Origin of the sequence: Pseudomonas sp. W3I7, assembly GCF_030816095.1 — a bacterium.
Taxonomy (GTDB): Bacteria; Pseudomonadota; Gammaproteobacteria; order Pseudomonadales; family Pseudomonadaceae; genus Aquipseudomonas; species Aquipseudomonas salomonii.
The window spans coordinates 454447-569789 of the sequence record NZ_JAUSXP010000001.1 but is presented as its reverse complement, the minus strand read 5'-3'; the positions used below and the strand labels follow the sequence as shown (position 1 = coordinate 569789).

Below are 115343 nucleotides of genomic sequence, written 5' to 3'. Positions count from 1 at the left end.
AGCCCGCCCTTGGCCACCCCGACACTGGCGACCATATGCTCATCACTGCTTTCCAGCACGTCGGCGGTTGAGCACCAAGGCAGGAACTCCGGGTAACGCGCTACGTCATTGACCAGGTCATAGAGCGCCTGCGCCGGATAAGGCAATAAAGCCGAACGTTGAATATGCGTCGTCATGTGAGCGTTACTTCCACTGCTTGAGGCAAACATCGCGAAAGAACAGCCCGATCCGCGAGAGAAAAAAACCAGAGAACTGCCGGTATTGTCCGGGATTCGTCCAACACGCTCAAGCACGCAGGTTGACCGTAGCCGACACGCTCGCAACTCCCTATAATGCCGCCCCTATGGCTAAACAAAAGAAACACCCCACAGGGACCATCGCGCAAAATAAAAAGGCGCGACACGATTACTTCATCGAACATCGGTTCGAGGCTGGTCTGGTCCTGGCCGGCTGGGAAGTAAAAAGTCTGCGCGCCAGCAAGCTGCAACTGGTCGACAGCTACGTATTGCTCAAAGATGGCGAGGCATGGCTGCTGGGCAGTCATATCACCCCGCTGACCACCGCGAGCACCCACGTGATTGCCGACCCGGTGCGCACGCGCAAGCTGTTGCTCAACGCCCGCGAACTGGAAAAGCTCGCTGCCGCCGTACAGCAGAAAGGCTATGCCTGCATCTGCCTGTCCTGGTACTGGAGCAAGCACCTGGTCAAGTGCGAGATCGCGCTGGGCAAGGGCAAGAAGGAATACGACAAGCGCGATACCGAGCGTGAGCGCGACTCCAACCGTGAGTTGCATCGCGCCGTGCGCAACAAGGGCAAGGAAGAGTAATCCTTGTGACGGTGTAGCCCCACGCGGGCTACATCCCTTTACGTCGCTCCGCCCGAGCCACGCGCTGAACTTCCTGACGCACCTCCTCCAACACTTCCTGCACATAGAGCAGGTGACGTGTTGAGACTTCCCGCGCCTGCTCGGCGCGCCCTTCGATAATCGCCAAATACAAATCCCGATGCTGGCTGATCAACATGTCACGGGTTTCTGTGCGCTGCTGGTACATGCCACCGATATTGGTCACCACGTTACGCTTGAGCAAATCGAACAACCCACGAATGGTGTGCAGCAACACGGCGTTATGGCTGGCCTCGGCGATGGCCAAGTGAAACCGTGCATCCGCCGCGCCCTCTTCCAGCCGGCTGACTTCATCGGCGCGGGTGTAGCAATCCTGTAGCGCCTCAAACGCCGCAGTCAGCCGCTCGCGGTCGACCTCAGTAGCACGCAATGCGGCGTAGTAAGCGCAGGACGCTTCCAGGGTCTGACGAAACTCCAGCAAATCCCGCTGAGCCTCCGGGTTGTTTTCCAGCAGGTGCAGCAACGGGTCACTGAAGGTCGAACCCAGAGAATCCGCTACATAGTTACCGCCGCCCTGACGGCTGACCAACAACCCCTTGGCCGCGAGCTTCTGGATTGCCTCCCGCAGCGAAGGGCGCGACACGCCAAACTGCTCAGCCAAAGCGCGTTCGGCTGGCAAGCGTTCGCCCGACTTGAGCGTGCCTTCGAGGATCATGCCCTCAAGCTGCTCGACAATATCGTCAGACAAACGGCGCTGACGCACCTGATCAAACCCCATAACTCACTCTCCACAAACCCGACCACTCGCCAGGCCCTCTATTCTCGCCTATCGCCGCGCTTGCGGCACCTATCAGAACGCCTTCGATTCACCCAACCAGAACACCCCACCCACACCGCTACGACCAAAGTTTCGTGGGCGGCAAATTGACACACCCCTGCCAAGGCTTTTACTCTAGCCGACAGCGACTGTAAATTGGTATTACCAATTATCCAAGCTGACCAAACAACAACAATCAGGGGCCACCCCATTATGCAAACCTGGCAACAGCTCTACAGCCCACTCGGCAGCCTCGGCCTGTCCGCACTGGCCGCCGTTATCCCGATCGTATTTTTCTTCCTGGCACTGGCGGTGTTCCGCCTAAAAGGCCACGTGGCAGGCAGCATCACTCTGGCGCTGTCGATCCTGGTGGCCATTTTTGCGTTCCAGATGCCGGTAGACATGGCCTTGGCCGCCGCCGGTTATGGGTTTGCCTACGGCTTGTGGCCCATCGCCTGGATCATCGTCGCCGCCGTATTCCTCTACAAACTGACGGTGAAGAGCGGGCAGTTTGAAATCATCCGCAGCTCGGTCTTGTCGATTACCGATGACCAGCGCTTGCAGGTGCTGTTGATTGGCTTCTGCTTCGGTGCCTTCCTCGAAGGTGCGGCCGGTTTCGGCGCACCCGTGGCGATTACTGCCGCGCTGCTGGTCGGCCTAGGTTTCAACCCGCTGTACGCCGCCGGCCTGTGCCTGATCGCCAACACCGCGCCGGTGGCATTCGGTGCACTGGGTATTCCGATTATCGTCGCCGGGCAAGTCACCGGTATCGACTCGTTCAAGATCGGCGCCATGGCCGGCCGCCAGTTGCCGCTGCTGTCGCTGTTTGTGCCGTTCTGGCTGGTGTTCATGATGGACGGCCTGCGCGGTGTTCGCGAAACCTGGCCAGCCGCACTGGTAGCGGGCCTGAGCTTTGCCGTCACCCAATACTTCACCTCCAACTTCATCGGCCCGGAACTGCCGGACATCACCTCGGCCCTGGCCAGCCTGGTAGCGCTGACGCTGTTCCTGAAAGTCTGGCAGCCCAAACGCAGCGCCGGCGCACAAATTGCCGGCGCCACCTCCGCCGCAGCGGTCACCGCCAGCGCAGGCGGCTTCGGTCAACCACGCCAAACCGTCGCCTCGCCTTACAGCCTGGGGCAGATTTTCAAAGCCTGGTCGCCGTTCCTGATCCTCACCGTGCTGGTCACTATCTGGACGCTCAAGCCGTTCAAGGCGATGTTCGCCGCCGGCGGCTCGATGTACAGCTGGGTGTTCAACTTCGCGATCCCGCACCTGGATCAACTGGTGATCAAGGTCGCCCCGATCGTCACCAACCCCACGGCGATTCCGGCCGTGTTCAAGCTGGACCCGATTTCAGCCACCGGCACCGCGATTTTCTTCTCGGCACTGATTTCGATGCTGGTGCTGAAAATTAACCTGAAGACTGGTCTTACCACTTTAAAAGAGACCTTCTACGAACTGCGCTGGCCGATCCTGTCGATTGGCATGGTGTTGGCGTTCGCCTTCGTCACCAACTACTCCGGCATGTCCTCGACCATGGCTTTGGTATTGGCCGGCACCGGCGCGGCGTTCCCGTTCTTCTCGCCGTTCCTCGGCTGGCTGGGGGTATTCCTGACAGGCTCCGACACCTCGTCCAACGCCCTGTTCAGCTCGCTGCAAGCCACCACGGCGCATCAGATCGGCGTTAACGACACCTTGCTGGTAGCCGCCAATACCAGCGGCGGCGTGACCGGCAAGATGATCTCGCCACAGTCGATCGCCGTGGCCTGCGCCGCCACCGGCCTGGTGGGCAAAGAGTCCGACCTGTTCCGCTTTACCCTCAAGCACAGCCTGTTTTTTGCCACCATCGTCGGGCTGATCACGCTGGCGCAGGCCTATTGGTTCACCGGTATGCTGGTGCACTAAAAGCCTGCACGTAAGTAGGGTAAGAATCGACGCCGGACAACGGTTCCGGCGTCAGCTATTTCTGGAGGACCGATGAGCCTGCCTGCTGCTTTCCTGAGCGACGTCGCACAACTGATCCCGAAAGATCGTCGCTTTGACGACCCTCTTTCCACCCTTGCCTTCGGCACTGACGCCAGCTTTTACCGACTGATCCCACAGCTGGTGGTTCGCGTGGAGTCGGAAGACGAAGTCGTGGCGCTGCTGCATCTGGCCCAGCGCGACCGCGTCCCCGTGACCTTCCGCGCAGCCGGCACCAGCCTGTCCGGCCAGGCCATTAGCGATTCGGTGCTGATCGTGCTGGGGGACAATTGGAACGGCCGCGAGATTCGTGGCCAAGGCACACAGATTCGCCTGCAGCCCGGCGTAATCGGCGCCCAGGCCAATGCGTGGCTGGCGCCGTTCGGGCGCAAGATCGGCCCGGACCCGGCCTCGATCAACGCCTGCAAGATCGGCGGCATAGTCGCCAACAATGCCAGCGGCATGTGCTGCGGCACCGCGCAAAACACCTATCACACCCTGGCCGGCATCCGCCTGGTGCTGGCAGACGGCAGCCGCCTGGATACCGAGGATGCGGCCAGTGTCAGCGCCTTTCGCCGACAGCATGGCGAGTTGCTGGAGCGCTTGGCCACGCTGGGCCGGGAAACGCGGGCAAATGCCGAACTGGCTGCCAAAATCCGCCACAAATACCGTCTGAAAAACACCACTGGCCTGTCACTCAACGCCTTGGTGGATTTCGATGAACCCCTGGATATCCTCAGCCATCTGCTGGTGGGCTCCGAAGGCACCCTCGGTTTTATCAGCGCAGTCACCTACGACACGGTGATTGACCACCCGAACAAGGCCTCAGCGCTGATTGTGTTCCCGGACGTGGAAACCTGCTGCAATGCCGTGACGATACTCAAAACCCAACCCGTCTCCGCCGTTGAGCTGCTGGACCGGCGCAGCATGCGCTCGGTGCAGGACAAACCGGGCATGCCGGCTTTCGTACAGCAGTTATCGGAAAACGCCTGCGCGCTATTGATCGAATCCCGGGCCGCATCGCCATCACTGCTGCAGGAACAACTGGCGCTGATCATGGCCTCCCTGGCGGCTTTCCCGATGGAAAAACAGGTCGACTTCACCCAAGACCCGCTGGAAAACGCCCGCCTGTGGGCCATCCGCAAAGACACCTTCCCGGCCGTCGGCGCCGTGCGTAAAACCGGCACCACCGTGATCATCGAAGACGTGACCTTCCCGGTCGAGCAACTGGCTATCGGCGTAAACCGCTTGATCGAGTTGTTCGACAAACATCACTACGACGAAGCCATCCTTTTCGGACACGCCCTAGAAGGCAATCTGCACTTTGTCTTCACCCAAGGCTTCAACAGCGCGGAAGAAGTCGCACGCTACCAAGCGTTCATGGACGACGTGGCGCAATTGGTCGCCGTGGAATTCGGCGGTTCGCTGAAAGCCGAACACGGCACCGGCCGCAATATGGCGCCCTTCGTCGAACTGGAATGGGGCAGCGATGCCTACCAGTTGATGTGGCAACTTAAACGCCTGCTCGACCCCAACGGTATTCTCAACCCCGACGTGGTGCTGAGCGAAGACCCGCAAATCCATCTCAAGCACCTTAAGCCACTGCCCGCCGCCGACGAGCTTGTGGATAAATGCATTGAATGTGGCTTCTGTGAGCCGGGTGTGCCCCTCCAAAGGCCTCACGCTCAGCCCGCGCCAGCGCATCGTGATCTGGCGCGATATCCAGGCAAAGAAACGCGCAGGCTTCGACACCACCGAACTGGAAGCCGCCTACCACTACCAAGGCATCGACACCTGCGCCGCCACCGGCTTGTGCGCGCAACGCTGCCCGGTGGGCATCAATACCGGCGACCTGGTGAAAAAGCTGCGCGCCCGTGACGCCGACCGTACGAAAACCGCCGACTGGCTGGCCAGCCATTTCGCCACGGCCCTGCAAGGTGCGCGCTTTACCCTGCATGTGGCCAATGGCGCGCGCATGCTGCTGGGCGCGCCCCGCCTGGCGAAGCTCTCGGCCAAAATCACACAGCTGTCCAAGGGGCAGATCCCGCAGTGGACCAACGCCATGCCGCAGCCGGAAAAAGCCATTCGCTTCAGCCCGGCAGTGACAGACGAGCGCCCGCGCGTGGTTTACCTGGCCGCCTGCGTCTCACGCGCCATGGGCCCATCAGCCGACGATAAAGAGCAAATGTCGCTGTACGACAAAACCCGCGGCTTGCTGGAAAAAGCCGGTTACCAAGTCGTGCTCCCCGACAACCAGGACAGCCTGTGCTGCGGCCAGCCATTCGCCTCCAAAGGCTACGCCGAACAAGCCGAACACAAGCGCCAGGAACTGATCGGCGCCCTGCTCCACGCCAGCCGTGGCGGCCTCGACCCGATCTACTGCGACACCAGCCCCTGCACCCTGCGGCTGGTGCAAGACCTCGGCGAAACCCGCCTGGACCTCTACGACCCGGTGCGCTTTATCCGCACCCACCTGATGGACCGTCTCGACTTCACCCCACAAGAAGCCCCGATCGCCGTGCACGTCACCTGCAGCACCCAACACCTGGGCGAAAGCCAGGCCTTGATCGACCTTGCGCGGCGCTGCGCCACCACCGTGGTGATCCCGGAAGGCATTCACTGCTGTGGCTTCGCCGGCGACAAAGGCTTCACCACCCCGGAACTCAACGCCCACTCACTGCGCTCGCTCAAGGACGCGGTGCAACATTGCAGCGAAGGCATTTCCACCAGCCGCACCTGCGAGATCGGCCTGAGCCAGCATGGCGGCATTGATTACCACGGCCTGGTGTACCTCGTGGACCGCGTCACCCAGGCCCGCGCCCATGAAACCTGCAAATAAAACAGAACCCCTGCGTGCCGGCGCAGTCATTTGAATAGGCCTCGGCGAACGAGGCTCACCCGTGACCTCGCTGGCTGCCCCGCCTCGGCGCAGCATCGAGCCTTATTTGCTCAAGGAGATACCCCATGAAGCGTACTGCTCTTGCTGGCTTGTTCATCACCGCCGCGATACTGGCCTCGCCTGTGTTTGCAGCCGGGAAGGCAGACGACCTCTGCCAAATCAACCTGGATAAAATCAACAACGGCAAAGCCCTGCTCGCCACCGATACCAGTGGCAAAAGTGGCGAAATCGACACCGCCGTCTCCCAGGCCAAGGCCGCGCACGCCGCCGGTGATGACAAAAAGTGCATCGACATCACCTCCAAGGCGCTGCAGGACCTGCAGAACAGCGATAAAGGCGGCCAATAAGCCCCTTGCGCGCTCAAGGCCAACCTTCGGGTTGGCCTTCCGTGACGGTTTGGCGTACACTGCACAGGCTTGTCACTCACTAAGAAACAACGAGTTACAAGCACGGGGCCGTTTAGGATTCGACGCCGGTCGCGAAACTTTAGGTGCATGCCGAGTTGGTAACAGAACTCGTAAATCCACTGTTGCAACTTCTTATAGTTGCCAATGACGAAAACTACGGCCAGGAATTCGCTCTCGCTGCGTAAGCAGCCTTAGCCCTGAGCTTCTGGTACCTTCGGGTCCAGCAATCACCAGGGGATGTCTGTAAACCCAAAGTGATTGTCATATAGAACAGAATCGCCGTGCAGTACGTTGTGGACGAAGCGGCTAAAACTTACACAACTCGCCCAAAGCACCCTGCCCTTCGGGTCGCTGAGGGTTAACTTAATAGAAACGGCTACGCATGTAGTACCGACAGCGGAGTACTGGCGGACGGGGGTTCAAATCCCCCCGGCTCCACCATTTGATCATCTAAAGACGTCCACGGACGTCTTTTTTTGTGCCTGAATTCAGTAAATAAAGGGTCTTCAGCGCTTATGGGAGCTTTGGAGAGTTTCGGAGTTCCAGCCGCTTTGGTATCCCAGGTGGTATCCCGGACTACCAAATGCTATTTTCAGGATACCAAAACGGTGCTGGAGGTAGCCCCATGCCTACTAACGCAACCCGCCTCTCCGATCGCCAGCTCAAGGCGGTCAAGGCAACTGGTAAAGACTTCGTCCTCAGCGACGGCGATGGCTTGCAACTTCGAGTACGCGCCAGCGGCTCGATGATGTGGAATTTCAATTACCGCGAGCCGTTGACCAGAAGCCGCATCAACATGGCGCTTGGTCCATACCCTGACCTCTCGCTAGCCAACGCCCGGAAGAAAGCCGCAGAGGCACGTGAGCTGCTCGCTTTGGGCACTGATCCCAAAACCCAGCGTGATGAGGTAAGGCAAGCCAAACTTGCTGAGACTGAACACACTTTCGAGAAGGTGGCCACAGCCTGGTTCGAGCTGAAGAAAGACTCCGTAACCAAAGCCTACGCCGAAGACATTTGGAGATCGCTCACGCTTCATGTTTTCCCAAGTATGAAAACAACGCCGCTCTCTCAAATCACTGCTCCAATGGTTATCAAGATCCTTCGTCCGATCGAGGCCAAAGGGAGCCTCGAAACCGTGAAACGATTGAGCCAACGACTCAACGAGATCATGACCTACGGGGTCAACTCCGGGTTGATATTCGCGAACCCCCTCAATGGAATTCGGGCGGTGTTCAAGAAACCCAAGAAAGAGAACATGGCTGCGCTACCACCTGAGGAGCTTCCCGAGCTCATGATGGAAATCGCGAACGCCAGCATCAAGCGCACGACCCGCTGCCTGATCGAATGGCAACTGCACACGATGACCCGCCCTGCCGAAGCAGCTACCACACGATGGGCAGATATCGACTTCGACAAGCGCATTTGGACCATTCCGCCAGAGCGCATGAAAAAGCGTCGGCCGCACACAATCCCTCTTACCGATCAGGCACTTTCGTTACTGGAGACGCTCAAGCAACTCAGCGGTAACAGAGAGTACGTGTTCCCGTCAGATAGAAATCCCCGCACCCATGCCAATAGCCAGACCGCCAATATGGCGTTGAAGCGCATGGGCTTTCAGGACCGTCTAGTCAGCCACGGCTTGCGCTCGATGGCGAGCACCATCCTGAATGAGCATGGCTGGGATCCGGAGCTGATTGAGGTCGCACTGGCGCATGTCGACAAGGACGAAGTTCGTAGCGCCTACAACCGGACGGATTACATCGAACGCCGGCGTCCGATGATGGCTTGGTGGAGTGAACATATCCAGAAGGCGGCCACCGGCAGCCTGTCGGCATCGGCCATCAATCAAACCAGAGATCGCAACGTCGTACCGATTCGCTGAACATCCAAAAGGTATGCGCCACCGGCTACGATCCGTGTCGTGTAGTAGGCCGAAAGGAGTGACGACAGTTGCCAGATCTCTGGTATGCCTGCGCTTTTTCAGCCAAGCCCCTGAGTATGGGAAGGCTCCGCATTCCCATACTCAGGGGCTCACGCTTAAAGGTCTATCAGGCAACCACGACTTTTGCCTTTCTACGGCGGATCAACCCCGCTGTTAACTCGTAGTAGTAGATGGTAGCTGGAGCTGAGCATCGCAAATAGTGCTCCAGAAACCATCTCACGTGCTTTTCTCTCCAGGACCAGGGAGTCGCGCAACCCCAGCGTTCACGAATCACCTCGTGCATCCTTTCTGCTTGCCTGATGTGCCGCTGTTGCGTGGCATGTGCTCCTTTGAGCATGGGGCGCAGGAACAACGCTATGTCGAACTCGGCCGTCATCGCTGGCCTCCGATGTAGGCACTCACCACATCGATGCGGTTATGTCCCAACTCGTGGCTGATCTGCTTACGGGCTCGCCGATCGAGTGCTCGATCCTCTTGATGAATACGACCGCCATTAACGGGTGCAGGAAAGCCGATTAGCTGCTCATAGCGCTCACAGGCGTAAGCCGCCCGCAGCTCATGAAAACCTTTCAATCCATGCTCATGCAGGATGTCCCGTGCCGGTCGCACAACTGCCCGCATAAAGTCTTTGTAGCTTTCGCCGGGCGCCAACAAATTCCGGCTGCCATTGGGTGAGGTCGCGCGGGCCCAATCCAGGGCATCGCGAACTTGATCCGTTACCGTAATCCAGCGCGGTGCCGAGGCCCCTGATCGGCCACCTTTGGTGCCATCCTGGATGTTGATCTTGCCCAGTTGCCGAACCTCACGTTGCAGTCGGGGCAGATCGGCCAGGATCGCTTCGCGCAGGCGCATACCAGTCTCACGGGCGAGGAGCACAATGGAACTCACCCTCGATTGCTGACGATCTGACAGCGCCCCTACGATCAACTTGACCTGCGTACGGTCTTGGCCTTGCGGAGCCTCACTACGCACGCTTGAGCGCTGCAAGCCCAGCGCCTTACTCGGACTCGGGATTTTGACGTACTGATCACCGCGCAGCGCGGCCATCGTTCGGTTCACGCTGGACAGTCGGTTCTGCGCGGTGGCAATGCCGACGTTGCCCTGATCAACCTGCTCCCGCACGTGGACGGCGTACCGCATGAGGATCTCGCGGCCTATCTGGCGCGCGTCGTTGACCCTCGGTCCTTCATCGGATCGACACCAATGCACGAACGCCTGCCAGCGATCACTATGGGCTTTGACGGTAGCAAAATGGCCGTCGCCAAACAGGTCTTTCAGTGCTTGCGGTCCAGCATAGCTAAGCTGGCGACCGAAGCCGAAATTGCGCCCCGCTCGCTTACCGACCCGAGCCATTTATCTGTTCCTGATCGACTGCCGCGAGATCATGCAAAAGGGCTCGCCAGTGCGCACTTACAATCGCGAACTGAGCCCAATCAGTCGGGCGAAAACACAGCGTGTTGTCGGTGACGTAAAGATGCGCACCCTCCTCTTTCAACGATTGAATAATGGCTGTCGTAGAGGCGATAGCTTTATGGGTGGTGGCGACACTGGCGACAGCGGCGACAACCCTCGTCCTGCCTGGTTTTGAGCGTGGCGACAAAGTGGCGACAGTAGCGGCGACAAATCGAGCTTTGGGCTCCTTTTGACGCTGAGCCAGATGGTTGCGCAGCGCTTCATCAAGATTAAACATGGCGCACCTCGAAGGTGTGGCCATCGGTGATCAACCACTGATGATCAATCAACTCGACCAGCAGCTTGGCGGCATGACGACTGCTTTTGCGGGCAAAGCGGGGACCGTTGCGATTCAATTCACGAATACTGAAACGCTTCCAATCTTTGACCTGTAGCCATCGCAGCAGCCGGTCTGCCTCCTCTTTTACTCGACACACTGGCTCCTGCTCAGTCAGGCGCTGGATCTCGGTGAGGTAGTAGCCGACTAAAGCGGAGGCCCGTTGGATATGGTCGACCTCCACGACGCTGCTCTCCTCCACAACTGCAAGAATGCCGGCGATGCGCAGCAGGTTATCGGCGGCCTTTGATCCGCTGGGCCGTACGCTGGCCAGCTCGCCAAACTCCCCCAGCTGAGCCTCGATAGCATCATGCAAATCAATCCAGCGACGACGCGCCAGCGGACTGAGGCTCAGCTTTGACAGCTGCAAGGCGCCGTCAGCGGAAAGTGACCAAGGCTGATAAAACAGAGCCGAAAGGCGGTAATGATAGCGCTTGAGGGCGGCGTCTTTGGACAAGTCAACAGCCTGGTAGCTACGTTGCCCGGCTAGACTGATGGGCCAGGTCATCAAGCAGCGCCCTAGAATGCCTTGGCCCTGCAGCAACGGGTCACTGAGTAACTGCATGGCCAAATACGGTTGCAGCATCAGGTGCAGGCTCAGGCGTCGGTCATAGGCTCTTAGGCTTTCGCCTGCCATAGAGCGAGCACGATCAATCGGGCTACCGTCCCAGAGTGACGACAAGGTCGTGACCGCTTTCAAACGGTTGTCCCGACTCATGGTGCTGCTGCCAAGGAATTGTCCTCCCTCGTCACAGAACAGCCCCATACTCGGCAAGTCATGGCAGAGCCCCTTGATCAGGGCCTCGATCGTCGGGTCTGTGGTGATCAACCGAGGGGCCGAAGGCTCCGCTTCGAGCGGTACGCTGTTTGTGGGGGCGGGATCGGCAGGATTGATACGCTGCGCTTGTCGCTGTGCGGCACGGTACCGAAAGAGCTGCTCACGATAGTGTTGCCACTGTTCACGCTCCCATTGGCGCGCTGGCAGCAGTGCGGATCGGTCTGCCGCGGTCTTGCGATCACCGGACGCAGCCACCGTGATCAGGTACAACGACAGGGGATAATGTCTCCCGTCGAGTTGTAAGCCCGCATGACCTTGAGTGGCCAGGGCCGAGGCGGCCAACACCGATTGCGCGGCCAGCGCCTGGGGCACGCCGATGACCTCGGCCATGCGCTCCACCGCAGGCCCAAGAATCCCCCCGAGCGCCTGCACCGGATAAGACTGGGCCACGGGATTCGACTCAATCAGCGGTCGAGGTGGTTGTGGTAGTTCAAGCTTCGGATCTAACTGCTGCATGGGCCCTCTCCTCGTTCATTGCTGGTTGTCCTCACGTAGTCCCGCCACGGCTGTTGAGTGTTATCAGGGATCAAGGCCCCTGCGGCCTGTGAGGTGTTCACTGACGTGGAACGAACGGCTCCTTACGACCGGGAGCAAGGGCATGAACCCATGACTCTGGCCTCCTTAGACGCATCCGAAGATGCGGGCGGGTGGAGGCTGTGCCGACTGACGAGTTCGGCACCTGGAGATCCTGGGAGGGAGAAGGCAAAGACCTAGAAACCTGGGGCATACCTGACTGTCAGTCAGGGGCAGCCTTTCCATGGGCTGCGGCACCGGTGCCTGTGTCGTTGCGGAGGGCGACGAATCGGATTTGTCAGGCCGATTGTCACGAGGAGAGTTGCGGCAATGCCTTGTACGACGTGGCTTGCAGCAGTGCTACGAGCGCCCGTCTCTTTCCAGGAGAAAGAGACGGGCGGAGACGGGCGCAGCGAAGTGTGCCGAAATGTGAGGTTGCTGCAGCGCAGCGAGGTAGGTCCATCATCTGCCGCAGTGGACAGATCAGTCGAGTAGGCATCCATCACTCTTGGGGAGTGACCGTGCGAGCCGCCGGATGCTAATCGCACTTTGGGAGAACCACCACACAAGTGGCGTAGCCTTGAAGGTTCTGGCTACCTGGGCAGGTGCTGTCAACGACAGCGATCCGTGCGCCAATTTTTATACCCACTCGAAAAGGCGGTCAAGCGTCACCGCCAATGCGTTCAGAAAGTGGCGACTGTCGCCACGTCTGTCGCCAAGCTCCAGGTCACGTTCTACGTGGGTTGTCGCCGGCGTCGCCGCTGTCACCACACCTACATCCACGCCCAACGAAAGATGCGCACGCACAGTGAAATGATACTGCGCTCGATAGAAATCGCGGGGGGATTACTGACGGGTGAAAGCAAGCGTGGCGTTAATCAAATTTGAAAATGGGCAGGTGGAACAAGGTCGCTGCGATAAAAAGCAAGTGAACCCTCCGATCGGCGCGATCAAAGATCGCTTGATCGGAGGGTTTGGCGGGAAAAACGAAGTCTCAAACCTCAGTTACAAACTCATGCATCAAAGCTGGTTGATTGGGAAGTGGGGGCCTCGCGCCGCATGATCAGCGTCTGCTGCAACCGCAGCAGAAAGCCTGCTTCAAATGCTTCTTGGGGATCTCGCGCCATCTGCCACCACAGCGGTAATGATGAGTCATCTAGCCAGGCCTCAGCGCACCTAACGCCGCACTCAATCAGCGAGCGGAACTCATTGCCCCATAGTGTTCGGATACCGGGACAGCCTTCAGCAGAGGGAATAGAGAACTCACCACCAGACCAACGTGGGAGCGGATGGAGCATGACCCAAATGATACTGGAGCTAACGTCGTCTGCACCAGTTGGCTCCGGCCTGAGTATTACCCTGACGTGTAAAGGCTCACTCAAGGTAGAACTTGCTAACCCTATTTCAAATATTTCAGTGATCCCACTCTTCATGCCGGACCGGTAAACGGTTCAACTCGTCTTTGATTTGCCGCCAGTAGGGCATGAGTTTATCCATCAGAGCTAGAAACCGGGCGTTGTGAGTAGGTTCGATCAGGTGCACCAGCTCATGTACCAGAATATACTCCAAACACTCCGGCGGCTTTTTCGCCAGCTCAGTGTTCAGCCGAATATTACCGGTGCTCGGCTTGCATCCCCCCCAGCGGGTTTTCATGCGTTGTACCAAGATACGTCGAACGTTAACCCCTATCAAAGGCTGCCACTTGCCCAGCAGCACGGGCAGCTTCGCCCGCAACTGCTCGCGATACCAGCGTTCCAGCAACGCCTCACGCCAAGCTTCGTCACTATCAGGACGTATCTGCAACACCAGCGTGGAATGCTTTAGCTCGACAACTGGCGCTGCATTTACCTCAATAATCTCCAACAAATAGCGCCTCCCCCACACCTGATGGCTTTCGCGATTCAGGTACTCACGTTGCGTCTCGCGGGGTTGGGCACGCATTTGCCGCTGCTGCGCCTTAATCCAGCTCAGCCGAGAAATAGCGAACGCTCGCAGAGCATCCAGGCCCATGTGCAGAGGGGCAGATATATGCACCCGCCCCTCGGGCGGATAGACATAGAGGTGCGCGTGCTTATTGTTCTTTCTCTGAACCTCGACACGGATATCACCAAGGTCAATATGCTCGGACATCAATATTCCTGCTGAGCAAATATGATTTGAAACAGACGATCGACCTCTTCCTCATCGTCCAAAACCTTGTACATAGCCTGCTTGATCATCATCTCCTTCGCCTGTATGCCGCGCCAACCATCAGGTCGTGCCTGTTTAACGGCTTTGTCTATCTTCAACGCTAGATCCAAATAAGCGTTCTCACTCGACTGACCATAGGGCATTGCCGGCTCGCCCACCGAGTTCTTTGGCGTCAGGTTGTTGTAGAGCGCCAGCTTGCCAGGAGTGTTCAGCACTTGCGGTGTGCCCTGCACCTTGCCCGCTTGCACTTTGATCGCTAGCTCACCAATACGCTTGAGGTACTCTTCGTATTCGATGGCCTTTTCCTTACGCAGCTTGATGATTTCATCAAGCAGCGCCGACATTTTTGCGAAGTAAGCCGGGTCGGTCAGGTTTTCCTTGATGATCTTGCTGCGAACGTTGTTCTCAATCGTTTCGGCTACCGCTCCCTGATTGCCTTTCATCTCACCCAATTTCTCGGCAATGGCCTGGCCAATACCCGTCGTCACGATCAAGTCCAGCAACCCTATATTGTCAAAGGGGGAAATTTTGCGCGATTCGCTGGCCTCAATATAGGTATCGATCAAATGCCGCATGTCCGCTTCAAACGGCTTGATGTCGAGCGTCTCTCCGCTGGCCATTCGGATGATTTCGCGCAGCATCAGGTATCGATCACGCTTGCGCTTGATCTCTCCAATCTGCGCCAAGCTGTAACCTGCCGCTTCCATCTCATCAGCCAGATTCGCATACGCGCGCAACAGCATAACTACGGCCCTGTAAAGGGCTACTCGCTGTGGTTCGCGGTTTTGCAGATCATCTGCTATCTCGGTATTGCCGCAGAAATATTGAATATGTGCCAACTCATCCTTAGGTGGAGCTACCGGCTCACACAACAGTGCCAGCGCTTCCAATGCATCGTCCAGCCGTTCCTTGCCCTGCGTCAAACGATCGTGCAACAGCACTTCTGGATCTACCCCGCCAGCGCTGTGATCCAGCTCTGAGGTGTAGACCGCAATGGCATTCTCAACACTCTTGAACAAGTCCTTATAGTCGACAACATAGCCAAACTCTTTGTCCTCGCCATCCAGTCGATTGGTGCGGCAGATGGCTTGAAACAGGCCATGGTCATGCATCGATTTGTCGATATACAGATAACTGCACGGTGGCGCGTCAAAGCCGGTGAGCAATTTGTCCACCACCACCAAGAGCCTCATGTTGGCCGGTTCCTTGATAAACAGCGCCTTGGCCCGTTCTTCATAGGTTTCAGTTTTAGACATGCCAGGCTTTGCCTGTACACCCTCCAGCAGATCCATGTAGGTGCTGTAGATAAACTGCTTGTCGGTTTCAGTATTGGCGCCGGTTTCTTCCAGCGTCACATCCTTGGCTAGCGGGTTGTAGGACGTGATGATTGCGCACTTGCTCTTGAACAATGACTTCTGGAACAGCGTGAAGTACTTGCAGGCCTCATAGATGCTGGAGGCAACAAAAATAGCGTTGCCGCGCAGGCTGGACAGACGCGGCTTGGTACTGAAGTCGAAGATGATATCCGCCACCACGCGGTCCATACGCGTCTTGGAGCTGAGCACATTCTGCATGGTGCCCCACTTCTGCTTCAGTTCATCCTTCTGCCACTTGTTCAATGCCTTGGTGCTGTTCTCAAACCACTGATCAATTTTCTCTGAAGACCCCAGCCTGGTGTCAATGTCACGGGCTTCGTAGAGCAGGTCCAGCACCACCCCATCTTCCACCGCCTCACTAAACTTGTAGGTATGAATGTAACCACCAAACACTTCCAGGCTGGTGGCCTTGTCCTGTTTGAGCAGCGGCGTACCGGTGAAGCCTATGAACACCGCATTGGGCATCAACGCCTTCATCACTCGATTGAGCCGACCGCCCTGAGTCCGGTGGCACTCATCGACAAACACAAACAGCTCGCCCATGGTCTGGCTGGGTTGGGCCTGCAATTCCTTGATAAAGGCATCGAAGGCCTTGTCATCTTTACCTTTGGTAGAGCCGCCAAATTTATGGACCAGCGAGCACAGCAGACGTGGGCTTGGCTGGCTGAGCTGGCGCATAAGCTCCTGGCCACTGCCCGTACGGCAAATGGTTTCGCCAGCATCGCGGAATACCCTTTCAATTTGCTTATCCAGCTCGTCACGGTCAGTGATTATGGCCACGCGGGCGTGTGGGTTGTTCTCCAAAATCCACTTGGCCAGCAACACCATTAAAATGCTTTTACCTGCGCCCTGAGTGTGCCAAATAATACCGCCCTGGCGCTGCTTCACATGCCCCTGCGCAGCCTTGATGCCGAAGTACTGGTGCACTCGCGGCAGCTTTTTCACACCGCCGTCAAACAGCACAAAATCGTGCATCAGCTCGATCAGCCGGGCCTTTTCGCACATTTTTAGCAGGTACTTGTCCAGCTTGTAGTGGCTGTTATCGGAATCATCTTCCTTCCAGGTCAGGAAATACTTTTCCTGAGTGCCGGTGGTACCGTAGCGCAGACCTTCAGAGTCATTGCCGGCAAAGACAAACTGCACCGTACTAAAGAACCATTCATTGAATTCAGGCTGCTGGTTGGACAAGCTCTGGCGCATACCGTCACCAATGCTAATGCGGCTGTTCTTCAGCTCCAGTACACCAATAGCGATACCGTTCACATAGAGCACGATATCCGGCCGACGCTCCAGGCTGCCCTTGAGCGTAACCTCCTCGGCAATAGCAAAATCATTTTTCAGCGGCTCAACCCAGTTGATCAGATGCACCGTCTCGGTCACCTTGCCGACTTCGGTTTTCACCGGCACACCGTAGCGCAGCAACTGATAAACAGCTTGATTGGTGCCATACAGAGTGCGGTCGGATTTGTTGGCCTCAGTGGTGAGCTTGTGCAGCACCGCATTGATTTGCGCTTGGTTATAACCCGCTCCGCCCAAGTAAGGACTGAGTAATCCCTCTTCGATATTGCTGTTGTTGGCGCGCTCTGCCCAGTCGCCGAGATGCCTATAACCTAATGCATCAACAAACAACTTAGCCACACGGTTTTGTGTCACGCGTTCTGCTTTGCCGATATCGGTCATTTGAGTATTTCCCAGCGTCCATTCTTGGTTGGGCCAACATGCCGGATCACCCCGGCCGCTCGCAGCTTGTTTAGATGATATTTGATCTCATCAGCACTCAGACCGAGTTGCGTTGCCAACTCGCGCCTGGTTGTCGTCGGCTGCTGACGTAATAGAGCCAGAATTTTTCCCTGTGCCGTTTTCGAGCTGGTTTCTTGAGTAACCAGCGGTGGCTCCGTCGGGGTTTCCTCCAAATCCAGTCTTACTTCTTCGCCCAGGGCCTCGGCAAGTTGCCCCGGATCGGCTCGAAAGGTAATCATCAACCCCGACAGGCTACTATCAAAAAACGGAACTCGCCTTTGTAGCTTACCGGGCTTGGGTATGCCGGCACCACAATCTCCAGCAGTGCCTTGCCAGCTTCCTCGCGCAGGTTCACATCTACCATGATCCCCAGCACGTCGCGCACCTTGTTCGGGATCTCCTCCAGCCGGCGTACCACGTCGGCCACTCCCATCGGTTCGCCAGCATCGCTGCGGTCAATCTCCAGCACGCCACCATCAGCATTGGCGAAACCGCATATCCACTTTAGATACTCGTCGCGCCACGCGGCCTTCCATTCCCGCTGCTGGTGTTCACTCATACCAATCGAATCCTTCCAGTGAGGAGTTCCTGCATCATGCCTTGTTTGAGGCGGTGAGCTTTCTGGAGTTTGGTTTCTAGGGTAGTAAGTTCGGCGTCAATAGCGGAGAGAATAGATGCGATAGCCGTTTGCTCTTTTTCGTCTGGCACCTGCACCTCATAAACTACCAACTGCGACTTACTTATTTCCAAGAAGGTACTCCCACCGCATAGAGAGATAAATTTTTGTTTCTGAGCTGACAACAAGTAATAAAGAAATTCGAAGCTAACTCCATCGAACGGAATAAAATTCTTGAAGCCTTGATTCGTGCATAGCGGCCGCAGATTGATCGCGCACTCGCCTATCGTTGCCCGTGAAGTCATAATAATCGAGTTTTCTGGAATCAACTCTGACGAACTTACGTGTAACCCAAGCAAAGTGATTTTCCGACTTGTATCCGAAAGATACTTATGGCCATTCAATCGTGTAATATCGGTGGGAGTGCACCATAAAATATCACCATCCCAGTATTCCGATTGAGAAGTACTGGGTGTCCCACCACTGCGAATATCCGCTAGCTGATTAAGCCTCTTTGTTTCCCATTCAGCACTGAACCCCGGAAGGCGGCGCAGGCCAGTGAGCAATTCTCGCATCGTGCCTTGCTTGATCTCACGTTTTTTGGTGAGCAGTTTTTCCAACGATTCGATCAGCTCATCCGTATCGCTCAAAGCTGCGGCAATAGCTTTTTGTTCAGGAAGCGGAGGAACTGGAATTTTCAATGCCTTGAATGTAGGCATGTAAATGGTATTGTGGATACTACCTGCCATGAGCGTTTTCCAAGTACGCCCCATGCCGCGAAAAAGGTAAACCAAAAAAATGTTATGCAAATCCGAACCACAAATATAATTTGCAAAATCTTGGCTAGTAGCCATAGATGAGGCCATAACTGAAGTTTTCCCTACAGTCGCAGTACGCGAAAAAACAACAGTCCCAGCAGGTAGGAGCCTCGCCGAAGAATTATTCAGTCCCTCCTCTGTTATGGTTTTTTCGGTAGTAGATATCTCATTCCTTGATAGCCCCTTACTATCAAACAAGGAAACCCAATTGATACCACCACCCCAATAATCCGAGCGGCGCTTGCTCGGTGTATGGCCACTCTCTAGACGAGCAACCTTTGTGATTGGTAAATAACGCCAATCTTCTGGAATAATTCCCACGTCAGTTTGTTTGTAACCAGGCTTCATACAAACCCCATCATTTTCAGATGCTCGGCCACCTTGGCTTCCAACTCGCTAATGCGACAGGTCAATTGCGGCAACGGAGTTTCATAACGTTCAGCCAGTTCCTTCACACGTAGGGTCAGGGTCTGACTAACACGATCCATCTCCCCGCTAATGGAGGTCTTCAAGGTACCCAGCCACTTGTCATCCACGGCCAATTGCTTGATTTCCACCTCAGTCAGGAGCGGGTACTTGGCATACGCCTTTTCGTCCAGATCAGCCTCTAGCTCTTTAAGCAGCTTTTTCAGCGCAGTTTCCTGGGCTGCCAGCGCTTGCCATTGCTTAAGCACGGCCAATTCCTCGGCAGCTTCCTTACCGACGTCTTTTATGCGCTCTTTTACGATGGCGGCGTTGATCTTCTCGAGATCAGCGAATATGCCTTCCTCGCCGCTGTGTTCCTCCTCCAACTCTGCCTGGGCAACATTGGTCGCCTCAAGGTCGGTACAAACTTGGTCGATCTTCGCCTGCTCAGCTCCGAAGTAGCGGGCGACGATCAGAGTTTTAGGCAACAGGTCACAGGCCCAGCCTTTGTCCTTTTCCTTGCCCTTCTTGTCCTTCTCAATAACGCGGTAAGTCACGGCCTTCCAGCCGTCAGCAGCAATCAGGTAGGCGTCGTCCTGCATCACGCTGGCCCAGTAATCCATCAGATGCTGGTAAACGTCATAGGCGTCGATCAGCGGCTGGTTCTGATAGTGCAGCAGCAGGCTTTCAGCAACTTCATGGATCAGTTGCTTGGGATGGAAGCCCAGTTGCAGAGCCTTGAGGGTTTTCGTCGCAGGTACACGCCAATCATCAAAATGTGTGGCCATACCGGCAATAAAATCGACGAATTGCGGATGTCCAAAAATGCAGGATTTAATCTCGGCTTTGCCCACGGTCAAATCAAAGTAACCGGGGCGGTTGGCGCTAAACAACGCAGCCTTGAGCTGGGGGCATACAGCCCAATAACCGGCTAGCGCCTCGATATCAGAGGCCGGAATCCCACCTTTGAGATGGCCTTCGATGTCTTGCTTGTCTTCAGCTTGGGTGCTGTCGATGTAGCGCGGCAGGTTGAGGTTAAAGTCGTTCTTTTCGATTTCCTCAAAACTCACCATACGAGCGTAACGTGGCTCACTGTCGTCCTGACGGGCGAAAGCATCGACGATTTTATGAACATCTTGCTCACGCAGGCGGTTCTTCGGACCGTCCTTGATGAAACCAGCACTGGCGTCGAGCATAAAGATGCCTTTGCGCCCCGTCGCATGTTCCTTGTCGATAACAATAATGCAGGCAGGGATACTGGTACCGTAGAACAAGTTGGCCGGCAGGCCGATGATGCCTTTGATGTAGCCGTGACGGATCAACTTACGGCGGATTTCGGCCTCGGCATTACCGCGAAACAGTACGCCGTGCGGCAAGATGCAGGCGGCCTTGCCCTCACTTTTTAGTGATCGGATGATATGCAGCAAGTAGGCGTAGTCACCCTGTTTGGCTGGAGGCGCACCAAAGGTTTCGAAGCGGTTGTAAGGATCATTCAGTGGGTCCAGCCCAGTGCTCCAACGTTTATCTGAAAAAGGTGGGTTCGCCACAACGTAGTCGAAGTTCTTGAGCAGGTCATAATTACCCGCTTTAAGCGTGAAAGCAGGGCTGGTTAGAGTATTCCCCTGGGCAATTAGCGCCGCGGGATTGTCGTGCAAAATCATGTTCATACGCGCCAACCCACTGGTGGCCGAGTCCTTTTCCTGACCATAAAGGGTCACAGGCGTTCCGGCTTCGTCGGCAACCTTGAGCAGAAGCGAACCCGAGCCGCAAGTCGGGTCATAGACGCTGGTGTCGCTGCTGGTTTTCGCCTGCCCGATACCGATGATTTTGGCGATGACCTTGCTCACCTCGGCCGGGGTATAAAACTGGCCCTTGCTCTTGCCCGAATCCTTGGCGAAGTGCTGCATAAGAAATTCGTACGCATCCCCCAAAATGTCATCGTGAGCCGCACGGTTCTTTGAGAAGTCGAGCGCTGGATTCTCAAAGATAGTGATCAGGTTAGTGAGACGCTCGACCTTTTCCTTATCGGTGCCGAGCTTGTTGCTATCGTCGAAATCCGGCAAATCGGACAGCTTGTTAGCACTGGCCAGAGGCGCCATGATCTTCTTGTTGATCTGATCGCCAATATCCGGCTTGCCTTTAAGCTCAACCATGTCGGCAAAGCTGGCACCCTTTGGGATGGTAATCGGGGCAAAGGGCTGGCCTGCGTACTTGTCACTGACGTACTTAATGAACAACAGCACAAGGACATAGTCCTTGTATTGGCTCGGGTCCATGCTGCCGCGCAACTCGTCGCAGGAAGACCATAATGACGAGTAGAGCTCTGATTTTTTGATGGCCATGAGTGATGAGATTTCCGTAGCTTTCTGAACCACCAGGCCTGGCCTGATGGCATATCATTCGTCATTTTCGCTGAAGTAATTGCAGCCACTGCCGCATGAGTGTCGCTGCAAAGCGGGTGAGCTTTTCCCGGAGTGATTGGATTCAAACTGCCAGCTCAGAATGGGCACCATTCTATACATTTTTCATCCCGCCGGGATCGGGACCGCCGTTTCGCTCAAGGTCGAGAGCTGGCAGGAAGACAACACGTGGACCAGCATTGCAATTTGCCATTACGACCATCAGAATCTGGAAATCCGCAAGATATCTGCATTGGCGCCTAAGTGGAGATCTAAGATGGCACGGAACGCTGTTAACTCGATCACCGTCAGGCTACTCAAGCCTAAAAAAAATCCAGCTGATGCAATCAGCGCTGCTTATGGGCCAGGTGGCGCGCGCGAGCTAAAAGGTCAGGACTGGGATGGTGACGGTGAAGGCGTCCTCTACTATGGCCAAGTCTACGACACCGTACCTGAATGGCTGAGCCTCCTTCAGGGCTTTGTCAGCGATCCGTTCGACGCGCTGCATTCAAGTGGTTCAGCGGCGATTTTGTTCTTGAGCGTAGAGCAGAGGTGGATGGCGCTGTGCTTTGGATATGCACACATCACCTTGAACGACGATGCATTCGTGCATCAATTCGGACTGAAGGTTGCCTTAAATACTGTAAGAAGGGGAAGCCTTCTGAGTCTCGACTTAGCGACTCCGGATGCAGTCACGTTTCAGCGGCGGGTTCAGGCCAGTAGGCTTTCCGATTTTAGCCAATTCGGGGTAGACACCCTGCGAGACCTCGCAAGGGTTGCAGGAGGCAAGCCCGAAGACGACGCCTTCGCCAAATTCGTCGCAGGAAAAGATGCTCTCAGTCTGGACATTCCGCTAACGCCATCGCAATTCCACAGCAAATGCGTAGAGATCTTGAGTGCCTTCAAATCTAAGACGTATAAGAAAGACTATGCGTGGTTTGACAACGTCAAAGTTGAGGCAAATCCATCTCGACTTAGGCGCTTGGACAGACTCCTCTTCCAGGAAATCCAAGCAATCCGGAGCGGATCAAAGAGCCTGCTACATATGTCCCCTCCGGAAATCCAAAACTACGTTGAGGGAACCTCCCTTCAATATTCGGGTTTCAATAGCCGCAAGCCTGAATTCACCAAGCTTTCAATCGAGGATTATGCCGCAGAGCTTAATCGAATGGGTTGCACGCACACGATCCAGGAGATAAAAGCGTCTCACAAAATCCGCACCGAAAACCTGAACACCGGCGCCATTGAGCCCGGCTGGAAGGTTTATGATTGCCTCAATTGGGAGGCGATCCTGTCGACACCAGCGCCTACAAACTACGTATTGTTCGCAGGCAAGTGGTACAAAATTTCGAAAAAGTTCAAGGACAGGGTCGATGAGCACTTTGACAGCATTGAAGACATCGTAATCATCGGGCCGACCCACTGCCTAAATGAAGAAGAGCTAATCGTAGATCTGTTAAAAAACCGGTCTGATCTGGTCAAGCTTGATCGTACAAAAATCAATCCGGAAGGCGTTGTCGCCGCCAACCTGGAACCCTGTGATTTTTATTCAAACGATAAATACTTCATTCATCTTAAAGATGGAGAGTCGTCTGGGCCGATCAGTCACTTATGGATGCAGGGTGTTGTCAGCGCCGAGGCTTTTGTTGCCGACAGCGAGTTTCGCCGAAAGCTAAAAGACACGGTCACGGCAACGAAAGGCGGATCTGCCTTCGTCGGAACCCTTCCGGACGGGCGCAAGCGTGAAGTGGATCGGGGCGAATACACCGTTGTTTATGGAATCATGCGTCATAGGTATGTTGACGGCACTATCGGCATACCATTTTTCAGTAAAGTCAGCTTAATGGCCGCCAGTGATAGGCTGAAACGCACCGGTATGAATATCCGTAAGGAAATCATCGAGAAACTGACTCCCAAGCCTCCGGCGAAAAGTGCCAAACCAAAAAAGCCTGCAATCAAGGCCAAAAAGCCGATCTCTGGCCCCCATAAGCGCCCTGCTAAACCTTAACCCCCTTAACTATTGGTCTTGCTCTTGCCAAAATTGGCGACAAAATTAAATTCAATTTTTTGGCACGGTATTCCAAATGGTATTCCAAGAGAAAACGAAAAAAGATATTAACCAAATAAATCATAACGTTACTTAACCAGTTCAACTTACCCCGGCCCACCAATTCGAAGCATCGACAAAACCCGCCTAGTGCGGGTTTTGTTGTTTCTGAAGGCTGGAAAGCCCAGCCGGCGGGCCTTCGGATTTTTCCTTCAAGATGTCGCGCCGTTGATGAACTGGCGCACCCCCCACCACAACGCTAACGTTCCCCCGTCGCTACTCATCAGCGACCGGCTTTGACAGGCCGAAAAGTGTAACCTTTCACACCCCATGATTTAACGGCATGCTTCACGCATCCCGTCTCGTTCATGGCGGCTGTGCGTGGGGCATCTTCGGGTGCGCCGGGTTCCTACACTTCCGGTCTGTCAACCCGCGTACAGCTGCCACCCAATCCTGTTTGACAGCAGGGGGCGGCGGCTCCTTAAACAGTGTGGGAGCTTCATCATGAAAAAAATCACCCCCAATCCTCCAGCGAGCCTTTTCAAGGTCGCTCAAAACATCGACCCCGAAACCCTCCTGATTCAAGCCAGCGAAACCCTGGCCTCGCTGAACGCTATCACCACTGACCTGGCCTTCGAACTCGAAGGCGAAAACCGTCAAAAGCTTTTGGGCAGCCAACAATTAATCGTCCTGGGTGAATTACTGATCGAGCGGGTGTTGTCCGTACTGCACCCCACGACCGACACATCACCGTCCCCGCAGTAGCAAAAATCAAAAGGCCGAGTCGCTACGCAGCAACTCGGCCTTAAGAGTCTTCAGTCCTCGGCGTACCTTCGCGCACTCGAAATAAACCCGGTCTGAACCCAATGTCCACAGGTAACCCCGCCCTACCACCGCAACAAAAAAGACGTCCACGGACGTCTTTTTTTGTACCTGAAATCCCCCCCAATCACCCCCGCGCCGTATCTCTACGCAACACCAACACCCCCACAAAAACCACCCCCACCACCCCCACCGATATCATCAACCCATGCCCACTCACATAAGAAACCATCCCCCCCGTAACAATCGGCCCCAACACACTCCCCAACGTATAAAACATCGCAATCGCCGTCATCGCCGTAGACACCTGATGCTCCCCCACCCGATCCCCCGCCTCGATCACTGCCAAAGTGTTCATGCCGCCAATCGCCCCGCCCCACAAAAACACGATAAGCGTCGCCAACCAGGGAAGCGGCTGGCTGAATGGAATGGCGAATGTGCCCAGCAGCAAGACCAACCCGCAGACCAATTGGCCGATTTTGTAGGAGCTGCGGTCGGCCATCCAGCCGATGGGCAGTTGCAGGAGGGTGCCGCCGATGCCGAAGACGGAGATCAGCAGGGTTGCGGCGGTGAGCAGGTAGCCGGCCGAGAGGCTGTAGCCGGCCAGGAATGATACGGATGAGGTTTCGGCGAAGCCGGCGATAAATGCGCCGCAGAGGGCGGTGGGGATGAGGCTGAATAATTTGCCGTGGCGTTTTTCTGCCGGGGTTTGTGGTTGGGTGTCGTAGGGTTTGAGGGTGAGCGCCAGTAGGCCGGAGAGCAGGACGATGACGGCGCAGGCGTAGTAAGGCGTGGCGCTGCCGACACCGAAGACCACCAGCAGCAACGGGCCGACGGCGATGCCCAGGCCCATGAGGGTTTCGTGCACGCCGATCGCGCGGCCGCGTTCGTCTTTGGAGGCGACGGCGACGATCCAGGTATCGCAGGCGATCCAGCGCAGGATCAGGCCGATACCGAGGACAAAATTCAGCGCAAAAATCAGTACCAGGTGGTGGGTCAGGGTCATGCCGATCAATGCGCCCACGGTGAGCACCGCACTGAGGATGTTGGTCTTGACCAGCCCCAGGTGGGCGAGCAAACGCGGTACCCATTTGTACAGCAGCAGGATCGCCAGCCACGAGGCGCTGACGATCACGCCGATCTTGGCCGGCTCCACGCCTTGCTGTTCCAGCGACAGCGACAGCAGTGGCGTGACGGTGCCGATCTGCACGATCTGCGAGAGTGCCGAGAGGGTGTTGATCTTGGTCAGGGCAAACCAGCGCTGTTTGTCGGTGTATTCGATGCTCGGACTTTCCATGGGTGACAGGCCTGGGTTAAACCGCCGTAAAGTGTTCGAACTGCCACGGGCACAACTCACCTTCGGGCTTGTGGAACAGGGCATTGATGGTGTCCAGCGGCGTCCAGTCGGTCTGGATGCCTTGGAGGCTGCCAAGGAAGGGTAGAGCAATTTCCAGCACGCGTTGGTGGTCCATCTGTTCCGGCTCGACGATGCCACGGTCGGGGTTTTCGATGGCCCAGAGAATACCCGAGTACACACCGGCGGCCACTTGCAGGCTGGTGGCGGTGTTGAACGGGGCAATCTGGCGCGCTTCGTCGATGCTCAGGATCGAGCCGTACCAGTAGGCATTCAGGGCGTGGCCCATGAGCAAAACGCCCAGTGCATCGACGCCACCAGGGGCAATCTCGTCGCTCATGATTCGCTTGGTGTCCTGGAGCTTCCAGCCTCGGCCGACATATTCATGCACCGACAACAGCGCATCGTCGCAAGGGTGATAGGCGTAATGCACGGTGGGCCGGTACAGCAGCGTCTCGCCCACTTTGACGGTCAGAAAGTCGGGCAGCGAGATGGCTTCATTGTGAGTAATCAGCAGGCCGGTGCAGGGGCCGCCATTGGGTGTCCAGGTTTTCACCGACACCGAGGCGCCGGGGCGCTCCAGGTAAATGGCGTTATTGGAGCCGAACTGATGATGATGGGCGAACGGCGGCCAGGTTTTCTCGTGGGAGCCCCAGCCCAGTTCGGCAGGCTGGCCGGCTTCGCTGACGAAGCCGTCGACGGACCAGGTGTTGACGAACTCGTCGTCGGTTTTGATGCGTGATGAGCGCTGAGTGTCGCGCTCGGCAATGTGGATCACCTTGACGTTCAGTGCCATCGCCAGCTCGCCCCAGGCCACGCCCTCTTGGCCGCCTGGGACGCTCACGTCGAGTTTCGCCGCGAGCTGCAACAATGCAGATTTGACGAAGTGCGACACCAGACCCGGGTTCGCGCCATGGGTCACCACCGCTGTCGGGCCTGGGCCCAGCTCACTTCTCAGCGACAGCAGCTGGTCGCGTAACGCGTAGTTGGAACGCTGCGAGGTGCTCAGGCTCGGTTCGTTGTAGGTACCGGCCCAGGGCTCAATGCAGGTGTCGAGGTACAGCGCGCCGTGGGCATGGGCAAAGCGGATCAGGTCGGCGCTGCTCACATTCACCGACAGGTTGACGATGAAATCCCCCTGACGGACCACGTCGCGTAGCACGCCACCAATGTTTTCGGGCGTGAGCGCCACGTCGATAAAGCTCACGCCGAGGTCAACAAAGGGCTGGTGCTGCTCGATCTGCGGGGCGATCACCACCACCGATGAAAGCTCGAATGTACGCGCGCTCACCAGCAGCCCGAGGGTCGCCTTGGTGATCGAGCCGAACCCGATGAACACCCACTTTTTACCGGAAACACTCGCGTCCTTGCTCATTTCAAATGGCCTCAAGAGTCGTTTCAGCTGTATCCAGGTGCTGGCTGCCAGGCGTGGCTGTTTCGCTGAAGTCCGGGATACGCCCGCTGGCGAAATATTGTTCCCATTCACAAAAGATCTTCGGCACGTAGATCAACGGCATATCGTGCCGATACAAGGCCTTTACCGATTCGGCAAACGCCGGGTCCTGATGGTTGGCGAACCAGTACCGATTATTGTCGTGCAAGTACACCGGGCACTTTTGAACATCGGTCATGGCGATGTAGTTACCCAAGGTTCTTTCGGCAATACGTTGCCAACCATGTAACACCACTTCGTAGAGTTGGCCGCGCTCTGCGGGGGTCAACTCATAGACTTCGCGTTTGAACTTTTGCAGGCTCATGTCGCGACAGAACATTGAAAAGGCATAAACATCCGAGTTGAAGTTAACTGCCGGAATCGGTGCTGACATCAAAGGGTCATAAAGTTCGTCTTCTAAATCATCAGATTGTGGGCAAAACGCTACCGCATCAAAGTCTTCGAATAACACCTTGGCATTGGTCACCGGGCACGTCAGGTAGAGCTTTTTATTCAGCGCATGGCCGGTCGCCAATGCTTCGGCAGAGAACTCACTGAGCGGGCTGAACAGCGCCGACAGGCGCCGTACTTCCTGGGCCACGCTGTATTGGCGCTGCTCGGGGTGGGTGGTCGGGCAGATAATCAGGCAGGCCACTACTTCTCGAGCTTCAAGGGCGCGTACATACGCCTCAAAACTGTCCCTGGCCTCTTGCGTGGTCCGCGCAATCGCCAACATATAACGATTTTTACTGAACTCCCGTCGCCCGGCTGCGCAGCCCAGGCAACTGGTAAACCACTCTTTTATTTCTTCGGTTATCTGTTGATCATCCATGAGTCACCGTCCTGATTACGTTCCTAGTGGTGTGACAGCCTGGTATGAGAACGGCTTGATCTCTTTGGATCCCGGCGTGATTACGCAGCGATTAGTACATCGCAAAAATCTCAAAGACCAATACTGTTACGTCATAAGGTTATAAAAAACCTTTCATCGAATTGACTGCAACAAAACAATCTTGTGAATAACGGCATGGGTTATTTACTTAGCACTCACGGCAGCAACGTCGCCGATCGCTTGCGCACATAGCCGCTGGCCGGAACCTCGGTGACTTGCACAGAAAGGTCCACCTTATGCCGCAGCAGCGCAGGCGCGAAGATATCGGCCATCACCTCTAGCAGCGCCGTGCTGATCGCGCGTCGCTGCTCATCGTCGCCGGCCTTGCCGGTCACCGTGGAGACGTTGAGGTGGATGAAATGCTGGCGCTCGTCACAATCGCCAACGAACGCGTGGTCGTAGCTGACCAGGCGGGTTTTGACCAGGTCCAGTCGCAACCCCGACACCTCGACCAGTGTTCGATGCAGACGCTGGCAGGCACGTTTGAAATCAACCTCGTCAGCCACCCCGGCGGTGTACTCAAGATAGACATGTGGCATGTTCGGTTTCCCCTCTCGTAATAGAACGCCGACCGGCAAGTGCCGGCCGGAGTACACGGCTGTCAGCGGGTCGGGATAACGGGAAACTTGGGGTGCTCCATGGGCATGTCGAGCGTCAGCCCAAGCGGGTCGGTGCGATGGTTCGAGGCGCCGGTGTAGCGCGCCGACACCGGCAGCCACAGGGTGGAATACACCCAGCGCGGCACATTGGAGCTATTGGCAGGCGCCGCATGGATCACGTTCATGTCGTGGACGGTGGCATCGCCGGCCTTGAGTGCAATGGGCGGCGACATCTCGAACTCGTCCAGGACCCAAGGGTGCTCGTCGAGCAAGGTCACGTTGTCGCGGCGGTTGAAGTAACGCCCCAGCATGCCCGCCCGATGGCTGCGGCTGAGAAACTGCATGGTGCCCATTTCCGGCGTCAGGTCGACCAAGGCGATCCAGATATTCAACGCGCCCTGCCGATCCAGCGGATGGTGAGGAAAGTCCTGGTGCCAAGGGGTGTCGCCACCGGCCTCGGACTCGGGGTTCTTGGCGAACACGTGGTCGGAATAGAACCGCACTTCTTCGCCCACCAGTTGCGAAGCAATGCTGGCCAACTGCGGCGAATGGCTGAGCGCCTTGATCTGCGGGCAGGTGCTGGAGACTTCATCCCAGCGCGCATACCAGCGGTAGGCATTCTCGATCTGCTTGCCCGGGTCGTTGCGATCGACCGTGCGCGCCACCTCGCCCATGCGCGTCTTGGCCTCCTGGAGCAACATCTGCACCGTCTCGGCGTTGATCACATTTTCCAGTTTCATCCACCCATTGGCCCGAAAATCCAGGATTTGCTGGGCATCCAGTTGGCGCGGCGCGTAGCCGGAATTTGCCTCGGTCTTCATGACTGCTTGCATGTTCAATCTCCATTGCTTCCAGGGTTTATTGAGCACTGCTTCAGGCGGCCGATTGCGCGGCCAGGGGTTGCTTGCGCAACAACACGAGCGTCAACGCCCAGCCTGCGGCCAACAGCAGCGAGGACAAGGCGATAACTTGGGCGAACCCGTGGCCGAACTGGGCTGCATCGGTCACGTTGATCAACAGGCTGAAGATGGCCACTCCGATCAGGCCACCCACTTGGCGCGAGGCATTGACGATGGCCGAGGCCACGCCGGACTTATCACTGCTGACGTGGTTGACGGCAGTGGCGGTCAGGGTGGGCACCGTGAGTGAAATACCAAAGCCGATCACAAACATCTGCACGGCGATGTTGGCGTAAGGCGCGCCCCCCACAAAAGGTGTCAGTGCCACCACGCCGAGCAGCGCGATGGCCAGGCCCAGCGCCAGCAGACGCCGCTCACCCAACTTGGGCAGCCAGCGAGCAGCCAGCTGATTGCCAAAGAACAGCACCCCGGTCATGGGGATAAAGGCCAGCCCGGTATTGATCACCGAGTAGTGATTGACCTGCTGTAAAAAGATGCTGAACACGAAAATCAGCCCGTAGAACACGAAGTTCACGATCACGCCCAGGATCGACGCCAGGCTGAACGCCGCGTTGTTGAACACCGTGAGCGGCACCATCGGCCGGGCCGTGCGCGACTCGACCCACAAAAACCCGAGCAAGCCGCCGACAAAGCACACGGCATGCACCGCAACGCGCAGGTCGACGCCGTTCTGGCGGCCCAACTCGATCACCGCGTAGGTCAAGTTGGCCAAGGTAAACAACGCCAGCAACTGCCCCCACAAATCGAAACCGCCTTTGTGGTTGGCCGGGATACGTGGCGCATTGATCAGGCACAGCACGATGCCGATCAGGCCAATGGGCAAGTTGATGAAAAAGATGCTGCGCCAGCCGAACACCCCAATCAGCAAGCCGCCCACCACCGGGCCGGCCGCCAGCGCGATGCCGGCCACGCCCGCCCACAAGGCAATGGCCTTGCTGCGTTCGGCGGGCACCTCAAAGGTAATTCGCACCAGCGCCAGGGAAGTGGGCACCAACAGTGCCGCGCCGATGCCTTGCAGCGCGCGAAAGCCGATCAGCGCGGGCAAGGTGTCCGCCAGGCCGCAGCCGAGCGAGGCCAAGGTAAAGACCGCATACCCCCACAGGAAGATTTTCTTGTGGCCAAACCGGTCACCCAACGCGCCACCGGTGAGCAAAAACGACGCAAACAACAGCGTGTAGGCGTTGACGATCCATTGCAGTTGCAGCACGTCGGTGGCGAACTCGGCCTTGAAGCTTTCAAGGGCCACGTTGACCACGCTCACATCGAGCAGCACCACCACAAAGCCCAGGCAGGTGGCGAACAGGGTCAGCTTCTTATGACTGGAAGTATCCATTATCAATTCCTCAGGAGGTGTGGAGCGCAGCTGGCAGCGACGCCAGGGTCGCCTCGATCTGCGCCTTGAACGCCAGTGCCGTAGCGCGCTCGACTTTCAGCGAACTGAACGCCAGCGCCGCATGCCAGTTGCCATTGAATCTGCCCAGGTGCAGGACGAAGTCGTAGTTGCCGCCGGAGCGGTTAACCAGGGTTGAGAAACCGAGCACAGCCGGCGCGGGGTGAGTCAAGAAGCGGTCCAGCGGCCCGGTATTGGTAAAGGCCAGCGCGGGCCGCGGGCTGTCGTTGGCCGCGCTGGTCGGGGGTGCGCCCAGTTGCGCCCGGCCCTCGGCGACCGCCTGCGCATAGCGCTCAATACAGCCGAGCACGCCTGGGTTTTGCCGTGCAAAGGTGGTTTTGCGCACATCGATCAGGCAGGCCTTGGTCAACGGATGGCCATGGCTGGCGGGTTCACGCAGTGAATACGCGGTGAACAAGTCGAACGCCGGCACATCCGCGTAGCTCAGATAACTGTGCGCCAGCACCCCACCCCAAATGGCATTGGTGGTGAAGCCAGACGCCTCGCGCAGTTGACCCAGGCGTTCTGCGGCCTGGTGGCTGACCTGCAACTGGACAAAATCGGCGTAGCTGGCTTTACCCGTCTCAAGAGGCGACCCGCGCCAATGCTTCAGGCGGATATGGAACGCCTGCGACACCCGGCTATCGAGGCTCGCGGGCGTCGCGGGCGTCGCGCCGAGGTAACCGGCCAGGCTGTTGACCAACCTGGCGGTGCTGTAGCCGTCGGAGATCGCATGGTTACGCGTCAGCAGGATATGGGTCTGGTTGATCTCGGCATCGGCAACCACTAACGCGCGCCAGCCCTCTTGATCCCCCAGCAAGCGGTTCAATTCAAGCTTGAGCAACACGTCAGTACGCCGCGACGGTGGTGGTGTGCTGGTCGACGACTGCACGTGATTGTCGACCGGCACGAACCCGTACCGGTCATCACCGACAGGCACAATCTTCTGGTGCAGAAACGGATACTCCGCCACCAACTGCGCGAACGCTTTGCGAGCCTGCACAGGGCCCACACACCCAGGCACCGTCAGCAACGAGGTCACCTGCGTGTTGCCATTACGTTGCAAAAAGTTCTGGTGAAAGCGCTGTTCCGTTTCGTCGAGCAAGCGGTGCGGTTGCATGGCTGGCCTCCCTGGCAGTGCCTATCGGTCGATGAACTGCATCATTCGCTGCTCGTAGCGCTCACCGGCAACCGCCCACTGCCCCAGCAAGGCCTCAATCGCCTGAAGCTGCTCATCGCTGAGCACGCAGTCGTCGGCGGCGACGTTTTCTTCCAGGTAGGCCACACGCTTGGTGCCGGGGATCACCGCCAGGTGCGGGCTGCGCGTCAGCAGCCAGGCCAGCGCCAGTTGCGCAGGCGTCATCGACCAGGAGGCGGCCAACGCCAGAATCGACTCGGTCAGAAAGGTATTGGCGGCGAAGTTTTCTTCGCGAAAGCGCGGGTCCTGCTGGCGGAAGTCATTGGCGTCGTAGTTCGCGGCGCTGACGGCCTTGCCGGTCAAAAACCCTCGGCCCAAGGGGCAGAACGCGACGTAGCCGATCCCCAGGTTGTGCAGCAGCGGCAAGATCTCTTGCTCGACATTGCGCTCCCACAACGAGTACTCGCCCTGGACCACGGATATCGGGTGGGTGTTATGGGCGCGCTCAATCGTGCTTGTCCCCACCTCACACAAGCCCAGGTACTTGACCTTGCCCTGCTCAACCAGGCGCCCCATCGCGCCGACCACCTCTTCGATGGGAATGGTGGGATCGAGCCGGTGCTGATACAGCACATCGATGTGGTCCGTGCCCAGCCGTTTGAGGGAGGCCTCGACGACCTTTTGCAGATTTCCCTGCGAACTGTCGACGCCAACGATCTGGCCGTCGACGATGCGGAAACCAAACTTGGTGGCGATCACCACCTCTTCACGCCGACCGGCAAACGCGCGCTGCAACAGCCGCTCGTTGGTAAACGGCCCATACGCCTCGGCCGAATCGAAGAAGTCCACGCCCAGCTCCAGCGCACGGTGCAGGGTGCGCACCGATTCGTTGTCATCGGTGGCGCCATACCACTGGCTCATGCCCATGCAGCCAAGGCCGATGCGGCCGACACGCAGCCCTTGAGTACCCAATGTGATCCTGGAAACCATGGAATCGCCCTCCTTGTGATACTGATCGTTCTACATAATTTTCAAAAAATCGCTTCTCCGTCAACACAAAACTTCAATAAATAAAATTTAATTTTCGCCTCAGCGCCGAAAGAACAATCCCGAAACAGACCTAAAAACCTTTAAATAACAGAGATTTGCTCAATAAAAACGGCACCTTATTAATCTCGTCATACAAACCAAATGATTGGATCCAATAACAAGAAACATATTGACACATAAATTTCGAGGGACTAAACACTCACAACAGAGACATACCAGTCTCTCTTTCCTTTCACGTGATCGAGGACGAACGCATGGGCAAGATGGACTCTTGGATCGGCCATTGGGAACGCAGGGTGCCGACCTTCAAAGCTGAATGCGCCCAAGCGCAAGCGAACTATTTGGAAAGGCTCGACAAACCCCTCCGGGCACAGGAACACGTGCTTGAGGACATCATTTCGGTGTGCCAGAAATCGCTGTTCTGGAAGGAAAACGGCTTTCAGGTCAGCCACTGCAACGGCCGCATCACCCGCACCAACATCCCGGTCATGACCTACGAAGGGTTCCGCGAAATCCTGGTGCGTGAAGGCCAGCAAAAAGGCGGGATACTCAGCTGCAGCCCGGTGGTGCGCTGGCTCAAGACCAGCGGCACCACCGGCCAGTCCAAGCGCATTCCTTACACGTTGCACTGGATCCGCCAGTACCGGGTGCCCGCCATCCAGGCCATGTGGGGCTTTTTTGGCCATGACTACCCGGCGCTGCATGCCAACCCCTGGGCCACGCTGGACACCCAGACCGTGCGTGACCCGAGTAACGAATACGTGGAAGGCCTGCCCTACCAGGCCATCAGCAACCGCCACCCGCAAATCGGCAGCGGCGACTGGAACCCGCCCTGGTATGAAGCCCCCTGGTTCACGCCGACCCAAGATGCCAGCCATGAACAAAAGATGTACGCCCGGCTGCTGTGGACCTTGGGCGAAGACGTAAGGCTGCTCACCGCGATCAACCCCAGCACCCTGCTTTCCCTGCACCACAGCCTGCTGGAAAACCGCGAGCGTCTGCTGCGTGACCTGCATGACGGCGCCCACACCGGCAGCCTCTTGCGCGCGGCCGACCCGGCCGCCGCGCGACGGCTGGAGACGGTGCTCGCGGCTGACGGGGTGTCGCTGACCGATGTATGGCCGGGGCTTGAGCGCTTCAGTTGCTGGACGGCGGCGTCGGCCAAACTCTACAAGCCACAGCTGGAGCGGATCATGGGGCAGGCCAAGGTGCTGCCCTTCATGTCGTGCGGTACCGAAGGCGTGGTGACCTTACCGGTGGACGCTGACCAGGACAGCCAACCACTGGCGGTGGACCAGGCGTTCTTCGAGTTCATCCCCGTATCGGTGGACATGGATGCACTGGTACGCGACCAGGCACAACCGGAAACCGTTGCCCTGGACCAACTCAAAGAAGGCGACGAATACCACCTGGTCATGTGGCAGGGCAACGGCATGGTCCGCATGTACACCGGTGATATTTACCGCGTGCACGGCTACTACCGTGGCGTACCGCGCATCAGTTTCAGCCGCCGCAACGGCGTCATGCACTCCTTTACCGGTGAAAAAATCACCGAGACCCAGCTGCACGAAGCCGTGCAGATGTGCGGCATTCCCAATGCCGGGCTGTACCTGTGCGCTCCGGTCTGGCACGAAACGCCTTACTACGCCGTCGCCATCGAGGCCGGCGGCGCGTCGTGCGGCGAATCGCAAACCCTCAGCCAATTGCTCGACGGGCACCTGCAGGCGATCAATATCGAGTACGAGTCCAAGCGCTCCAGCAAGCGCCTGGGGCAAATCAAGGTCATTACGGTGCCCGGCAACGCGATCTCCATGGCCATCGAGCGCGAGAAGGCCGCGAGGAAAACCCTGCAGATCAAATACAAGCCCTTCCAACCGGACCTGTCCCTGCTGGGCATCCAGCAATTCTGATCTTGAGAGGCACTCATGAATATGCACTTGTTTGCACACAGCATTGCGCGTGAAGTTCACCACTTGGCTCAGGCAGATCGGCGCATGGCCCTGCACGCCTGGCGCCCGCAGCGGCCGCAAGGGGCCATTTTGTACTTTCATGGCCTGCAAAGCCACGCCGGCTGGCTATGGGCGGTGGGCAATGCCTTCGCCAACCTGGGCATCGCGTTTTACGCCCTCGACCGCGAAGGGTGCGGCATCAGCAGCGGCCAGAAACATGGTTTCCCGGATGTGCGCACGCTGCACGCAGATGCGGCGGCAGCCATCGAACACATCCGCCGTGAAGTGCCCGACGACATTCCGCTGTGCCTGTTCGGCCACTGCCTGGGCGGCTCGGTGCTGGCCGCCATCGCAAGCAGCACCTATGCGCCATTGCCCTATGACAATCTGGTGATCTGCTCGGCGTGGCTGGGCAAGATGCACGACCGCTTGAGTGAACAGGAGCGCGCCAGTATCGACCTGGACGACCGGCAAAGCCTGTGGGATTCGGGCCTCGACGCCGAAGACTTCACCGCCAACCCGCACCTGGTCGAATTTATCCGTAATGACGCGCTGGCGACCACTCACCTGGAGCATCGCGAACGCAAGAAGTTGCTGGCCCTGGAGAAGGTTTACCAGGCGGCCGACGCCCGCCCTATCGACGCGCCCAGCCTGTTTATCTGCGCCAATAAAGACCCGCTGGTGGATGTGAATGCGACGGTGGGCCACTTCCAGCGCCTGTGCCGCAACGGCTCGACCCTGCTGGTGAACCAGGACAAGCACTACCTGTTTTTTACCCCGGCCATGGGGCAGGTCGTGCAGTTCACCGCCGACTTCGTCAAAGCCAACGGACGCTACGCCTATGACGCCGCCTGAGGTCTACCTCGTGCGCCAGCCCATGGCCAACCCGTTCGTGCATGGCGCCCACCGACGCCACACTTCAGACAGTGTGGTGCTCAGTTGGACGCTCGGCGCCTTTACCGGGATCGGTGAATGCGCGCCGCGCCGCTACGTAACCGGCGAAGACTGCGAGTCGGTGCTGACCCAACTGCGCAGCCTTGACTTCGCGCATCTGGCAAAAGCACTGGCCAGCGGCGACCCGGTCGACCGAGGCCGTGCGCTCTATGAGCACGGCCTGCCCGGCGAGGCCGATGCAAGCCTGGGCAACAATACCCGCTGCCTGGTGGAAATGGCGCTGCTCGACACCCTGGCGCAACAGGCCGGCCTGCCCTTGTCCGCCTACCTGCTGCGCATCACCGAGGCGGCGCCGACGGCACGCCGCAGCCTGCCCGCCCAGGTCAACATCACCCAGGTGCTCGACCTGTCGCAACCGGTGCAAACGTTCCTCGAACAGCGCAAACCGTTGCGCTCGCTCAAGCTCAAACTGGCCGGCGATGCCCAGGCCAATCAACAGCGCCTGAGCAGCATCAAGGCGCTGGCGCCGAACCTGGCGGTGTATGTCGACCCGAACATGAGCTGGTCACCCGCGCAACTGCACAGCAGCGCCGCGCAGTTTCGCGAGCTCGGCGTGGCCTTATTCGAGGAGCCGTTGCCGCGCGGCAGCCTGGAGGATTACCGCCAGGCGCGCCTCAAGCATGGCGTGCCGATCATGCTCGATGAGTCGGTCACCTCGGCCCTGAGCCTGGAACGCGCCTGGCAACATCAGGCGCTGGATGCGGTGAACCTGCGCATTGCCAAGTGCGGCGGCTTGCTCAGCAGCGCAAAAATGCTCGAGCAATGCCGCCGCTGGGGCCTGCCGGTTTACCTGGGCGTGCAGGTCGCTGAAGTCGGCCCGCTGATTGTCGCCCACCGCGCACTGCTGGCGGCCTTCGACGGTTTTATCGGCGTGGAGGCCGGCCAGCACGACCGCTTCTTCGACGACCACCTGCTCGACCCCATGCCGGCGATAGACCGGCAACACAACGCCATTCACTTGCCAGCCCACCTGCAACCGGGCCTTGGCGGGCGGCTGACCGCCCACGTACTGCCCTACCGTTGCGCCCTCGGCGCAGACCAACACACTTATTTGCCCCACCACATGGAGCGTGCGCGATGAAGTATTTTTCCGATTTGCTTGTGGATCTGTTGATCAACCAGGGCATCGAGTACGTCTGCTTCAACCCCGGCGCATCATTTCGCGGCATTCATGACTCGCTGGTGCATCACCCCGACCCTGCCGTGCCGGCCATCCTGATGTGCTGCCATGAAGAAATCTCGGTGGCCATGGCCCACGGTTATTACAAGGCCAGCGGCAAGCACATGGCGGTATTGGTGCATGCCAATATCGGCTTGCAGCACGCGAGCATGGCTATCTTCAACGCCTGGTGCGACCGCGTGCCCTTGCTGGTATTGGGCGGCAACGGTCCGATCGATGCGGCGCTGCGTCGTCCGTGGATCGACTGGATCCACACCTCCCAGAGCATCGATAAAATTCTCTCGGGCTACACCAAATGGACCGACATGCCAGTGTCCCAGGCCGCCACCCTGGAGTCGGTGCAACGCGCGCTCAAACTCTGCGCCGCCGAGCCACATGCCCCGTGCTATGTGGCCATCGACAGTGCGGTTCAGGAAGAGTCACTGGCCGACGGGCTCTCGCTGCCCGCCGGGCCGGTACGTCCGGAACGCTTGCCGGCGCTGGACGATCAGCAACTGGCTGAACTGGTCACCCAGTTGATGAGCGCGCAGCACCCCGTCATCGCCATCGACTACGCCGCACTCGACGATCAGCAGGCCGAGCAACTACTGGGCATCGCCAGCCTCACCGGTGCCGCGGTGATTTCACGCAATGGCCGCTATAACGTGCCCAACACTCACCCCCTGGTTTTCCAGGACCATGATGCGCACCTGCTGGGCGAATGCGACTTTCTGTTGGCCCTGGAAGTCCAGGACCTGTACGGCCTGCTGGCCAACTCCGGGCAAAAACCCCACCCAGGTTTGTACATCGCCACCCTAGGCACCCATTCCCTGCTCATCAGCAGTTGGGTGGCCGACAGCCAGAAACTGGTGTGCGCCGACCTGGCCCTGCACGCCAACGTGGTCGCCTCCATCGCCCGTATTGCCGAGGCGGTGCAGGCATCCGCCGAACACCGCGATAGCACGGCACAGGCCTTGGTCACTGAGCGCATCGCGCGTATTACGGCGCACAAGCAAGTGCGCCGCCAAGCGTTGCTTGCACAGGTCACTCAACCTGCCGATGGCCTGACCATCGCCCAGGCGCTGATCGCTATCCACGAAGCCATCGGGCACCAGCGTTGGGTACTCACCAACACCGGCAGCGTGACCATCGACACGCTGGTGCGCCAGCTCTGGCCGATCGATCGCAGCGAGGCGTATATCGGCATGAGCGGCGGTGCCGGGCTGGGTTATGGCCTGGGGGCAGCCATCGGCGCGGCGGTCGCCCATAAAGGCACGGGCCGGCTGAGCGTGAACCTGCAATCCGACGGCGATTTGCTCTATACCCCGAGCGCCCTGTGGACCTTGTCGGCCTACGACATTCCGTTGCTGGTGCTGGTGATCAACAACCGCCTCTACCTCAATTCCAAGCAACACGCCGAACGCATTGCCGACCTGCGCAAGCGGCCCAGCGACCTGTCCAACCTGGGCACCAGCTTCCTTGAAAACGAAGTGGACTTTGTCGCCCTGGCGAAAACCTTCGACCTCTATAGCCCCGGCAGCGCCGACACCCCGGCGGCGATTCAAGAAAAGATCGCCGACTGCCTGGCCTATATGGAAACCCACGGCAAACCCGCCCTGCTTGAAATCAAGACCCTCTAGGAGCTTGCCCATGTCGATCATTTTTGAATGCGTGCGGGACGGCCAGCGCTATGTCACCAGCCCCGGCACCGCCGGGCAGTACAGCCTCTACCCGGTCGCCGACCTGTATGCGTTGTTGCGCGACACACCGGCGCGGGAATTCCCCGGTGGGCCTCTGGCGTATCTGCGCGAACACTCGCCAGCGCCATTGACGGTTACCGACCTCGCGGGCTTCGAGCTGCTGCCATGCCTGTTGCCGCCCGACCCGCGCCAGGGCGTGGTGTGCGGCTTTGGCCTGACCCACCAAAGCAAAGTCGCGCAGCCACCGGAAAGCGACGAGCGCCCGGCCTTTTTTATCAAGGGCTTTGCCGACACGCTCAAGCGCAGCGGCGACGTGCTGCGCATGAGTCGCGGCGCGCTGTCGGCGTGTGAAGAGGCGGAAGTGGTGGCGCTGTTTCTGGTGGCTGACGACGGCCGCCCGAACTACATCGGCTACACCTTCGGCAACGACCTTACCGATATCGCCCTGGCCAAATCCAAGCGCAACTACCTGGCCTACGCCAAGTTGCAGCCCAGCGCCATTTCCCACCTGCTGTATTGGCAGCCCCTGCCCGACCTGATCAGGGGCACAACCTCCATCTACCGCGCGGGCGACCTGCACTGGGAACAGCGTTTCAGCACCGGCCTTTCCTGCCTGTGTTATGACGCCGATGACCTGTTCGACACCCTGTGGCAGCACCCGTCACTGCGCCTGCCCGGCACGCTGATCTACCTCTATATGGTCGCCGATCGCAACAGTGCCGACGCCGGTATCCACCTCAGCCACGGCGATACCGTGGTGTGCGAGTTCGACAGCGGCCCGCGCCTGAGCAACTTGATCGAATGGGAGAACGTCCATGTATAAGCGCATCGTTTTACTCAAAAGCCCCGACGCCCCGGCCGTCTCGACGCTGCTGCAGGAGCTGCACGGCTTTCCCGGCCGTGTGCCCGGCCTGGTCGCGGTGGAGGTGATTGCCGACAGCGGCGACCGCTCGCTGGGTTACGACCAGGGTTTTATCCTCACCTTTACCGACGAATCCGTGCTCCCCGGCTGGCGAGAACACCCGTTGCACGCAGGCTTTCGCCCCCGCTTGCGTGCGTTGTGCGAGATGTTGATTTTCGATTACCCGCTCACACACCCTTTGCCACAGGAGGAAGACCGCCATGCCTACGCTTGAGCGCAATACCCAGGTGCTGGTCATCGGCGGCTCCGCCGGTATCGGCTTTGCCATCGCTAAACTGTTCCACCAGCAAGGTGCCACGGTCACCCTGGCCGGGCGCAGTGCCGCGCGGCTAAGCCAGGCGGCACACGACATCGGCGCCGAGGTTGCCACTGTGCCACTGGACGTCACGCAACCGGCCGAACTGGAGCGCTTTTTTGCCCGGCCCACGCGCTGGAAGCACATCATTGTCACCGCCGCCTCGCTGACGTTCGGGCCGGTGCGCAGCGTTGCGCTGGAGGATGCGCAGCGCATCTTCGACAGTAAGTTCTGGGCGGCGTACCACATTGCCCGGCTGGCACCTTTTGACGAGGATGGCTCGCTGACCCTGGTCTCGGGGCGTTTTGCCCAGCGCGCCGGGCCGCAGACCGCACTGATCAGCGCGGTCAACGCCGGTATCGAAGGGTTTGCCCGAGGGCTGGCCAGCGAACTCTCGCCGGTGCGCGTCAACGTGCTGTCCCCGGGTTTTGTCGACACCGGCATGCACCCCGAAGCACTGGTACAGAAAATGCGCCAACGCAGCCAATCACTGCCTGTCAAACGCATCGCCCGGCCGGAAGACATCGCCTCGGCGGCCCTGCTGCTGGCCACCAACCCGATGATCAGCGGCACTGTACTGGCCGTCGACGGCGGGGATACCGTGAGCTTTACCTGAGTTTTTGCGACATATGGGCGAAACACCGTATCGAGACTGAGATAGACTGGTCTATATCATAATGTTACGGTTTTCGCCCATCCCAACTACTTGAACCTGGAGTTCCGAGTTGTCCGTATCGAAGAAGCAGCATGTCGTCGACACTGCTACCGGCCTGTTTTCCCAGCACGGTTTCCACCCCGTAGGCGTCGACTGGATTATCGAAGCATCGGGCGTCGCCAGAATGACGATGTACCGTAATTTCAACGGCAAGGAAGACTTGGTCAAAACCGTCTTGACGCAACGCTCGGCGCATCTGATCGGGCAGTTGAAGGCGCGCATGGATGAAAAGCCCAGCCTGGAAGAAAAGATCATTTCGATCTTCGATTGGCGTGGCCAGTGGTTCTGCTCCACCAGCTTCGCCGGCTGCCTGTTTGGCCGCGCGGTGGCCGAATACCCGGAGCACTCCGACATCCGCGAGATCGCCCTGGACTACAAGCACCAACTGCATGCGCTGGTAGAACACGAGATAGCCCGCCACCACACGCCCGAGACCGCGAGAACCCTCGCGACCTACATCATGATGTTGCTCGATGGGGCCACGGTGAATGCCCAGGCGTTCAGCAAAAGCCACTTTGCCGGCGATGCCTGCGATGCGGCGCTGATGTTGCTTCGGTTTAATGTGGGCAAGCAGATTCGATAAGTACTTGAGCGTCTGGAAACGGGCGAGTCGCCTCACAACGCCTCGCCCTATGGAATCCACCGACACTTGCCATTACCCTGACGGCCTTTATCAGACACCCGGAAGTCAGATACCCGTGCTCAAGCCCCTCGCCGTCATCGCCCTCACCTTCACGCCCTTGCTCGCCAACGCCGCCGACCTTGCGGGCGTGTGGCAGGGCACGCTGGGCAAATCCGCCATCACCGCCTGTTTCAACGGCGCCGACGGCGAGCAGGGCAGTTACTACTACCAGCGCATTCTCACGCCGATCCAACTGACCCAGGCCAGCGACAACGCGCCGTGGGTGGAGGCTGGCACTACCGGGTTCTGGCAGCTGGACAACCCCCAGGGCGATACGCTCACGGGCGGCTGGAGCAAAACCAAAGACGCCAAATCGCTGCCACTGACCTTGAAACGCATCAGCACCGACGGCTGCGGCAGCGATGCCTACAACGCGCCCATGGAAGCCGCGCCGCTGCCGGTGAAGACCGAGAAAAAAAGCTTCGAAAACCACGCGTATCTGCTCAAGGCCCAAGGCGCACAGGTCACCATCAAGCTCGAGGGCGACAGCCCGGCGATTCAGAAAATCAACCAGCAACTCGCTGCCATGGCTGTCAGCGATGAGGCGCAGACGGATTACTTCCAGGAACGCCGTGAGTACCTCGGGCGAAACGGCTCGGGCTACACCAGCGAAATCGACGTCGAGCCTGTGTATTGGTCGTCGCAATTCATCACGGTAAAGTTTTATCGCTGGGCGGCGGGCACTGGCGCGCGGGGCATCAGTTGGGGCCTGCACTCCTGGAACCTGCAAACCGGCGAACGTGTTGACCCGTGGACCTGGCTCGGCGGCCAACAACAAGGGTATGACGTCTACTCCGGGCACGTGAAGTTGCCAGCCAGGTTCAGCGCCTGGCTGGCCAAACAAACCACCACCGACGAAGGTTGCCCGGCAATCACCGACTACGACAGCTTCGACCTGAGCTTCAACACCCAAGGCTTGCAACTCGCCACACGCGCCACGGGCGACGGTTGCGACAACGACTTGAGCTTCACTTGGGCGCAATTGGAGCCGGTACTCACCGAATCAGGCAAAGCGGCATTGCCCAGCTTGAAACTGCCCTGAATACGGGGCTGAGCGAGCCTTACAAAAACCCCACATTCGTTCACGAAGTGTTAAGAAACGGCTACCTATACTGACCGATTAACATGGCCGCTCCCCCGAGCGGTCCCCTGCTTCGGTAGCCAGAACCATGACGCGTCCCGCTCCTCTGCTGCTCTTTCTTCTCGCTGGTCTGTTGTTCTTCTTCGCCCTCGGCGGCCATGAGCTGCAAGGCTCCACCGAAGCCCGCGTCGCCGGGATCGCCATGGCCATGCATCTGGACAATGACTGGGTGATCCCGCGCCTGTTCCGCGAGCCCTTTCTGGAAAAACCACCCCTGAGCCTGTGGCTGGATGCTGGCGCCATTCGCCTGTTTGGCGGCACCACCTGGGCCGTGCGCCTGGCGTCGGCGTTTGCCGGGTTGTTCAGTGTGATGTTGTTTTACGCAATGCTGCGCAAATTCGGGCGACCGCAAACCCTGGCGTTCTGCGCCGCACTGATCCTGGCGACCATGGCCAGTTACTGGGGCAATGTGCGCGGCGTGGGCGAGGACTCGTTGCTCAGCCTTGGCGTGACCACCGCGCTGCTGGGGTTCTACCAGGCCGTGCGCACTGATCGCGAGGGCTCAAGCGGTTGGGCCTGGGCGATGTTTACCGTCGGCATGGTCATCGCCACCTTGAGCAAAGGCGTGCTGGGCCTGGCGATGCCGGGCATTGTGATTTTTGTGTATTTGCTCAGCACCAGCCTGATGGATAAACGCCTGCGCCTGGGCGACTGGCTCAAGCCGGGGCTGTTCACCTTGCTGGCGTTGGTGCCGCTGGTGATATGGCTGGGCTTCCTGTTCCAGCGCGGCGGTATGCAATCGGTGGCGGAAGTGCTGTGGACCAACAGCGTCGGGCGCTTCAGCGGCTCCTTCGTCGAGGCTGGGCATTACGAGCCGTTCTATTACTACATCGCCAAGCTGCCCGAGGCGTTCCTGCCGTGGAACATCCTGGTGTACCTGGGCCTGTGGCACTTTCGCAAAAGCCTGGTGCGTAACCGCTACCACCTGTTTTTCAGCGTGTGGCTGGTGGCGCAGTTCACCCTGCTGACCCTGGCGTCGAGCAAGCGTGTGGTGTACCTGATGGCACTCACGCCCGCTGCCGCCGTATTGGCAGCCGAATATGCCGGGGTGTTACTGGAATGGTTTAAAGCCAATAAACCGTCGATCTATCGCTACCACCGCAGGGTGATCGGCGGGGTTTTCACCCTGGCGATTGCCTGCTACCTGGCGGCGGCCTTCTGGTTTGCCCCCAAGGCCGACGTGCGCCAGTCGTTTGTGCCGGTGATCAGCCAGGTACAGGCCTACCAGGCACAAGGCAAAGACGTGGTGCTGTTCCAGCCCAACGAACGCATCGCCGGGGCCAGTGTGTTCTACCTGCAGGCCTACTTGCCGATCCTGCAAACCGAAGCCGAGCTGCGCAGTTACCTCACAGCAAAACCCGGCAACGTGGCGCTGCTGGACCGTACTGAGCAACTGAGCGAGAAAGTGACGGTGATCAAGGAAATAGCGATCAACCGCCAGCCTTACTACTTCGTCGAGCAGTAAGGCCGGCGCTGCACATCAGTGCTTGGTGAGCTTGTCCAGGTAACCCATGGCGAACGCCGAGATCACGAACGTCATGTGGATGATCACGTACCACATCAAATGCTGCGGATCGATGTTCTTGGCATCCATGAAGATCCGCAGCAGGTGGATGGACGAAATCGCCACGATGGAGGCCGCCACTTTCATCTTCAGCGAGGAAGAGTCCATGGTGCCCAGCCAGTTGAGCTTTTCTTTGTTCTCATCGATATCCAGTTGCGAGACGAAGTTCTCGTAGCCGGAAATCATCACCATCACCAGCAAACCACCGACCAGGGCCATGTCGATCAACGACAGCAGCAACAGGATCACTTCCGATTCCAACATGGTGAAGATGTTGGGCAGGACGTGGATGATTTCCTGGAAGAATTTCAGCGCCAGGATCAGCAGGCCCAACGAAAGCCCCAGGTAGATCGGGGCCAGCAGCCAGCGCGAGGCGTACATCGTATTTTCGATAAAGCGTTCCATCAGATCTCACACAGCCAGGCTAAAAATGGCCGCGAGTATACCAGCCGCCTCCAAACAGCTGGAACCACGAGAAAACTGATCTGTACGGCATCTGTAAGAGAATTTTTCTGCTAGTGTCGAGTCCTCTCACTCGGCTTGATGATGTCGGACAGGAAGATTCAGATGACGGATGTGCGATCCCCTTTGGCCACCCTTGGCCTGTGTGCGGTGTTGCTGATGGCTGGCGGCTGCTCCCCGAAAGAAGAGCAGAAGCAGGCCACCCTCGAAGAGAAAACCGCGAAGTTCGAACAGTCGCTGGACAGCATTCAAGACCCCAAACTCAGAGACGCCATCGCCGACCTCGGCGGCTCCCTGCTGTTGCTGGAACGGGCGCGCGTCAAGCTCGCCAACAAGCCTGTCGAAGCCGAATACGGCGAAGACACCCTGGCCCTGCTCACGCACTACCCCACGCCCCAGGCTCTGGTCGACACCTACATCAATGGCCTGTTTGTGCTGCGCAAAGCCTCGCACTCCGACTACCTGACCGATTTGCAGCCAGTGTTCCCGTTCAGTTTCAACAGCCCCGACCAGTTCCCCTTCCCCCACGGCCTGGAATGGCAGTCGGTGACTTTGAGCAACAATAAGGTCATCCCCTTCCAGCCGGAATGGTCGGAAACCGACCCGGGTATCCAGTTGAGCCCCAGCAGCTCCAACCTGACCAACCCCGATGACCTGACCGTCACCTACCCGTTTATCGAAGGCATCGAGACCGACAACAAGAGCCAGCCGCAACCCGTCAGCCTCAAAGGCTCGGTTGAAGTGGTCGCGCCGGGCAAGGTGCTGACCTTCGACCTGTCGAAAAAAGACGTGGGCCACAAACGCACCGAGGGCACTGTCACCCTCAACCTGCTGTTGCTGGAGAAGAACTACGCCGAGATTGAACTGACCAACAGCGCACCGCTGGCGCCGGAAGTCGGTGACGAATCGCCCAACCCTTTGCTGGTGCAGGCACGCGACAGCACCGGGCAGTACCTGACCCGCTCGGGCTCGATCAACGAAAATGCCGCGCAAGTGGCCTTCTATGAGAAACAACTGGCCGAGATGCAGAAACAGAAGGCCTGGTCGGATGACTTCGAGAAGCAACTTACCGACGAGCAAAAAGCCTTCGAGCACAAACAGAGCAGCCATTACGCCAAGGTGTATTTTAATGGCCTGATCGACACGCTGCAGGTCGATGTCCTGGACTTCTCCACAGCCACCCTCACCCGCAAAGACCTCGACCTGCCGGTGCAGCGCTTCGACAAGAACAGCCTGCAAAGCAGCGTGCAAGCGCTGCCGATGCCGGTCACCGTGTACGACGACAGCGCCGCCAGCTGGCTTAAAGACGCCGCCATGACCGAGGACCAGCTGAAAAAAAGCGTGACCATCACCCAGTCGACCGAAGACGCCAGCGCCGCGAAAATCGTGTTTGACCACCCGTTTACGTTCAATGACGACCTGGTCGGCGCTGATCGCAACAACAGCGATGCACCCATCACGTTCTTCACGGCGGACGACAAAGGCGAGCGCGGCGAGCCGATCGAACTGCCCACCGAAGCTTTCGAGCTGAACGCCGGCAGCGGCACACTCACCTACGACCTCAACCTGTTCCCGGAAAACCCGGCCTTTGTGGTGGGCTCGGTGCCGCTGTTTTTGGCCACCATCGAAAAAAATACCCTGGATGCCACCAAGCTGCCTAAAGGCCTGTCGCTCAAGGACAACGCACTGATCGTCGACCAAAAGGAATTCCCCGCCGACAGCTGGCGCTTCTACGCCAAGGACGCCAGCGGCAAGTACCTCAAGGAAATCCTCGGCGTGAGCCACCGCGCCGAGGAATACGGCACGGCGCTGTTTGATGTGCATTACTTCTACGGCCAGCCTACAAGCCTTGAAAGCTACCAGCGCACCGACCTGAACACCGTGCAATACGGTTTTGAGGTGAAGCTGGATAAGCCCGAGGGCAAGTAACCCTCAATGGTGGGAACGATCAGTGGTGGGTATCACTGACCGGGTGCGAGCGCCCGCCGTTGAGTTGTCGCAGATGAGCCTGCAGGTGCAGGCACCAGATCTGCGGGTCATCGGCCAGCGCATAGCCGTGCAGGGTCAGGCTTTGCACAATCGACTCAAGAATGGTTTCTGCCACAAAAGGCCCATGGAACGGGCCTTGGGACTTGACGGTGGACGGCTGCTCGCCGGTCATGCCGGCGGCAAACAACAAGGTCCACATCCCGTTTTCCCCCGCGAGCGGGCGAATGGAACATTCGATACGGGTGACCAGGCCCAGGCATTGGCGGGTAAGGCAAAGGCTGCGCGACATGGCGGCGACCCTCGGTAGATCGGTGTTCAGCCCCAATCACGCGGCGAGGCTGTCTCTGTCCTGCGACTCCTGTGGATATCCCTTGAAGTGAGAATAGAAGAAAACCGGTGCAAACCAAGGTTGTAGGGACCAACGGGCGTTGGTCCCTGAAATGGGAGTCAAATTCGTGACGAAACACCGCCGATCCAATGTGGGAGCTGGCTTGCCTGCGATGACTGACGCATAGCCGACACTTCTGCTGGCTGACCCACCGCTATCGCAGGCAAGCCAGCTCCCACACTTACCGCGCTCCGAACAGGAGATCAGGTTGGCTTGGCTTCGGCCAGCGCCTGCTGCGCCAGCTCCTTCTCGGCCTCCTTCAAATCATCCTCGCTGATCATCTCGGCAATCGCACGCAGCCGCTCAACCACGCGCGCATTCACCGTGCCTTCGGGGAATTGCCCTTCTTCGTCCGGTTCACCGGCAGGCTCGCCCACCAACAGGCTCAGCGCCTCGTCGGCCTGGCGCACGGCATAGATATGGAACTGCCCGTCGCGCACGGCTTGCAGCACCTTCTCATCGAGCATCAGCGTGGCCACGTTGGCCTGCGGGATGATCGCGCCCTGCTCGCCAGTCAAGCCGCGTGCTTCACAGAGGCGGAAGAAGCCTTCGATCTTCTCGTTGACCCCGCCCACCGCCTGCACTTCACCGAACTGGTTGATCGAGCCGGTGATGGCAAAGCACTGCTTGAGCGGCGTTTTCGACAAGGCCGAAATCAAGGTGCACGCCTCGCCCAGAGACGCACTGTCGCCGTCCACGTAACCGTAGGACTGCTCCAGCGCGATACTCGCCGAGATCGCCAGCGGGAATTCCTGGGCATAACAACTGCCCAGGTAACCGGTGAGGATCATCACGCCCTTGGAGTGGATCGGCTGGCCGAGGTTAACTTCGCGCTCGATGTCGACAATGCCGCTGCCGCCGGGGTACACCGTGGCGGAAATCCGCGCCGGCACGCCGAACGCCGAATCACCGACTTCCAGCACCGTCAGCCCGTTGCACTTGCCCACTGCCGCACCGGCGGTGTCGATCAGGATGACCCCGGCGAGCATGTCGTCGAGAATCCGCGCCGATACCCGCCCGGTGCGCGTGGCCTTGGCCTTGAGCGCACGTTCGATATGGCCGGCATCGGTCATCTCGTCGCCCGCCAGGTGGCGGATAAAGTCCGCCTCGCTGACCAGCTGGAACAAGTCGCCAATGCGCGCCGACAAACGACCCTGATGCTCTGCCAACCGGGCGCTGTAAGTGGCCAACCGCGCCACCGCGTCCGAGGTCAGCGGCGCCATGCCTTCTTCCGAGGTGCGGGTTTTGAGCAACTGGGCGAACTGTTCCAGGCTTTCGTCGACCATCGGGATGTCTTCGTCGAAGTCCACCAGCACGCGGAACATCTCCTGGAAGTCCGGGTCGGCGTCCTGCAACGCGTAGTACAACTGGCGCGAGCCAATGATGATGACCTTGACCTGCAACGGGATCATCTGCGGGTTGAGGGTCACGGTGGCCAAGCGGCCCAGCTCACCCAGCGGTGACTCCATCTTCAGCTTGCGCGACTGCAAGGAACGCTTGAGCGCGTCCCACACAAACGGCTCGCTGAGCATTTTTTCGGCTTCCAGGATCAGGAAACCGCCATTGGCACGGTGCAACGCACCCGGGCGCAACTGGCGATAGGTGGTGTAGAGCGCGCCCTGGTCGGTGCTGTATTCGATACGGCCGAACAGGTTGTCGTAGGTCGGGTGCGGCTCAAACACCACCGGCGCGCCGCCGTTGACCGAGTGGCCCACCACCAGGCTTGGGCAATATTGCTCTTCGAGCAGCTTGCGCGCCTGGGCGTCGGTCTTGGCGTCGTCGACCAATTGCTCGACCACGGTTTTCAGCAGGTAGACCTGCATGGCTTGCAGGTAACCGCAAACGCCTGCGTTTTCTGCGTATTTTTCCGACAAGGGCGCCAGCAAAGGTTGCAGGGCCAGGGTGATGGTTTCTTCGTTGAATTGGCGCAGTTGGTTGTTGGACTCACGTTTCCACTGCGGCAAGCTGGCCAGCTCTTCGTTGAGGCGTTCTTCCAGCTCGGAAATATCCGTGTGGAAACGCTCGCGATCGACTTCCGGCAGTTGCGAGAACTCGGCCTCGTCCAGCGCCTTGCCGTCGAGCATCGGCGTGAAAGCGATGTTGGAGCTGTCGCGGTACAGCGCCACGTCTTTTTCCAGCGCCAGGCGCTCGATCACGTCCAAGGCCTTGTCGTAACGCTGGTTGAAGGCGCGGTCGATGGCGCTTTTGCGCTGTTGGTAGGTCGGGTGTTCGAACACGGCCGGGAACGTGGCGACAAGGTTATCGACCAAGCCGTTGATATCGGCGATGAACGCCGCCGCAGCGCCGCCCGGCAATTCCAGGGCACGCGGTTCGCGCGGCTCATCAAAATTGTTGACGTAGACCCAGTCCGCCGGGGTCTGCAGGCGTTTGCCTTCGGCTTTCAGGTAGCGTTTGACGAACGAAAAGCGGCCGGTACCGGGCTCGCCCATGACAAACACGTTGTAACCGGGGCGTGGCATCGCCACACCGAACTGCAACGCTTCTACTGCGCGTTCCTGGCCAAGCACACCGCGAAAGGGCTCCAAATCATTGGTGGTCGAGAAGCTGAACTGTTCAGCGGAGAAAGGGCGAGTCAGCGCTTCGGGCGCTAGACGCAAGCTGGCAGCAACAGGATCAGGCATCGGGCTTCCTTACATCAGGCGGGGCAGATGTCGGCATTCTGGCTCTCGCTGACGCGCTCTGGCAAGGCGAGGCTGTGGGAAAGCATAGACAGGGCATGCGTCTTACAAAAAAATCGCTGCCACACTCGACAACCACACCGATTGTTTTATAAAAAATCACGGAACCCTGGGATCGTGCCTAAACTCCAAACTGCGCGGGTTGGACTAATAACTGGCCCCTAGGGCGCTGCGACGCGCCTGAACCCTTGTCCATTGGTTTGCACACAAAGAGAACAAAGCTATGAAACGGATCCTTCTTGGTACTCTCTTCACCGTTGTCTCCCTCAATGCAATGGCTGAATCGCCAGGTGGCCCGAACTGCGGTTGGGGCAACATGCTGTTCGAAGGCCAGCGCGGTACTCCGGCTCACTTCCTCGCTTCCACCACCAACGGCACCTCGGGTAACGCCACCTTCGGCATGACCTCGGGCACCAACGGTTGCAGCACCAACAGCGCCCTGACCTACGGCGGCAAGTCCTGGATTGCCATGAATGGCATGATGAACGAGCTGTCCGAAGACATGGCCAAAGGCAACGGCGAAGCGCTGACCACCTACGCGGTGGTACTGGGCGTTGCACCGGAAGATCGCGAGCACTTCGCGGCCGTGACCCACGAGCACTTCCAGCAGATCTTCAGCAAAGCTGACGTGACCGCCGACGACGTGCACAACAACACCCTGGCTGTACTGAAAAGCGATACCCGCCTGGCCAAATACGCCACCCAGGCTTAAGCTCGACTGGCCCGCGCCTTTCGAGGCGCGGGTTTTATTTCTGGCTTTATTTTTGGTTCTATTTTTGGGCCCGCCTCCCCTTTGGGTCTCACTACTTCCGACTTAAGTTGCCCTTATGCTCAAACGCTTTGCCTGGCTGGCACTCTTCGCCTGCGCCCCGCTGTACGCGGCGCCGCATATTGATGATCAACGTTTGCAGCAACTGGCTAATGATCCGTTCTGGCTGTCTTTGGGCCATTACGAGGCCGGTAAGCTCAAGGGCTGGCGCAGCTATGTCAGCGACAAAAAGTTCTTCCTCGCCCCCGATGGCGCCCACCACCCGGACCAGGAACTGCAGGCCACCGTGCAGGCTTTGTACGCCCCGGCCAGCCTCGGCGAAAAGCACGCCCAATGCGTTTACCCCGCACGTACCCGCTGGCTCAAGAGTCAGTTGAACCTGACCGATTTGCCCGCCCTGGAGTGCAAAGAATTCACCCAATGGTTCAAGGACGTCGCGCCCCACAGCGCGGTGATGATCTTCCCGGCGGCCTACCTCAACAGCCCGTCGTCGATGTTCGGCCACACGCTGCTGCGTATCGACCAGGCTGACGTGCAGAGCAACAACACCGCCTTGCTCAGCTACGCGATCAACTTCGGCGCCTATATCGAAGGCTCCGACAACAGCATCCTCTACGCCTGGAAAGGCCTGATGGGCGGCTACCCCGGCCTGTTCGCGCTGGTGCCGTACCAGGAAAAACTCTCGGAATACCGCAGCCTCGAGAACCGCGACCTGTGGGAATACCGCCTGAACCTCACCGAAGTCGAGACCAAGCGCATGGTCGAGCACGTGTGGGAGCTCAAGCAGATCCAGTTCGACTACTTCTTCTTCGATGAAAACTGCTCCTATCGCCTGCTCGAGCTGCTGCAAGTGGCGCGCCCGAGCCTGCGCCTGACCGAGCAATTCCCGCTCACGGCGATTCCCACCGACACCGTCAAAGCCGTCAAAGAAGCGGGTTTGGTGGAGAAGATCGACTACCGCCCGTCCCGTGAACGTGAGTTGCTGGAACGCGCGAAGCCACTGGATAGCGACGAGCAGCAATGGGTGCTGAAAATCAGCGATGACCAGAAACAGTTGCAGGAACCGGCCTTCAAAGCCCTGCCCCGCGAACGTCAGGCGCTGATTATCGACGCCGCCTATCGCCTCGGCCGCTACCGCGCCAATGGCCTGGAGCGCGACACCGAACGCTCGCAACGCAGCTTCGAACTGCTGCGTGCGATCAATCAGAACCCGGCGCCCGACCTTAAAATCGAACGCCCCGGCCTGCCGGAAGACGGCCACGAATCGCGCACCTGGCAAGCCGGCATCGGCACCCGAGGCAGCAAAACCTTCGGCGAATACGGCCTGCGCATGGCCTACCACGACCTCAACGACAACGCCGAAGGCTTCCCGCTGGGCGCGCAGATCGAAATCCTGCAAATGAAACTGCGCCAGTACGAAGGCAACCACTGGCAACTGCAGCAACTCGACCTGGCCACCATCCGCTCCCTGACCCCGCGCAATGCGCTGTTGCAACCGTGGTCCTGGCAAGTGACCGGCGGCCTGGAACGCGTGCCGGGCAAACACGACGACGAAACCCTGGTTGCCCACGTCAACGGCGGCGCCGGCGGCACCTGGCAACTCACCGACGACATGCTGGGTTTTGCCCTCGGCACCGTGCGTGTGGAGCATAACAACGACTTCAGCGAAGCCATCTCACCGGCTGCCGGGTTCAACACGGGCGTGCTGTGGAAGAACCCGTTGGGGAATCTGAGCCTGGAAGCCAAGGGGGATTTCTTCACCAATGGCGAAGTACGGCGCAGCATCAGCCTGAACCAGCAGTGGGAATTGTCGCGCAACCTGGGCCTGCGCTTGAGTGCCCAGCGTGAGTACAGCCACCTCTCCACGCCGGTGAATGAAGTGATGCTTGAAGTGAAGTGGTATCACTACTAACCAAAGCTTGGCGATGATCAAAATGTGGGAGCTGGCTTGCCTGCGATGACGGAGTGTCAGCCACTGATTTTTAGCTGACATACCGCCATCGCAGGCAAGCCAGCTCCCACACTTTTTTGCGCCTGACTTGAGTTCTGCGCGCACATCCCAATCAGGAGCTCCGTCAACATGGCTGTTAACTGCACCACCCTTGAACACGTCCGCGAAAACATCGACCGCCTCGACCAACAAATCGTCACCCTGCTGGCCGAGCGTGGCCACTACGTTTCCCAGGCTGCGCGCTTTAAGAAAGACGCCGATGGCGTCAAGGCGCCGCAACGGGTCGAACAGGTGATTGCCAAGGTGCGGGGGTTATCCGAAGCGGCGGGCGCCAACCCTGAGGTCACTGAGCAGGTGTATCGCGCAATGATTGCGGCGTTTATTCAGCAAGAGCTGGCTGAACATGCCGCACTGACGCTGAACCAGACAACATAAACCCCTGTGGCGAGGGAGCTTGCTCCCGCTGGACTGCGCAGCAGTCCCAATCCTTTGGGGCCGCTTCGCGCCCCAGCGGGAGCAAGCTCCCTCGCCACAGGGCAGCGCCTGTCTTTAGATCGTCCCCGCGCAGAGCGCAGGAACGAGGCCTGGCCCTTTAACTCAACACTTTTCTCACCGCCCTTTCACGCCTCCCCGACAAATCCCTGACTAGACTTCCCCTATCAGCCGTAAAGCGGCCAGGGAGTACGCCATGTGGCGGTCTGCGCTAATACTGTGTGCGCTAGTGTGGTTGTCGGGTTGCCAGTCCACCCATCAGGATTTAATCGCCAAGGGTTATCCTCCGGCCTTTGCCGATGGCTTTGATGACGGTTGCAGCAGCGGTCGCCAGGCCGCGGGGGTGATCAGCGGGGAATTTCGCAAGAACGTACCGCGCTATCTGAAAGACCGTGAATACGCCGAAGGCTGGGAAGACGGCTTTCGCCAGTGCAAGGCCATGCGCGAGAACGAGGAGTTGCGCGACTACAAGGACAATCACTGGGATGACCGTGAACGCGCCTGGCAGCAGGAGAAGGATCGCGACGCTGCCCGCGCCTATCGCCCGCAATAGGTCGCTTGCAGACATCCATCGAAACTAAAACGCGGCGACCATGGCCCAACTTCCATAGAGGGAGAACGTCATGAGCCGAGCTTTTGTAAATGAAGACAACGCCGCCGCCCAGGCCGACCAGCCGGTGGAGCGCCTGGTGAGTGAGCAGCCCAATCGTCTCACCGCGCAAGGGTTGGCGCAGTTGCAGGCCAAGGTTGCACAGCTGCAGGAGGAATACAGCCTCGAATCCGCCAAGGATAATAAACAACGCCTAGCGGATATCGAACGGGATTTGCGCTACTTCAACCAGCGCGTGCAAAGCGCCCAAGTGGTAGCACCGGCCACTTCCACCGACAAGGTACAGATCGGCAGCTGGGTGACTTTTGCCAACGAGCAGGACGAACAACAGCGTATTCAACTGGTGGGCGAAGACCAGGCCGACGCCCATTCCCACCTGATCAACTGGGGCTCACCCCTGGGCCGCGCATTGCTGGGCGCCCACGTCGGCGACGAGGTGCTGTGGAAGCGCCCCGTCGGCGATCAGTTGATTGAGGTGCTGCGCGTCGAGCCCGAGGTTTAGACGATGCCTTGGGCCAGCATCGCATCGGCAACTTTCACAAAGCCCGCGATGTTCGCGCCCTTCACATAGTTGACCCGGCCGTTTTCTTCGCCGTAGTGCACGCAGGCGTGGTGAATCGACTGCATAATGTTGTGCAGTTTGCTGTCGACTTCGCCTGCGGTCCACAGCAGGCGCATGGCGTTCTGCGACATTTCCAGGCCACTCACGGCCACGCCACCGGCGTTGGAGGCTTTGCCCGGCGCGAACAGAATGCCCGCCTCGATAAAGATATCCACAGCCTCCAAGGTGGTTGGCATGTTGGCGCCTTCGGCCACGCAGATACAGCCGTTGCGCAGCAACGTGCGGGCGGCGTCGGCGTCGAGTTCGTTCTGGGTGGCGCAGGGTAGCGCGATGTCGCAGGCCAACTCCCACGGGGTTTGGCCTTTGCGGAACTCCAGGCCAAAGCGCTCGGCCAGTTCGCTGATGCGACCGCGCTGTACGTTTTTGAGCTCCAACAGCGCCGACCATTGCTCCTCGGTCAAACCGCTTTCGGCGTACAAGGTGCCTTCGGAGTCGGACAGAGAAACCACTTTGCCGCCGAGGTCCATGACTTTGCGCGCAGCATATTGCGCGACATTACCCGAGCCGGAGACCGCCACGCGTTTGCCCTCAACCCGCTGGCCGTTGCGCTTGAGCATTTCTTCAGCGAAGTACACGCAGCCAAAGCCGGTGGCTTCAGGGCGGATCAGGCTGCCGCCGTAGGCCATGCCTTTGCCGGTCAGTACTGAGGTGAACTGGTTGCTCAGGCGTTTGTACTGGCCAAACAGGAAGCCGATTTCACGTGCGCCCACGCCGATATCGCCAGCCGGCACGTCCACGTCGGCGCCGATGTGGCGGTACAGTTCGCTCATGAATGCCTGGCAGAAGCGCATCACTTCGGCGTCGCTCTTGCCCTTGGGGTCGAAGTCCGAGCCGCCTTTGCCGCCGCCCATGGGCAGCGAGGTCAGGGAGTTTTTGAAGGTCTGTTCGAAGGCGAGGAATTTGAGCACGCCCAGGTTCACCGACGGGTGAAAGCGCAGGCCGCCTTTGTAGGGGCCGATGGCGCTGTTCATCTGGATGCGGAACCCGCGATTGACCTGAACCTTGCCGTGATCATCCACCCACGACACCCGAAACGTGATCGCGCGTTCCGGCTCGCAGATGCGCTCCAGAATACCCGACGTCAGGTAGTGAGCGTTGGCCTCGAGAAACGGCCACAGGCTGCGCAGGACTTCTTCTACGGCCTGGTGGAACTCCGGCTGGTCGGGGTCGCGTTTCTTGAGGCGCGAAAGGAAGGATTCGATAGATTCGATCATGGAGAAGTCTCGGCAAATTGATTGTTTTTAAATGAGATTGAGCCGGACCTTAGCAATTCATGTTGCACCTGAAAAGCGCAAAATGTCGCCTTTGTGAATTTAAATGGTGCATTGGATATAAATTAACGGGCTTTTTTGCACCATGAAGGGGATTTCAACCCAAAGCATGCACCAGCAGTTAAACCGCCATCGCAGGCAAGCCAGCTCCCACATTTGATCGGGTTGCCAAGTTGAAATGCGGTCGAAGGTGGGAGCTGGCTTGCCTGCGATGAATCCACCTCGGTCTTCCTGAAACCCACGCAAAAAAAAGCGGAGCCCGAAGGCCCCGCTTTTTCAAACCAGCCCAACTCAGGCCAGTTTTTTGTGCCGTACACGGTGCGGCTGGGCAGCAGCATCGCCCAAGCGCTTCTTACGGTCGGCTTCGTACTCAGTGTAGTTACCTTCGAAGAACACCGCCTGGGAGTCATCTTCGTAGGCCAGGATATGCGTCGCGACGCGGTCCAGGAACCACCGATCGTGAGAGATCACAATGGCGGCGCCCGGGAAGTCCAGCAGGGCTTCTTCCAGGGAACGCAGGGTTTCAACGTCGAGGTCGTTGGACGGTTCGTCGAGCAGCAACACGTTGCCGCCTTCTTTCAGGGTGAGGGCCAGGTGCAAGCGACCGCGCTCACCACCGGACAGGTCCTTGACGAACTTCTGCTGGTCGCCGCCCTTGAAGTTGAAACGGCCGACGTAGGTGCGCGACGGGATTTCATAGTTGCCGATGCGGATCTGGTCCGAACCCTCGGAGACTTGCTGGAATACCGTTTTGCTGCCGTCGAGGTCTTCGCGGCTCTGGTCCACACAGGCCAGCTGCACGGTTTCACCGATTTCGATGCTGCCCGAATCCGGGGTTTCCTTGCCCATCAGCATGCGGAACAGTGTGGATTTACCCGCACCGTTACCCCCGATAACGCCGACGATCGCGCCTTTTGGCATGGAGAACGACAGGTTGTCGATCAGCACACGGTCGCCATAGCCTTTGCAGACGTTCTTGAATTCGATGACCTTGTCACCCAGGCGCGGGCCGGCCGGGATGTAGATCTCGTTGGTTTCGCTGCGCTTCTGGAATTCCTGCGACTGCATTTCTTCAAAGCGTTGCAGACGTGCCTTGGATTTGGACTGGCGGGCCTTGGCGCCTTTGCGCACCCACTCCAGTTCTTCCTTCATGGCTTTTTCGTGGGCCGATTGTTGCTTGGATTCGGCCGCCAGACGGTCGGACTTGGCTTCCAGCCAACCGGAGTAGTTGCCCTCGTAAGGGATACCGGCGCCACGGTCGAGCTCGAGGATCCAGCCGGCGACGTTGTCGAGGAAGTAACGGTCGTGCGTGATCGCTACCACGGTGCCCGGGAAGTCGTGCAGGAAGTGCTCCAGCCACGCGACGGAATCGGCGTCCAAGTGGTTGGTCGGTTCGTCGAGCAGCAGCATGTCGGGAGCCGACAGCAGCAGGCGGCACAGGGCCACACGGCGCTTTTCACCGCCGGAGAGAAATTCGACCTTGGCGTCCCACGCCGGCAAACGCAGCGCGTCGGCGGCGACTTCCAGCTGGCGCTCCAGGTTGTGACCGTCGCCAGCCTGCAGGATGGCTTCGAGCTTGGCCTGTTCGGCGGCCAGTTTGTCGAAGTCGGCATCTTCTTCGGCGTAGGCGGCGTACACCTCGTCCAGGCGGGCCTGGGCGTTCTTGATCACGGCCACCGCTTCTTCGACCACTTCACGCACGGTCTTGGTCGGGTCCAGGATCGGCTCTTGCGGCAGGTAGCCGATGTTCAGTTCGGGCATCGGGCGGGCTTCGCCTTCGAACTCGGTGTCGACGCCAGCCATGATTTTCAGCAGCGTGGACTTACCCGAACCGTTGAGGCCGAGCACGCCGATCTTGGCGCCGGGGAAGAAGGACAGCGAAATGTTTTTCAGGATTTCCCGCTTCGGCGGAACAACTTTTCCCAGCCGATGCATGGTGAAGACGTATTGAGCCATGGTGAACCTAGCGTCAGTGACTGATGAATTAAGCGGGCGAAGCCCGTGCAGGCCATGCGCGGCGCGGGCCGTTGACTATCATCAATGCCTGCGAGCGGAAAAAGCCTGAATGTCTGGGGCTGGAACGCCCCCGCGTAACCGGCAAAGCTACCTGAATGCGCTTGGGCAGTCCAGCCAGGCGGGGCTGGCACTTTGCCACAAGGCAAGGCATGCTAGCCGCCCTCCGGGCGTCCGGCTTATAGTGCACGTCGCGCGCCAGTCCAGCCAAACCGCAGGATCACAGCTTGTCCAAAGTCACGCCGCCTACGCCCTTGCGCGCCGCTCATATAGCGCCGGGCGCGCCCCTGCACGGCACTTTTAAAGGCGCGTTGGCGACGCTGGTGCTGATGCTGCTGGCCTTATTGTTCTGGCAACTGCTGGACCAGCTGCAGCAAAACCAGAAAAACCAGCAGCAATACACCATCGACTACAGCGCCGACCTGGCTGAACAGATCAGCCTGAACATGGCCCTGAGCGCGAAAATCGCCCTGAACCTGCTACCGATGGTCGAGCCGCCGCGCAACGACGAACAGCAACAAGCCTTGATGCGCACCTTGCAACGTTCGCTGCCGGAGCTGCGCAGTTTTGCCTTGCTCGCCCCCAGCGGCGCATTGATCAGTGACAGCGCCAAAGACAGCCAGGACCGCGCCTGGCTCGAAGAACTGGTGCAGCGCAGCCACTCGCAACCTTATTACCTGAGCAACAACGCCGACGGCACCCTGATCTATTTGTTGCTGCAGCAGCCCAGTGGCGGCTCGAAAATGTACTGGGCCTTGCGCCTGGCGCCCAACTACCTGAGCAACCTCACCCGCCAGGACGGCCAGGGCCAGCGCCCGATGTGGGCCATCGAGAACCGCCTGAACCACCGCGTGGTCAGCCGTGACAATGGCATGCCCGCACAGTGGGCCACGGCATTGACGCCCGATGAGTTGAGCAAAAGCGTACTGGTCACGCCCCTGAGCAAAAGCGACTGGCAATTGCGCGGCCTGTTCGACCGCAGTGCGGTGCTGCAACAACTGCTGCCGGCGTTTATCGGCAAATGCCTGCTGGGCCTGGCGTTCTCGCTGATCCCGCTGATCGTGCTGCTGAACATGCGCCGCCGCCAGCGCCAGGTGCATGAGGGCCGCCGGCGTTACCAGGATATTTTCGAAGGCACCGGCGTGGCCCTGTGCGTGCTGGACCTGTCAGGGCTCAAGGCGTTTTTTGACAAAACCCGGGAGCAGACTCGCGAGCAATTGCAGGCCTGGCTGCACAATAACGCCGCAGAACGTCAGCAATTGCTCCGGGAATTGCGCATTACCGAAGTCAACCAGGTGGCCGTGCGCCTGTTGAATGTTGGCTCCTGCGAGGAAGCCTGGGAACGCCTGATCGATGATTGCCCACGCAATGCCACTGCCATCGGCTATCAAGTGCTTGAGGCGGTGCTGACCCAGCAAAAGCAGCTGGAGCTGGAAATTCAGCTCAATGACGTCGCCGGCAACGATCAGTACTTGTGGCTGGTGATGCGCCTGCCGGAGCAGCAGGACGACTTCAAGGCCGTGATCCTCAGCATCAACGATATCACCAGCCGCAAGCTGATCGAGCTGTCGCTGGTGGAGCGTGAGAGTTTCTGGTCCGACGTGGTGCGCACCGTGCCGGATCACCTGTATGTGCAGGACGTGATCAGCCAGCGCATGATTTTCAGCAACCACCATTTGGGCCACACCCTCGGCTACAACAAGGCCGAACTGCAGCAAATGGGCGAGTACTTCTGGGAAATCCTGCTGCACCCCGAAGACGCCGAGTACTACCACGACTTGCGCCAACGCCAACGTGAGGTCGGTTACACCACGCAGTTGCAGTGCCAGTTGCGCTTTCGTCATCGCAATAACCAGTGGCGGCGCTTTGATATCCGCGAGCAGGCCCTGGCCCGCGACAAAACCGCGGTGGTCACGCGCATCATCGGCGTGGCCAAGGACATCACCGACCAGATCGAAGCCAGCGAATCCCTGCGCGACAGCGAGCAGCGCTACCGCATGCTGGCCGAAAGCATCAGCGACGTGATCTGCTCCACCGACAGCCAGTTGGCCCTCAACTACGTCAGCCCGTCGGTCAACGCCGTGCTGGGTTATGACGTGGACTGGGTGTTCAAGAACGGCTGGCAGTCGATCATCGCCAACCCGCAGCAACTGGCCGGCATTTACAGCCTGATGGAACAGGTCAGCCGTGCCCTGGGCGACCCCGCCGCGCTGAATACGCTGCGCGATCAAGTGCATACCCAGCTGTTCCTGTTCGACTGCCTGCGCGCCGATGGCCGCAAGGTGCCGATCGAGCTGCGCCTGGTGCTGGTATGGGATGAGCACGGCGCATTCGAAGGCATCCTTGGCGTGGGCCGTGACATCAGCCAGCAACGCCGCGCCGAAAAAGACCTGCGCATGGCGGCCACGGTATTCGAGCACTCAACCTCGGCGATCCTGATCACCGACCCGGCCGGTTATATCGTGCAAGCCAACGAGGCGTTCAGCCGCGTCAGCGGCTATGCCGTGGCGGATGTGCTCGACCAGTTGCCAAACATGCTCACCGTCGACGAACAACAGGAAGCGCACCTGCGTTACGTGCTCAAGCAGCTGCACCAGCACAGTACCTGGGAAGGTGAAGTGTGGCTCAAGCGTCGCAATGGCGAGCATTACCCGGCCTGGGTCGGCATTACCGCCGTGTTCGACGATGAAGGCGACCTGGCCAGCTACGTGTGTTTCTTCAGCGATATCAGCGAGCGCAAGGCCAGCGAACAGCGCATCCACCGCCTGGCGTATTACGACGCCCTGACCCACCTGCCCAACCGCACCCTGTTCCAGGACCGCCTGCACACCGCGTTGCAGTCGGCCGAACGGCAAAAGTCGTGGGTGGTGCTGATGTTCCTCGACCTCGACCGTTTCAAACCGATCAACGACTCCTTGGGCCACGCCGCCGGCGACCGCATGCTCAAGGAAATGGCCACCCGTCTGCTGGGCTGCGTGGCCGAAGACGACACCGTGGCGCGCATGGGCGGTGACGAGTTCACCCTGCTGCTGCAACCACGGGTGAGCCGCGAGATGGCGCTGAACCGTGCAATCAGCGTGGCCGAACAGATCCTGGCGAGCCTGGTGAAGCCGTTTGTGCTGGAGGGCCGCGAATTCTTTGTGACCGCCAGTATCGGCATCGCCTTAAGCCCGCAGGACGGCAACGAGCTGAGCCAGTTGATGAAAAACGCCGACACGGCGATGTATCACGCCAAGGAGCGCGGCAAGAACAACTTCCAGTTCTACCAGGCCGACATGAATGCCAGCGCCCTGGAGCGTCTGGAGCTGGAAAGCGACCTGCGCCATGCCTTGGAACAGAACGAATTCGTGCTGTATTACCAACCGCAGTTCAGCGGCGACGGCAAGCGCCTGACCGGCGCCGAAGCCCTGCTGCGCTGGCGTCACCCGCGCCGTGGGCTGGTGCCGCCGGGGGATTTCATTCCGGTGCTGGAAGAGTTGGGGCTGGTGGTGGACGTGGGCGACTGGGTGATTTCTGAGGCTTGCCGCCAGCTCAAGACCTGGCACCAGAACAAGGTGCGCGTGCCGAAAGTCTCGGTGAACATTTCGGCACGGCAGTTCTCCGATGGCCAGTTGGGTGAGCGTATCGCCACCATTCTCAAGGACACCGGCCTGCCGCCGGCGTGCCTGGAGCTGGAGCTGACCGAAAGCATTCTGATGCGCGAAGTCAACGAGGCCATGCAGATCCTCGCCAGCCTGAAAAACCTGGGCCTGAGCATTGCGGTGGACGACTTCGGCACCGGTTATTCGTCGCTCAACTACCTCAAGCAATTCCCCATTGATGTGTTGAAGATCGACCGCACCTTTGTCGACGGCCTGCCGTCCGGCGAGCAGGACGCGCAGATTGCCCGCGCAATTATCGCCATGGCCCACAGCCTCAACCTGGCGGTGATCGCCGAGGGCGTGGAAACCCATGAGCAGCTGGATTTCCTGCGTGAGCATGGTTGCGACGAGGTGCAGGGTTATCTGTTTGGGCGGCCGATGCCGGCGAATCGGTTTGAGGCGCAGTTCAGTAACGACGCGCTGTTCATGTTCGACTGAAGCCTTGTGGTGGGGCTGATGGCCGCATCGCAGGCAAGCCGGCTCCCACCTTTTGAATTGTGAATACCTTCAAGTGTGGGAGCTGGCTTGCCTGCGATAGGGCCAGTACAGGCACCGCCCATCCCTGGATGAGCCCCACTTGTCCGCGACATGATGTCCTTTCATATGCCATCTAAAACCCATTGGGTTAGAATGCCCTCCTTTTCTGCCCCCGATCCTTGAGGACCGCCATGTTCAGCCGTGATTTGACTATTGCCAAGTACGACGCCGATCTCTTCGCCGCCATGGAGCAAGAAGCCGTGCGCCAGGAAGAGCACATTGAGCTGATCGCTTCGGAAAACTACACCAGCCCTGCGGTGATGGAGGCTCAAGGTTCGGTTCTGACCAACAAGTACGCCGAAGGCTACCCAGGCAAGCGCTACTACGGTGGTTGCGAGTACGTCGACGTGGTTGAGCAGCTGGCTATCGACCGCGCCAAGGAACTGTTCGGCGCCGATTACGCCAACGTTCAGCCGCACGCCGGTTCCCAAGCCAACAGCGCCGTATACCTGGCCCTGCTGCAAGGCGGCGACACCATCCTGGGCATGAGCCTGGCCCACGGCGGTCACCTGACCCACGGCGCCAGCGTTTCCTCCTCCGGCAAGCTGTACAACGCCGTTCAATACGGTATCGATGCCAACGGCCTGATCGACTACGACGAAGTCGAGCGCCTGGCGGTTGAACACAAGCCAAAAATGATCGTGGCCGGTTTCTCTGCCTACTCGCAGATCCTCGACTTCCCGCGCTTTCGCGCTATCGCCGACAAGGTTGGCGCCTACCTGTTCGTGGACATGGCTCACGTAGCCGGTCTGGTTGCCGCTGGCGTCTACCCGAACCCGGTGCCTTACGCTGACGTCGTGACCACCACTACCCACAAGACCCTGCGCGGTCCACGTGGCGGCCTGATCCTGGCGCGCGCCAACGCCGAGATCGAGAAGAAGCTCAACTCTGCGGTATTCCCAGGCGCCCAGGGCGGCCCGCTGGAGCACGTCATCGCTGCCAAAGCGATCTGCTTCAAAGAAGCCCTGCAGCCTGAGTTCAAGACTTACCAGCAACAAGTGGTGAAGAACGCCCAGACCATGGCCAGCGTGTTTATCGAGCGCGGCTTTGACGTGGTGTCCGGCGGTACTGAAAACCACCTGTTCCTGCTGTCGCTGATCAAGCAGGACATTTCCGGTAAAGATGCTGACGCTGCCCTGGGCAAAGCCTTCATCACCGTGAACAAAAACTCCGTGCCGAACGACCCACGTTCGCCGTTCGTCACCTCCGGCCTGCGCTTCGGCACCCCGGCTGTGACCACTCGTGGCTTTAAAGAAGCAGAGTGCAAAGAGCTGGCCGGCTGGATCTGCGACATCCTGGCAGACCTGAACAACGAAGCCGTGATTGATGCGGTACGTGAGAAGGTCAAGGCCATCTGCAAAAAGCTGCCGGTGTACGGCGCTTGATTGCAGTTGCGTGACTGAAAAGCCCGGCTCTTGAGCCGGGCTTTTTTATGCCCGATCTCAAATTGAAATACGGTTCAATGTGGGAGCTGGCTTGCCTGCGATAGCGGCCTGTCAGTTGGCACATCATTAGCTGACCCACCACCATCGCAGGCAAGCCAGCTCCCACACAGGATCGCATTTCAAGTCAGGATTACTGGTAAACCCGGGCAAAGCCTTCGCGGATTTTGTCTTCCGGCAATTCATCAGCAATAAACACAATCACACTTTCACGCGCCTCGCCCTCGGCCCATTCGGTGTCCCAATCGAAACCGTAGAGCTTGAGCACGCCCTGAAACACCATGCGCCGGTCTTCCCCGGCAATGTTCAGCACGCCTTTGTAGCGCAACAGCTGTTTGCCGTGATCTTCCAGCAACTCATTCATGAACTCGCTGAGCCGGTCGATATCCAGCGGCTGGTCGGTGCGCAGCACCAGGCTGGAAATACGGTCGATGGATGGCGCGGCACTGACCGGGCGCAGGCTCATGCCTGCGTTGAGGTTGAAGCCGCGCACGTCGAGCAGTTCGGCCAAGTCGATTTTGCCGTGGTCGACCACCCGAATCGGCGCGCGGCGGTTGATGCGGGTCAGGCGCTGGCTGAGAGCGTCGAAGCTCGCTTCGTCCACCAGGTCGCGCTTGCTCACCAGCAGACGGTCGGCAAAACCGATCTGGGCCTGGGCGATGGTCTGGGTCAGGTGGTGTTCGGCGTGGGCCGCGTCCACCAGGGTGATGATGCCGTCGAGGATGTAGCGCTCGCGCAGCTCCTCGTCGATGAAAAAGGTCTGGGCCACGGGCGCAGGGTCGGCCAGGCCGGTGCACTCGATCACCAGGCGGTCAAAGGCGATCTCGCCGCTGTCCAGGCGTTCGAGCAGCAGGTACAGGGCTTTGGTCAGGTCGGTGTGGATGGTGCAGCACACGCAACCATTGGACAGGGTCATGACTTGTACAGGCTCGGCGCCCAACAGCTGGGTATCGATGCCCGCATCACTGAATTCGTTTTCGATCACGGCGATTTTAAGGCCGTGCTCGGCTTTGAGCAGGTGGCGCAGCAAGGTGGTTTTGCCGGCGCCGAGGAAGCCGCTGAGGATGGTGACAGGGATGGGAGAGGACAAAAAATTCTCCTTATTATTGAAGGAACACAAAACAAATGTGGGAGCAGACCCATGTGGGAGCTGACTTGCCTGCGATGCAAACAACTCGGTCTATCAGTCAGACCGAGGCGATGCTATCGCAGGCAAGCCAGCTCCCACACAAGCCCGCTCCCACACGGGATCACTGCAAGCCTAACTTATCGGGTCAGCAGCACTTAGGCCCACCCTTGCCACCGTAACGGGCTTCCTGGCGTTCGCGGAAGAACGCCTTGTAGTCCATCATCGGTTTGTCCGGGTGCTTGGTTTGCATATGCTCGACGTAGGTGTCGTAGTCGGGCATGCCGACCATCAGGCGCGCGGCCTGACCGAGGTATTTACCGAGGCGACTGATGTCATTGAACATGGTTGCAATCCTCGTTTACGCGTCCGGTACAGCCTGGTAAGGGGCTTCTTTGTCCGTGCGTTCTTTGTTGCCCCAGGCAGCGACGCCGACCTTGAGCGCATAGAACAGGATACTGAAGACCACGAACAGGAACAGCGCCGTCAGCGTTGCGTTGGTGTAGGCGTTCCAGATCACGTGTTGCATCTGGTCGATGTTCTTGGCCGGCGCGAGGATCTGGCCGTTGGCCAGGGCATCGCTGTACTTCTTGGCCAGCGACAGGAAGCCGATCGCCGGGTTAGCGTCGAACAGCTTGATGAAGCCTGCGGTCACGGTGCAGATCAGCAGCCAGACAGCCGGCAACATGGTCACCCAAATGTAGCGCTGGCGCTTCATTTTGATCAGCACAACGGTGGCGAGCATCAGCGCGATACCGGCGAGCATCTGGTTGGAGATACCGAACAGCGGCCACAAGGTGTTGATCCCACCCAACGGGTCGATCACGCCCTGGTACAGCAGGTAGCCCCACATGGCCACGCAACCTGCCGTAGCAATCAGGTTGGCGGTCCAGGACTCGGTGCGCTTGAGCGACGGCACGAAGGAGCCGAGCAGATCCTGGAGCATGAAGCGCCCGGCACGGGTACCGGCGTCGACGGCGGTCAGGATGAACAGTGCTTCGAACAGGATCGCAAAGTGGTACCAGAACGCCATGGTGTTTTCACCCGGCAGCACACTGTGCAGGATCTGCGCGATACCCACCGCCAGGGTCGGCGCACCACCGGCACGCGCCAGAATGGTGGTTTCACCGATGTCATGGGCCACTGCCGTCAAGGCTTCCGGGGTAATTGCAAAACCCCAGCTGCTGACGGTTTGCGCCACCGTCACCACGTCAGCGCCGACTACCGCAGCCGGGCTGTTCATGGCGAAGTACACGCCAGGCTCGATGACCGAAGCGGCAACCATGGCCATGATGGCCACGAACGATTCCATCAGCATCGCGCCGTAACCGATGTAGCGCGAGTTGACTTCGTTATCCAGCAGCTTGGGCGTGGTGCCCGAGGAAATCAGTGCGTGGAAACCCGAAACCGCGCCACAGGCAATGGTGATGAACAGGAACGGGAACAGGCCGCCCTTCCATACCGGGCCGGTGCCGTCGATGAATTGGGTGAGGGCCGGCATTTTCAGCTCTGGCATGGTGACCAGAATGCCGATCGCCAGGGCGATGATGGTGCCGATTTTCAGGAACGTGGAGAGGTAGTCACGCGGTGCGAGGATCAGCCACACCGGCAGTACCGCAGCGACGAAACCATAGCCCACCAGCATCCAGGTGATCTGGATCCCGGTAAACGAGAAGACCTTGGCCCACACCGGGTCAGCGGCGATTTGCCCGCCCAGCCAGATCGAACCCAGCAGCAACAGCACGCCGATGACCGAGATTTCCCCAATGCGGCCCGGACGGATGTAGCGCATGTACACGCCCATGAACATCGCAATCGGGATGGTCGCCATCACCGTAAAGATGCCCCACGGGCTCTCGGCCAAGGCCTTGACCACGATCAGCGCCAGCACCGCAAGGATGATGATCATGATCAGGAAGCAGCCAAACAGCGCGATGGTCCCCGGAATGCGGCCCATCTCTTCGCGAACCATGTCCCCCAGGGAGCGGCCATTGCGACGAGTGGACAGGAACAGCACCATGAAGTCCTGCACCGCACCGGCCAGCACCACGCCGGCAATCAGCCAAAGCGTGCCGGGCAGGTAGCCCATCTGCGCCGCCAGCACCGGGCCGACCAGCGGACCTGCACCGGCAATCGCCGCAAAGTGGTGACCAAAAAGAATGTGTTTGTTGGTCGGCACATAGTCCAGACCGTCATTGTTGAGCACTGCGGGGGTGGCCCGCCGTGGGTCGAGCTGCATCACATTGTTAGCGATGAACAGACTGTAGTAACGGTACGCAACCAGGTAGATGGCAACAGCAGCAACCACAATCCACAAGGCGTTGATCGCCTCGCCGCGGCGCAAGGCCACTACGCCCAGGGCGCATGCTCCTACAATTGCCAGCACCAGCCAGGGTAGGTGGCGTAGCAGGCTATTATTATTTTTCATTTTTATATTCCAGCCAGGGTGGACAGAAAGACAGCCAGCCCGAGTTTAGCGCTGTTGGCCCTAAAGGCCAGCCCCCTACGTTGGTCTAGAGCCTTACAACGCTAAAAAAAGCAGAAATAAAGGCCCAATGATGGCGCAGGGCTACAATTCCCTTATCCACAGAGGGTTTGACCATGAGTGAACAACCGTCAGATCGGCGCCGTTTCCGGCGTATCGCCTTTGATGCCCGAACGACCATTGCGCAAAACAGCTGGAATTCGCCGGTGCAACTGGTGGATCTGTCGCTCAAAGGTTTGTTGGTGCAGCGCCCTGATGATTGGCAGGGCAGTCGGGCCCAGCTATTCGATGTGGAGATCCATCTGGATCCGGAGGCGCATATCAAGATGCAGGTAAAACTGGCCCACGATGATCATGGGCAGTTGGGGTTTGTGTGTGAGCACATTGACTTGGACTCGATCAGCCATTTGCGGCGGTTGATCGGATTGAACCTCGGGGATGAGGAAGAGCTGCACCGCGAGTTAGCGGCGCTGCTGGAAATCTAACAGCCAACACTGACTAAATGTGGGAGCTGGCTTGCCTGCGATAGATTCACCTCGGTCTTCCTGAAAGACCGCGGTGCCTGCATCGCAGGCAAGCCCGCTCCCACATTGGTTTTGCAGTGTTACTGATTACTCGAACAGTGCATCCAGGGCCTGTTCAAGGCGCGTGACGCCAATAATCTTGATTCCCGGCGGCGATTCCTTCGGCATATTGCCCTTGGGCACGATCGCGCGCTTGAAGCCGTGCTTGGCCGCTTCCTTCAAACGCTCCTGGCCGCTCGGCACCGGGCGCACCTCGCCCGACAGGCCGACCTCACCAAACACCAGCAAGTCATGGGGCAACGGCTTATTACGCAGACTGGACATCACCGCCGCCATCAGCGCCAGGTCGGAAGCGGTTTCCAGCACCTTGACCCCGCCGACCACGTTGAGGAACACGTCCTGGTCGTGGGTGGGAATGCCGCCGTGACGGTGCAGCACCGCCAACAGCATCGCCAAGCGGTTCTGATCCAGGCCGAGCGTGACACGCCGTGGGTTGGCCAAGTGGCTGTCATCCACCAGTGCCTGGACCTCGACCAGCATCGGGCGGGTGCCTTCCCACGTCGCCATCACCACACTGCCGGGGACTTCTTCCTGGGCGCGGGTCAGAAAAATCGCCGAAGGGTTGGAGACTTCTTTCAAGCCGCGGTCAGTCATGGCGAACACGCCCAGCTCGTTGACCGCACCAAAGCGGTTCTTCACCGCCCGCAGCAAACGCAGGCGGCCATCGGATTCGCCTTCAAAATACAGCACGGTGTCGACCATATGCTCAAGCACACGCGGCCCGGCCAGTGCGCCTTCTTTGGTTACGTGGCCGACCAGGAAGATCGCCGTGCCGCTCTGCTTGGCATAGCGCACCAACAGCGCCGCACTTTCGCGCACCTGGGACACGCCGCCGGGTGCCGATTGCAGCTGCTCGGTGAAAATCGTCTGGATCGAGTCGATCACCATGACCTTGGGCTTTTCGACGCGCGCCGTGGCGATGATGCTTTCGATGCAGGTTTCGGTCATGACCCGCAGTTGATCCTGGGGCAAGCCCAGGCGGCGGGCGCGCATGGCCACTTGCTGCTGGGATTCTTCACCGGTGACGTAGAGTGCCGGCATGCGGCTGGCGATGCTGCACAGGGTTTGCAGCAGGATGGTCGATTTGCCGATGCCGGGGTCGCCGCCGATCAGCACCACCGAGCCGTCCACCAGCCCGCCGCCCAGTACGCGGTCCAGCTCGCCGGACGCGGTGGAAAAACGCGGGATTTCTTCGACGCTGACTTCGGCCAACGTCTTGATCTGCGCCTGCTGCCCGGTCCAGCCGGCACGGCCGGCGGGGGCTGCAGCGCCGCCGCTTTCGATCATGGTTTCCGTCAGGGTGTTCCATGCACCGCACTCGGTGCACTGGCCGGCCCACTTGGGAAAGGTCGCGCCGCACTCGGTGCAGCCGTACATGCGCTTGGCCTTTGCCATTTGAAAACCTCCAACCGAAAAACCGCGATGATAGCTCAGCGCGGCGCCGGGGTCCGGATTTCGCCACTGGCCAAACGTGAAGCGCTGTTGCCAATCGGGTCTTCGGCGTTAAGGTCGGCGCCTTTGGCCTTTAACTCATCCAGCAATTCAACACGCTTGAACAGCCCGGCGTACATGGCGGCGGTCTGCCCGGCGCCGTTGCGCTGGTCGGGGTTGCAGTCGGTGGCGAGCAGGCGCTGGGCGATTTTCAGCTCACCTTTGAAGATCGCGCCCATGAGCGCGGTGTTACCGCGCTTGTCTTGCACACAGGCGTCGGCGCCGGCGTTGAGCAGGCGTTCCACGAACGGAGCCTGGCCGTGGTAGGCGGCAAGGATCAACGCGGTGTAACCCTTATCGTCCTGGGTGTTGAGGCTGTAGCCGGATTCGATAAAGGTGTTGAGCATGTCGATATCGCCACGGCGGGCGGCGTCGAAATAGTAGTCCTGCAACTGGGCCTTGAGCGCGACCGGGTCGGGCGACTCGGCATGAGCGACAAAAGCCAGCATGGCCATCAGTAAACCGATAGAAATTCGCATGAGTTTTCTCCAGCTCGGGGTCGACGCCCATCAGCGGGCGCCGACCGTCACCAACCTCAGTCAGTCAGTTTTTCTGCCAGCGCCTTGACGCGCGCCAGGTCGCCTTTTGCCACCTTGGTCACGCCAGTGCCGTACTCAGGGTCAGCCTTGTAGAGGAACGACAGGATGATGTGCTTGCTCTCGTCATCGGTGGTGGCCAGGGAGCCGCCGAAGTTCTCGATCAAGTCCTGACGCTCTTTCTTGCTATAGGAGCGGTACAAGTCACCGGCCTGCTTGAAGTTCTGCTCGCGCTGGATCTTCGCCTGCTGGGTGCTGCCCGACAGCGCCGACTGGCTGTAGCGCGCGGCTTGCGGCTCTTCACGCGGCAGCAGGCGGCTTGGCTGGTAGTTCACGCCCGTGGTGGTCTTGCCGGTGTTCATTGCGCCATCCTGGTTACCGTTGTTGACGGTAACGCGAGGTGCGTTGATCGGCAGTTGCAGGGCGTTCGGCCCCAGGCGGTACATCTGCGTGTCGGCGTAGGAGAACACCCGACCTTGCAGCAGGCGGTCTTCCGACGGCTCGATGCCCGGCACCAGGTTGGCCGGGGCCATGGCCACTTGCTCGGTTTCCTGGAAGACGTTGGCCGGGTTGCGGTTCAGCACCATCTGCCCGACTTTGCGTTCCGGTACGTCAGGCCAGATCTTGGTGGCATCCAGTGGGTCGAAATCAAACTTGGCCAAATCCTCAGGCTTGAGCACTTGCACGTACAGGTCCCACTTGGGGAAATCGCCCTTGTTGATGTGAGTGACCAGGTCGTTGGTCATATGGCTGTAGTCACGCCCCTGCACTTCGGTTACTTGCTTGGGGTCCAGGTTCTTGATGCCCTGCAGGCTCTTCCAGTGGAACTTGACGTAGTGCACTTCGCCCTTGGCGTTTATCAACTTGTAGGCATGTACGCCGTTGCCGTCCATTTCGCGATAACTGGCCGGCGTACCGGAGTCGGAATACAACTCGGTGAGTGTGCGGGTGGATTCTGGAACATGGGAGAAGAAGTCGAAACGACGGGAGTCATCGTCGAGGTTAGTGCGCGGGTCCGGTTTGAACGCATGGACCATGTCCGGGAACTTGATGGCGTCGCGGATAAAGAACGTCGGGAAGTTATTGCCTACCAGGTCCCAGTTACCTTCGCTGGTGTAGAACTTGGTGGCGAAACCGCGCGGGTCACGCAGGGTTTCCGGGGAATGGTTGCCGTGCACCACCGCCGAGAAACGCACGAATACAGGGGTGGCTTCACCGGCTGCGAAGACTTTGGCTTTGGTCAGGTCGCTGAGGTTGTCGGTAACGGTAAAAGTGCCGTGGGCGCCGGTGCCACGGGCGTGAACCACGCGCTCCGGGATGCGTTCACGGTCAAAGCGCTGCAGCTTTTGAATAAGTTGCACGTCTTGCAACAGCACCGGGCCATTGGCCCCGGCGGTTTGTGAATTCTGATTGTCGCCCACAGCGGCGCCATTATCGCGGGTCAGGTTGGCGGCGTGTACGGAAAGGGACAGCAGGCTGGCAGTGACCAGTGCCAGCGCACAGCGCGCTGAAACGGGCCCGCGGCTCATTGACGTGTTCATCGAGGTTTCCTCTGGCTTTTTTAGTGCACATTCAGTTGTGCTTGCCAGAGGCTAGTGACCTGCGAGTCAGAAGATAAATAGAAAAACACCACCGGGCTGATTAAGAAAAAAATGTGGTAAGCCCCTGAATTGAAGCGTATTCCGCGCGCGATTGGTGGCACTTTGCAAACTATTTGCGATTTAATCGGTCGATAAAAATTGACAGTGTTAACGGTTGTGTCGAGCGAGCGGGCTACGACTGACTTACACTGACCTCCACCCTTCTAATCTGTAACAAGGAATAACCTATGGGCGTGATCAGTGAATTCAAGGCCTTCGCGGTCAAAGGTAATGTGGTCGACATGGCCGTCGGTATCATCATCGGCGCCGCGTTCGGCAAAATCGTTTCCTCGTTTGTGGGCGACGTGGTGATGCCACCCATTGGTCTGCTGATCGGTGGTGTGGACTTCGGGGACCTGGCGATAACCCTCAAGGCCGCGCAGGGTGATGTGCCCGCCGTGGTCCTGGCTTATGGCAAGTTTATCCAGAGCGTCATCGACTTCGTGATCGTCGCCTTCGCCATCTTCATGGGCGTGAAAGCCATCAACCGCCTGAAGCGCGAAGAAGCTGTAGCCCCAAGCCTGCCGCCGACGCCGACCAAGGAAGAGCTGCTGCTGGGTGAGATCCGTGATCTGCTCAAAGCACAGAACGACAAGCCGCTTTAACCCGTGTTTGCCTGGAAAAGGCGCCTGTTTCAGGCGCCTTTTTTATTACCAGTAATTTTCTACCGCCACTTGCCCAGGGCGCCGGCTAAGGCTCAATTGCAGGTCGCGCTGCTTGAGCAATTGGCGGGTGTCATCGACCATCTGCGGGTTGCCGCAGATCAGCACGCGGGAGTGCTCCGGCGTCAGTGCTACGCCGGCAGCGCGCTCCAGCTCGCCATTCTCGATCAGCGTGGTGATGCGCCCGTTCAGCGCCCCAGGGTGCTGCTCACGGGTGACAATGGGAATGTAGGTGAGTTTATGCGCGTACTCGGCCAGGTACTCACGCTCGCCCAGCGTGTCAATCAGCGACTGATACGCCAGCTCTTTGGCCTCTCGGGCGCTGTACACCAGCACGATGCGCTCGAATTTTTCCCAGACCTCGAAGTCCTGCAGAATCGACAAAAACGGTGCCACCCCGGTGCCGGTTCCGAGCAACCATAGATCACGCCCGTCCACAAAGCGGTTCAAGGTCAGATAGCCAGTGGCTTGGCGCTCCACCCTCAAGGTATCGCCCACCTTGAGGCGGCTTAACTCACTGGTGAACTCGCCCCCCGGAACGACAATAGAGAAGAAGTCCAGGTGTTCATCAAAGGGCGAGGACACAATGGAATAGGCGCGCCACACCGTGCTGCCGTCCGCCTTGGTCACGCCCAAGCGCACAAACTGGCCGGCGGTAAACCGAAAGCCCGGGTCACGGGTGGTGCGCAGGGTAAACAGGCTGGGCGTCAGCGATTGCACCTCGAGCAAGGTCTGGCGGGTAAATTTCTCAGCACTGGACGTCATGAGGGGCTCCGTTGAACAGGTGCCCTAGTGTCCCCCAAAGTCGCGCAGGGAAACACCGGTGGTTTGTACTGGCATTGCCACGCGCACCGGGTAACCGTTCGCGTGCAAGCGCTGAAATCGAATCTATCCCGTCCAACTAAACATTTAGCTATTTCTCACCTTCCAACAGGCCATTACCTGTCACTGTGTATTTAAACCACTATCAATTTAATATCACCGCCAACACATTAATATCATTAGATTTTTCACTGCAACAGCGATACATGTACAAAAGATGACTCGGCGTATAAGTATTAAACAAAGAAAATACGAACAATCAGTAAATTTTTTTTCACGCTACGAGTTGTAGGCTTTGTCCTACACTGATTTCCGTACCCGCTGGGAGATAGGACGTGCCCAGGCAACAACACCTATGGAGAGTTACCGATGGTCAACTGGCGCAATACACGACTCCCCAAATTGGAAGGTGAGAACAAGATCAACACTATTTATGAGATGGTGATCAATCACACCTATGAGCTCGGGTTCCAATACTGCTCCTTCACGATGAGTTCACAACAGTCAGACACTCAAACAAAACCCATTCACTTCAACAACTATCCAAACGAATGGAACAACGTCTACAAACAAGCGCATTTCTTTGACATTGATCCGGTCGTCGCCCACTGCAAAAGCAGTGTGATGCCCATCGTGTGGGATGAAAAAACATTCAACACCACACCGCACTTATGGTCGTTGGCCCAATCCTTTGGTGTGCATTTGGGATGGACCCAGGCCGTGCACGACTTTCAAGGCGTGTTCAGCATGCTCACCCTGGGCCGCAGTAACGGCGAAGTCAGCCCGGAAGAGCTTTACGAGAAAGCCGGCCAGGTCCTCTGGCTTTGCCACGTGATGCACGCGGCGGTGGCACAAGAATATGCCGAAAAAACCAGCGTCACGGCGCCTTGCAAGTTGACGCCACGAGAAACAGAAATCCTCAGGTATTCAGCCTTGGGCAAGACGGCGTGCGAAATTGCCATGATCCTGTGCCTGTCGGAGCGCACCGTGGGCTTCCATATCAGCAGTTGCTTGAGAAAACTTGGGGTCAATAACAAGATTGCGGCCGTGCTTTGCGCCTCCAAAGCCGGGTTGTTTTAACCGCTGAAGAAACACCGCATGTAATCCCGCCGAAAAAAAAGTAACATTTACGGCCAATTCTGAGTGTTGATACGGCGCATTGGCGCCACTTCGTTGTTCACTCAGATGGTTGCGCCGGCCGCCCGTGCCCGCTGCCGCCCCATCGATGACCCAGAGCTCCCCCCGCCATGCCCCTGCTTGACAGCCCCTTCGCCCAGCTCGACCTGATTCGCCAGCCAGAGCAACACAATGACCCGTTGCAGGCCTTCGATGCCGCCGACGAGTACCTGCTCAGCTACCTGGCAGAACAGCAGCCTGGCGCGGCAACCCGTGTGCTGGTGCTCAACGACAGCTTCGGCGCCTTGGCGGCCAGCCTTGAAGGCCAGGTGCAGGTCACGTCCAGCGGCGACTCGTTTTTGGCGGCCCAGGGTCTGGAAAAAAACCTCGTACGCAACGGCAAGACCTTTGATGCCGTGGCATTCGTGCCCGCCAGCCAGCGGCTGGCCGGGCCGTTCGACCGCGTGCTGATCCGCGTGCCAAAAACCCTGGCCCTGCTGGAAGAACAGTTGATCCGGCTGCAAGGGCAGTTGGCGCCAGGCGCTCAGGTAATAGCCGGGGCGATGATCAAGCACTTGCCACGGGCGGCGGGCGAATTGTTGGAGCGCTATATCGGCCCGATGCACGCTTCCCTCGCCATGAAAAAAGCCCGGTTGCTGATCGCCACGGCTGAAGACCGCCCGGCCGCCGTCTCGCCCTACCCTACTCGCTACACACTAGACACACCGGCCATCGAGCTGTTGAACCACGCCAATGTATTCTGCCGCGAAGGCCTGGACATCGGCACCCGCGCCTTCCTCCCGCACCTGCCAAACAATCTCGGCAGCGCGCGCGTGGCGGACCTGGGCTGCGGCAACGGCGTGTTGGCAATTGCCAGCGCCCTGCAAAACCCCGACGCGCAGTACACCCTGGTGGATGAGTCCTACATGGCTGTGCAGTCAGCGGCCGAAAACTGGCAGGCCGCCTTCGGTGCGCGCGAGGTCACCGTACGCGCCGCCGATGGCCTCGCCGGCCAGGAACCGCAATCTTTGGACGTGGTGCTGTGCAACCCGCCGTTCCACCAGCAGCAGGTAGTCGGCGACTTCCTGGCCTGGCGCATGTTCCAGCAGGCGCGCGAAGCGCTGGTAGTGGGCGGTGCCCTTTATATCGTCGGCAACCGCCACCTGGGTTATCACAGCAAATTGGCGCGTTTGTTCCGTGGCGTTGAACAAGTAGCCGCCACGCCGAAGTTCGTCATTCTCAAAGCCCGCAAATAAAAAAGCCCTCGTAGCGAGGGCTGGAAAACCGGGCCGCAAAGCCCGGATCGGGATATCAGTGAGTGGTCAGGCCGGCCGCATTCATGAACATGCGCATCAGGCTGGCCACGACGAACAGGGCCAGCACGCTGCCGGTCCAGATCATCGCCAGCCACCCCAGGCGCCGCCACAGCGGTTGTTTCTCGGCCTGTTCAATCTCGTGTAACGAAGGTTTGCCGGACATACAACGACCCTCCTAGTGGTAGCCGTCTTCGTGGGTGACCTTGCCTCGGAACACGTAGTAGCTCCAGAAGGTGTAGCCCAGGATAAACGGGATGATGAACAACGTGCCCACCAGCATGAAGCCCTGGCTCTGCGGCGGTGCGGCAGCGTCCCAGATCGACACGGAAGGCGGAATGATGTTCGGCCACAAACTGATACCCAGGCCACTGTAGCCGAGGAAAATCAGCACCAGCGTCAGCAGGAACGGCGTGTAGTGCGCATTACGCGCCACCGCGCGGATCAAGCCGTACATGGTCACCAGCACCAGGATCGGCACCGGCAGGAACCAGAACAGGTTCGGCAGGGTGAACCAGCGCGAAGCGATTTCCGGGTGCGCCAGCGGCGTCCACAGACTGACGATACCAATCACCGCCAGCACCACAAAGGCCAAGGGCCGCGCCAGGTTGTGCATCTGCTCCTGCAACTTGCCTTCGGTTTTCATGATCAGCCAGGTGCAGCCGAGCAAGGCATAGGCGACCACCAGTGCAACGCCACAGAACAGGGTGAATGGCGTGAGCCAGTCCAAGGAGCCGCCGGCAAACTGGCGATTCACCACCGGAATGCCATCGATAAACGCCCCCAGCGCCACGCCCTGGAAAAACGTCGCGGCGATGGAGCCGCCGATAAACGCCTTGTCCCACAGGTGACGCTTGTCGTCCTTGGCCTTGAAGCGGAACTCAAAGGCCACGCCCCGGAAGATCAGCCCGATCAGCATCAGAATCAGCGGCAGGTACAGCGCCGACAACACCACCGAATAGGCCAGCGGGAACGCGCCAAACAATGCCGCGCCACCGAGTACCAGCCAGGTTTCGTTGCCGTCCCATACCGGTGCGACGGTGTTCATCATCACATCACGGTCGACTTTGCCGGGGATAAACGGAAAGAGGATGCCGATGCCCAAATCGAAACCGTCCATCACCACGTACATCATGATGCCGAAGATGATGATCACGGCCCAGATCAGCGGAAGATCAATACCCATCTCAATTCCCCTTGTGCTGGATGTGGGCGTGGTCGTCGTCGCTGCCGTCATCGGCGGCGGACAACGGACGGGCCGGTGTACGTTTCTGGCCAGGGCCACCATGGGTTGGCTCGCTGCCTTCGTGAGTCTGCGGACCCTTGCGCACCAGGCGCATCATGTAGCCCAACCCGGCGCCGAACAGCGCGAAGTACACCACCACAAACAGCACCAGCGTGATGGTCATCTGCGCCAGGCTATGCCCGGAGGACGCATCCGCCGTGCGCATCAACCCGTAGACCACCCACGGCTGGCGGCCGATTTCGGTGGTGAACCAACCGGCAAGAATCGCGATCAAGCCGGACGGGCCCATCCACAGTGCCAGGTACAGGAACGGCTTGGACGTGTACATCTTGTCGCCCCGGCGCAGCCACAGGCTGAACAAACCGGTGAAAATCATCAGGAAGCCCAGGCCGACCATGACCCGGAACGACCAGAACACAATGGTCGAATTAGGACGGTCTTCAGGCGGAAACTCCTTGAGCGCCGGCACCTGTTTGTCCAGGGAGTGGGTCAGGATCAGGCTGCCGAGATACGGAATCTCCACCGCGTATTTGGTTTTCTCGGCTTTCATGTCCGGCCAGCCGAACAGGATCAGCGGCGTCGGCTCATTACCGATATTTTCCCAGTGGCCCTCAATCGCGGCGATTTTCGCCGGTTGGTGCTTCAAGGTATTGAGGCCATGGAAGTCACCGATCACCGCCTGAATAGGCGCCACGATCAGGGCCATCCACATCGCCATCGACAGCATGGTGCGGATCGCCGGGTTGTCCTTGCCGCGCAGCAAATGCCAGGCTGCCGAAGAACCGACGAAGAATGCGGTCGCCACAAAGGCGGCCGTGGCCATGTGCATCAGGCGGTAGGGGAACGACGGGTTGAAGATCACCGCCAGCCAGTCGGTGGGAATCACCCGGCCGTCGATGATTTCAAAGCCTTGTGGGGTCTGCATCCAACTGTTGGAGGCCAGAATCCAGAAGGTCGAGATCAGCGTACCGACGGCCACCATCACCGTGGCAAAGAAGTGCAGCTTGCGCCCCACCTTGTTCCAGCCGAACAGCATCACCCCGAGAAAACCCGCCTCAAGGAAGAAGGCCGTGAGCACTTCGTACGTAAGTAGCGGCCCCGGTGACGGCACCGGCGAAGTCCGAAAAGCGACTCCAGTTGGTGCCAAACTGATAGGCCATGACCAGGCCCGAAACCACCCCCATGCCGAAGTTGACGGCAAAGATCTTCGACCAGAAATGGTAGAGGTCACGGTAGGTGTCGTTATGGGTCTTGAGCCACAAGCCTTCCAGCACCGCAAGGTAACTGGCCAGGCCGATGGTGATCGCCGGGAATAGGATGTGAAACGAGATGGTGAACGCGAATTGAATTCGGGCGAGATCTAGCGCCTCCAAACCGAACATAAGTCTTCCTCTGTCAGGTAATACCGGCTGCTGGCGGGAGCCTGCACCCACTGCCCCCACGGATATGGAGTGTGGCGAATTTCAATTCGTTTCTTTTTTTACCCATCACGTAGGGATTCTGGCCTTGCGGCCGCCAGACCAATCCCGGGGCCGGTTTTGATCTGGATCAAGCATTGCTGAAAGAGTAGTCCCATTTTCGGACGAAAGCCGTGTGGTTCATTGACGCGTGACAGGTTGCCTCAGCTCAGTTCTTGCAACTATTTGTTACAGCTTGATGCTAATCTGCCTGCTCCCTCTGCTCCTGACCTGACTTCCCGATGCCTAGTGAACCTGCGTTGCTGTTGCGTCACCACCGCCCTTTCATCGCGTTCTGGCTGGCGCGCATCTTCACCGCCAGCGGTTTCCAGATGCTTACCGTGGCCATCGGTTGGAACCTCTACCAACTGACCGGCAATGTGCTGGACCTGGGCCTGGTCGGCCTGGTGGAGTTTATTCCACGCGTGCTGTTCATGTTGCACACAGGCCACGTGGCCGATCGTTATGAGCGGCGCAAGGTCGCCGCCATCTGCCAGACCGTGCAGGCGTTGATTGCCCTGTCCCTGGCCATCGGCGGCCTGACAGGCAACGTGACCCGCGAGATGATCTTTATCCTCGCCTTCCTGCTCGGCGCCGCACGCTCGTTTGAGATGCCCACCACCCAAGCACTGCTGCCGAGCATCGTGCCCAGCGCGCTGTTCCCGCGTGCCGTGGCCTCGTCGCAATCGGCGCAGCAACTGGCCACCATCGTGGCGCCGGCGTTGGGCGGCTTGCTCTATGCGTTTGGCAGCGTGTGGGTGTATGGCCCGACCGTGGTGCTGTACCTGATCGCCTGCGTGCTGACCCTCAACCTGCCCGCGCGCCAGACGCCGCTCAATAAAGCCAAGGCAACCATGGATTCACTGCTGGCCGGGATCCGCTTTATTCGCAGCCGCCCGGACATTCTCGGCGCCATCTCGCTGGACCTGTTCGCCGTGTTGCTGGGCGGCGCCACGGCGTTGCTGCCGGTGTTCGCCAAGGACATTCTGCTGACCGGTGCCTGGGGGCTGGGCCTGTTGCGTTCGGCACCGGCGGTGGGCGCGTTGTTGATGTCGCTGTGGCTGGCGAGGTTCTCGGTAGACCGGCATGTCGGGCGTGTGATGTTTACCGCCGTCGGTGTGTTTGGCGTGGCAACCATTGCGTTCGGCCTGTCGACGTCGTTCTGGTTCTCCCTGGCGGTATTGGTGGTACTGGGCGCAGCGGACATGATCAGCATGGTAATCCGCGCATCGTTCGTGCAACTGGAAACACCGGATGAAATGCGTGGGCGGGTCAGTGCGGTCAACGGCCTGTTTATCGGCGCATCCAACCAACTGGGCGAGTTTGAATCGGGGATTACCGCCCACTGGTTCGGCACCGTGCCCGCCGTGGTCATGGGCGGGATTGGTACGCTGTTGGTGACGGGGGTGTGGATAAAGCTGTTTCCGACCCTGGCCAACCGCGATCGGATGCATGTGCCGGTGGAAGAAAAAAGCGCTTAAGCACTTTTTTTGCCGGCTGCAAGGTTCACCGAGTGGACCTACCAGCAAACAGAAGAAATCTCACTTCAACGACTGCAACGAACTACATAGGCAATGGAACGCTACCTACAGCATCGCCACTCAGGAGGTTCCTAATCCAGTCATAAAGTCTGAGGTTTTTTCATGCATATCGGCCCGCCACGCCTTGATGCTTACTCCGTGCTGCCTGAATCTGCACCTACGCGCCATAAGCGTTCAATCGATTCATCCCCACCTGATGATCAAAAACTGGTGCAGCAAACTGTGCCGGCTCCCGACTCGTCTGCCAGTGGATATATCGACGTCAATGTTAATCCAGACCCGGGCAAAAGCGTCGGGGCGGGTCAGAAAACGCCTCTACCGGTTGTCCTCGAACCCAACACCAACCTCGACCCGGTCAGCCAAGAGATTCGCGGCGCCTTCAAAACAGTTCAAGAAGAAGCCTCCATTTTTCTGAAAAATAAATTTGCCGAGATGGCGGCAAAGGCGACCACTCCAGCCGAAAAAGAAAAATGGGATATCGATCCCGACAATACCTACGTTGTTACATACGACTACAACTCCACGGGTGAAAAACCTTACTCCGCGAAAATCATCAAGCGAATTTCATTGACCGAGGCACTTATTGCCAACGATCGGAGCACGCCTAAAGGGGAAGGCCATCCAATTGCCTTCTTCCCAGGCGGACCCGAGGTCATCGTCAAGCCCGAATTGAAAACGCACAAACCTGGCATCTTCGATTTCCGCAGCCGCTTCCACCCGGGGAATGAAAAGGCTGACACTACACATACCTATCAAGGCATTTACAAAGAGTCCGCTGGAGAACCTGCGCCGGTTTACAACGGAGGGAACCAAAGCGCACTCACACCCGACGAGTTCAGAGCTCTGATTAAAAATGCGGACTATCAAAAGCCTTACAATCAATTCCTGAATGAGTTCTGGAGCAGCCACGAAAAGAACTATCCGCCCCTGGCCAAAGCGGCTCTTGCTAAAGCCGCCATGAGCCAGCGCCAAGAAGGCAGCCTCAGCCCACAAGCTCACGACCTGGTGATGCGGGCAACCGGATTGTCAGGCAGTGAGGCCTCATGGCCGGACCTCACACTTGAAGACTTACAGAAAAACCCGCCAAAGGATCCCACTATTGAAGTTGGGCTGCTGAAAGTCGGGCACTTTCAATCCACCGACCTTATGTACATCACGGACAACAAAGTCAGACTTGGCGCCGACGGTAAAAAACTTCCGCCCCTCACACTGCTTTACATACCGGGAAACTCTTCGCCCATTCACAGCTTCAACAGTCAGGCTGAAATGAAAGCTTGGTTCGCTGAGCAAATGAAAGACCCCCACAAGCGCGAAGCAATGGCCGCGCACTTCCCTCTCAAAGACAAACCCAACGGCTACGGGCGAGCAGGCATAGTTGAGACATTGGCCGGGTTGGGCACATGGCCTGAAAAACGCGAACCTCCGGGAGGATTATTTTCCTATGACCATCGAGCGTTCAGAGGTTTCTGGAACCCTCAGGATTTCATCGGCACAGAACCTAGCCAATCGCCGTTCGATGAAGTCACAAAGCGTCAGAAAGATCGCTCGTATGCAGATGCTGCTGTGGACATCACCAGCAACTCGGACGTTATCAAGAAAAAAATCATCTCAGGCTTGGAAAAAGCAGCCAAAGCAGCCATGTTTCTAGCACCGCTGGCTTTGCTAATGCCTGAAGTAGCACTGGCATTGGATGCGTTCCATCTGGCCAATGGAGTAATTCAGACAGGTATCGGCATTGACGACAAGATACAGGGCAAACCCACTGGCAACGAACGAATACTATTCGGTTTTTTCAACGCCGCCGCCGTTGCGCTTCCCTATATCGCGCGGGCCGGCAGAGCCGGTGAAAGTGCCGCTGGTGAACTCGAATCTTCTTCAATAAAACCTAGTGCAGAAACTGAGCCGACAGCCCCGGGATCAGAACCCGCTAGGCCTAACGCGTCTGGCGCCAATCGCATGAGCCCCTCACAGTGGCACGATCTGAGCGAATATGCAGAGACCAAAGGAGAACAACTGATCGCGGGTGTAACGCCCAACAAAGGTATCTATCAAGTCAAGTCCGTCAGAGGCGAAGATCGTTGGTTTATCCGCATGACCAATGAAAACGGTGCCCACCAGGTTTATGAGATAGATGGCCGGTTTAAACTGCGCAACGGCTATGCCGATATTATTGACCCCTTTTCCAAAAAGCCGGTGATGACCGTACACGCCACTGTGGACGGGCGATGGGAGCCGATCAATGGACCAGGAGGCATAAAACTCCCATGGACCAAGGACAGCCCAAGCGCTGATCAGTTTGATCCTGCTGCCTATGACCCTCCCGCTCAAGGAAAACCTTCAACGTCAAAGGCGTCCCAAAAAACAGATGCCGAACTGAAGAAAGATGCGAGCAGCTTTCATAAAAAAGCGAAAACGAAACAACCTCCCAAACTCTCGGACATCCCACAAGATTCGCAGCCAAATAAAATCATCGACTCCGTCTATCAAAAGTCGACAGGCATGGTCCTTGGTGAGGACCATTCACAATCCGCTGGATTACGATTTCTAATTGACCATGCAGATGATTATAAGAGCGCCGGAGTGAAAACCCTGTACTCAGAGGGTTTTGAACACTCTCTTCAGCCAGATTTGGATAGGTTTTTCGACACAGGTGAATTCTCACCCGCCTTACGGAAAAACTTAAAGCTCATTGACCGAGCGCATATCGCACATGAGCCCTATACGAATAGAAATCTGCTGTTGACCATGCGAAATAAAGGCATACGCGTTAAAGCCATTGACGTGCCCTCGGTAGAGCCAAAGACCACCCGACTTAAAAACATGAACTACTATGCGACTAAAGTGATAGAGAGAGATCAGGCCCTGCGCCCAGGTGAAAAATGGGTTGCCCGGGTGGGCAGCGAGCATGTGTTCTCATACGACGGTGACCCGCCCATTCGAGGAATCTCTCAACTGACAGGTGCAACCGGAATAACCGTCGATGAAGCCGCTGCCGGTGTGCCAACCTCCGTCATTCAATCTCTAGACAAAACGGAGCTCTATGTAGAACTGAAACACCCTTGAAGATCCGGTGATTGAAGGCGTCAAGCAACCACCGATTTCTGCCGCGTGCGTGTCTGTTGGCCAAAATCGGTGGCTGCGCTGGATCGAAGGTTAACGCTATAGCACTTTATCCAAAGTGACAGGAAACTCCCGCACCCGCTTGCCGGTGGCATGGTAAATCGCATTTGCCACTGCGGCCGCCACCCCGACAATGCCGATTTCACCCACGCCCTTGGAGCCCAGGGCGTTGACGATTTCGTCGTGTTCGTCGACAAAAATCACTTCAATGTCGCCGATGTCGGCATTTACCGGGATGTGGTACTCGGCCAGGCTGTGGTTCATGTAGCGCCCCAATTCATGGTCGACCTGGGTCTCTTCATGCAGCGCCATGCCGATACCCCAGACCACGCCGCCGAGGATCTGGCTGCGGGCCATTTTCGGGTTGACCACTCGCCCGGCGGCAATGGCGCTGACCACCCGACGCACCTTGATCGTGCCCAGGTCTTCGTCGACCTGAACCTCGACAAACACCGCCGAATGGGTCGCCGTCGCGTAGCCTTCACGCTTTTTGTCTGGCTGGCTGTCAACCTGGACGGCTAATACCTCTTCGCCACTGTCCTTGACCAGTTGCGCCAGGGACACACTCACGTCCCCTGTGTGCAACTGGCCGTCTTCAAAGCGCACAGTTTCTGCGTCTTTGAACACCGGGTAAGTCTGCCGGGCAATCGCCAGCAGTTTGGCGTTCAGCGCTTCGCAGGCCTGCTGCACGGCTGTGCCGACGGATGAGACGGTAAACGAGCCGCCCTGTAACGGCGCCGTGGGTAACGATGAGTCTCCCAGCAGAAAACGCACATCGGCCATCGCCACACCGCTGGTTTGCGCGGCAATCTGGGTCATCACCGTGTAGGTGCCCGTGCCGATATCGGTGGTGGCGCTGCTGACGGTCAATTGGCCTTGGGCATCCAACTGCGCCTTGGCGCTGGCCTTCATCTGCAAGGCTTCCCACACACCACCGGCCATGCCCCAACCGATCAACTGGTTGCCGTCACGCATGCTGCGCGGCTCTGGGTTGCGCTGGCTCCAGCCGAAGCGCTCGGCGCCTTCGCGGTAACACTCGCGCAGGGCTTTGCTCGACCAGGGTTTGTCTTCGTTCTGGTTGCGCTCGGCGTAGTTGATCAGGCGCAGTTGCACAGGGTCCATCCCCAGGGCGCAGGCCAGTTCATCCATCGCACACTCCAGGCCAATCACGCCCAACGCGGCGCCCGGCGCGCGCATGTCCATCGGCGTGGACACGTCCAGGGGCACCAGTTTGTAGGTCAGTTGCACGTTGTCGCAGTGGTAGAGCATGCCGCTCCATTCCACCACATGTTCGCTGAAATCTTCGAAGCGCGAGGTCTGGCCAATCGCAGTGTGGCCCAACGCCAACAGGCGACCATTGGCAGCAGCGCCCAGTTGCAAACGCTGCAGGGTGCGCGGGCGGTAGCCGAACGTGAACATCTGTTGACGGGTCAAGGTGACGCGCACCGAACGCTTGAGCGCCAGCGCTGCCATTACCGCCAGCGGCAATTGATACTGCGGGCGCAGGCCCGAGCCAAAGGCACCGCCGACGAATGCGGCAAAAATCCGTACCTGGCTTTTATCCAGGCCGAAGACTTTTTGCACATAGGCCTGGCAGTTCTGCGGGCCCTGGGTCTTGTCGTGGATATGCAGGGTGCCGTCCGGCTGATACAGCACGGTGCTGGCGTGGGGCTCCATCGGGTTGTGGTGCTCGATGGGCGTGCTGTAGTGCATATCCAGGCTGACGGCGGCAGCGGCCCATTCGGCCTGGAAGTTGCCCCGTGGCTTGGGCGGCGTTTGCGGCGAAGGGTGCGCCTGCTCCTGCAGGGCCACAAGGTCAGTGGCAAACGCCTCGCTCGCGTATTCGATCTCGACCAGCGAGGCAGCGTGCCGCGCCAGTTCAAGGTTGTCGGCGATCACCAGCGCCAGGGGTTGCCCGTTATAAAGCACGCGGTCGTTATACAGCGGGCGAAACGGCGAGCCGTCGGCCGCATCGGCGTCGGCGAAGGCCTCATCGTAGCTGGCAAGTTGGGGGCGGTTCAGGTGGTCAAGCACCCTGACCACGCCCGGCAGCGCCAGGGCTTTGGACGCGTCGATCCGGATTACCCGGCCCTTGGCAATCGTGCTTGAAACAACACTGCCATGCAGCAAGTCGTTGCCTGGAAATTCACCGGCATAACGCGCCTGGCCGGTGACCTTGAGCAGACCGTCAACACGGTCCAGGGGTTTGCCGACGGCGGTCATGGGCGTTCTCCTGCGACAGCGGCGTCGCTCAGGGCACGGATAATTGCGCGGCGTGCCAGCTTGATTTTAAAGCGGTTGTGTTCCAAGGGTTCGGCGTCCTGCAGCAAGGCGTCAGCGGCCTGGCTGAAGGTTTCGCGGCTGACCGCTTGCCCGATCAGCGCGGCCTCCACGGCCCGATCGCGCCAAGGTTTGTGGGCCACACCGCCAAGGGCCAGGCGCGCATCGACGATGGTGTCGCCTTCCAGTTCCAGCGCGGCGGCAACGGAGACGAGCGCGAAGGCGTAGGACGCACGGTCACGAATCTTCAGGTAGTGGCTATGGTTGGCGAGATGATCCGGCGGCAGTTCGATGGCGGTGATCAGCTCGTCGTCGGCCAGCAGGTTGTCGCGCTCGGGCGTGTCGCCGGGCAAGCGATGAAAGTCGGCAAATTCAATCACCCGCGCACCGCCACGCCCTTCCACATGCACCCGCGCCTGCAGCGCTGCCAGGGCGACGCACATGTCCGAGGGATGGGTGGCCACGCAGTGTTCGCTGGCGCCGAGGATCGCATGGATGCGGTTCAACCCCGCGCGCGCCGGGCAGCCGCTGCCAGGTTCACGCTTGTTGCACGGCACGCTGGCATCATAAAAATAGTAGCAACGGGTACGTTGCAACAGGTTACCGCCGGTACTGGCCATATTGCGCAGTTGCGGCGAGGCGCCCGCCAGGATGGCCTGGGACAGCAATGGGTAACGCGCTTCGATCAGCGGGTGCCAGGCCAGGTCGGCATTGCTGACCAACGCGCCGATCATCACCCCGCCGTCGGCGGTCGCCTCTACGCCGTTGAGCGCCAAACCGGTGATGTCGATCAGGTGTTCGGGGCGGCTGATGTTCTCTTTCATCAAGTCCAGCAGGTTGGTGCCACCGGCGATAAACCGCGATGTCGCGCTGCTCAGGTGCACGGCTTCCTGCACATCGGCCGGCTTGCTGTACTGGAAAGGGTTCATTGGTCACCTCCCAGCACAACGTCTTCAATGGCATCGCGAATATTGCTGTAGGCCCCGCAGCGGCACAGGTTGCCGCTCATCAGTTCCTGGATTTGCCCAGTGTTGTGGGCGCGGCCTTCATTGGCCAGGCCGACGGCGGAGCAAATCTGCCCTGGCGTGCAGTAGCCGCACTGGAAGGCGTCATGCTGGATAAAGGCCTGCTGCATCGGGTGCAACTGGTCACCGTCGGCCAGGCCCTCAATGGTGGTCAATTCGGCGCCGTCACACATCACCGCCAGGGTCAGGCAGGCGTTGATACGCTTGCCATCACGCAACACCGTGCAGGCGCCGCACTGGCCGTGGTCACAGCCTTTTTTGCTACCCACCAGATCCAGCTGTTCGCGCAGCAGGTCCAGCAAGGTGGTCCAGGGCAACACCTGCAGCTGGCGGTCTTGGCCATTCAGGGTCAGGCGTATCGGGTGGCTGACGAACGGTTTGGTCGTCGTGCCATTAGGGTTCGCGCTCATAAACACCTCACGGGTTGGTGCACATCCGCGGCGTTCAGGAAAGTCGCCGTCTTAGGGCTACGACTTCCCGAGGTAGTGAGCGTTCAAGGGGATTGATCAGAGGATGCTGAACCTGAGTTTCAAGGTGTTTTGCGCGCCATTGATCGAGATATTGCTGTATTCGAACCAGCCTTGGGCCTGGACGTTCAGGTCAAACACATAGATGTAGCCCATCACAATGCCTGCGCCGTTACAGACTTCGCTGATGCTGCCCACCTGACACACCGGCGTGCGTTGCCCATTCAATTCGGCGCCATTGAAGCGCCCCATCGGGCTTTTGCCCAGGCCGACTTCCATCACCGAAACCTTGGTCGGGCCACGATGGGTGCACATCTGGGTGGTCGTCACGCCCGTGGGGATGGTTTCCGTGCAACGTGCCGACTCGACCTTGAATACCCGCACCTCGCTCAAGGGCGGTGCAGCCGCGCCCCACGCCGGTGCCACGAGCCCCAGGCCGATTACGGCGAACAGAGCTAGACTGCTGGCGTTGGCTTTTTTCATGCTGATAACGACCCTGTGTTTAACGTCGGCGCAGTATGCCTCAAGGCCAGATCGGAGAATACGCAGCCTATCCGCCACATCGCGTCGGCTGCTGGTATCATGCGCCGCTTTTTCCGATCCTCTCTGAAACCACAGGCGCTTGGCGCAGTTTGTGCTTTGACTTAGAGGTCAACAAATAACGACGCAAAATAGCGTCACAGGGAGCCGGCATGCTGGAAAAGCTGTTTCAACTCAAAGCACACAACACCAACGTGCGCACCGAGATTCTCGCGGGTATCACGACCTTTCTGGCCATGGCCTACATTCTGTTCGTGAACCCGAGCATCCTCGGCGAGACCGGCATGGACAAGGGCGCGGTGTTTGTCGCCACCTGCCTGGCCGCCGCCATCGGTTCGACCGTGATGGGCCTGATCGCCAACTACCCGATCGCGCTGGCGCCGGGCATGGGCCTCAATGCCTTCTTCACCTACACCGTGGTCCTGCACATGGGCCATACCTGGCAAGTCGCGTTGGGCGCGGTATTCATTTCGGCGGTGTTGTTCTTCCTGCTGTCGATCTTCCGTATTCGTGAGTGGATCATCAACAGCATCCCGCTGCCGCTGCGCTCGGCGATTGCCGCCGGTATCGGCCTGTTCCTGGCGCTGATCGCCCTGCACAACGCCGGTATCGTGGTCAGCAACCCGGCCACCATGGTCGGCCTCGGCGACCTGAAACAACCGGCGCCGATCCTCGCTACCTTGGGTTTCGCGCTGATCGTGGCGCTGGAAGCCCTGGCGGTGCGCGGTGCAGTACTGATCGGCATCCTGGCGGTGACCATCGTGTCTATCGCGATGGGCTTCACCCCGTTCGGCGGCGTGACCTCGATGCCACCGTCCCTGGCGCCGACCTTCCTGCAACTGGATATCAGAGGCGCGCTGGATATCGGCCTGGTCAGCGTGATCTTCGCCTTTCTGTTCGTAGACCTGTTCGACAACTCCGGCACCCTGATCGGCGTGGCCAAACGCGCCGGCCTGATGGGCAAGGACGGGCACATGCCGAAAATGGGCCGTGCACTGATCGCCGACAGTACCGCCGCCATGGCCGGTTCGCTGCTGGGTACGTCGACCACCACCAGCTACATCGAGTCGGCTGCGGGCGTGAGTGCCGGTGGCCGTACCGGTTTGACCGCCATCGTGGTCGCCATCCTGTTCCTGCTCGCGCTGTTCTTCTCGCCACTGGCCGCCAGTGTTCCAGCATTTGCCACCGCGCCGGCGCTGCTGTTCGTGGCCGTGCTGATGACCCAGGGCCTGGCCGAAATCGACTGGGATGACATTACTGTTGCAGCGCCGGTGGTGGTCACCGCCCTGGCGATGCCTTTCACTTACTCCATCGCCAACGGCATCGCCTTCGGTTTCATCGCCTGGACCGCCATCAAGCTGCTTTCGGGCCGCTACCGTGAGCTGAACCCGGCACTGGTGATCCTGTCGATTCTGTTTGTGATCAAGCTGGGCTGGTTCAACGCATGACTTTTGACGCCACAAGCTATACCGCTCAACTGCAAGACAAGGTCACGCGCTTGCGTGACCTGTTGGCACCGTTCGACGCCCCCGAACCGCAGGTCTTCGATTCGCCGCTGCAGAACTTCCGCCTGCGCGCGGAGTTCCGCCTGTGGCGCGAAGGCGGTGAGCGCCACTACGCGATGTTCTCCCAGGACGACAAACGCACGCCGATCCTGATCGAAGAATTCCCGATCGCAAGCCAACGCATCAACCAGTTGATGCCGCAACTCAAAGCCGCCTGGCAAGCGAGCGCAGCCTTGAGCCACAAGCTGTTCCAGGTGGAGTTCCTGACCACACTGGCCGGCGACGCAATGATTACCCTGTGCTATCACCGCCCGCTGGACGAGCATTGGCACACTGCTGCGAACAAGCTGGCGGCGGATTTGAATGTCAGCATCATCGGCCGCTCCAAGGGCAAGCGTGATGTGATCGGCCACGACTACGTGGTGGAAAAACTCGAGGTCGGTGGCCGCACCTTCAGCTACCGCCAACCTGAGGGCGCGTTCACCCAGCCCAACGGCACCGTGAACCAGAAGATGCTCAACTGGGCCTATGAAGCCTTGGGCGATCGCCCGGATGATTTGCTGGAGTTGTATTGCGGCAACGGCAATTTCACCCTGCCACTGGCGACCCGTGTGCGTAAGGTACTGGCCACCGAAATCAGCAAGACCTCGGTGAATGCGGCCTTAAGCAACCTTGATGAAAACGCAGTGGCTAACGTCACCCTGGTGCGCCTGTCTGCCGAAGAGCTCACCGAGGCCCTCAACGAAGTTCGACCGTTCCGCCGTCTGCACGGCATCGACCTGAAGAGCTATGAATTCGGTAGCGTCTTCGTCGACCCACCGCGCGCCGGCATGGACCCGGACACCTGCGAACTGACCCGTCGTTTTGATAACATCCTGTATATCTCCTGCAACCCGGAGACGCTGGCGGCGAACATTGCGCAACTGCATGACACGCACCGGATTACCCAGTGTGCGATGTTTGACCAGTTCCCATGGACGCACCATATGGAGTCCGGGGTGTTATTGACTCGGCGGTAAACTGTGGGAGCTGGCTTGCCTGCGATGGCGGTAGGCCTGCCCTGCATCGGTCAACTGATACACCGCTATCGCAGGCAAGCCAGCTCCCACACTGGGTTTTCATGCATCTGTTGAATCACCGTTATCCAACGGCTCCTTGCGTGGCCGACCGCCCTTCTTGCCATTGGCTCGGGCGGCGGCGGTTTTGGCGGCGCTGCTCTTGCGACCGTTACGCGATGCCACCAGGCTTGTTGCCAGGTCCATCAAGGGCTGGCTGGTGGCGATGAGGCCGGTGATCGACACGTCCAGATCCTGCGCCTCACAGCACAGCGCCTTGCCGCCAAAGCCGACCTCCAGTTGCTGAAAGTCCGCCGGGGAAAACCCTTCGAATTCCGGTAACCCGGCCACAGGCAACATGATGCGGCTGCCGTCGCTGAAGCCGATGGAAATGCACTCGTGTTCATAGCGCACATTGCTGGCATTGGCGTACAGACGTTTGAGCTTGCGCCCACGGGCGATTGCCTTGTCGACATCGGCGTCCGTGAGCGGCTTATAAGGCACGACTTTGGCTTTTACGATTTTTTTCATAAATCAATCTCCACAAAACCCGGTGCCCTGACCAGATTCAAAATTGTCTTCTGCCCCACGACATCGTGCCGGGCACGTGCAATCACATAAACACCGCGCTGAATGATCAGCCCTGGCAGTACCTCATCGGCGTCCCAATCCCAGGAATGGTTCTCCAGGCAAACCGTTTGCAGCTTCTCCCACCAGATCCTGCGTGCCCGCGCCAGGTAATGCGGCTGCATGATCGCCTCGCGTAGCTCCTTCAGGAGCGCAGTGGATGGCCGCCTGCGATCCGGCTCTACATCCCACAACTCCACGTCTCCATCCAGAAAGCTGAAACGAAAACGCGCATCCCATGCCATGCCCCTCACATGAACGTGGGGCGGGCAGTGTTCATCCCGCAAAAACACTGAAATCACATATCCCTTGTAAGCACCTACTCTCATCGTAACCCATCCGTTAGGTTATTTTCCGTCAGGTAACAATTTTTCCGTGGCACCCGACAACCGGCTCCATCCTTGCGAAGCTGTTTCACAGATTAGTAACGACGAACAACCCCGCGAATGCGGGGTTGTAACCACTCATGCCGACGGCTGGAAATACCCTGCCAACGCCCGCAAGTCCTGCTCGCTCAGCAACCCTGCGTAATACTTCAACTGAATCCGCGCCAGCAAATACGCATGCCGTGCGTTTGCCAGGTCGCGGCGGGCGGTGAACAGTTGTTGTTCGGCGTCGAGCACGTCGAGGTTGACCCGCTCACCGCCAGCCACACTCTTCTGGGTCGCGCTGACCAAGGCTGTAGCCGAGCTGACGGCCATCTCGTAGGCACGTACTTTCGCCGCGCCGCTGGTGTTGAGGTTGAACTGCTTGCGCAGCTCCAACAGGGTATTGGCGGTTTGCGCGTCCAGTTCATATTGAGCCTGGGACAATTGGCTGGCCGCCTGGCGTGTGGAGGCCGAGACCGAGCCACCGGCAAACAACGGCAGGCTGACCTGGATGCCGACGCTGTTGGTATCGTACTTCTGGTTGTAGCTGCTTTCCGAATCGGAGCTGGTCTTGCGGCTGCTGGCGTACAGGCTGACCTTGGGCAAGTGCCCGGCGCGCTTACGCTCGACTTCATAGGACGCCACGTCCAGCGCGTGATGCGCAGACTTCAGCTCAGGATTGTTGACCATGGCCATTTCACGCCATGCCTCAAAACGGTTCGGTTCCAGGGGCGCAATCTCGAACTGGCGCGCCAGCGGTGCCAGCGCTTCGATCTGCAACGGCTGACCCACGATGGCTTCCAATTCACGCAAGGCGCTGTCCTGGGCATCCTGCGATTCAAGCTCTTCAGCCTGGGCCAGGCTCAGCCGCGCCTGGGTTTCCAGCACATCGGTACGCGTGCCCTCGCCGCCTTTAAGCAGGCGTTCATTGAGTTGCAGGCGCTCGGCAAACGCGCGCTTCTGCGCGCGGCTCAACTCGATGCGCTCCTGGGCCAGCAGCGCCTGGCTGTAGGCGCCCAGTACCCGCACAGCCAGTTCCTGGCTTTTGCTGCGAAAGCGCTCATCGGCCATCAGCGCCTGGGCGGTGCCCTGGCGAAACCGTGCGTAGGCTTCGTAATCGAGCAGCGGTTGTTGCAGGGTCAAGGTCGAAGCGTAGCTGCGATAGTCGCGGTCGCTGGTGGTGCGGTTCTGGGTGACTTCGGATTCATTGCGCGAATTGTTGTAACTCCAGGACAGGTTCGGCAGCAACGCCGCCCGGCCAATCACGCGGTTCTCCTCACCGGCCTCACGCTCCTGGATCGCGGCCTGAAAGGTCGGATCATTACGCAGGGCCAAATCGTAAGCCTCCAGCAAACCCAAGGCCTGCGCGGCCGGCGCACAACTCAAACACAGGGTAAACAGCAGCGCCTTCATTCTTCCACCAGCGCCATGTGCGTGCGATCGAGCAGCGGCTTGAACAGGTAGTTGAGCATCGAACGCTCACCGGTTTTGACGAAGGTTTCCACCGGCATGCCCGGCCGGATCTGCACGCCATCCAGTTGCTGCATACCGGCCGCGCTGACCTGAGCACGCAGCGTGTAGTACGGCTCATCGGTACGTTCATCCACCTGGCGGTCGGCCGACACCAGCGTCACCTCACCGGCCACCCGCGGCGTGGTGGCCTGGTTGAACGCCGAGAACAACAGTTCCACCGGCAAGCCTGGGTGTACCTTGTCGACCATCTGCACTGGCACGCGCGCTTCCACCAGCAACGGCTCGCCTTGAGGCACGATGTCCATCAGCACCTGGCCGGGCTTGATCACGCCGCCTTCGGTGTACACATCGAGCCCCACCACCACACCGGCAGCGGGCGCGCGCACCAGGCTGTTGGCCAGCTCGAACTCAGCCGACGCCAGGCGATTGCGCAAGTCATCACTGCGGGTGCGGGTGTCGGCCAACTGGCCGCGCAGGTCTTTCTGGAAATCTTCGCCCAGTTGGCGAATGCGCAAACGCAATTCGAGCACCTGGCGTTGCAGTTGGCCGATGCGGCCGAAATCCTCGGCAATGGTGCCGTCGATCTGCGCGTACAGGCGCTCGCTGTCGAGCAGGCGATTACGCGGGATATAGCCATCGCGCGCCAATTCGCGCAGGCCTTGCAATTGCTCGTTGAGCGCCGCCCGTTGCTGGACTTTACTGGCCTGGGAATCGCGGGTGCCGCGCAACTGCGCCTCGGCCCCGGCGATGGTTTCGCGCAAGCCTTGCTGCTCGGTGGCCAGCGCCTGAGCGCGGCTGCTGAACAACTGCCGCTGTAAATTCAGCAGGCTGGCCGCGTCAGGCTCGCTGAGCAATTCGGCGCCGAAGTCGATGGTTGGCAGCCCCTCGCTTTCGGCACTCAAGCGCGCCTCACTGGCCAGCGACGCCCAATACTGGCTGCGCAACGATTGCATCTGCCCGCGCAGTGGCGTTTCTTTCAAGCGCAACAGCACCTGGCCGGCCTCGACCACATCGCCATCGCGCACCTCGATGCGCTCGACAATACCGCCGCTGGGGTGCTGCACGGTCTTGCGATGGCCCGAGACCATCACTTTGCCGGACACCGCTACGCCCTTGTCCAACGGCGCCAATGCCGCCCAGCCAAGAAACCCGGCAAAACCACCAAGTACCAGCAGCCAACCCAGGCGCGAGTACTTCTTGTCATCCAGCGCCAGCACATTATTCGGTACGGGTTTGACTTGGCTCATGCCTGTTTTCCTTCACCGAGGCGGTAACTCATGCTCAAGGTCGACACCGGCTTGGCCGGCGCGGGTTTCTGGCGGGCTTCCAACACGCGCGCCGTGGGGCCGAACGCTTGCAACTGGCCGTCCTTGAGAATCAGCAACTGGTCGGTCAGGGACAGCACGTTGGCTTTATGGGTAATCAGAATGACCGTGCGGCGCTGCTGCTTGAGCTGGGCGATGGCCTGGAGCAAGGCCTGTTCACCGGCTTCATCAAGGTTGGCGTTGGGTTCATCCAGCACGATCAGCGCGGGCAGGCCGTACAACGCGCGCGCCAGGGCCACGCGCTGCTTCTGGCCGCCGGACAAACCGGCACCGCCCTCGCCCAGTTGCGTGTCGTAGCCCTGGGGCAGTTGCAGGATCAAGTCATGCACGCCGGCCATTTGCGCGGCGGCGAGTACCTTGTCCGCGTCCACGTCGGCAAAACGCGCGATGTTTTGCGCGATGCTGCCGGCAAACAGCTGGATATCCTGGGGCAAGTAACCGATGTGCGGGCCGAGTTGCTGTTTGTCCCACTGGGCCAGGTCGGCGCCGTCCAGGCGCACTTTACCGGCCAACGGTGCCCAGGCACCGACCAGCACGCGGGCCAGGGTGGATTTGCCGCAACCCGACGGGCCAATCACGCCCAACACTTCACCCGCCGGCAGGCTGAAGCCCAGGTTGCTGACGGCCGGACGACGGTTGCCCGGCGCGCAGGCGCTGACCTGCTCGACGCTCAGTTGGCCCTTGGGCACCGGCAAGCTCATGCGGGCTGGCCGGGCCGGGTTGTCCGCCAGCATCTGCGATAAGCGTTCGAATGCCAGGCGCGCCGAACCCCATTGTTTCCACACGCCAATCAACTGGTCGATGGGGCTGAGCACGCGGCCCATCAAGATGGAGCCGGCGATCATCATTCCCGGCGTGATATCCCCCTGCACCGCCAGCAAGGCGCCCACCCCCAACACCAGCGACTGCAAAGCCAGACGCACGCCCTTGGACCAGGCGGTGACAGCAGCGGTCTTTTCACTGGCCAGGTTCTGCTGCGCCAGAAACGCCTGGTGCTGGGTGAACCAACGGTCGCGCAAGGTGGCGAGCATGCCCATGGCTTCGATGGTTTGCGCATTGCGCAAATTGGCCGTGGCCTGTTGGCTGGCGCTGATGGACAGTTGGCTGGCCTGGGCCATCGGTGCCTGGGTGACATGGTGGTTGACCCAGGCCAGCGCGATCAGCACCAGCGCACCGCCCAGCGCCAACAGGCCGAGCCAGGGGTGAAAAAGGAAGATCACCAGCAGGTACACCGGAAACCACGGCGCATCAAAAAACGCGAACAACGCCTGCCCAGTGGCGAACTGGCGCAGCGTGGTCAGGTCGTTCAACGCCTGGCCCGCCGCCTGGGTGCCGCCCTTGAGTTGTGCTTCGAACGCGGCATCGTACACGCGCTGGTTCAAGCGCATGTCCATTTGCGTGCCGAGGCGGATCACCACCTGGCTGCGCACCCATTCCAACGCGCCCATCAGGCCGAACAGGCCGAGGATCATCAGCGTCAGCATCAACAGGGTCATCTGGTTACCCGAGGCCAGCACCCGGTCGTACACCTGCAGCATGTAGAGCGCCGGGGCCAGCATCAGCAGGTTGATCACCGCCGAGAACAGGCCGATGTTGAAGAAGCCACTTTTATAGGCCGTGAGAGCAGCCAGGGTTTCGTTGCCGGCGTGGCGCATCTGGGGATTCTCGTGGGGTTAAGCGGGCAGCGCCGCCGCGTTGACAGGCGATACGGCGCTGCGCAGAATTTGGCACCGCTGTCGCTGAAGAGTTAGAAGGCTTGGCGACGGCGGTGTGTCATGCGGCGAAGGGCAGAGTGATCTCCCCTTCGCTTTTTTTATGCAGCAGCGTCAGGCAGCGAGTGCCCAGTCCTGCGCCACGTCTTGCACGCCGACCAGGGCGACGTCGGCCGACGGTGCGGCGTGACCCAGCCCGGCAGCGGCCAGTTGGTCGAAGGTCGAGGCCGTGGACAGGCCGAAGTCGTCCAGCAGGTTGTTGAGCACGCTTTCCAGCGCGGCGGTGTTGCCCTGCATCAGGCCGTAGATCACGCTCTGAACTTCGTTGCCCACGCGACCGGCGCCTTCGGCAGCGCTCAGGTCGAGGCCGTTGAACGCAACTTTGAAATCATTAAGGGTGAAGTCGCTGCCACTGCCGCCGCCCAGGCCGGTGCCCAGTTGCACGTTATCGAGGTTGCCCCACAGGTAGTGGTTCAGGTTGTTGCCGGCAGGCAGCGACGGGTTGAACACATAGTGCAGGCCGTTGCTGGTGTTGCTGTCGGCGATAAAGGCGTATTCGGAGTTGCTGGCGCCGTGGGTCGAATACTGGTCACCACTGAGGGAGCCGTTGCTGAAGCCACCGGTGTTGCCGGTGCCATGACCGGCCGTATTGAAGCCCACAGCCCAAGAACTCAAGTAGTCGGAGACCGACAGTGAACCCAGGCCCGAATCGTAGCTAACAGAAATAGTCATCGCTAAACCTCGTTAAACAACGTTTTAGATGAGCACGCCGGTGCGGCGCACTTTTTTGCCCACACTTGGGCAAAACCATTGATCAGGTGCATCAGCACACCGATCAGAATTTGTATTCCAACATCCCGCTCAGGGTTCGCCCCCGCGCCAGGCTGAGGTTGTTGGCGTCGCCCATGGCGACGAAATAGGCTTCATCGGTGGCGTTTTCCAATGCCAGCGCAATGTTCAAGTGATCGGTCATCCAGTAACTGGCGTACAGGTCGTAGAGCGTGTATTGAGGCCACATCGCCTGGTCCATCAGCTCGTAGCCCTGCTGATTGAGGTTTTCGCCATTGCCCGAGCTGTAGCGCACGCGCACACCTGTATCCAGGCGCTTGTCGAGGAAACGCGCACCCAGCGTCAGCGAGCCGCGATCGGCGGGCATATACGTGGCGTTGCCCATGATTCGCCCGCAGCTTTCCTGGTTGTTGGCGACGTCGTCGTCCAGCACTTCATAGGTGGTGACCGGGCGTATGCCGATGCGCCCGTTCGGCAGCGTGAAACGCTCCAGGCGCGTGGTGCGCGGCCCGGTGGTCTTGGCGCCGCCCATGTAATAGTTCTTGGAGCAGAACTCATTGCTGCCAATCATGTGGGTGTAACTGAGGTTGGCGTATGCCCGGCCCATGTCGTAATTGAGTTGGTACTCCACCCCGCGAAAGCGCGTCGGGTTGGTGTTGTTGACGTAGGCCATGGTCCCCAGAAACCCGCCGGACTGGGTTTCCGGCAGGCTGACGCTGGTGTTGAGGAAGGAGAAGTTCTCAATGCGGGTATCGAAGTACGCCACCTTCATGCCCAGGCGGTCATCACTGAACAGCAGCCCCTCTTTGAAGACGTTCATGCCCACTTCCCAATCCCGCGACTCTTCAGGCTTGAGGTACGGGTTGGGAAACACGCGCTCCCCGGAACCGCCACCGTGGGGGCGGCCCGTCATGAAGGTTTCGGTAACGGCCGGCGGGCGCCAGCCTTTGCCCCAACGGGTATAGAGTTGCAGCCAGTCCACGCCGGGCTTGACCGCGATGCCGAAGGTCGGCGAGAACTGCCCTTCTTCACGGTCCACATCGAACACCTCCGACACCCGCTTGGCGCCCACCAGGCTGCTGAAGAATCGATCACGCCGATACAGGGTCAAGCCGGTCTGGCCTTCCAGCCGATAACGGTCGTAACGCAAGCCTGCGTCCAGGGTCAGCCAGTCGCCGTATTCGTATTGCAGGTTGTTGAACAGGCTGGCGATGGTGCGCTTGCCACTCGGCGTACTGCCTTCGGCATAGGGCAGCAGGCCAAGGTTGTTGACGGCTTCAACCTTGTTGGTGCGTGGTTTGAACTCGTCCTGATACAGCTCCACGCCGTAGTTCCAGCTCAGATGCCCGCGCTCGCCGAAGTCAAAACGCGAAGTGTTGTCGCCCTGCAGCCCCCAGGTATCCGTCTCGAAGTGATCGCTGTAGGCACCGACGTAGTTACCCGTGCCCGGCGTCGACAGGTTGGGCGAATTGGCACGATCCAGCTGGGTCGTGACGTAATAGACCTTGGCCTTCAGATCGATCAGCGGGTTATCCGGCGTGTAGCTGTAGTCCAGCGCAAAGTTCTTGGCATTCAGGTTGTTTTTGCTGACGCGGCGGTAGTCGACGCTCTGCAGGTCATCGGTGATGTAGGCCCAGGCATCGTTGCTGTCGCTGTCGCTTTCCAGGTAGCTCAGTTGCACGCGCTGGTCGTTGGGCAAGTTGAGACCGAACTTGGCGATCTGCGAGCGGGTGACGCTGCCCATGTCCCCGACTTCGCTGTTCAACCAATCATCAAAGGCTGCCGGTGCATATTTGCGCGCGCGCAGGTTGGTGCCCAGCTTGTGATCGTTGTGGGTCCCGGCGCGGTAGTTGCCGAAATGCCGCTCGCTGTAGCCCAGCAACACATCACCGCGCTCGTCACCAAAGGCAAACACGCCGCTGCCATTGAAGTAGGTGCCATTGCCCAATTCACCCATGCCGCTGCCGGCGCGAAAACGTCCGCCGATCTCTTTGCCGTCCTTGAGAAACTCACTGGCCTCCAGCGTCTTGAACGAGGCGATCCCGCCCAACACCGCCGCACCGCCCTGCCCCGACTGGCTGCCCTTGTCGATCTGGATGCTGGAGATGAATTCCGGGTCGATCAGCATCGTGCCGTTACGCTGCTGGTGGCCATTGACGTTGAAGTTCTGGCGCATGCCGTCGATGTTCATGTTCACGCGGCCGTAGTCCTGCACGCCGCGAATGTTCACCGACAGGCCGGGGTCACGCTGGTTGACGGCGGTGTACACGCCAGCGGTTTCTTCGAGCATGTCGGCGGCGTGACGGGGCGGGCGTTTGTCGATCATGTCACGGCTGATGACGGCCACGGACTTTGGGCTCTGGTACACCCAGTCGCCGGGCTGGCCGTTGGTGTTGCCGGTGATGGTGGTGGTGCCGACCGTCATGGCGCCTTCATGTTCGGCCGCCACGCGGTTGAGGGTGACCTGGCGCTCGCCGGTAAAGCGGTATTCCACCGGCGCGCCGCCGAGCAAACGGCCAAGGCCTTCCTGCACACTGAAGCTGCCTTTGAGCGCCGTGCTGCTCAAGCCTTGCAGGCGTTGGCTGTCGAACAACACCTGCAAACCTGCCTGATCGGCGAACGCCAGCACCGCACTGCCCAGGGATTGCGCAGGGATATCAAACATCAACACCACAGGCTGGGCCGCGCCGGCTTGAGGCTGCGCGGCGTACACGGGCGCCACTGCAGCGAACAGGCCCAAGTGGATGGCCAGGGCTAACCGGCTACCGGTGATGCGCCCCTTGGTGAGTGCTGACATGTTTGATTTCCCTGCGCTAAGCGTATTTTTGTTTATGCGAATGCTTCTCACCTAGCAAGACGAGCGAGGCGCTGGAAGTCAGTAAGACTTTTTTGAAAGTTTTTCAGACAGGGGCTTTTTAAGGGCTTTCAAAAAGGGGCTTTGGCGAGCGGCGGGAGGGGCCTCCCGCCGGGCTATCAATAGATCAGGCTCAGGCCTGCCAGGTCCAAGCGTTGCACTTGGAGTTCCTGGGTCAAGGTAGCCAGGGCGGTGTCGAGCATGTCGAGACGGAACACACCGCTGACTTCGCGATCGCCCAGGGCGGCGTTGGTCAACACCACGCGGCCAGGGCGATAGCGGTTCAGTTGCTCGATGACTTTGGCCAAGGGCAGCCGGTCGAAGATCAGCACGCCGCGTCGCCAACTGGTGGCGCGCGCCACATCGAATTGATCCAAGGGCACCACGCCGTCCTGCGCGCTGTAACGCGCCGCCTGGCCTTCCTTGAGCACGCGCTCGCCCGCACCTTGTTTCGGTACGGCTTGCAGCGCGACTTCGACGCTGTGCTGCAACACGCCCACCCAGGCCTGGCGCTCACCCTCGCGCTCGACCACAAACCGCGTGCCCAATGCACGGGTCTGCGCCCCGGCGCTTTGCACCACGAACGGTCGGGTTTCCTCGCCTTTCATCGGTGCCACGTCGAAAATCGCTGAACCCTGGATCAGGCTGATGCGCCGCTGCACGCTGTCATAGTCCAGGCGGATCGCACTGGCCGAATCCAGCTCCACCGTGCTGCCATCGGCCAGGTGCAAAGTGCGGATTTCGCCCTTTTGGGTCACATAGTCAGCCTGCAAACGCAGCAATGCATCCGGCCCGCGCAGCCAACCCACGCCGGCCGCCACTACCACCAGTGCGACGGCGGCCGCACGTTGCCACGCCCTGCGCCGCGTGGGCCGACGCACCGGCAACGCTGCCGAAGGCGGGCGCTGACGGTGCACGGGTTCATCCTTATGCACGTCGCCCAAGGCTGCCCACGTCTGCTCGGCGAACCGCAGCGCCGCTTCATGGCGGCTGTCGCAGGCGATCCAATGGCGCAGCTCGGCCTGCTCCTGTTCGGTCAGGGCACCCGCGTGCAGGCGCACCGCCCAGTCGGCAGCCGCCTCGGTAATGCTGTGCTGTTGCGGACCCTGGCTATTCACGTGTGAATCTCGAATTTTCGTTATGTAAACGCTGTGACGTCTGACGCGGGCCGTTTCGGTAATTCATTCGTCGGATGGCTTCACCTCACCGTCCTGCAAGCGCTGCATCACATAGGCCAAGGCCTTGGCCAGGTGCTTTTGCACGGAGCTGTCGGAGATGTCCAGGTGCCGGGCAACCTGGGCGTGGGTCATGCCTTCGATGCGGTTCAGACGGAAAACCTGCTGGGTGCGTTCCGGCAACTCCGCCAGTGCCTGCTTCAAAGCCTGTCGCTGTTGCTGCGCCATTGCCTGCGCCTCCAACCCGGCCACGTCATCTTCAATCTCGGCCAACGCCTCGTGGGGCACGGAATCTGTCTTGCGCCGCGCTTCCTGGCGAATATGGTCGATCAGCAGATTGCTTGCCGTTCGATAGAGATAGCCCTGGGAATTGTCGATGCGCTCGCCGGCCGGTTTTTCCGCCAGGCGCAGGAAGCTCTCCTGCACCAGGTCCGCGGCCAACTGCGGGTCCCGTACCTTGCGCGCCAGATAACCGCGCAGGGTATCGGCGTGCTTGAGAAACAGGCCCTTGAGATCCACGTCCGACAAACCGACTCCCTGGAATGTTAAGGAAACAGGCGGGCATCTTAAGCGTTGTCGAGAATGATTTTCAATTGATATCTAATCTGATTCGGTGTTCGGGTGTCTCTGAATAAGCGTTCGATAATCGAACACATCAGCCGCCTTCAATTGACCAAATTAACCATCCAGTACATTTTATCCGCACAACCAATAAGAAGTGTGGAGATACCCTTTATGCCGCCCATCGTGCTGGTGCTCAACGGCCCCAACCTCAACCTGCTCGGCACCCGCGAGCCTGCCACCTACGGGCATGAAACCCTGGCCGACATCGCCGCACTGTGCGGTCGCAGCGCGGAAAACCTCGGGTTGAAAATCGAATTTCGCCAGACCAACCACGAAGGTGAACTGCTCGACTGGATCCACGGTGCCCGCGCCCGTTGCGCCGGTATCGTGATCAACCCGGCGGCCTGGACCCACACCTCCGTAGCGATTCGCGACGCACTGGTGGCCAGTGAAGTGCCGGTGATTGAAGTGCATTTATCCAATGTGCATGCGCGCGAGGCGTTCAGGCACCACTCGTTTGTATCGCCCATTGCCAAGGCGGTGCTTGCAGGCTTCGGCAGCCATGGTTACCACCTGGCGCTGGAACACTTCAGCCACAGCCTCAAAGGATCCGCCCGATGAAACCGCGCATCCTCGCCGGCCTGATCGGCGCCGGCATCCAAGCCTCCCGCACGCCCGCCCTGCATGAACAGGAAGGCGACGCCCAAGGCCTGCGCTACCTGTACCAGTTGATCGACCTGGAAGCCCTGCAACTGAATATCAACGCCCTGCCCGACCTGCTGGACGCGGCCGAGTTGATGCACTTTACCGGCTTGAACATTACCTACCCGTGCAAGCAGGCAGTGCTGGCGCTGCTCGATGAGTTGTCTGACGAGGCGCGAGGCATTGGCGCCGTCAACACCGTGGTGTTCAAAGATGGCAAGCGCATTGGCCACAACACGGATTGCCTGGGGTTTGCCGAAGGTTTCCGGCGCAACTTGCACGATGTCGCGCGAGCACGGGTGGTACAGATGGGCGCCGGCGGTGCGGGCGCAGCAGTGGCCCATGCGTTGCTGGCCGAAGGCGTGCAGCACTTGAGTATTTTTGATGTGGACATGGCCCGCGCTCGCGACCTGGTGGATAACCTTGCGCAGCGCTTTGGTGCCGGTCGCGCCCAGGTTGGCAACCACCTGGAAAACGCGATGGCCGAGGCGGATGGCCTGGTGAACACCACGCCCATGGGCATGGCCAAGCTGCCTGGCACGCCGGTGCCGCCGGCGCTGTTGCGAGCCGAACTATGGGTTGCGGAAATCGTCTATTTCCCACTGGAAACCCAACTGCTGCGCGACGCCCGCGCCCTGGGTTGTCGCACGCTGGACGGCGGCAATATGGCGGTGTTTCAAGCGGTGAAGGCGTTTGAGTTGTTCAGTGGCCAAACGCCGGATGCGCAGCGAATGCTGGCGCACTTTCAGAGCATGAATAGCTGACTGCCGAAACCGAATCAAAAAAGCTGGGAGCTGGCTTGTTGTGGCGAGCAAGCTTGCTCGCGCTGACTGCGCAGCAGTCTCTCGCTTTTTTGGGGGCGCTTCGCACCCCAGCGCAAGCAAGCTTGCTCGCCACAACACGCCAGGCCCCACACTGATTGCATTCCAGAGTGGGAGTCGGGTGGGTTCAAGCCTGCAAGTACCGCATCACCGACTCACAAATCATCTCCCGATGCCGCTGTTTAATCGCCTCATCCGACAGCTCGATCTGAAAAATCTCACTGAACGTATGGCGGTTGGACACCCGGTAAAAGCTAAATGAGTTGATCAGCAGGTGCACATCCAGCGGCTCCAGCCCCTCGCGAAACACCCCCATCTCGGCACCCCGCCGCAATGTGGCGCCCAGCGCTTCGAGGATGTTGCTGTTCATCGCCTTGATCGAATCCGAGCGCTTCACGTATTCCGCGTTGTGGATATTTTCGATGCTGACGATGCGCACGAAATCCACGTTCTGGTCGTGGTGATCAAAGGTGAACTCCACCAGCCGACGGATCGCTTCACGCGGTTCCAGGGCCGTGAGGTTCATGCGGGTTTCGGTGTTGCGGATGTCGCCGTAGAGTTTTTCCAGCACCTCGACGTACAACTGCTCCTTGCTGCCGAAGTAGTAATAGATCATACGTTTGGAGGTGTGGATACGCTCGGCGATCGCATCCACGCGCGCGCCGGACAGGCCCTGCTGAACAAACTCGACGATGGCTTCCTGCAGGATGTTTTCGCGGGTCTTTTCCGGGTTGTTCTTGCGACTCTTGCGCGGTGTGTCTGACACAGCGGAGAGGTCGGGGGTCAGGGTCATGGTGCGCTCACGGCCATTTTTGTTGTGCAAGCGGCGATTATGGGCCGAGGCGCTTCCCGAAGGAAGCACCTGGCCGGCCGTTATAAACGCGCCTGACGTGCCGCGCCGCTGCGCGATTTGGCCATCGCTGCCAGGCGCACCGCCACATTGGCCGCGCCATACCCGGCGTAGCCGTTCTTGCGCTGGATGATCTCGAAGAAAAACCGCCCTTCAAACGCCTCGGTGTACACGTGAAACAACTCACCGCCCTGAGCATCACGGTCGTACAGCACGTTGTAGTACGCCAGTTCGCTGAGGAACTCATCGTCGAAATCAAACCGTGCGGCCAGGTCGTCGTAGTAGTTGAGCGGGATATCCAGTAACGGCACGCCGGCCGCTTTGGCCCGGCTGACCTCCGCGAAAATATCCGCGCAGTCAAAAGCAATGTGGTGCACGCCCGAACCACGATAGCTCGACAGCGCGTGGGAAATCGCCGTGTTGCGGTTCTCGGAAATATTCAGCGGCAAGCGGATCGAGCTGCACCGGCTGCGCAACGCTCGGCTTTTCACCAGGCCATACGGGTCGGGCAACACCACTTCGTCATCGGCTTCGAAATCCAGCAGGCTCTTATAGAACAGCACCCAACTGTCGAGGCTGTCGGCCGGCAAGGCCATGGCCATATGGTCGATGCGCAGCAAACCGCCGCTGGACGCCGTTGCCGCTTGCAAGTTGAAGTCGGTGTCGTACAGCGCACCCTCGGCAGGGTCCACCAGATAAATCAGGCTGCCATCTGGCGCACGTACGGCCGCCAGCTCCAGCTCGTTAGGCCCGACCAGCCCGCGATACGGCTGGCCTTTGTAGGCCACTGCCCGCTCCAGCGCTTTGGCGCTGTCCTTGACCCGAATCGCCGTGGCGCACAACGACGGGCCGTGGGCTTCGAAAAAGTTGTGGGCAAACGAATAGGGCTCACAGTTGAGAATCAGGTTGATATCCCCCTGGCGCAGCAGGCTCACGCTCTTGGAACGGTGCTGCCCAGCCTTGACGAACCCCAGGCGCTCCAGCCAGTGGGTCAGCTTGGCGCCGAGGCTTTCATCCACGGCAAATTCAAGGAATTCGATGCCGTTGTATTCGCTGGCCGCCGGGGTATCAAACAGAATCTCGACGGGCTGGGCCGGCGCCTCCTGCTTGAGGCGTTCACGGGTTTTCTCTTCCAGGTACAGCAGCGAACGCAAGCCATCCGCCGCATTCGCGCGGGTCGGCGCAGCGCGGAAACCGTCGTTGAAAATCTCCAGGGACAAGGGTCCGGTGTAGCCACTTTTAATGATCGGCGCGAGAAAGCCTGCCAGGTCAAATTCGCCCTGCCCTGGGAAACAGCGGAAATGCCGGCTCCACTCCAGCACATCCATGGCCAGGATCGGCGCGTCGGCCATTTGCACAAAGAAGATTTTGTCGCCGGGAATGTCGGCAATGCCGCTCGGGTCGCCCTTGAGCGACAAGGTATGGAAGCTGTCGAGCAACACGCCCAGGCTTGGGTGATCGACCTGGCGCACCAGGTTCCACACCTGCTGCCAGGTGTTCACATGCTTGCCCCAGGCCAGTGCTTCATAACCAATGCGCAAACCACGGCGGCCGGCGTGCTCGGCCAGCAAGCTGAGGTCATCGAGCAAAATGCGTTCATCGCCCACGCAATCTGCCGAGGCATTGCTGCACACCAGCACCAGGTCGGTGCCCAGCTCCTGCATCAAATCGAATTTGCGTTCGGCGCGTTCCAGGTTGCGCGCCAGGCGGTCGCGGCGGCATCCTTCAAAGTCGCGGAACGGCTGGAACAAGGTGATGGCAATGCCCAGGTCGGCACACATCTGCCTAACTTCCCGCGGGCTGCCGTCGTAATACAACAGGTCGTTCTCGAAGATCTCCACCCCGTCAAACCCGGCAGCGGCGATGGCTTCGAGCTTTTCCGGCAGGGTGCCGCTCAAGGAAACGGTGGCAATGGAACGTTGCATGGGGCGACTCCCGGAGTTGTTATTTGCAGCAAATTATTGGCCCCTAGCCTACACGCAGCAATTAAAATGTACGAACCGGTTAGTTTTTTGTGCGATTACCGAACACTATGCCCTGTTGGCGAATTGACGACTTTTTAACCGCTGCGCACCATCGAACCTGCACCAAGACCCAGAACACACCATAAAAATTTCAAAAACGGGTACGACCTCATGCCTTCGCAAAACTCCGCTCTGGCCGCGCGCCCGGGCAACCCGCACGCCGGCATCGGCGACAAGATCCGTGGCGCCATGGCCGTGGGTAAAACGCGCTGGGGCATGCTGGCCCTGGTGTTCTTCGCCACCACCCTTAACTACATCGACCGCGCCGCCCTGGGCGTGATGCAACCGATCCTGGCCAAAGAGATGAGCTGGACGGCGATGGACTACGCCAACATCAACTTCTGGTTCCAGGTCGGTTATGCCATCGGTTTTGTGCTGCAAGGCCGGCTGATCGACCGCGTGGGCGTCAAGCGCGTGTTCTTCTGCGCCGTGCTGCTGTGGAGCCTGGCCACCGGTGCCCACGGCCTGGCCACCTCGGCGGTGGGCTTTATGGTCTGCCGCTTTATTCTCGGGCTGACGGAAGCCGCCAACTACCCGGCCTGCGTCAAGACCACACGCTTGTGGTTCCCGGCCGGTGAGCGCGCAGTGGCCACCGGCATCTTCAACGCCGGCACCAACGTCGGCGCGATGATGACCCCAATGCTGCTGCCGTTGATCCTGCACGTGTGGGGCTGGCAGGCGGCGTTCCTGTGCATGTCGGCACTCGGCGCAATCTGGCTGGTGTTCTGGGGGTTGAAGTACTACAACCCGGAAGACCACCCTACGGCCAAACAATCCGAACTGGACTACGTGCAACAGGAAGCCGAACCCGAGCAACCGAGCGTGCCGTTCAGCCGCATCCTGCGCATGCGCGGCACCTGGGCCTTCGCCCTCGCCTACGCCATGACCGCGCCGGTGTTCTGGTTCTACCTGTATTGGCTGCCGCCGTTCCTGAACCAGCAATACAACCTGGGCATCAACGTGACCCAGATGGGCATTCCGCTGATCATCATTTACCTCACCGCCGACTTCGGCAGCGTGGGTGGCGGGATCCTGTCGTCATTCCTGATCGGCCGCGGGATGAATGCGATCAAGGCGCGGCTGTTGTCGATGCTGCTGTTTGCCTGCTGCATCGTTGGCGTGATCATGGCCGCCGGTTCCAGCCAATTGTGGGTTGCCGTGTTCGCCATCTCCCTGGCGATCGGCGCGCACCAGGCCTGGACCGCCAACATCTGGAGCCTGGTGATGGACTACACGCCCAAGCACATGATGAGCACGGTGTTCGGTTTCGGCGGCATGTGCGCGGCCATCGGCGGGATGTTCATGACCCAGATCGTCGGGCACATCCTTACTGTGACCAACAACAACTACACCGTGTTGTTCACTCTGATCCCGGCGATGTATTTCATTGCGCTGACCTGGATGTACTTCATGGCGCCGCGCAAGATTCCCACAGTCGACGTGTAACTCACCGCCGCCGCTGCTGCCAGGCAGCGGCCAGCCCGCTCATGCAGATCACCCCGATGCCGACCACCGTGGTCACGTCGGGGGTATGGCTGAACACCAGCCAACCCAACAACCCCGCAAACACGATCTGGCAATAGCCGAACGGTGCCAGCAAGGCTGGCGCCGCGAAGCGGAACGCCTGGGTCAACATCAAGTGCGCCGTCATGCCGCAGGTGCCCAGCGCCAGCATCAGGCAGGCATGCCACAGCGTCGGGACCTGCCAGAAGAACGGCACCAGCGCACTCATCACCAAGGTATTGCACAGCCCGGCGAAGAAGTTGCTGGTGGTCGGTGTGTCGTATTGGCTGAGGATGCGCGTGAGCAATTGGTAGAAACAGAAGAACATCGCCGAACACAGCGGCAGCAACACCGCAGGCGTGAACAACTCGCCGCCGGGGTGGATGATGATCAACACACCGACAAACCCGCAGATCACCGCCAGCCATTGGCCACGCGTGACGTGCTCACCGAGCAAAGGCACCGACAGCGCCGTCACCAGGATCGGCGCCAGGAAGTTCACCGCCGTGGCTTCCGCCAACGGGATGTAATGCAGCGCCGCAGTAAAAAACAGACTCGTGCCCAACAGGCACAACGCCCGCACCACCTGCATGCCCGGCCGTTTGCTGCGCAGCACCCGCAAGCCGGATTGCGGCAGGAAAATCCCGGCCATCAGCAAGGTGTGCACCAGGTAACGCGCCCACACCACCATTACAATCGGGTAAAACCCGGCCAGGTATTTGGACAGGGCGTCGTGGCTGGAGAACAGAAACGTCGCCAGCACAATCAGCAGGATGCCTTTGAAAGGATGGTTGACGCCGGAAAGAGGTGTGCTGACAGTCATTGAATTCTCTTGCATGGTGGGCTGAACGCTGAGCACTGAACGCGGTAGCACTCAACCCGGTAATCTAGCAGCCGGGCCGAAGTCTGCCCCAAGAGCATAACCAAACACCGTGCGAACAGCGCACTAAATCACGGGTTTCGAGTCCAACGCTGCACGTTCACCGTCGCGTTGCACCCTTTTTAACCAAGGCCATGTCGCTATGAAAAAAACACTCTTTGTTCTTTCTGCCCTTGCCCTGCTCACCGCGTGTAACAAGGAACCCAAGGAGGCCCCAAAGCCCGCCCCCGCTTCCGTGCAAGCCACGCTGGTGCCGGCAACCCCACCGACCGATAAATGGGTCGGCAAATGGATCGGCGTCGAAGGCCTGAACCTGACCATCGCCAAGGACGACAGCATCGGCCGTGGCCACTACCTGCTTACCATGAAATACGGCCTTGATGCCGACGACGCCGGCACATTCAAAGGCGAAGCCAATGAAGACGGCATCAGTTTCACCCGCCCGGACGGCCCGCAACAGTTGAGCGCCGGCGACGGTGAAGCCACGGGCCTTAAATGGCTGGCAGATAAAAAAGACTGCCTGATCGTCGACACCGGCGAAGGCTACTGCCGCGACTGAGGTGGCAAACCTGACATAACTTTCATCTGGCGCCCCTGCCGACACGGCCTGACAGCAGCGATACTAGGCAGCTCTCGTTGCTTGTCAGACAGCCGGGCTGGCGCCATGCCCCTGCACCGACAACACTGCTCTTAAAATAAAGAGCACAGGCTTAACGAGAGGACTGCACCAATGCTATGGAAAAAAGGCCGACGCAGCGACAACGTGGTGGACGCCCGCGATGACAGTGGCGGCGGCGGTGGCGGTATGCGCTTTGGTGGCGGCAAAGGCCTGAGCCTCACGGCGATCGTGCTGATCGTCGGCATTGGCTGGCTGACCGGCCAGGACCCGATGCAGATCCTCGGCCAGCTAAGCGGCCAAATGGAGCAGGCGCCCCCGGCGAGTACGCAGGCGCGCCAGGCGCCGCCGGCCAACGACCAGCAGGCCGATTTCGTGCGCGCCGTGCTGGGCGACACGGAAGACACTTGGGGCCAGGTGTTCAAGGAAAACGGGTTGGCCTACAAGAACCCGAAACTGATTCTGTTCCGTGGCCGGGTCAATTCCGCCTGCGGTGGTGCCACCTCGGCCAGCGGCCCGTTCTATTGCCCGGCTGACCAGCAAGTGTATCTGGACCTGGACTTCTTCCGGGAGATGTCGCAACGCTTCAAGGCTTCAGGCGAGTTCGCCCAGGCGTATGTGATCGCCCACGAAGTCGGGCACCACGTGCAAACGCTGCTGGGCATCTCGGCCAAGATCCAGGCCGCACGCCAGCAAGGTCGGCAGATGGAAGGTGACGGCGGTTTACTGGTACGCCAGGAACTGCAAGCCGACTGTTTCGCCGGCGTGTGGGCCAACCGTGCGCAAAAACGCCTGAACTGGCTGGAGCCCGGCGATATTGAAGCCGCACTGAATGCGGCCAACGCCATCGGCGATGACCGTTTGCAGCAACAGGGTCAAGGGCGCGTAGTGCCGGACTCGTTTACCCACGGCACCTCGGCACAGCGGGTTCGCTGGTTCAAGACCGGCTTCGCAGAGGGCCAGATCTCTCAATGCGACACCTTTACAGCCAAGAGTCTTTAAATGAATAAACGATTGGGATTGCTGCTTAGCGCATTAGCGATGTGTTCCACCACCACCTGGGCCGCCGAGAAAGAACATGGCGTCAAGGTGGTCAGCCCCGATCGTTTCCAACTGGATGCTGGCGCCTTGAGCCTGGGTTTGAGCCAGGACTGGAGCCAGCCGCTGCCCAACGTCACCCGCGCGTTGATCATCGTGCACGGTCGCCTGCGCAATGCGCAGACCTACCTGCAAAGCGGCGAAGATGCCGCCCAGCACGCAGGCGTTGCCGCCAATACCCTGGTGATCGCACCGCAGTTTTTGAATGAGTTGGATACCCAGCGCAACCCTCTCGACAGCCAAGTGCTGCGCTGGAACCACAACGACTGGATGGCCGGCGACCCGTCGACCGGCCCAGGCCAGGTCAGCTCCTACGGCGCCCTCGACCAGATCATCAAGCACTTGGGCAACCGCAAGCTGTTCCCGGCCTTGAAAGAAATCGTGGTAGCCGGCCATTCCGGCGGCGGCCAGGTGGTGCAGCGCTTCGCCCTCACCGGCCACGACCACCCGATGCTGCAAACCGAGGGCATCAGCCTGCGTTACGTGGTGGCTAACCCATCGTCCTACGCCTACTTCACCCCGCTACGCCCGGTGAAGTTTGATATGGCCAGTTGCCCAGGCTTCAACGACTGGAAGTACGGCATGCAAAACCTGCCGGAGTACGCCAAGGGCCAGAGCGCGCAGCAGTTGGAGCAGGTTTACGTGTCACGCAACATCACCTACCTGCTGGGCCAGCAAGACACCGACCCCAACCACCCGGCGCTGGATAAAAGCTGCGAAGCCGAAACCCAGGGCGCTTATCGCCTGATTCGTGGGCATAACTATTTTGACTACCTCAAGCAGCGCCATCCGCAGCTGACACAGAAGCTGGTGGAAGTGCCTGGGGTTGGGCACGACGGCGATAAGATATTTACGTCGCCTGAAGGCGAGAAGGTGCTGTTCGGGAAATAGGATCAAAAATGTGGGAGCCAGCTTGTGTGGGAGCTGGCTTGCCTGCGATGCAGACACCTCGGTCTAACAGGCATAGCGAGGTGATGCTATCGCAGGCAAGCCAGCTCCCACACAAGTTCAGCTCCCACCTAAGCCCGACATAGGTGTCTGAGTTAGAGCATTCGGCGCAACGCCGCACAATCTGCCGCATGCCAATCCGCCAGTTCCGGCCACGGGTTCTCCGGCAAGTTCACCAGCACCGTGCGCGTCCCCGCCGCCCGGCCACAAACCAGGTCAAAGCGGTAATCCCCGACCATCACCATCTCGCTCGGCACCACCTCCCAAGCGGCCGCCAACTTGAGTAACCCACCTGGATCCGGCTTGGGCGGTGCGTCTTCACGCCCCAGCACATCCTCGATGGCAAAGCAGTCCGCCAGGCCAATTGCTTCAAGGGTGATATGCGCCAATTCCTGCGCATTGCGCGTCAGGATGCCCAGGCGATACCCCCGCCCGGCCAGCTCGCGCACCAGCTCCACCGCGCCAACAGCAGCAACCGACCCCACGGCCAGCTCGCGCTCGTGCTCAAGCAACCAGGCATGCTTGGCCGCCGCCACCGGCGCAGGTAATGCCGCCAGGTGCGTGAGAATGTCGTCTTCAGGTGGAATATCGAGGGCCGTGCGAATCGCCGCAAAATCATGCACGGCCACCGTGAGGGTGCCGTCCATGTCAAACACCCAATGTTTAACGTCCGACAGGCTCATGCCCAATCCTTGCGATGGCGAATCAGCCCTTCCTGGGTCACCGACGCCACCAGTTGCCCGGCGCGGTTGTACACGCTGCCACGGGAGAAACCCCCGTGAATTACCGGCCCACGGGCTGTCCATGGCGTAGAGCAGCCAGTCATCGGCGCGCAGGTCGGCGTGGAACCACAACGCGTGGTCAAGGCTGGCGACCTGCATGTCTTTCTGCCAAACCGTCTTGCCGTGGGGCAGCAGCGAAGTGGTCAACAGGCCGAAGTCCGAAGCGTAAGCCAGCAGGTATTTATGCAGCGCCGGCGAATCGGCCAGTGCGCCGTCAGCACGAAACCACACGTACTTGACCGGGTCGGACGGCTGCGGGTTGAACGGGTCTTTTTCGGTCACCGGGCGCACTTCGATCGGCTTGGGGCACAGCAGCTTGTCGCGCATGTGCTCGGGGATCAAGTGCGCGCGTTGCTTGGTCAGTTCCAGTTCCGACGGCAGGTTTTCCGGGCCGACCACCACGGGCATGGTGGTCTGGTGCTCGAAGCCTTCTTCGTCATACTGGAACGAGGTGGTGCAAGTGAAAATCGGGTTGCCCTTCTGGATCGCCGTGACGCGGCGCGTGCTGAAACTGCCGCCATCGCGCACGCGGTCCACCGAATACACCACGGGCAGCGCTGCATCGCCAGGGCGCAGGAAATAGCCATGCAGGGAATGCACGTGGCGCGCTTCTTCTACGGTCTGGCTGGCAGCCGACAGCGACTGGCCCAGCACTTGGCCGCCGAACAGTTGGCGAAAACCCAGGTCCTGGCTGCGGCCGCGAAAGAGGTTTTCCTCGATCGGCTCCAGGGTCAGCAAGTCCACCAGATCTTCCAATACTTGGCTCATAGAGCAACTCCTACAATCAATAGAGCATTCCGGGCTGCTTATCCGTGCAGCGTGTCCAACCATTGGGCGCGGGTGATGCGGTACAGCACATGATGGCGCAGCGGGTCATCGGCTGCGACCTTGGGGTGTTCAAAATCTGCCTGCGGATCGTAATGCATACCGATGGCCTGCATGACTTTTTGTGATGGCAGATTGGATTCGGTGGTGAAGGCAAGGATTTCATCCAGCTGCAGCCGGTCAAAACCACAGCGCAGCGCGGTCCAGGCCGCCTCGCTGGCGTAACCCAGGCCCCAATGCTCGCGAGCCAGGCGCCAGCCAATTTCTACCGCCGGGGTAAAGTCGGCCTCGAAGTTGACGTTTTGCAGCCCGGTCAGGCCGATAAATTCGCCGGTGTCCTTGCGTTGCAAGGCCCAAAAGCCAAAGCCGTATTCGGCAAAATGCCCGCGAATCCGGCCGATCAGCGCGGCGCTTTCCAGGTGGCTCAGCTTGGCCGGGAAATAACGCATCACCTGCGGGTCGGCGCACATGCGTGCAAATTCCGTCAGGTCGCTGTCGCGCCATTGGCGCAGCACCAGCCGTGCGCTTTCCAATTCCAGTATCGGCTCCATGGGGCCCCCTCCCTTGCCATGTGCGTGAGTGTACAGCGCTGGTAAGATCCGTCGCAGGTTCCCGTCAGAAAATCCCATGCCTCTGCCATTGATCTACCACGATGACTACAGCCCTGAGTTCCCGGCGGACCACCGGTTCCCCATGGACAAATTCCGCCTGTTGCGTGACCACTTGGTGGACAGCGGCCTGACCCAGGACAGCCACCTGCTGCGACCCGAGGTCTGCCCCGCCGAAATTCTGGCCCTGGCCCATGAACCTGGGTATATCGAGCGCTACATGAGCGGCGAGTTATCCCGCGAAGACCAACGCCGCCTCGGCCTGCCCTGGAACGAAGCCCTGGCCCGGCGTACCGTGCGTGCAGTCGGCGGCTCGATACTCGCAGCGCAAAAGGCCCTGGAACACGGCCTGGCCTGCCACCTGGCGGGCGGCACGCACCACGCCCACTACGACTACCCGGCGGGCTTTTGCATCTTCAATGACCTGGCGGTGATCAGCCATTACCTGCTGGCGAGCGGGCGGGTCAACCGCGTGCTGATCTTCGATTGCGACGTACACCAGGGCGACGGCACCGCGCGCATCCTGCACGACACGCCGGATGCCATCACCGTGTCGCTGCACTGCGAAAAGAACTTCCCGGCGCGCAAGGCCCAGAGCGACTGGGACATCCCGCTGCCCATGGGCATGGGCGATGCCGACTACCTCAAGGTGGTCGACGACGCGCTCAACTACCTGTTGCCGCTGTACCAGCCCGACCTGGTGTTGTACGACGCAGGTGTGGATGTGCACAAAGACGACGCCCTCGGTTACCTCAAGCTGACAGACGCAGGCGTCGCCGCCCGCGATGAAAGCGTGATGCGCCACTGCCTGGGCCGCGACATTCCAGTGATGGGCGTGATCGGCGGCGGCTACAGCAAAGACCGCCCAGCCCTGGCGCGCCGCCACGGCATCTTGCACCACAGCGCACAACGGGTGTGGGCGTCATCAGGTTGTCATTGAGTTGTGAGCGTTACCCACAATGCCTGTGGAACGGCCTGTGGATAACTTGAGCGTAAGGGCCCGAAAGCCAGCAGCCGTATGGCGTGTAGGAAAGTGTACGTTTTTTGATCAGGCAGCTACGCCGTCGTCGGGTAGAATGTTCGGCCTATTCAAGCGACCGTAGCCCTGCCCATGCCCCAGACCCCTTCTCAACACGTCACTATTATCGGCGGCGGCCCTGCCGGGCTGATGGCCGCTGAAGTCTTGAGCCAGGCGGGCGTGCGGGTGGACGTGTACGACGGCATGCCTTCGGTGGGGCGCAAGTTTCTGCTGGCGGGCGTGGGCGGCATGAACATCACCCACTCCGAGGCGTACCCGGCGTTCCTGTCGCGTTACGCCGAACGCGCGCCGCACATGGCCTCGCTGTTACGGGCGTTCGGCGCAGAGGCGCTGTGCGAGTGGATTCATGGCCTGGGCATTGAAACCTTTGTCGGCACCTCCGGCCGCGTATTTCCCACCGACATGAAAGCCGCCCCACTGCTGCGTGCCTGGCTCAAGCGCCTGCGCGACCAGGGCGTGGTTATCCACACCCGGCATCGCTGGGTGGGCTGGACGGAAGACGGCGGTTTACTTATCCACAGCCCGGATGGCGATAAAACTGTGCACAGCGATGCGGTGTTGCTGGCGTTGGGTGGCGGCAGCTGGTCGCGCCTGGGCTCCGACGGTGCCTGGCTCAAGTTGCTGGAAGATAAAGGCGTGCCCTACACCGCGCTGCAACCGAGCAATTGCGGCTTCGAAGTGTCGGGCTGGAGCGAGTTGATGGTCAGTAAATTCGCTGGCGCGCCGCTGAAGAACGTCGCCATTGGCCTAGGCAATGACAAACCTCGGCTGGGCGAATGCGTGGTCACCGCCATGGGCATCGAGGGCAGTTTGATCTATGCACTGTCGGCGCCGATTCGCGAAGCAATCAACCGTAATGGCTCAGCTACCGTGCATATCGACCTGTTGCCGAGCAAGCCGCTGGACAAGGTGCAGGCCGCGTTGGCCAAGCCGCGTGGTTCGCGCTCGATGAGCAAGCATTTGCACAGTCAGTTGGGTTTGGATGGGGTCAAAGCGGCGTTGCTGCGTGAACTGGCGCCAGCTGAGCACTTCCATGATCCGGCGCAATTGGCGGTGGATATCAAGGCGCTGCCGCTGACATTGCTAAAGACACGGCCAATGGATGAGGCAATCAGCACCGCGGGCGGTGTGCCGTTTGAGGCGATGGATGAGCGCTTGATGCTCAAGCAATTGCCCGGCGTGTTCTGCGCAGGGGAGATGCTGGATTGGGAAGCGCCGACCGGCGGGTACTTGCTGACGGGGTGCTTTGCCAGTGGGCAGATGGCTGGGCGTGGTGTGTTGGAGTGGCTTAAGCGCTGAGTTCAAGTGCGCTATCGCAGGCAAGCCAGCTCCCACATTTTGAACTGTGAACACCGTCAAATGTGGGAGCTGGCTTGCCTGCGATGAGGCCCTGACAGATTTACTTCTTCTTACGCGGCCCGGTATTAAACACCGGCACTTTACGCACCGGCTTGATCGACGGCTCAGCCGGTGCCACGTCGCCACTGTCCACCCATTTACCCAAATTGCGCTTGCCACCACCGCCGCCCGACGCTTTAGGCTTCTTCGGCTTTTTCGGCTTCTTCACCACCTGCCCACTGGCATCGGTGTCCGGCACGCGGTGCTCCGGCTCAAAATCCGGCTCCATCTGGCGGGTCAGCGTTTGACGCGTGAGCATCTCGATGGCCGACAGCATGTTCACTTCATCGGCGCACACCAGCGAAATCGCCTCACCGGTGTTGCCCGCCCGGCCAGTACGGCCGATACGGTGGATGTAGTCTTCAGCCACGATCGGCAGGTCAAAGTTGACCACCAGCGGCAAGTCTTCAATGTCCAGGCCACGGGCCGCCACGTCGGTGGCTACCAGAATCTGCACGTCGCTGGATTTGAAACGGTCCAGCGCGCGTTGGCGGGTGGCTTGGGGTTTGTCGCCGTGAATGCCGTCGGCATTGATGCCCAGGCCCTGCAACTTATCCACCAGCGCATCCACACCGTTACGGGTCTTGGCGAACACCAGCACCTGCTTCCAGCGACCTTTGCGCATCAAGTGCACAAACAGCTCCGGCTTGCGCTTCTTGTCCACCGGCACCACCCACTGCTTCACGGTACTGGCGGCGACGTTGCGCGGGCTCACTTCGATGCTCAGCGGGTCGTTGAGCATCTGCCCGGCCAGTTGGCGGATTTCATCGGAGAAGGTCGCGGAGAACAGCAGCGTCTGGCGCTTTTTCGGCAGCATGCGGTAGATGTTCGCCAGCTCTTCGGAGAAGCCCAGGTCGAGCATGCGGTCGGCTTCATCCAATACCAGCGTTTGCAACTGGTTGAGTTTCAGCGCGTTCTGGCGGAACAGGTCAATCAGGCGGCCCGGCGTGGCGACCAGAATGTCGACGCCCTTGCGCAGCTTCATCATCTGCGGGTTGATGCTCACGCCGCCGTACACCGCGTAAGTGGTCAGCGGCAGGTGTTGCGCGTACTCGGCGACGCTGGCGTGAACCTGCTCGGCCAGTTCGCGGGTCGGGCACAGGATCAGCGCACGCGCCGAGTTGGCGGCGACTTTCGGCCCTTCCATGGTCAGCAATTGCAGGAGCGGCAGGGCGAAACCTG

General features: G+C 59.5%; 95 protein-coding genes, 1 other RNA gene and 3 pseudogenes (2 of these 99 only partly in view). 43 read left to right on the top strand and 56 right to left on the bottom strand.

What is annotated here, in order from left to right:
• On the bottom strand, positions 1-176 hold the 5' portion of the coding sequence (locus QF043_RS02730; protein WP_056858270.1) for a type II toxin-antitoxin system RatA family toxin. Its footprint begins 259 nt before the window's first position; 176 of the gene's 435 nt are visible here — the first part of the coding sequence; it begins with the start codon at positions 174-176; the stop codon falls past the left edge of the window.
• 167 nt (positions 177-343) lie between these two features.
• On the opposite strand from QF043_RS02730, the gene smpB reads away from it, so the two are divergent.
• Positions 344-826: an SsrA-binding protein SmpB gene (gene smpB, locus QF043_RS02725; RefSeq protein ID WP_003176160.1), complete on the top strand. Its 483-nt coding sequence runs from the start codon at positions 344-346 to the stop codon at positions 824-826.
• Positions 827-854: 28 nt separating this feature from the next.
• Here smpB and QF043_RS02720 read toward each other — a convergent pair whose 3' ends face one another.
• A complete protein-coding gene (locus QF043_RS02720) occupies positions 855-1622 on the bottom strand; it encodes a GntR family transcriptional regulator (protein WP_017139269.1) in 768 nt (255 codons plus the stop codon).
• Between the two features lie 252 nt (positions 1623-1874).
• Here QF043_RS02720 and QF043_RS02715 point away from each other — a divergent pair, with 252 nt between their 5' ends.
• From QF043_RS02715 to QF043_RS02695, 5 genes and pseudogenes are all read left to right on the top strand, one after another.
• Positions 1875-3569 (top strand): lactate permease LctP family transporter, encoded by a 1695-nt coding sequence (locus tag QF043_RS02715; protein ID WP_017139270.1) that lies wholly within the window; start codon positions 1875-1877, stop codon positions 3567-3569.
• 72 nt (positions 3570-3641) lie between these two features.
• Positions 3642-6465: pseudogene (locus QF043_RS02710) on the top strand (FAD-binding and (Fe-S)-binding domain-containing protein).
• A gap of 125 nt (positions 6466-6590) precedes the next feature.
• Positions 6591-6872, top strand: coding sequence for a hypothetical protein (locus tag QF043_RS02705; RefSeq protein ID WP_307417432.1), 282 nt, complete (start codon positions 6591-6593; stop codon positions 6870-6872).
• Positions 6873-6976: 104 nt separating this feature from the next.
• Positions 6977-7373, top strand: a transfer-messenger RNA (tmRNA) gene (ssrA, locus tag QF043_RS02700).
• A 184-nt stretch (positions 7374-7557) separates the two neighbouring features.
• On the top strand, positions 7558-8814 hold the full coding sequence (locus QF043_RS02695) for an integrase domain-containing protein (protein WP_014719966.1): 1257 nt from the start codon (positions 7558-7560) through the stop codon (positions 8812-8814).
• A gap of 166 nt (positions 8815-8980) precedes the next feature.
• Here the strand turns inward: QF043_RS02695 and QF043_RS02690 are convergent, their stop codons facing one another.
• The 4 genes from QF043_RS02690 to QF043_RS02675 are packed head-to-tail and all read right to left on the bottom strand — an operon-like array spanning position 8981 to position 11957.
• A complete protein-coding gene (locus QF043_RS02690; RefSeq protein WP_223518197.1) occupies positions 8981-9250 on the bottom strand; it encodes a hypothetical protein in 270 nt (89 codons plus the stop codon).
• Positions 9247-10227, bottom strand: coding sequence for an integrase domain-containing protein (locus QF043_RS02685; protein ID WP_307417431.1), 981 nt, complete (start codon positions 10225-10227; stop codon positions 9247-9249). The genes QF043_RS02690 and QF043_RS02685 overlap by 4 nt, the downstream gene beginning before the upstream one ends.
• A complete protein-coding gene (locus QF043_RS02680; RefSeq protein ID WP_307417430.1) occupies positions 10211-10564 on the bottom strand; it encodes a hypothetical protein in 354 nt (117 codons plus the stop codon). The genes QF043_RS02685 and QF043_RS02680 overlap by 17 nt, the downstream gene beginning before the upstream one ends.
• Positions 10557-11957, bottom strand: a complete 1401-nt coding sequence (locus QF043_RS02675; protein WP_307417429.1) for a YfjI family protein — start codon at positions 11955-11957, stop codon at positions 10557-10559. The genes QF043_RS02680 and QF043_RS02675 overlap by 8 nt, the downstream gene beginning before the upstream one ends.
• A 913-nt stretch (positions 11958-12870) precedes the next feature.
• Here QF043_RS02675 and QF043_RS02670 point away from each other — a divergent pair.
• Positions 12871-13077 carry a hypothetical protein gene (locus QF043_RS02670; protein WP_307421566.1) on the top strand — a complete coding sequence of 69 codons (207 nt, stop codon included), beginning with the start codon at positions 12871-12873 and terminating at the stop codon, positions 13075-13077.
• On the opposite strand, the gene QF043_RS02665 is transcribed toward QF043_RS02670, so the two are convergent.
• From QF043_RS02665 to QF043_RS02635, 7 genes are all read right to left on the bottom strand, one after another.
• The gene (locus tag QF043_RS02665) at positions 13028-13312 is read right to left on the bottom strand and encodes a LasR-specific antiactivator QslA (protein ID WP_307417428.1); all 285 of its coding nucleotides are present in this window, start codon (positions 13310-13312) and stop codon (positions 13028-13030) included. The genes QF043_RS02670 and QF043_RS02665 overlap by 50 nt on opposite strands.
• Positions 13313-13427: 115 nt before the next feature.
• On the bottom strand, positions 13428-14144 hold the full coding sequence (locus QF043_RS02660; RefSeq protein WP_307417427.1) for a M48 family metallopeptidase: 717 nt from the start codon (positions 14142-14144) through the stop codon (positions 13428-13430).
• A complete protein-coding gene (locus tag QF043_RS02655; protein WP_307417426.1) occupies positions 14144-17260 on the bottom strand; it encodes a type I restriction endonuclease subunit R in 3117 nt (1038 codons plus the stop codon). The genes QF043_RS02660 and QF043_RS02655 overlap by 1 nt, the downstream gene beginning before the upstream one ends.
• On the bottom strand, positions 17257-17559 hold the full coding sequence (locus tag QF043_RS02650; RefSeq protein WP_307417425.1) for a winged helix-turn-helix transcriptional regulator: 303 nt from the start codon (positions 17557-17559) through the stop codon (positions 17257-17259). Before QF043_RS02650 ends, QF043_RS02655 begins: the two co-directional genes overlap by 4 nt.
• Complete coding sequence (locus QF043_RS02645) at positions 17559-17879, bottom strand: helix-turn-helix domain-containing protein (RefSeq protein WP_307417424.1); 321 nt, start codon at positions 17877-17879, stop codon at positions 17559-17561. Before QF043_RS02645 ends, QF043_RS02650 begins: the two co-directional genes overlap by 1 nt.
• The gene (locus QF043_RS02640; RefSeq protein WP_307417423.1) at positions 17876-19102 is read right to left on the bottom strand and encodes a restriction endonuclease subunit S; all 1227 of its coding nucleotides are present in this window, start codon (positions 19100-19102) and stop codon (positions 17876-17878) included. The genes QF043_RS02645 and QF043_RS02640 overlap by 4 nt, the downstream gene beginning before the upstream one ends.
• Positions 19099-21501, bottom strand: a complete 2403-nt coding sequence (locus QF043_RS02635; RefSeq protein ID WP_307417422.1) for a type I restriction-modification system subunit M — start codon at positions 21499-21501, stop codon at positions 19099-19101. Before QF043_RS02635 ends, QF043_RS02640 begins: the two co-directional genes overlap by 4 nt.
• Positions 21502-21661: 160 nt before the next feature.
• On the opposite strand from QF043_RS02635, the gene QF043_RS02630 reads away from it, so the two are divergent.
• On the top strand, positions 21662-23566 hold the full coding sequence (locus QF043_RS02630; protein ID WP_307417421.1) for a DUF6119 family protein: 1905 nt from the start codon (positions 21662-21664) through the stop codon (positions 23564-23566).
• Positions 23567-24109: 543 nt separating this feature from the next.
• Positions 24110-24370 carry a DUF6124 family protein gene (locus tag QF043_RS02625; protein WP_307417420.1) on the top strand — a complete coding sequence of 87 codons (261 nt, stop codon included), beginning with the start codon at positions 24110-24112 and terminating at the stop codon, positions 24368-24370.
• Positions 24371-24554: 184 nt separating this feature from the next.
• On the opposite strand, the gene QF043_RS02620 is transcribed toward QF043_RS02625, so the two are convergent.
• The 8 genes from QF043_RS02620 to QF043_RS02585 form a co-directional block, all read right to left on the bottom strand.
• Positions 24555-25724 (bottom strand): MFS transporter, encoded by a 1170-nt coding sequence (locus QF043_RS02620; protein ID WP_307417419.1) that lies wholly within the window; start codon positions 25722-25724, stop codon positions 24555-24557.
• 16 nt (positions 25725-25740) lie between these two features.
• A complete protein-coding gene (locus QF043_RS02615) occupies positions 25741-27156 on the bottom strand; it encodes a saccharopine dehydrogenase C-terminal domain-containing protein (protein WP_307417418.1) in 1416 nt (471 codons plus the stop codon).
• 1 nt (position 27157) lies between these two features.
• Positions 27158-28045: a hypothetical protein gene (locus tag QF043_RS02610; RefSeq protein ID WP_307417417.1), complete on the bottom strand. Its 888-nt coding sequence runs from the start codon at positions 28043-28045 to the stop codon at positions 27158-27160.
• Positions 28046-28260: 215 nt separating this feature from the next.
• Complete coding sequence (locus QF043_RS02605) at positions 28261-28644, bottom strand: hypothetical protein (RefSeq protein ID WP_305455793.1); 384 nt, start codon at positions 28642-28644, stop codon at positions 28261-28263.
• Positions 28645-28706: 62 nt separating this feature from the next.
• Positions 28707-29537, bottom strand: coding sequence for a phytanoyl-CoA dioxygenase family protein (locus QF043_RS02600; protein ID WP_056858256.1), 831 nt, complete (start codon positions 29535-29537; stop codon positions 28707-28709).
• 40 nt (positions 29538-29577) lie between these two features.
• Positions 29578-30957 (bottom strand): MFS transporter, encoded by a 1380-nt coding sequence (locus QF043_RS02595; RefSeq protein WP_307417416.1) that lies wholly within the window; start codon positions 30955-30957, stop codon positions 29578-29580.
• Between the two features lie 10 nt (positions 30958-30967).
• Positions 30968-32134: a hypothetical protein gene (locus QF043_RS02590; protein WP_307417415.1), complete on the bottom strand. Its 1167-nt coding sequence runs from the start codon at positions 32132-32134 to the stop codon at positions 30968-30970.
• Between the two features lie 21 nt (positions 32135-32155).
• Positions 32156-33142: an aldo/keto reductase gene (locus QF043_RS02585; RefSeq protein ID WP_307417414.1), complete on the bottom strand. Its 987-nt coding sequence runs from the start codon at positions 33140-33142 to the stop codon at positions 32156-32158.
• Positions 33143-33456: 314 nt separating this feature from the next.
• Between QF043_RS02585 and QF043_RS02580 the strand changes: the two genes are divergently transcribed.
• The 10 genes from QF043_RS02580 (at position 33457) to QF043_RS02535 (ending at position 44184) form a co-directional block, all read left to right on the top strand.
• A complete protein-coding gene (locus QF043_RS02580; RefSeq protein WP_056858252.1) occupies positions 33457-35112 on the top strand; it encodes a GH3 auxin-responsive promoter family protein in 1656 nt (551 codons plus the stop codon).
• A gap of 15 nt (positions 35113-35127) precedes the next feature.
• On the top strand, positions 35128-36006 hold the full coding sequence (locus tag QF043_RS02575) for an alpha/beta hydrolase (RefSeq protein ID WP_307417413.1): 879 nt from the start codon (positions 35128-35130) through the stop codon (positions 36004-36006).
• Positions 35993-37186: an enolase C-terminal domain-like protein gene (locus tag QF043_RS02570; RefSeq protein ID WP_307417412.1), complete on the top strand. Its 1194-nt coding sequence runs from the start codon at positions 35993-35995 to the stop codon at positions 37184-37186. The genes QF043_RS02575 and QF043_RS02570 overlap by 14 nt, the downstream gene beginning before the upstream one ends.
• Positions 37183-38904 (top strand): thiamine pyrophosphate-binding protein, encoded by a 1722-nt coding sequence (locus tag QF043_RS02565; RefSeq protein WP_307417411.1) that lies wholly within the window; start codon positions 37183-37185, stop codon positions 38902-38904. Before QF043_RS02570 ends, QF043_RS02565 begins: the two co-directional genes overlap by 4 nt.
• Positions 38905-38914: 10 nt before the next feature.
• Positions 38915-39787: a sugar transporter gene (locus tag QF043_RS02560; protein WP_307417410.1), complete on the top strand. Its 873-nt coding sequence runs from the start codon at positions 38915-38917 to the stop codon at positions 39785-39787.
• Complete coding sequence (locus QF043_RS02555; protein WP_307417409.1) at positions 39780-40100, top strand: Dabb family protein; 321 nt, start codon at positions 39780-39782, stop codon at positions 40098-40100. The genes QF043_RS02560 and QF043_RS02555 overlap by 8 nt, the downstream gene beginning before the upstream one ends.
• Complete coding sequence (locus QF043_RS02550) at positions 40087-40797, top strand: SDR family oxidoreductase (protein ID WP_058419930.1); 711 nt, start codon at positions 40087-40089, stop codon at positions 40795-40797. Before QF043_RS02555 ends, QF043_RS02550 begins: the two co-directional genes overlap by 14 nt.
• Before the next feature lie 109 nt (positions 40798-40906).
• A complete protein-coding gene (locus QF043_RS02545) occupies positions 40907-41479 on the top strand; it encodes a TetR/AcrR family transcriptional regulator (RefSeq protein WP_307417408.1) in 573 nt (190 codons plus the stop codon).
• Between the two features lie 115 nt (positions 41480-41594).
• On the top strand, positions 41595-42620 hold the full coding sequence (locus tag QF043_RS02540) for a hypothetical protein (RefSeq protein ID WP_307417407.1): 1026 nt from the start codon (positions 41595-41597) through the stop codon (positions 42618-42620).
• 127 nt (positions 42621-42747) lie between these two features.
• Entirely contained in the window at positions 42748-44184 is a 1437-nt protein-coding gene (locus tag QF043_RS02535; RefSeq protein ID WP_307417406.1) for a glycosyltransferase family 39 protein, read from the top strand.
• 15 nt (positions 44185-44199) lie between these two features.
• Here QF043_RS02535 and QF043_RS02530 read toward each other — a convergent pair whose 3' ends face one another.
• Entirely contained in the window at positions 44200-44688 is a 489-nt protein-coding gene (locus QF043_RS02530; protein WP_056858242.1) for a TIGR00645 family protein, read from the bottom strand.
• 162 nt (positions 44689-44850) lie between these two features.
• On the opposite strand from QF043_RS02530, the gene QF043_RS02525 reads away from it, so the two are divergent.
• Complete coding sequence (locus QF043_RS02525) at positions 44851-46674, top strand: hypothetical protein (RefSeq protein WP_307417405.1); 1824 nt, start codon at positions 44851-44853, stop codon at positions 46672-46674.
• Between the two features lie 19 nt (positions 46675-46693).
• On the opposite strand, the gene QF043_RS02520 is transcribed toward QF043_RS02525, so the two are convergent.
• Positions 46694-47023: a hypothetical protein gene (locus tag QF043_RS02520; RefSeq protein WP_307417404.1), complete on the bottom strand. Its 330-nt coding sequence runs from the start codon at positions 47021-47023 to the stop codon at positions 46694-46696.
• Positions 47024-47325: 302 nt separating this feature from the next.
• Entirely contained in the window at positions 47326-49764 is a 2439-nt protein-coding gene (locus QF043_RS02515; protein WP_307417403.1) for a Lon protease family protein, read from the bottom strand.
• A 280-nt stretch (positions 49765-50044) separates the two neighbouring features.
• On the opposite strand from QF043_RS02515, the gene QF043_RS02510 reads away from it, so the two are divergent.
• The 5 genes from QF043_RS02510 to QF043_RS02490 all read left to right on the top strand — a co-directional run bounded on the left by QF043_RS02510 (position 50045) and on the right by QF043_RS02490 (position 54145).
• Positions 50045-50533, top strand: coding sequence for a DUF3015 domain-containing protein (locus tag QF043_RS02510; protein WP_017139294.1), 489 nt, complete (start codon positions 50045-50047; stop codon positions 50531-50533).
• 115 nt (positions 50534-50648) lie between these two features.
• Positions 50649-52502: a DUF4105 domain-containing protein gene (locus QF043_RS02505; protein WP_307417402.1), complete on the top strand. Its 1854-nt coding sequence runs from the start codon at positions 50649-50651 to the stop codon at positions 52500-52502.
• 168 nt (positions 52503-52670) lie between these two features.
• Positions 52671-52976, top strand: a complete 306-nt coding sequence (locus QF043_RS02500) for a chorismate mutase (protein WP_307417400.1) — start codon at positions 52671-52673, stop codon at positions 52974-52976.
• 253 nt (positions 52977-53229) lie between these two features.
• On the top strand, positions 53230-53586 hold the full coding sequence (locus QF043_RS02495; RefSeq protein ID WP_307417399.1) for a hypothetical protein: 357 nt from the start codon (positions 53230-53232) through the stop codon (positions 53584-53586).
• 70 nt (positions 53587-53656) lie between these two features.
• Positions 53657-54145 carry a GreA/GreB family elongation factor gene (locus QF043_RS02490; RefSeq protein ID WP_307417398.1) on the top strand — a complete coding sequence of 163 codons (489 nt, stop codon included), beginning with the start codon at positions 53657-53659 and terminating at the stop codon, positions 54143-54145.
• Here the strand turns inward: QF043_RS02490 and gdhA are convergent.
• Both gdhA and ettA read right to left on the bottom strand, forming a co-directional pair.
• Positions 54142-55479 (bottom strand): NADP-specific glutamate dehydrogenase, encoded by a 1338-nt coding sequence (gdhA, locus tag QF043_RS02485; protein WP_307417397.1) that lies wholly within the window; start codon positions 55477-55479, stop codon positions 54142-54144. The genes QF043_RS02490 and gdhA overlap by 4 nt on opposite strands.
• Positions 55480-55827: 348 nt before the next feature.
• The gene (ettA, locus tag QF043_RS02480; RefSeq protein WP_056858231.1) at positions 55828-57492 is read right to left on the bottom strand and encodes an energy-dependent translational throttle protein EttA; all 1665 of its coding nucleotides are present in this window, start codon (positions 57490-57492) and stop codon (positions 55828-55830) included.
• A 284-nt stretch (positions 57493-57776) separates the two neighbouring features.
• On the opposite strand from ettA, the gene QF043_RS02475 reads away from it, so the two are divergent.
• Together QF043_RS02475 and glyA are read left to right on the top strand one after the other, a co-directional pair.
• Positions 57777-61628 carry a bifunctional diguanylate cyclase/phosphodiesterase gene (locus QF043_RS02475; protein ID WP_307417396.1) on the top strand — a complete coding sequence of 1284 codons (3852 nt, stop codon included), beginning with the start codon at positions 57777-57779 and terminating at the stop codon, positions 61626-61628.
• Positions 61629-61858: 230 nt separating this feature from the next.
• Positions 61859-63112 carry a serine hydroxymethyltransferase gene (gene glyA, locus QF043_RS02470; protein ID WP_015885982.1) on the top strand — a complete coding sequence of 418 codons (1254 nt, stop codon included), beginning with the start codon at positions 61859-61861 and terminating at the stop codon, positions 63110-63112.
• A 190-nt stretch (positions 63113-63302) separates the two neighbouring features.
• Here glyA and yjiA read toward each other — a convergent pair whose 3' ends face one another.
• The 3 genes from yjiA to QF043_RS02455 form a co-directional block, all read right to left on the bottom strand.
• Positions 63303-64259 (bottom strand): GTPase, encoded by a 957-nt coding sequence (gene yjiA / locus QF043_RS02465; protein ID WP_056858289.1) that lies wholly within the window; start codon positions 64257-64259, stop codon positions 63303-63305.
• A gap of 184 nt (positions 64260-64443) precedes the next feature.
• Positions 64444-64641 carry a YbdD/YjiX family protein gene (locus QF043_RS02460; protein ID WP_003176208.1) on the bottom strand — a complete coding sequence of 66 codons (198 nt, stop codon included), beginning with the start codon at positions 64639-64641 and terminating at the stop codon, positions 64444-64446.
• 15 nt (positions 64642-64656) lie between these two features.
• Positions 64657-66723 carry a carbon starvation CstA family protein gene (locus tag QF043_RS02455; protein WP_307417393.1) on the bottom strand — a complete coding sequence of 689 codons (2067 nt, stop codon included), beginning with the start codon at positions 66721-66723 and terminating at the stop codon, positions 64657-64659.
• A 173-nt stretch (positions 66724-66896) separates the two neighbouring features.
• On the opposite strand from QF043_RS02455, the gene QF043_RS02450 reads away from it, so the two are divergent.
• Complete coding sequence (locus tag QF043_RS02450) at positions 66897-67265, top strand: PilZ domain-containing protein (RefSeq protein WP_307417392.1); 369 nt, start codon at positions 66897-66899, stop codon at positions 67263-67265.
• A 126-nt stretch (positions 67266-67391) separates the two neighbouring features.
• Here the strand turns inward: QF043_RS02450 and radA are convergent, their stop codons facing one another.
• From radA to QF043_RS02435, 3 genes are read right to left on the bottom strand one after another with little or no spacing between them, the layout of a single operon-like run.
• Complete coding sequence (gene radA / locus QF043_RS02445) at positions 67392-68759, bottom strand: DNA repair protein RadA (protein ID WP_307417391.1); 1368 nt, start codon at positions 68757-68759, stop codon at positions 67392-67394.
• A gap of 35 nt (positions 68760-68794) precedes the next feature.
• Entirely contained in the window at positions 68795-69334 is a 540-nt protein-coding gene (locus tag QF043_RS02440) for an ankyrin repeat domain-containing protein (RefSeq protein WP_219269353.1), read from the bottom strand.
• A gap of 56 nt (positions 69335-69390) precedes the next feature.
• A complete protein-coding gene (locus QF043_RS02435) occupies positions 69391-70932 on the bottom strand; it encodes a catalase (protein WP_373460654.1) in 1542 nt (513 codons plus the stop codon).
• Positions 70933-71219: 287 nt separating this feature from the next.
• Between QF043_RS02435 and mscL the strand changes: the two genes are divergently transcribed.
• The gene (mscL, locus tag QF043_RS02430; RefSeq protein WP_056858221.1) at positions 71220-71636 is read left to right on the top strand and encodes a large-conductance mechanosensitive channel protein MscL; all 417 of its coding nucleotides are present in this window, start codon (positions 71220-71222) and stop codon (positions 71634-71636) included.
• A 45-nt stretch (positions 71637-71681) separates the two neighbouring features.
• On the opposite strand, the gene QF043_RS02425 is transcribed toward mscL, so the two are convergent.
• Positions 71682-72458, bottom strand: a complete 777-nt coding sequence (locus QF043_RS02425) for a ferredoxin--NADP reductase (RefSeq protein ID WP_307417390.1) — start codon at positions 72456-72458, stop codon at positions 71682-71684.
• Between the two features lie 426 nt (positions 72459-72884).
• Between QF043_RS02425 and QF043_RS02420 the strand changes: the two genes are divergently transcribed.
• Entirely contained in the window at positions 72885-73595 is a 711-nt protein-coding gene (locus QF043_RS02420) for a LuxR family transcriptional regulator (RefSeq protein WP_307417389.1), read from the top strand.
• A 167-nt stretch (positions 73596-73762) separates the two neighbouring features.
• Positions 73763-74887: a methyltransferase gene (locus QF043_RS02415; RefSeq protein ID WP_307417388.1), complete on the top strand. Its 1125-nt coding sequence runs from the start codon at positions 73763-73765 to the stop codon at positions 74885-74887.
• Between the two features lie 55 nt (positions 74888-74942).
• Here QF043_RS02415 and QF043_RS02410 read toward each other — a convergent pair whose 3' ends face one another.
• The 3 genes and pseudogenes from QF043_RS02410 to QF043_RS02400 all read right to left on the bottom strand — a co-directional run bounded on the left by QF043_RS02410 (position 74943) and on the right by QF043_RS02400 (position 77572).
• Entirely contained in the window at positions 74943-75110 is a 168-nt protein-coding gene (locus QF043_RS02410) for a DUF2474 domain-containing protein (RefSeq protein ID WP_010206690.1), read from the bottom strand.
• A gap of 12 nt (positions 75111-75122) precedes the next feature.
• The gene (gene cydB, locus QF043_RS02405) at positions 75123-76130 is read right to left on the bottom strand and encodes a cytochrome d ubiquinol oxidase subunit II (protein WP_056858218.1); all 1008 of its coding nucleotides are present in this window, start codon (positions 76128-76130) and stop codon (positions 75123-75125) included.
• Between the two features lies 1 nt (position 76131).
• Positions 76132-77572: pseudogene (locus tag QF043_RS02400) on the bottom strand (cytochrome ubiquinol oxidase subunit I).
• A 317-nt stretch (positions 77573-77889) separates the two neighbouring features.
• Between QF043_RS02400 and QF043_RS02395 the strand changes: the two are divergent.
• Together QF043_RS02395 and QF043_RS02390 are read left to right on the top strand one after the other, a co-directional pair.
• The gene (locus QF043_RS02395; protein ID WP_307417387.1) at positions 77890-79128 is read left to right on the top strand and encodes an MFS transporter; all 1239 of its coding nucleotides are present in this window, start codon (positions 77890-77892) and stop codon (positions 79126-79128) included.
• A gap of 162 nt (positions 79129-79290) precedes the next feature.
• Positions 79291-82251: a membrane-targeted effector domain-containing toxin gene (locus tag QF043_RS02390; RefSeq protein ID WP_307417386.1), complete on the top strand. Its 2961-nt coding sequence runs from the start codon at positions 79291-79293 to the stop codon at positions 82249-82251.
• A 96-nt stretch (positions 82252-82347) separates the two neighbouring features.
• Here the strand turns inward: QF043_RS02390 and QF043_RS02385 are convergent, their stop codons facing one another.
• The 4 genes from QF043_RS02385 to QF043_RS02370 form a co-directional block, all read right to left on the bottom strand.
• Complete coding sequence (locus QF043_RS02385; protein ID WP_307417385.1) at positions 82348-84531, bottom strand: xanthine dehydrogenase family protein molybdopterin-binding subunit; 2184 nt, start codon at positions 84529-84531, stop codon at positions 82348-82350.
• Positions 84528-85517, bottom strand: a complete 990-nt coding sequence (locus QF043_RS02380; RefSeq protein ID WP_307417384.1) for a xanthine dehydrogenase family protein subunit M — start codon at positions 85515-85517, stop codon at positions 84528-84530. The genes QF043_RS02385 and QF043_RS02380 overlap by 4 nt, the downstream gene beginning before the upstream one ends.
• Positions 85514-86023: a (2Fe-2S)-binding protein gene (locus QF043_RS02375; protein ID WP_305455868.1), complete on the bottom strand. Its 510-nt coding sequence runs from the start codon at positions 86021-86023 to the stop codon at positions 85514-85516. Before QF043_RS02375 ends, QF043_RS02380 begins: the two co-directional genes overlap by 4 nt.
• 96 nt (positions 86024-86119) lie before the next feature.
• Positions 86120-86563 carry a DUF4879 domain-containing protein gene (locus QF043_RS02370; protein ID WP_307417383.1) on the bottom strand — a complete coding sequence of 148 codons (444 nt, stop codon included), beginning with the start codon at positions 86561-86563 and terminating at the stop codon, positions 86120-86122.
• Between the two features lie 209 nt (positions 86564-86772).
• Between QF043_RS02370 and QF043_RS02365 the strand changes: the two genes are divergently transcribed.
• Complete coding sequence (locus tag QF043_RS02365; protein WP_307417382.1) at positions 86773-88068, top strand: NCS2 family permease; 1296 nt, start codon at positions 86773-86775, stop codon at positions 88066-88068.
• The gene (gene trmA / locus QF043_RS02360; RefSeq protein WP_307417381.1) at positions 88065-89144 is read left to right on the top strand and encodes a tRNA (uridine(54)-C5)-methyltransferase TrmA; all 1080 of its coding nucleotides are present in this window, start codon (positions 88065-88067) and stop codon (positions 89142-89144) included. Before QF043_RS02365 ends, trmA begins: the two co-directional genes overlap by 4 nt.
• A 99-nt stretch (positions 89145-89243) precedes the next feature.
• Here trmA and QF043_RS02355 read toward each other — a convergent pair whose 3' ends face one another.
• From QF043_RS02355 to QF043_RS02315, 9 genes are all read right to left on the bottom strand, one after another.
• Complete coding sequence (locus QF043_RS02355) at positions 89244-89711, bottom strand: DUF2442 domain-containing protein (RefSeq protein ID WP_307417380.1); 468 nt, start codon at positions 89709-89711, stop codon at positions 89244-89246.
• Complete coding sequence (locus QF043_RS02350) at positions 89708-90136, bottom strand: DUF4160 domain-containing protein (protein ID WP_307417379.1); 429 nt, start codon at positions 90134-90136, stop codon at positions 89708-89710. Before QF043_RS02350 ends, QF043_RS02355 begins: the two co-directional genes overlap by 4 nt.
• 135 nt (positions 90137-90271) lie before the next feature.
• Positions 90272-91588, bottom strand: a complete 1317-nt coding sequence (locus QF043_RS02345) for a TolC family outer membrane protein (protein ID WP_307417377.1) — start codon at positions 91586-91588, stop codon at positions 90272-90274.
• Positions 91585-92895: an HlyD family type I secretion periplasmic adaptor subunit gene (locus QF043_RS02340; protein ID WP_307417376.1), complete on the bottom strand. Its 1311-nt coding sequence runs from the start codon at positions 92893-92895 to the stop codon at positions 91585-91587. The genes QF043_RS02345 and QF043_RS02340 overlap by 4 nt, the downstream gene beginning before the upstream one ends.
• Positions 92892-94628, bottom strand: a complete 1737-nt coding sequence (locus QF043_RS02335) for a type I secretion system permease/ATPase (RefSeq protein ID WP_307417375.1) — start codon at positions 94626-94628, stop codon at positions 92892-92894. Before QF043_RS02335 ends, QF043_RS02340 begins: the two co-directional genes overlap by 4 nt.
• Before the next feature lie 171 nt (positions 94629-94799).
• A complete protein-coding gene (locus tag QF043_RS02330) occupies positions 94800-95417 on the bottom strand; it encodes a heme acquisition protein HasA (RefSeq protein ID WP_305455887.1) in 618 nt (205 codons plus the stop codon).
• A gap of 103 nt (positions 95418-95520) precedes the next feature.
• Positions 95521-98271, bottom strand: a complete 2751-nt coding sequence (locus QF043_RS02325) for a TonB-dependent receptor (RefSeq protein ID WP_307417374.1) — start codon at positions 98269-98271, stop codon at positions 95521-95523.
• A gap of 176 nt (positions 98272-98447) precedes the next feature.
• The gene (locus tag QF043_RS02320; RefSeq protein WP_307417373.1) at positions 98448-99446 is read right to left on the bottom strand and encodes a FecR family protein; all 999 of its coding nucleotides are present in this window, start codon (positions 99444-99446) and stop codon (positions 98448-98450) included.
• Positions 99447-99509: 63 nt separating this feature from the next.
• A complete protein-coding gene (locus QF043_RS02315) occupies positions 99510-100031 on the bottom strand; it encodes an RNA polymerase sigma factor (RefSeq protein WP_138813742.1) in 522 nt (173 codons plus the stop codon).
• 207 nt (positions 100032-100238) lie between these two features.
• Between QF043_RS02315 and aroQ the strand changes: the two genes are divergently transcribed.
• On the top strand, positions 100239-100688 hold the full coding sequence (aroQ, locus tag QF043_RS02310; protein WP_056858207.1) for a type II 3-dehydroquinate dehydratase: 450 nt from the start codon (positions 100239-100241) through the stop codon (positions 100686-100688).
• Complete coding sequence (locus QF043_RS02305) at positions 100685-101533, top strand: shikimate dehydrogenase (RefSeq protein ID WP_307417371.1); 849 nt, start codon at positions 100685-100687, stop codon at positions 101531-101533. Before aroQ ends, QF043_RS02305 begins: the two co-directional genes overlap by 4 nt.
• Before the next feature lie 184 nt (positions 101534-101717).
• Here the strand turns inward: QF043_RS02305 and QF043_RS02300 are convergent, their stop codons facing one another.
• Together QF043_RS02300 and quiC are read right to left on the bottom strand one after the other, a co-directional pair.
• Positions 101718-102383 carry a TetR/AcrR family transcriptional regulator gene (locus QF043_RS02300; RefSeq protein WP_056862012.1) on the bottom strand — a complete coding sequence of 222 codons (666 nt, stop codon included), beginning with the start codon at positions 102381-102383 and terminating at the stop codon, positions 101718-101720.
• A gap of 80 nt (positions 102384-102463) precedes the next feature.
• Positions 102464-104365: a 3-dehydroshikimate dehydratase QuiC gene (gene quiC, locus QF043_RS02295; RefSeq protein ID WP_307417370.1), complete on the bottom strand. Its 1902-nt coding sequence runs from the start codon at positions 104363-104365 to the stop codon at positions 102464-102466.
• A 210-nt stretch (positions 104366-104575) separates the two neighbouring features.
• Here quiC and QF043_RS02290 point away from each other — a divergent pair, with 210 nt between their 5' ends.
• Positions 104576-105910: an MFS transporter gene (locus tag QF043_RS02290; RefSeq protein ID WP_056862008.1), complete on the top strand. Its 1335-nt coding sequence runs from the start codon at positions 104576-104578 to the stop codon at positions 105908-105910.
• A 1-nt stretch (position 105911) separates the two neighbouring features.
• Here QF043_RS02290 and QF043_RS02285 read toward each other — a convergent pair whose 3' ends face one another.
• Complete coding sequence (locus QF043_RS02285) at positions 105912-106790, bottom strand: DMT family transporter (RefSeq protein WP_017139333.1); 879 nt, start codon at positions 106788-106790, stop codon at positions 105912-105914.
• A 199-nt stretch (positions 106791-106989) separates the two neighbouring features.
• Here QF043_RS02285 and QF043_RS02280 point away from each other — a divergent pair, with 199 nt between their 5' ends.
• The 3 genes from QF043_RS02280 (at position 106990) to QF043_RS02270 (ending at position 109452) form a co-directional block, all read left to right on the top strand.
• Positions 106990-107406, top strand: coding sequence for a membrane lipoprotein lipid attachment site-containing protein (locus QF043_RS02280; RefSeq protein ID WP_236460090.1), 417 nt, complete (start codon positions 106990-106992; stop codon positions 107404-107406).
• A 171-nt stretch (positions 107407-107577) separates the two neighbouring features.
• Positions 107578-108465 carry a neutral zinc metallopeptidase gene (locus QF043_RS02275; protein ID WP_236369548.1) on the top strand — a complete coding sequence of 296 codons (888 nt, stop codon included), beginning with the start codon at positions 107578-107580 and terminating at the stop codon, positions 108463-108465.
• The gene (locus QF043_RS02270) at positions 108466-109452 is read left to right on the top strand and encodes an alpha/beta hydrolase (protein WP_307417369.1); all 987 of its coding nucleotides are present in this window, start codon (positions 108466-108468) and stop codon (positions 109450-109452) included.
• A 152-nt stretch (positions 109453-109604) separates the two neighbouring features.
• On the opposite strand, the gene QF043_RS02265 is transcribed toward QF043_RS02270, so the two are convergent.
• From QF043_RS02265 to QF043_RS02255, 3 genes and pseudogenes are all read right to left on the bottom strand, one after another.
• Positions 109605-110192 (bottom strand): HAD family hydrolase, encoded by a 588-nt coding sequence (locus QF043_RS02265; protein WP_307417368.1) that lies wholly within the window; start codon positions 110190-110192, stop codon positions 109605-109607.
• Positions 110189-111059: pseudogene (gene tesB / locus QF043_RS02260) on the bottom strand (acyl-CoA thioesterase II). The gene QF043_RS02265 and the pseudogene tesB overlap by 4 nt, the downstream one beginning before the upstream one ends.
• Positions 111060-111097: 38 nt before the next feature.
• Positions 111098-111667: a GNAT family N-acetyltransferase gene (locus QF043_RS02255; RefSeq protein WP_099487120.1), complete on the bottom strand. Its 570-nt coding sequence runs from the start codon at positions 111665-111667 to the stop codon at positions 111098-111100.
• 76 nt (positions 111668-111743) lie between these two features.
• Here QF043_RS02255 and QF043_RS02250 point away from each other — a divergent pair, with 76 nt between their 5' ends.
• Together QF043_RS02250 and QF043_RS02245 are read left to right on the top strand one after the other, a co-directional pair.
• The gene (locus QF043_RS02250; RefSeq protein WP_058421550.1) at positions 111744-112664 is read left to right on the top strand and encodes a histone deacetylase; all 921 of its coding nucleotides are present in this window, start codon (positions 111744-111746) and stop codon (positions 112662-112664) included.
• A gap of 171 nt (positions 112665-112835) precedes the next feature.
• A complete protein-coding gene (locus tag QF043_RS02245) occupies positions 112836-114062 on the top strand; it encodes a TIGR03862 family flavoprotein (RefSeq protein ID WP_307417367.1) in 1227 nt (408 codons plus the stop codon).
• 100 nt (positions 114063-114162) lie between these two features.
• Here QF043_RS02245 and QF043_RS02240 read toward each other — a convergent pair whose 3' ends face one another.
• A protein-coding gene (locus QF043_RS02240; RefSeq protein ID WP_307417366.1) for a DEAD/DEAH box helicase crosses the window boundary here: on the bottom strand, positions 114163-115343 show its 3' portion. The gene runs 157 nt beyond the window's last position; only the last 1181 of its 1338 coding nucleotides appear in the window; its start codon lies beyond the right edge, outside the window; it ends in the stop codon at positions 114163-114165.

What these genes read in the sequence shown, in the direction of transcription:
- smpB (WP_003176160.1), top strand. Translation starts at nt 344, where the DNA reads ATGGCTAAACAAAAGAAACACCCCACAGGGACCATCGCGCAAAATAAA.
- QF043_RS02720 (WP_017139269.1), bottom strand. Translation starts at nt 1,622, where the DNA reads ATGGGGTTTGATCAGGTGCGTCAGCGCCGTTTGTCTGACGATATTGTC.
- QF043_RS02715 (WP_017139270.1), top strand. Translation starts at nt 1,875, where the DNA reads ATGCAAACCTGGCAACAGCTCTACAGCCCACTCGGCAGCCTCGGCCTG.
- QF043_RS02705 (WP_307417432.1), top strand. Translation starts at nt 6,591, where the DNA reads ATGAAGCGTACTGCTCTTGCTGGCTTGTTCATCACCGCCGCGATACTG.
- QF043_RS02695 (WP_014719966.1), top strand. Translation starts at nt 7,558, where the DNA reads ATGCCTACTAACGCAACCCGCCTCTCCGATCGCCAGCTCAAGGCGGTC.
- QF043_RS02690 (WP_223518197.1), bottom strand. Translation starts at nt 9,250, where the DNA reads ATGACGGCCGAGTTCGACATAGCGTTGTTCCTGCGCCCCATGCTCAAA.
- QF043_RS02685 (WP_307417431.1), bottom strand. Translation starts at nt 10,227, where the DNA reads ATGGCTCGGGTCGGTAAGCGAGCGGGGCGCAATTTCGGCTTCGGTCGC.
- QF043_RS02680 (WP_307417430.1), bottom strand. Translation starts at nt 10,564, where the DNA reads ATGTTTAATCTTGATGAAGCGCTGCGCAACCATCTGGCTCAGCGTCAA.
- QF043_RS02675 (WP_307417429.1), bottom strand. Translation starts at nt 11,957, where the DNA reads ATGCAGCAGTTAGATCCGAAGCTTGAACTACCACAACCACCTCGACCG.
- QF043_RS02665 (WP_307417428.1), bottom strand. Translation starts at nt 13,312, where the DNA reads ATGCTCCATCCGCTCCCACGTTGGTCTGGTGGTGAGTTCTCTATTCCC.
- QF043_RS02660 (WP_307417427.1), bottom strand. Translation starts at nt 14,144, where the DNA reads ATGTCCGAGCATATTGACCTTGGTGATATCCGTGTCGAGGTTCAGAGA.
- QF043_RS02655 (WP_307417426.1), bottom strand. Translation starts at nt 17,260, where the DNA reads ATGACCGATATCGGCAAAGCAGAACGCGTGACACAAAACCGTGTGGCT.
- QF043_RS02650 (WP_307417425.1), bottom strand. Translation starts at nt 17,559, where the DNA reads ATGATTACCTTTCGAGCCGATCCGGGGCAACTTGCCGAGGCCCTGGGC.
- QF043_RS02645 (WP_307417424.1), bottom strand. Translation starts at nt 17,879, where the DNA reads ATGAGTGAACACCAGCAGCGGGAATGGAAGGCCGCGTGGCGCGACGAG.
- QF043_RS02640 (WP_307417423.1), bottom strand. Translation starts at nt 19,102, where the DNA reads ATGAAGCCTGGTTACAAACAAACTGACGTGGGAATTATTCCAGAAGAT.
- QF043_RS02635 (WP_307417422.1), bottom strand. Translation starts at nt 21,501, where the DNA reads ATGGCCATCAAAAAATCAGAGCTCTACTCGTCATTATGGTCTTCCTGC.
- QF043_RS02630 (WP_307417421.1), top strand. Translation starts at nt 21,662, where the DNA reads ATGGGCACCATTCTATACATTTTTCATCCCGCCGGGATCGGGACCGCC.
- QF043_RS02625 (WP_307417420.1), top strand. Translation starts at nt 24,110, where the DNA reads ATGAAAAAAATCACCCCCAATCCTCCAGCGAGCCTTTTCAAGGTCGCT.
- QF043_RS02620 (WP_307417419.1), bottom strand. Translation starts at nt 25,724, where the DNA reads ATGGAAAGTCCGAGCATCGAATACACCGACAAACAGCGCTGGTTTGCC.
- QF043_RS02615 (WP_307417418.1), bottom strand. Translation starts at nt 27,156, where the DNA reads ATGAGCAAGGACGCGAGTGTTTCCGGTAAAAAGTGGGTGTTCATCGGG.
- QF043_RS02610 (WP_307417417.1), bottom strand. Translation starts at nt 28,045, where the DNA reads ATGGATGATCAACAGATAACCGAAGAAATAAAAGAGTGGTTTACCAGT.
- QF043_RS02605 (WP_305455793.1), bottom strand. Translation starts at nt 28,644, where the DNA reads ATGCCACATGTCTATCTTGAGTACACCGCCGGGGTGGCTGACGAGGTT.
- QF043_RS02600 (WP_056858256.1), bottom strand. Translation starts at nt 29,537, where the DNA reads ATGCAAGCAGTCATGAAGACCGAGGCAAATTCCGGCTACGCGCCGCGC.
- QF043_RS02595 (WP_307417416.1), bottom strand. Translation starts at nt 30,957, where the DNA reads ATGGATACTTCCAGTCATAAGAAGCTGACCCTGTTCGCCACCTGCCTG.
- QF043_RS02590 (WP_307417415.1), bottom strand. Translation starts at nt 32,134, where the DNA reads ATGCAACCGCACCGCTTGCTCGACGAAACGGAACAGCGCTTTCACCAG.
- QF043_RS02585 (WP_307417414.1), bottom strand. Translation starts at nt 33,142, where the DNA reads ATGGTTTCCAGGATCACATTGGGTACTCAAGGGCTGCGTGTCGGCCGC.
- QF043_RS02580 (WP_056858252.1), top strand. Translation starts at nt 33,457, where the DNA reads ATGGGCAAGATGGACTCTTGGATCGGCCATTGGGAACGCAGGGTGCCG.
- QF043_RS02575 (WP_307417413.1), top strand. Translation starts at nt 35,128, where the DNA reads ATGAATATGCACTTGTTTGCACACAGCATTGCGCGTGAAGTTCACCAC.
- QF043_RS02570 (WP_307417412.1), top strand. Translation starts at nt 35,993, where the DNA reads ATGACGCCGCCTGAGGTCTACCTCGTGCGCCAGCCCATGGCCAACCCG.
- QF043_RS02565 (WP_307417411.1), top strand. Translation starts at nt 37,183, where the DNA reads ATGAAGTATTTTTCCGATTTGCTTGTGGATCTGTTGATCAACCAGGGC.
- QF043_RS02560 (WP_307417410.1), top strand. Translation starts at nt 38,915, where the DNA reads ATGTCGATCATTTTTGAATGCGTGCGGGACGGCCAGCGCTATGTCACC.
- QF043_RS02555 (WP_307417409.1), top strand. Translation starts at nt 39,780, where the DNA reads ATGTATAAGCGCATCGTTTTACTCAAAAGCCCCGACGCCCCGGCCGTC.
- QF043_RS02550 (WP_058419930.1), top strand. Translation starts at nt 40,087, where the DNA reads ATGCCTACGCTTGAGCGCAATACCCAGGTGCTGGTCATCGGCGGCTCC.
- QF043_RS02535 (WP_307417406.1), top strand. Translation starts at nt 42,748, where the DNA reads ATGACGCGTCCCGCTCCTCTGCTGCTCTTTCTTCTCGCTGGTCTGTTG.
- QF043_RS02530 (WP_056858242.1), bottom strand. Translation starts at nt 44,688, where the DNA reads ATGGAACGCTTTATCGAAAATACGATGTACGCCTCGCGCTGGCTGCTG.
- QF043_RS02525 (WP_307417405.1), top strand. Translation starts at nt 44,851, where the DNA reads ATGACGGATGTGCGATCCCCTTTGGCCACCCTTGGCCTGTGTGCGGTG.
- QF043_RS02520 (WP_307417404.1), bottom strand. Translation starts at nt 47,023, where the DNA reads ATGTCGCGCAGCCTTTGCCTTACCCGCCAATGCCTGGGCCTGGTCACC.
- QF043_RS02515 (WP_307417403.1), bottom strand. Translation starts at nt 49,764, where the DNA reads ATGCCTGATCCTGTTGCTGCCAGCTTGCGTCTAGCGCCCGAAGCGCTG.
- QF043_RS02510 (WP_017139294.1), top strand. Translation starts at nt 50,045, where the DNA reads ATGAAACGGATCCTTCTTGGTACTCTCTTCACCGTTGTCTCCCTCAAT.
- QF043_RS02505 (WP_307417402.1), top strand. Translation starts at nt 50,649, where the DNA reads ATGCTCAAACGCTTTGCCTGGCTGGCACTCTTCGCCTGCGCCCCGCTG.
- QF043_RS02500 (WP_307417400.1), top strand. Translation starts at nt 52,671, where the DNA reads ATGGCTGTTAACTGCACCACCCTTGAACACGTCCGCGAAAACATCGAC.
- QF043_RS02495 (WP_307417399.1), top strand. Translation starts at nt 53,230, where the DNA reads ATGTGGCGGTCTGCGCTAATACTGTGTGCGCTAGTGTGGTTGTCGGGT.
- QF043_RS02490 (WP_307417398.1), top strand. Translation starts at nt 53,657, where the DNA reads ATGAGCCGAGCTTTTGTAAATGAAGACAACGCCGCCGCCCAGGCCGAC.
- gdhA (WP_307417397.1), bottom strand. Translation starts at nt 55,479, where the DNA reads ATGATCGAATCTATCGAATCCTTCCTTTCGCGCCTCAAGAAACGCGAC.
- ettA (WP_056858231.1), bottom strand. Translation starts at nt 57,492, where the DNA reads ATGGCTCAATACGTCTTCACCATGCATCGGCTGGGAAAAGTTGTTCCG.
- glyA (WP_015885982.1), top strand. Translation starts at nt 61,859, where the DNA reads ATGTTCAGCCGTGATTTGACTATTGCCAAGTACGACGCCGATCTCTTC.
- QF043_RS02460 (WP_003176208.1), bottom strand. Translation starts at nt 64,641, where the DNA reads ATGTTCAATGACATCAGTCGCCTCGGTAAATACCTCGGTCAGGCCGCG.
- QF043_RS02455 (WP_307417393.1), bottom strand. Translation starts at nt 66,723, where the DNA reads ATGAAAAATAATAATAGCCTGCTACGCCACCTACCCTGGCTGGTGCTG.
- QF043_RS02450 (WP_307417392.1), top strand. Translation starts at nt 66,897, where the DNA reads ATGAGTGAACAACCGTCAGATCGGCGCCGTTTCCGGCGTATCGCCTTT.
- radA (WP_307417391.1), bottom strand. Translation starts at nt 68,759, where the DNA reads ATGGCAAAGGCCAAGCGCATGTACGGCTGCACCGAGTGCGGCGCGACC.
- QF043_RS02440 (WP_219269353.1), bottom strand. Translation starts at nt 69,334, where the DNA reads ATGCGAATTTCTATCGGTTTACTGATGGCCATGCTGGCTTTTGTCGCT.
- QF043_RS02435 (WP_373460654.1), bottom strand. Translation starts at nt 70,932, where the DNA reads ATGAACACGTCAATGAGCCGCGGGCCCGTTTCAGCGCGCTGTGCGCTG.
- mscL (WP_056858221.1), top strand. Translation starts at nt 71,220, where the DNA reads ATGGGCGTGATCAGTGAATTCAAGGCCTTCGCGGTCAAAGGTAATGTG.
- QF043_RS02425 (WP_307417390.1), bottom strand. Translation starts at nt 72,458, where the DNA reads ATGACGTCCAGTGCTGAGAAATTTACCCGCCAGACCTTGCTCGAGGTG.
- QF043_RS02420 (WP_307417389.1), top strand. Translation starts at nt 72,885, where the DNA reads ATGGTCAACTGGCGCAATACACGACTCCCCAAATTGGAAGGTGAGAAC.
- QF043_RS02415 (WP_307417388.1), top strand. Translation starts at nt 73,763, where the DNA reads ATGCCCCTGCTTGACAGCCCCTTCGCCCAGCTCGACCTGATTCGCCAG.
- QF043_RS02410 (WP_010206690.1), bottom strand. Translation starts at nt 75,110, where the DNA reads ATGTCCGGCAAACCTTCGTTACACGAGATTGAACAGGCCGAGAAACAA.
- cydB (WP_056858218.1), bottom strand. Translation starts at nt 76,130, where the DNA reads ATGGGTATTGATCTTCCGCTGATCTGGGCCGTGATCATCATCTTCGGC.
- QF043_RS02395 (WP_307417387.1), top strand. Translation starts at nt 77,890, where the DNA reads ATGCCTAGTGAACCTGCGTTGCTGTTGCGTCACCACCGCCCTTTCATC.
- QF043_RS02390 (WP_307417386.1), top strand. Translation starts at nt 79,291, where the DNA reads ATGCATATCGGCCCGCCACGCCTTGATGCTTACTCCGTGCTGCCTGAA.
- QF043_RS02385 (WP_307417385.1), bottom strand. Translation starts at nt 84,531, where the DNA reads ATGACCGCCGTCGGCAAACCCCTGGACCGTGTTGACGGTCTGCTCAAG.
- QF043_RS02380 (WP_307417384.1), bottom strand. Translation starts at nt 85,517, where the DNA reads ATGAACCCTTTCCAGTACAGCAAGCCGGCCGATGTGCAGGAAGCCGTG.
- QF043_RS02375 (WP_305455868.1), bottom strand. Translation starts at nt 86,023, where the DNA reads ATGAGCGCGAACCCTAATGGCACGACGACCAAACCGTTCGTCAGCCAC.
- QF043_RS02370 (WP_307417383.1), bottom strand. Translation starts at nt 86,563, where the DNA reads ATGAAAAAAGCCAACGCCAGCAGTCTAGCTCTGTTCGCCGTAATCGGC.
- QF043_RS02365 (WP_307417382.1), top strand. Translation starts at nt 86,773, where the DNA reads ATGCTGGAAAAGCTGTTTCAACTCAAAGCACACAACACCAACGTGCGC.
- trmA (WP_307417381.1), top strand. Translation starts at nt 88,065, where the DNA reads ATGACTTTTGACGCCACAAGCTATACCGCTCAACTGCAAGACAAGGTC.
- QF043_RS02355 (WP_307417380.1), bottom strand. Translation starts at nt 89,711, where the DNA reads ATGAAAAAAATCGTAAAAGCCAAAGTCGTGCCTTATAAGCCGCTCACG.
- QF043_RS02350 (WP_307417379.1), bottom strand. Translation starts at nt 90,136, where the DNA reads ATGAGAGTAGGTGCTTACAAGGGATATGTGATTTCAGTGTTTTTGCGG.
- QF043_RS02345 (WP_307417377.1), bottom strand. Translation starts at nt 91,588, where the DNA reads ATGAAGGCGCTGCTGTTTACCCTGTGTTTGAGTTGTGCGCCGGCCGCG.
- QF043_RS02340 (WP_307417376.1), bottom strand. Translation starts at nt 92,895, where the DNA reads ATGAGCCAAGTCAAACCCGTACCGAATAATGTGCTGGCGCTGGATGAC.
- QF043_RS02335 (WP_307417375.1), bottom strand. Translation starts at nt 94,628, where the DNA reads ATGCGCCACGCCGGCAACGAAACCCTGGCTGCTCTCACGGCCTATAAA.
- QF043_RS02330 (WP_305455887.1), bottom strand. Translation starts at nt 95,417, where the DNA reads ATGACTATTTCTGTTAGCTACGATTCGGGCCTGGGTTCACTGTCGGTC.
- QF043_RS02325 (WP_307417374.1), bottom strand. Translation starts at nt 98,271, where the DNA reads ATGTCAGCACTCACCAAGGGGCGCATCACCGGTAGCCGGTTAGCCCTG.
- aroQ (WP_056858207.1), top strand. Translation starts at nt 100,239, where the DNA reads ATGCCGCCCATCGTGCTGGTGCTCAACGGCCCCAACCTCAACCTGCTC.
- QF043_RS02305 (WP_307417371.1), top strand. Translation starts at nt 100,685, where the DNA reads ATGAAACCGCGCATCCTCGCCGGCCTGATCGGCGCCGGCATCCAAGCC.
- QF043_RS02300 (WP_056862012.1), bottom strand. Translation starts at nt 102,383, where the DNA reads ATGACCCTGACCCCCGACCTCTCCGCTGTGTCAGACACACCGCGCAAG.
- quiC (WP_307417370.1), bottom strand. Translation starts at nt 104,365, where the DNA reads ATGCAACGTTCCATTGCCACCGTTTCCTTGAGCGGCACCCTGCCGGAA.
- QF043_RS02290 (WP_056862008.1), top strand. Translation starts at nt 104,576, where the DNA reads ATGCCTTCGCAAAACTCCGCTCTGGCCGCGCGCCCGGGCAACCCGCAC.
- QF043_RS02285 (WP_017139333.1), bottom strand. Translation starts at nt 106,790, where the DNA reads ATGACTGTCAGCACACCTCTTTCCGGCGTCAACCATCCTTTCAAAGGC.
- QF043_RS02280 (WP_236460090.1), top strand. Translation starts at nt 106,990, where the DNA reads ATGAAAAAAACACTCTTTGTTCTTTCTGCCCTTGCCCTGCTCACCGCG.
- QF043_RS02275 (WP_236369548.1), top strand. Translation starts at nt 107,578, where the DNA reads ATGCTATGGAAAAAAGGCCGACGCAGCGACAACGTGGTGGACGCCCGC.
- QF043_RS02270 (WP_307417369.1), top strand. Translation starts at nt 108,466, where the DNA reads ATGAATAAACGATTGGGATTGCTGCTTAGCGCATTAGCGATGTGTTCC.
- QF043_RS02265 (WP_307417368.1), bottom strand. Translation starts at nt 110,192, where the DNA reads ATGAGCCTGTCGGACGTTAAACATTGGGTGTTTGACATGGACGGCACC.
- QF043_RS02255 (WP_099487120.1), bottom strand. Translation starts at nt 111,667, where the DNA reads ATGGAGCCGATACTGGAATTGGAAAGCGCACGGCTGGTGCTGCGCCAA.
- QF043_RS02250 (WP_058421550.1), top strand. Translation starts at nt 111,744, where the DNA reads ATGCCTCTGCCATTGATCTACCACGATGACTACAGCCCTGAGTTCCCG.
- QF043_RS02245 (WP_307417367.1), top strand. Translation starts at nt 112,836, where the DNA reads ATGCCCCAGACCCCTTCTCAACACGTCACTATTATCGGCGGCGGCCCT.